Source organism: Brevundimonas sp. FG8, from assembly GCF_057808845.1.
On sequence record NZ_JBMDIU010000003.1, the window covers coordinates 224,334 to 336,022 of the forward strand.

A 111,689-nucleotide genomic window follows, 5' to 3' on the forward strand; every position below is an offset into this window, starting at 1 on the left:
GCTCATTGCTCTGTCTTCCCGCGGGCCTTGCCCCGCGCCTGTTTGGACACCCAGACGGTCTCGCGCAAGAATTGCCGAATGGGTTTCGCGGGATAACCCGACCAGGTTTCACCCGCCGGCACGTCGGCCAGAATACCGGCGCCGCCGGCGATACGCGCGCCGTCGTGGATTTTCAGGTGATCGCCGACGCCGGCCTGTCCGCCGAAGATCACGCCGTCGCCGACCACGACCGAGCCGGAAATCCCGGTGTGCGCCGCGATCAGGCAGTTGCGACCGATGACGCAGTTGTGGGCGATCATGACCAGATTATCGATCTTGGTGTTCTCGCCGATGACCGTGTCGTCATAGGCGCCGCGGTCGATGCAGGTGTTGGCGCCGACCGTGACATTGTCCTGCAGGATGACGCGGCCGAGCTGCGGCACGTCCACCGCGCCCGTAGCCGATCCGGCGGCGCCGAACCCCGGCTCGCCGATCCGCACGCCCGCGTACAGCTTCACCCTGTCGCCGATCAGGGCGAAGCCGACACTGACGTTCGGGCCGATGTGGCAATCCCGGCCGATCTGGACCCCGGGCCCGATGACGGTGTTGGCGCCGATCCGCGTGCCGCGGCCGATACGGGCGCCCTCGCCCAGCACCACTCCGGGCTCCAGCACCACGCTGTCGTCCTCGACGACCGAGGCCCGCTCCGCCGCCACGGTGAGGCTGCGGGGCGCATGGAACAGCAGGGACGCCGCCGCCCAGGCGGCCTGGGGCGTTCCGGATACCAGAACCGCCGCGCCTTCCGGCGCCAGCTCCACCGCCGCGGCGGGCACGATCACGCAACCGGCCCCGGTGGCCCTGAGCTGTTCAGCGAACTTGCTTACGCCCATGAAGGCGACGTCGGTCGATGAGGCGGTCCCCAAAGGCGCAACGGCGGAGACCTTTCGGTCTCCGCCGCGCGACACTTCGGCCCCGATCCTTTCGGCCAGCCCGGCGACGTCGAGCGTCGTCAGGCTTTCGAAAAATCGCGGGTCAGGCATTCCGGGCCTTGGCTTACTGCTGCAGCTCGGCCGGAACCGCGCTGCGCTGGAACGTCGGCAGAGCCGGCAGCGCCTGATTCAGGCGCTGGATGGCGGCCGGGGTGATGTCCATGGCCGGGTTGCCGGCGAGGATCGAGCTGCCGTCCAGCAACAGGCTGCAGCCACGCTCCTGATACAGGGCGGCGACGACCGGACGGGCGGCGCTCACGATGGTCTGGGTCTGCAGACGCTCGGTGTAGCGCAGCTCGTTGGCGCGGGTCTGCTCCAGTTGTTGGGCTTCCTGCAGACGGGTCTGCCAGGCGCGGGCGCGCGAACCGTCCGGATCCGCGGCCTGGCCACCTTGTTGCAGGGCGGTGGCTTCGCTTTCCAGCGAGGCGCCGTAAGGAGCCAGCTCGCCGCGAACTTCCTCGCCCAAACGTTGCAGGCCGGCGGCCAGCGACTGGCCGGCGGTGCTGTTCTGCAGCAGGGCTTGCGGGCTGTAGATGCAGACGCCCGTGATGGCCGGGCCATGCGTCAGCGGGGCCGGGGTCTGGGCCGGGGTCTGGGCCGCGGCGGCGCCGGCGGTCAGGGTAGCGAGGGCGAAGGCGCCGATAGCGATCAGTTTCATGGTCAGGCCTTTGGAGCGGGACTGCGTCCCACGGTTAGAATTGGGTAGACGTCGAGAAGCGGAAGGACTCGGTCTTGTCGTACTCTTCCTTGCCGAGAACCTTACTGATGTCGAAGCGGATCGGACCCATGGGCGAACGCCAGTGAATGCTGACGCCCGCGGAGGCCCGCAGCTCCAGATCATCAACGATGTTGCTGTCCGGCAGGCCCGAGGAGTTGACCGTATAGCGGTCGTCCAGAACGCCCAGGGTGCCGACGTCGGTGAACAGCGATGTGCGGATGCCGTACTCTTCCGGCAGATAGTTCGGGACCGTCAGTTCCAGCGTTCCGACGGCATAGAAGTTGCCGCCGAGGGCGTCGGTCGTGGTCAGGTCCCGCGGACCGATACCCGCGGTTTCGAAACCGCGGAAGCTGTTGCCGCCCTTGAAGAAACGGTCGTTGATCCGCACCGGGTCCCCGCCCCAGCCTGCGACATAGCCGGTCTGGGCCTTGGCCGTGACGACCCACTGGGGGGTGATGCCCCAATAGGCTTCCACCTCGGCTTCGGTCTTGATGTAGTTCACGTCGCCACCGATGCCGGCGAAGTCCTGACGCAGGGTGCCGGTCCAGCCGCGGGTCGGGCGAACCGGATCGTTCCGGCGGTCGACCAGCAGGGTGTAGCCCGCCGACGAGTTCAGGAACGAACCGACCTGATCGCACAGGGCGTTCGAGCCGGCGCCGCTCGCCGAGCAATAGCCCGAAGGCACGATGATCTCATCGCTCTTCAGGAAGTAGCGGGTGCTGAGCAGGGTATAGCCGTTCAGCGGATAGGACAGACGCAAGCCGCCGCCGGTCGACCGGTAGTCGTAGGACGAATATTCGCTGAGGTCATAGCGCGAGTGGAAGGCGTCAAAGCCCGCGCGCAGGTCACGGCCGAGGAATTTCGGCTCGGTGAAGCGGAAGTCGATCTGCTGACGCAGCGAGCCCCACTCCAGTCGGGCCACGACGTTCTGGCCACGACCGCGGAAGTTCCGCTCGGTGATGCCCAGGTTCAGCACGAAGGAGTCGACCGAGCTGAAGCCCGCACCGACCGACAGTTCGCCGGTGGGCTGTTCGGTGACCGTCACATTGACCACCGACCGGTCGGGGGCGGAGCCGCGCGATTCCTCGACGGTGACGTCCTTGAAGAAGCCCAGGGCGCGCAGATTGTTACGCGACCGCTCCAGCAGGGTGCGGTTGAACGCGTCGCCTTCGCTCAGCATCATTTCGCGGCGGATGACGTTGTCCAGCGTGCGGGTGTTGCCGACCACGTTGATCCGGTCGACGTAGACGCGCTGGCCTTCGCGAACATTGAACGTCACGTCGACGACATTCGTCTCCGGGTTCGCGCGGTACTCGGGCTCGATCTCGACGAAGGCGTAACCGGCCGAACCGGCGGCGAACGTCAGGGCGTCCACGGCGGTTTCGATCTTGTCGCTCTCGTAGAGGTCGCCCTCACGGATCGGAAGCAGGCGCTTCAGGAAGTCCGGGTTCAGCCGCTCGCTTTCGGTGACGATATTGACCGTGCCGAAATTGTACCGATCGCCCTCATCCACCGTCAGGGTGATGCCGAAGCTCGAGTCGTCCGGCGCCAGCTCGCTGACCGCCGACAGGACGCGGAAGTCATAGTAGCCGCGGTTCGTATAGAATTTCCGCAGCTGCTCGCGGTCGTAGTCCAGACGGTTCGGGTCGTAGTTGTCGTTGGTCGTGAACAGCCGCCACCACTGCGACTGCTTGGTGACCATCACATCGCGCAGATCGGCGTCCGAAAACGCCTGGTTGCCCAGGAAGGTGATGGCGCGAACGCCCGTCTCGGCGCCCTCGTTGATCTCGAACACCACGTCGACGCGGTTCTGTTCAAGCTGGACGATCTTCGGCGTCACCGTCGCGCCGATACGGCCCGACAGGCGATACAGCTCGACGATCTTGCCCACGTCTTCCTGAATACGGGCGCGGGTGTAGATGCCGCGCGGCTTCAGGGTGACTTCCTCGGTCAGCTTTTCTTCGCCGATCGCGCTGTTACCCTCGAAGACCACCTGGTTGATGATCGGGTTTTCAACGATTTCGACGACCAGATCGCCGTTCGGCTGCACGCCCAGCTGGACGTCGGCGAACAGCTGGGTGCGGGTCAGGGTGCGGACCGCGACGTCCAGCACCGCGGCGTCGACGACGTCACCCGGCTGGATCGGCAGATAGGACAGGACCGTGGTCTGGTCGATGCGCTGGTTGCCGCGCACCAGAATGCGGGCGATCTGCACGCGCTCCGGACGCTCCGGCGGCGCGGCCTGCTCCTGCGGAGCGGTCGTGATCGGCTCGCCGGTCTGTACGGCGGGCGCGGGCGCGCTTTGCGCCAACGCCGGTCCGGCGAGGCCGGCGGCGACGACCAGAGCCAGAAGGCTTGGGCTCGCGGCGCGGGCGAAACGAAGGGCGGACGCGTCTTTTCGGATCATACGGGAAACCATCGGGGGCTGGCGTCGGCTCATCATGCGAGCCCGCCGAGGAATTTGAACAAACTCAGTTTCTGGAGATCGTTCCAGGTTGCGAACAACATCAATCCCGCCAGCAAAGCAAGACCGACCCTGTAACCGACCTCCTGAACACGGGCGGGAACTGGCCTGCGCGCCACAGCCTCATAGCCGTAGAACATCAGGTGGCCCCCATCCAGCACGGGAATCGGCAGCAGATTTACAATACCCATTCCGATCGAAACTATGGCGGCGAACTGCAGATAGGTCAGAACAAGGTTCAGGATCAGGACCGAGGGCGGCGCTTCATAGGCCACGGCCTGCTTGGTCACGCCGCCCGCGGCCTTGGCGATGCCCAGCGGACCGTTCAGCAAATCCCCGGACTCCTTGCCGACGAAAATGCGGCCAAGGTAGGTGAAGGTGGTGGTGACGACCGACACCATGGTGTCCGCGCCCTTGCCCACGGCCTCGAAGGGATTCAGGCGGCGATAGCTGAAGTCCGATTGCTGCATCGCGCCCAGATACAGGCCCACCCGCGCAACCTTGGTGCGTCCGGCGACCTCGTCTTCCTCAAGTTGACGGACCGGGGTGGCCACCAGCGACACCACCTGTCCTCCGCGTTGAACGGTGAAGGTCAGGGGATCATTGGCCGACAGGAGGATGGTCCGGGTGACCTCAACGCCCTCGGTGACCGGACGACCGTTGATGGCGGTGATCAGATCGCGCGGCTGGAAGCCCGCGGCGGCCGCGGGGCTGCCCTCGGCGACCCGGGCCACGCGGGGGGCCTCGATCCGCTCGCCGATCACGCTGAACAGCAGGGTCAGCAGCACCAGAGCGAGCGCGAAGTTCGACAGCGGCCCGGCCGCCACGATCAGCGCGCGCTGCCACACCGGCTTGAAATGGAAATACTCTTTCACCGCCGCCGGGCCGTGCTCGGCGACCACGCGGGACTTCAGCTCATCCAGTCCCGCCTGGTCCGGCACGCTGGAGGCGTCCAGATCGCCCGAAAATTTCACATAGCCGCCCAGCGGAATCCACCCGAGCCGCCATTCGATGCCGTTCCTGTCGGTCCGGCTCAGCAGGGCGCGCCCGAAGCCGATGGAAAACCGGTCGACCTTCACGCCGAAGGCGCGCGCGACAAGGAAGTGGCCCAGTTCGTGGATGGTGACGATGAACGTCAGCAACAGCAGGAACGGCACGATGTAGATCAGCGCTTGGCCGATAAAGCCTGTCATGCCGAAAAGAATCCTCCGCCGTCAGGCCGCTGCTGCGAGACCCCGAACGGTCAACTCCGCCACCCGCCGCGCCTGCGCGTCCACGGCAAGAGCCGCGTCGCAGGCGTTTTGGGAACCGGAATCCACCCCCGAAGCCGTCACGCGCGACAAGGTGTCGGCGACGACTGCGGCAATATTTAGAAAGCCCAGTCGGCGGTCAAGGAAAGCCAGGGCCGCCACCTCGTTCGCGGCGTTGAAGACGATCGGGGCCACGCCCCCCGCCTGCAGCGCCTGACGGGCCAGTTTCAGCATCGGAAACCGGGTCTCATCCGGGGCCTCGAAGGTCAGGCGGCCCAGCGCGGCGAGGTCCAGCCGGGGCGCGGCCCAGCCGATCCGGTCAGGCCAGGCCAGGGCGCAGGCGATCGGCGTCTTCATGTCCGGCGGCCCCATCTGGGCCAGCGTCGAGCCGTCGACGTACTCCACCAGACTGTGAATGATCGATTCAGGGTGCACCACCACATCGATCCGCCCGGCCGGCGTATCGAACAGATAGGCCGCCTCGATCATCTCCAGCCCCTTGTTGGCCATGCTGGCGCTGTCGACCGAAATCTTGGCCCCCATGCTCCAATTGGGATGGGCCACGGCCTGCTCGGGAGTGATTCCCGCCATATCGCCGACCGGCGTGGTCCGGAACGGGCCGCCGGACGCGGTCAGGACCAGCTTCGACACCTGCTCCGGCGCCTCATGCGGGAAGACCTGGAAGATCGCCGAATGCTCCGAGTCCACCGGGATCAGCCGCCCGCCCGACGCCTTGACCCGTTCGATCAGGGCCGGACCACAGCAGACCAGGCTTTCCTTATTGGCCAGCGCCAGCGTCGCCCCCGTCCCCGCCGCCGCCCAGGCGGACCGCAGGCCCGCCGCGCCGACTATGGAGGCCATCACCCAGTCCACAGGCCGCGTCGCCGCCTCGGTGATCGCCGCCTCGCCCGCCGCCGCCTCGACGCCGGTTCCCGAAAGGGCCTCGCGCAGGTCGGTCAATCGGGCCGGATCGGCGGTGATGGCCAGCTTCGGCTTCCAGCGTCGGGCCTGCTCGGCCAGTCGGGCGATGTTGGCGCCCCCGGTCAGAACCTCGACCTCGAACGCCCCTGCCCCGCTCGCCTCGGCCTGCGCCATGAGGTCCAGCGTCGAACAGCCGACCGACCCGGTCGAGCCCAGCACGGTCACGCGACGGCGGATCACGCGCCGCCTCCGTGCAGACCGAGCATGATCAACTTCCCGCAGGCGACGATCACGACGGCGAACATCAGACCGTCCACCCGATCCAGCAGCCCGCCATGACCGGGGATCAGCTTGCCCGCATCCTTGACCCCGTACCGGCGCTTCAACGCGGATTCCCAAAGGTCGCCCGCCATGGTGGCGGTCGCGGCGAGCAGACCCAGAAGCCCGCCCCACAGTCCGATCCCCATATCCAGATAGGCGCCCAGCAAGGCGCCGCACACCGCGCCGCCGATCAGGCCGCCGATGAACCCGGACCAGGTCTTGTTGGGCGAGTAGCGCGGCCACAGCTTGGGCCCGCCGATCGAGGATCCGGCCAGATAGGCGATGCTGTCGGCGCTCCAGGTGACCATGAAGGCGAAGACTGTCCAGTACACGCCCATATAGGGAGCCGTCTCGGTGTCGCCGGCGCGCAGCCAGACCAGCAGGATCGCGGGCCAGCCGAGGTAGAGCACGCCATAGGCCGCATCCAGCGCCTCCTGCCCCCGGCTCCGGGCGAACAGGGCCGCGGCCGCAGCGCAGAACACCAGCATGACCAGCGCCAGTGAAAGCTGGCCCACGTGGGCGGAAATCACGGCGGCGAACAGCCCCAGGCCGACCGCGCCGGCCACCAGAGGCCAGGCCCTGGCCGCGCTCATCCGGGCCCATTCGACGGCCAGCAGGGCGCAGGCGATCAGCATCAGCCCCAGGAACCAGACACCGCCGGCCCAGATGACCAGCCCCGCCCCGGCGGACAGCACGATGCCTGATGCGAACCTCAGCCCGACTTCCCGCGGCTTCATCGCCATCAGACGGCCGCCCTGGCGGCGGGGCGCCCGCCGTAGCGGCGGTCACGGCTCCGGAACTGTTCGACCACCTCGGCCAGCGCGGCCTCACCGTAGTCGGGCCAGAGAATGTCCTGATAGACCAGCTCGGCGTAGGCGGCTTCCCACAGCAGGAAGTTCGAAAGGCGATATTCTCCCGATGTGCGCACGATCACATCCACCGGCGGCCCGCCTGCGGTGGACAGTCCGGCGCCCAGCGAGGCCTCATCCAGCGGCTCGACCGTCTCGCCCGCCTTCACCCGTTCGACATAGCGGCGGGCGGCATCGACGATGTCCGCCCGACCGCCGTAGTTGAAGGCGACCTGCAGGATGAATTTGTCATTGTGCGCGGTCTCGGCCTCGGCCTTGTCCACGATCTTGGCGATGTCGGCCGGCAGCCCCTCGCGGCGGCCGAGAACGCGCAGACGGACCCCCGCCTTCTCCAGCCGCTTCAGATCGCTGCCGACATAGGTGCGCACAAGCCCCATCAGGTCGGACACCTCGTCGGCCGGACGCTGCCAGTTCTCGGTCGAAAAGCCGAACACGGTCAGGCACTGGATGCCCAGCTTGGGCGCGACCTGGATCGTCCGTTTGAGCGCCTGAACGCCCTCCCGGTGCCCGACGGCGCGCGGCAGACCACGCGCCTCGGCCCAGCGGCCGTTGCCGTCCATGATCAACGCGACATGGCGCGGCCCGGGAGAGGTGGGACCTTCGGGCGTCTGACTGGCGGGTTCGGCGCTCATGCGTCGGCGGGTTCCTGGAACAGGTCTGAGACCTCAGACCTGCATGATCTCAACTTCCTTGGCCTTCAAGGTCTCGTCGATGCGCTTGATGGCCGCGTCCGTGTCCTTCTGGACCTCGGCCTCCATCTTCTTCTGCTCGTCCTGGCTGATGTCCGAAGCCTTTTCGGCCTTCTTCAGATCATCGTTGGCGTCGCGACGAACGTTGCGGACGGCGATCTTCTGCTGCTCGGCGTATTTGCCGGCCAGCTTCACATATTCCTTGCGGCGTTCTTCGGTCAGCGGCGGGATCGGAATACGCAGGGTCTGGCCGTCGACGATCGGGTTCAGGCCCAGACCGGCGGCGCGGATGGCCTTCTCGACCGAAACCACCATGCCCTTGTCCCAGACGCTGACCGAGATCAGGCGCGGCTCCGGTACGCTGATGGCGGCCACGGCGTTCAGCGGCGAGGTCGAGCCGTAGGCCTCGACCTGCACGGGGTCCAGCAGGCCCGCGTTGGCCCGGCCGGTGCGCAGGCCGGAGAATTCTTCCTTCAGGGCGGTGACCGCCTTGTCCATGCGGTCGCGGTAGGTCTTGAGATCGGGCTTGGCCATGATCGTTTCTCTCGGCTTCTTATAGGTTTGTCAGGCGGCCTTGCCGTCCGCGCTGATGACGGTGAAGGGACCCTTGCCCGTCAGGGCGTTGCGGAACGAACCGTCCTCACGGATCGAGAAGACCACGATAGGGATGCCCGAGTCACGCATCAGGGCCACGGCCGAGGCGTCCATCACCTTCAGGTCGCGCGCCAGCACGTCGTGATAGGTCAGGGTGTCGTAGCGGGTCGCCGTGGCGTCCTTCTTGGGGTCGGCGGTGTAAACGCCGTCCACGCTGGTGCCCTTCAGCAGGGCGTCGCAGCCCATTTCAGCGGCGCGCAGGGCGGCGCCCGAGTCGGTCGTAAAGAAGGGCGCGCCGACGCCGGCGGCGAAGATAACCACGCGGCCCTTCTCCAGGTGACGCAGGGCGCGACGGCGCACATAGGGCTCGGCCACGGCGTTCATGGTCAGGGCGCTCTGCACCCGGGTCTGGACGCCGTGCTTCTCAAGCGCGGCCTGCATGGCCAGGGCGTTCATCACCGTCGCCAGCATGCCCATGTAATCGGCCGAGGCGCGATCCATGTCGCCAGCCGCCTTCGACAGGCCGCGGAAGATGTTCCCGCCGCCGATCACCAGACAGATCTCGACGCCCTCGCGGGAGACTTCGGCGATGGCCGCCGCCACGTCGGCCACGGTCTTCATGTCGATGCCGTAGCCCTGGTCGCCCATCAGCACCTCGCCCGAGACCTTCAGCAGGACGCGTTTGTAGCGGAACTCGGACGGGACGTCGGGCATGGGGGCAGACCTTGGGCGGGGGAATCGGCTCCTTATAGGAACCTCATCGCCCGCTTCAAAGCCCTGATCCTAAAGACGCAGGATGATCGTCTCGACGATCGGCCTGCGGTCCCAGATTTGTTGACTGGCCTTCTTCAGCGCTCGTGAGATGGCCTGTTCGATGACCATTTCGTCTTCCAGCGCCTCGCCTTTCAGCTTGCCGACCACCTGCTCGACCCGTTCCGCCAGATCATCCAGAGCGTCGCCCAGCGGCGCTTCCTCGTCGCCGGGCAGGCCGATGCCGCGCACGTCGATGTCGCTGACGATCTTGCCGCGCTTGTCCATCGCGAAGCTGACGATCAGCACGCCGTTGGTCGAGGCGTGACGACGCTCGTGCAGCGCCTCACCCTGTTCGGTGACCAGACGCCCGCCGTCAACGTATAGACGGCCGCTCGGAACCTCGTCGATAATCGCCGCCGGACCGGGGGCCAGACGAACCATGTCGCCGTTGCGCGGCGTGATCGATTCCGGAACGCCGACGTCCCGGGCCAGGTTGGCGTGCTCGACCAGATGGCGGCGCATGCCGTGGGTGGGCACGGCGATCTTCGGCCGCGCCCATTCGTACATCTGGCGCAGTTCGTCCCGGCACGGGTGGCCCGAGACGTGGATGCCGCGGTGATCCTTCTCGGTGTAGAGGCGCACGCCCCGGTCGGCGAGCTTGTCCTGCAGCCGCCCAACCGACAGCTCGTTGCCCGGAATGACCCGCGACGAGAAGATGCAGTGATCGCCGTTCGACAGCTTCACATAGGGGTGGGTGCCTTCGGCCACGCGTGACAGCGCCGCGCGCACCTCGCCTTGGCTGCCGGTGCAGAGGTACAGGATCTCGTCAGCCGGCCAGACGCGGGCTTCCTGCTCGCTCAGGAACGGCTTGATGTCATGCAGCATGCCGACGTGCTTGGCGGCGGCCGTGATGCGGTGCATCGACCGACCCGCCAGCGACACGCGACGGCCCGCGGCCTCGGCGGCGCGGATCACGCTGTCCATGCGCGCGACGTTGGAGGCGAAGCAGCCGACCGCGATCCGCCCCTTCAGGCCGCTGATCAGTTCCGACAGGGCCTCCCGCACGCCGCCCTCGGACCCCGCCGAGCCTTCGACGAAGACGTTGGTGGAATCGCACACCATCGCCAGCACGCCCTCGTCGCCCAGACGGGTGATGGCGTCGGCGTCGGTGACGCCGCCGATGACCGGATCATCATCGATTTTCCAGTCGCCGGTGTGCAGGATCGTGCCCAGCGGCGTCTTGATCGCCAGACCGTTCGGCTCGGCGATGGAGTGGGTCATGGTGACCATGGTCACCTGGAACGGCCCCAGATCGATCGTCCCGCCCAGCGGCACCTCGATCAGCTCCACCTGATCCAGAATGCCGGCCTCGCGCAGCTTCTCGCGGATAAGATAGGCGGTGAACGGCGTGGCGTAGAGCGGCGCCTTCATGCGCGTCCACAGCCAGCCGAGAGCGCCGATATGGTCCTCGTGCGCGTGGGTCAGCACGATGCCGCGGATTTTCTCGCCTTCGAGGAAGGCGGGGTCCGGCACGATCACGTCCACGCCGGGCGTCGACAAATCGCCGAAGGTCACGCCCACGTCCACGATCAGCCATTGGCGATCACGCTCGGGGCCGTAGCCATACAGATTCAGGTTCATCCCGATCTCGCCCGATCCGCCCAGCGGCAGGAAGACGAGTTCGTCGTCAGTTCGTTTTTTCATATGTCCTTGAGGTGGGTGTTCCGCCGCCAGATTTCCAGCAGGCCGCGGATGGTCAGGTCCGGATCAAACCGGTCAATGCTGTTGGTCGCGCCTTCGAACAGGGAGACCACGCCCCCCGTGCCGATGACGGTCATGGGCTTGCCCCACTCGGCCTTGATGCGGGCGACCAGCCCCTCGATCAGGGCGATGTATCCCCAGAACACGCCGGATTGCATGTTCGAGACGGTGTCCTTGCCGATCACCTTGTCCGGCTTCTGGATGGCGATGCGGGGCAACATTGCGGCGGCCTCGTGCAGGGCCTGCAGGCTTAGGTTCACGCCCGGGGCGATAATCCCGCCCTCGAAGGCGCCGTCGGCGGCGATGACGTCGAAGGTCGTGGCCGTGCCGCTGTCGATGACAATCAGATCGCCCGGATACAGCAGATGCGCCCCGATGGCGTTGACCAGCCGGTCCGCCCCCGCCTCGCTCGGCTTCAGGATGCGCACCGGAATGCCCAGATCGACATTGTCGCCGATCACCAGCGGCTCACTCGACAGATAGCGGCGCGACAGGTTGCGCAGGTTGAAGATCGACTGCGGCACCACGGACGAGATGATGCAGCCCGTCAGGTCCGCCAGCGTCAGCCCGCGCGTGGTCAGCAGCTGGGCCAGCCAGACCGCATACTCATCCGCCGTGCGTTGCGAGTCCGTGGACGCGCGCCACTGGGCGATCCATTCGCGCCCGTCATGGACGGCGAACAGCGTGTTCGTATTGCCCTGCTCGATCGCCAGCAGCATCAGTGGGCCTCCCCGAAGAACACATCGCCCGCGGAAATCAGCCGCAGCGAACCATCCGCCAGTCTCAGTTTCAACGCCCCGTCCGGCGCGACGCCCTCGGCGCGGCCCTCGACGGTCTCATGCCCCAGCCGGGCCACGGCAGGGCCGTCCAGCCCCCGCGTCCGCGCCGCCCAGGCGTCGAGGATGGGCGAAAAGCCCAGCGTCTCCCAACGCTCCAGCCAGACGCCGAACGTCCCGGCCAGTTCCTCGACCGCGCGCTCCACCTTCGGGGGGGCGATGTGGGCGGCGGACAGATGGTGCGACAGGGCGGTGGCGGGACGCTCCGTCCCCTGCGGCGCCTCGGCCAGATTAACCCCGATCCCGACCGCCAACCACAGCCCGCCGTCCGCATGGGCGCCGGACTCGACCAGGATGCCGCAAGCCTTCACGCCCGCCAGCATCACGTCATTGGGCCATTTGATCGTCACCAGCGACGGCGGCGCATAGCGGTCCAGCAGGTCCGTCACGGCCAGAGCCGCGATGAAGGTCACCTGCGCCGCCTCGGCGGGCGACTTGCGGGTGGTGGCCAACAGGGTGCTGAACAGGTTGCCCGTGCTGGCTTCCCACACCCTGCCCCGCCGACCGCGCCCGGCGGTCTGGCGGCGGGCGGCGATCCACAGTGGTCCCGTCTCTCCCGCCTCGGCCCGGCGACGGGCCTCGGCGTTGGTGGAATCGATCTGATCGAGCAGCAGGACCGGAGCGGTCGCCAAGCCTAGCCGCCTCCGAAGCCCGACGCGGCGCGCGCGGCCAGCGGCACCAGCCACGGCAGGGCGACGAGCACGACCGGGAAGCTGAAGGCGGCGGCGGTCAGGGCGATGGTCCTGGCCTCGACCGGCGCGGCGTCTGTCGCCACGGCGCCTTCCGGAGCCGGATCGAACCACATCACCTTCAGGATGCGCAGGTAGTAGAAGCCGGCCACGACCGACGCGACCAGACCGGCGGCGCCGACCAGCCAGTAGCCGGCCTCTGCGGCGGCGCCGAACACATAGTACTTGGCCCAGAAGCCCGACAGCGGCGGCATGCCCAGCACCGACAGCGACAGGATCGTCAGCGCGATCGTCATCAGGGGTCGCTCCTTACGCAGCCCCGCGAGATCGCTGATCTTGCGGATCGGACGTCCATTGCGGCTCAGCGACAGCAGAATGCCGAAGAAGCCGAACTGGTCGATCACGTACAGGGTCATGAACAGCAGCATGGCCTGAACGCCGAAGGTCGTCCCCGCGGCGATGCCCAGCAGGGCGTAACCGATGTTGGCGATCGACGAATAGGCCAGCAGGCGTTGCAGGTCCTTCTGAACCAGACCGCCGAACGCGCCGACGGCGAAGCTGATCAGCGAGATCAGGATCAGCACCTGCGCCCACTGGGCGTAGGAGTTGGCGAAGGCGCCTTCCAGTGTGCGGGCGATCAGCACCATGGCCGCGACCTTGGGGGCGGTGGCGAACAGGGCCACGACCGGGGTCGGGGCGCCCTCGTACACGTCCGGGGTCCACATGTGGAACGGCGCGGCCGAGACCTTGAACGCCAGACCCGAGATCAGGAACACCAGACCAAAGATCAGGCCGGTCGACTGGTTGGCGGCGGCGTAGGCGGCGATGTCCTCAAAGCGCATCGAGCCGGTGAAGCCGTAGATCAGGCTGGCGCCGTACAGCAGCAGGCCCGACGACAGCGCGCCCAGCACGAAATACTTCAGACCCGCTTCCGACGCCTTCAGGTCGTCGCGGTGGAAGGCGGCCAGCACATAGAGCGCCAGCGAATGCAGCTCGATGCCGACGTAGAGCGAGATCAGGTCGCCCGACGAGGCCATCATGCCCATACCGGCCGAGGCCAGCACGATCAGGATCGGGAACTCGAACTTGGCGATCTTCTTGCGGTGCATCCAGCCGTTGCCCAGCACGATGGCCGCGGCGCTGGACAGGAAGATCACGGCCTTGCCGTAGACGGCCAGCGGATCGGCCACATAGGCGCCGTTGAAGGCCTGGCCGAGCGGACCGGTCACCGTCACGACCGTGGCGGCGATCAGCAGCAGGACCGACAGCCAGGACACCAGCCCTGCGCTGCGCTCGCCCGAGAAGGCGCCGACCATCAGCAGCACAAGGCCGCCGACCGCGAGCGTGATCTCGGGAGCCGAAAGGTGAAGGGCGGAAATCAGATCAGGCATCATGGTCTCAGCCACCGATCGCGAGTTGATAGGCGGACGTCAGGCCGGCGACGGCGGCGTTGGTGTAGTCCAGCACCAGACCGGGCTGCACGCCCAGCCACAGGGTGCCGAGGATCAGCGGGACGAAGATCAGCAGCTCGCGCTTGTCGATGTCCGAGATGGTCTTCAGCGCCGGGTTGGTGATCTCGCCGAACATGACGTTGCGGTACAGCGTCAGGGCATAGACCGCCGAGAAGATCACGCCCGAGGCCGCGACGAACGCCGTCCAGGTCGACACCTGATAGATGCCGGTCATGGTCAGGATTTCGCCGATGAAGCCCGAGGTGCCCGGCAGGCCGACGTTGGCCATGGTGAACATCAGGAAGATGGCGGCGAACCACGGCATGCGGCTGGTCAGACCGCCGTAGAAGGCGATCTCGCGGGTGTGCATCCGGTCATAGACCACGCCGACGCAGAGGAAGAGCGCGCCCGAGATCAGGCCGTGGCTCAGCATCTGGAAGATCGCGCCCTGCACGCCCTGATCGTTGCCGGCGAAGATGCCCATGGTCACGAAGCCCATGTGCGCGACAGACGAATAGGCGATCAGCTTCTTGATGTCGGTCTGACGGAAGGCGACCAGCGAGGTGTAGACGATGGCGATGGCCGACAGGGTCCACACCAGCGGCGCGAACATCTGCGACGCCAGCGGGAACATCGGAAGGTTGAACAGGATGAAGCCGTAGCCGCCGAGCTTCAGCAGGATGCCGGCCAGAATGACCGACCCCGCCGTCGGCGCCTGAACGTGGGCGTCCGGAAGCCAGGTATGCACCGGCCACATCGGCATCTTCACCGCGAACGAGGCGAAGAAGGCGAACCACAGCAAGGGCTGGGCGGCGGGCGAGAAGGCGAACTCCTTCAGCTCCGGGATGCTGGTGGTGCCGGCGGTATGCGCCATCCACAGCATGGCCAGCAGCATCAGGACCGATCCCAGCAAGGTGTACAGGAAGAATTTGTACGCCGCGTAGATGCGGTTCTGGCCGCCCCACACCCCGATGATGATGAACATCGGGACCAGGGTGCCTTCGAAGAAGATGTAGAACAGGAAGATGTCGAGCGAGGTGAAGACGCCGATGACCAGCGTCTCCAGCACCAGGAAGGCGATCATGTAGTCGCCGACGCGGTCCTTGATCGAGTTCCAGCTGGCCAGAATACAGATCGGCAGCAGGAAGGCGGTCAGCAGGACGAACAGGATCGAAATCCCGTCCACGCCCAGATGATAGCTCGCGCCGCTGAACCAGCTGATCTTCTCGACGAACTGATAGGCCGCGCTCGACGCGTCGAAATTGGCCACCAGCACGACCGACACGGCCAGGGTCGCCAGGGTCGTGCCCAGGGCGATCCAGCGCGCGGCGCTGTCCGAGCCCTTGCCGCCCAGACGGGTCAGCAGCAGCAGGGCCGCGCCCACCAGAGGAAGGAAGGTGACGACGCTCAGGATGAAGGGGATCTGGGGCAAGATCAGGCTCCCCACCAATAGATGGCGAAGGCGAGGAAGCCGGACAGGCCGAGCAGCATCACGAACGCATAGAAGTAGACATAACCGGACTGGAAGCGGGCCAGTCCGCCGGCGAATTTACGGGACAACCAGGCGAAGCCGTTCGGCCCTCCCCCGTCGATGATCTTCACGTCGCCGACCTTCCAGAACAGGTCGCCCAGCGCCTTGGCGCCCTTGACGAACACGAACTGGTACAGCTCGTCGAAGTACCACTTGTTGACCAGGAAGGCGTGCACCGGGCTGCCGCGATCGGCCATCCGGCGGGCCATGCCCTCCTTCAGGACGTAGAGCCAGAAGGCGGCGAAGGTGCCGATCAGGGTCATCACCAGCGGCGACCACTTCACCCAGGTCGGGACGTTGTGCGCCTCATGAAGGACGTGGTTGTGCGGGCCCGAGAAGATGGCGGCCTTCCAGAACTCGCCTTCGTGGTGCCCGATGAAGAAGGGCGCGAAGACCAGACCGGCGAAGATGGCGCCGACCGACAGGACCAGCAGCGGGACCAGCATCACCGGCGGGCTCTCGTGCGGCTTCAGCGGACCATGGTGGCCATGATCGTCGTGCGCGTGATCGTCATGCGCGTCCGCCAGCGGCTCGTCATGGGTCTCGATCTGGGCGTGCGACGCATGATCGTCGTGCGCATGCGCATGATCATCGTGATGCTCGTCCTTCCACACAGGCTTGTTGTGGAAGGTCATGAACACCAGACGCCACGAGTAGTAGGCGGTCAGACCGGCGGCGATGATGCCGATGAAGAAGGCGAACAGGCCGATCGGCGAGTGGCCCGAGGCCGCGGCGGCGAAGGCGCTCTCGATGATCGCGTCCTTCGAGTAGAAGCCCGCCAGACCGCCGATGCCGGGGATGCCCAGACCGGTGATGGCGATGGTGCCGATGGTCATGACCGCATAGGTCACGGGCAACAGCTTCCACAGCCCCCCCATCTTCCGCATGTCCTGCTCGTGGTGCATGCCGTGGATCACCGAACCGGCGCCCAGGAACAGCAGGGCCTTGAAGAAGGCGTGCGTGAACAGGTGGAACATGGCCGCCTCATAGGCGCCCACGCCGGCGGCGAAGAACATGTAGCCGAGCTGCGAACAGGTCGAATAGGCGATGACCCGCTTGATGTCGTTCTGGGCCAGCCCGACCGTCGCGGCGAACAGGGCCGTGACCGCGCCGATGGTGGCGACGATCGAGGCGGCGCCCGGCGCGTACTCGAACAGCGGCGACAGCAGGCAGACCATATAGACGCCGGCGGTCACCATGGTGGCCGCGTGGATCAGGGCCGACACCGGGGTCGGGCCTTCCATCGCGTCCGGCAGCCAGGTGTGCAGGAAGAACTGCGCCGACTTGCCCATCGCGCCGATGAACAGGAGGAAGGCGGCCAGATCGAGCGCCGACCAGGTGTGGCCCAGGAACTCCCAGCCCGTGTTCGCCCTGGCGGCGATCATCGGGAACAGCTCAGCGAACTGGATCGTGCCGAACATCCAGAAGACGGTGAAAATGCCCAGGGCGAAGCCGAAGTCGCCGACGCGGTTGACCACGAAGGCCTTGATGGCGGCGGCGCTGGCCGAGGGCTTTTTGTACCAGAAGCCGATCAGCAGATAGGAGGCCAGACCCACGCCTTCCCAGCCGAAGAACAACTGCATGAAGTCGGCGGCGGTCACCAGCGCCAGCATGGCGAAGGTGAACAGCGACAGGTAGGCGAAGAACCGCGGCTTGTCCGGGTCCTCGGCCATATAGCCCCAGGAATAAAGGTGAACCAGCGACGAGACGCTGGTCACGACCACCAGCATGGTGGCCGACAGGGCGTCGATCCGGATCGACCAGTTCGACACGAAGTCGCCGACGTGGATGAACGGCGCCAGCGTGATGGTGAAGGGCTCGAGATGCCCCCACGTCCACTGACCGAAGACCGTCCAGGAGACGGCGCAGGCGAAGAACAGCAGGCCCGTGGTGATGGACTGCGACAGGACATTGCCCAGTCGACGACCCGACAGGCCGACGATGGTCGCGCCCAGAAGCGGCGCGAAAATCCCGAGAGTGACGAGGAGCTGGAGGTTCACGATCAGCCCTTCATGACCGAGGCGTCGTCCACGGCGATGTCGCCGCGGTTACGGAAGAAGGTCACCAGAATAGCCAGACCCACGGCGGCCTCGGCGGCCGCGACGGTGAGCACGAACATGGCCATGATCTGCCCCGACACGTCGTTGAGGTAGGTCGAGAAGGCGACGAAATTGATGTTCACGGCCAGCAGGATCAGCTCGACCGACATCAGGATGATGATGACGTTCTTGCGGTTCACGAAGATGCCGAACACCCCGATGGTGAACAGGATGGCGGCGACCGCCAGATAGTGCTGCAGGGTGACGACCATCAGACCAGGTCCTCCGGGTTGACGCCCGCGCCGGTGGCGACCGACTTCACTTCCAGCGCCTTCTTGGCGTCGCGCGCGACCTGATCGGCGACGTTCTGGCGTTTGACGTGGGGCTTGTGACGCAGGGTCAGGACGATGGCGCCGATCATCGCGATCAGCAGCACGATGCCCGCCGCCTGGAAGAAGTAGACGTAGTCCGTGTAGAGCACCCGACCAATGGTCTCGACGTTCGAGGCGTCTGCGGTCGAGGCCACCGGGACCGTCTTGTCGGCGGCCGCGCCGCCGACGACGGTGGCCAGGGCGATCATGACCATCTCGGCCAGCAGGATGCCCGCCACGATCACCGCCAGCGGCATATACCGCGCGAACCCTTCGCGCAGCCGCAGGAAGTCGACGTCCAGCATCATCACCACGAACAGGAACAGCACCGCGACCGCGCCGACGTAGACGACGATCAGCAGCATGGCGAGGAACTCCGCGCCGAGCAGGACGAACAGACCCGCCGCCGTGAAGAACGTCAGGATCAGGAAAAGAACGCTGTGCACCGGGTTCTTCGCGGTGACGACCAGAAGGGCGCTCACCACGGCAACCGCCGCCAGCACATAGAAGGCTATGCCTTGCAACATCGGAGGCCTCGGCCCCTTTCGGTTATGGGCGGCGACCCCGTTCGGAATCGCCTCCCCGTTTCGCGTCTGCGCCTTAACGGTAAGGCGCGTCGAGTTCCAGATTCTTGGCGATCAGCCGTTCCCAACGATCCCCGTTCGAGAGCAGCCGGTCCTTGTCGTACAGTAGTTCCTCGCGCGTCTCGGTCGTGAACTCCGAGTTCGGACCTTCGACGATCGCGTCCACCGGGCAGGCCTCCTGGCACAGGCCGCAGTAGATGCATTTGACCATGTCGATGTCGTACCGGGTCGTGCGGCGGCTGCCGTCGGCGCGCGGTTCGGCCTCGATGGTGATGGCTTGCGCCGGACAGATGGCCTCGCACAGCTTGCAGGCGATGCAGCGTTCCTCGCCGTTCGCATAGCGGCGCAGCGCGTGCTCACCGCGGAAGCGCGGCGACTGCGGGTTCCGCTCGAACGGATAGTTCACCGTCATCTTCGGACGGGCCATGTATTTCAGCGACAGGCCGAGCGCGCCGACGACGTCGATCAGCAACGCCCCCTTCGCAGCCTGGACGAGACGGTTCAGCATTATTGCGCGCCTCCGGTACGCGGGCACTCGCGGGCGTAACGCTCGCTCTGTTTATCCATCGCCTCGCAACGCTGAAGGCGCTCGGCCTCTTGACGCTCGATGCGTTCCTGCCGCTGCTGCCACTGATAGGGCGACACCGGCATGGGTTCGTAGGGTTCCCCGGCGCAGGCGCCGAGGGTGACAGCCGCGAGGGCGATCAGGGTCACGCGGATCATCGGTCCCTCCTCACCACGCGATCACAGCCGTCCGGCTGATCGTCGCGTTCGCTGCGGTCATCCCGGCAGGCCGGGTGGTTGCGGTCATTGCGGTCGCGCGCGCGCTCGGCCCGGTCCATGTCGCCCATGGGCGAGCCCACTTCCGGCGTGATCGGCCGGAAGGTGCAGCCGCCGACGACCGAAGCCGTCAACACCAGACCGGAAAGGGCGAGCGCGCGGATCATCCGCCCCACCCGTAAACGCGCGAGGCCACCAGCCAGCCCGAGGTCACGATGACCGCCAGCAGCGAGGTCGGCAGGAAGATCTTCCAGCCCAGACGCATCAGCTGGTCATAGCGGTAGCGGGGCACGAAGCCCTTCACGAGCGCGAACATGATGAACCAGAAGACGATCTTCACGAAGAAGGTCAGCAGGTAGATCGAGTACTCGATCCACGCCGGCAGGCTGTCGAGCCACGCCTGCGGCAGGCCGGGGTTCCAGCCGCCGAAGAACAGGATCGAGATCATCGCGCACATGAAGACGATGTTCACGTACTCGCCCATCATGAAGAGCAGGTACGGGGTCGAGCTGTATTCCACCTGATAACCGGCCACGAGTTCCGACTCGGCTTCCGGCAAGTCGAACGGCGGGCGGTTGGTCTCGGCCAGCGCCGAGATGAAGAAGACGATCATCATCGGGAACAGCACGATGACGGTAGGCCAGGTCCCGGCGCCGCCGCCGAACACGAACCAGTTCCAGATGGCGCCCTGCTGGGCGTCGACGATCCCCGACAGGTTCATCGTCCCGGCCAGCAGGATCACATTGATGATCACCAGACCGATGGACACTTCATACGACACCATCTGCGCCGCCGAACGCAGCGCGCCCAGGAACGGGTACTTCGAGTTCGAAGCCCAGCCGCCCATGATGATGCCGTAGACGCCCAGCGAGCTGATCGCGAGCACGTACAGGATGCCGATGTTCAGGTCCGAAATGACCCAGCCCGGCGCGAACGGAATGACCGCCCAGACCATGAAGGCCGTGATCACGGTGATGATCGGCGCCAGCAGGAAGATCGACTTGTCCGCGCCCGCGGGGACGACGATTTCCTTCAGCACGAATTTGATCATGTCCGCGAAGGACTGAAGCAGGCCGAAGGGACCGACGACGTTCGGGCCCTTGCGCATCTGGATGGCGGCCCAGACCTTGCGGTCGGCCAGCAGCAGGAAGGCGACGGCCACCAGCACGCCGACCGTGACGAGCAGGATCGCGCCGATGGTGGCGAGCGTCCAGCCGAGAGGAGTGGTCCAGAAGTCCATAGAGCCTTACTCCGCCGCCATCGCGACCGGGGCGATCCGCTGGGCGGACAGCTCGGCCATGGTCACGCTGGCGCGCGTGATCGGATTGTTCAGATAGGGGTCGCGCACCAGCGAGGCGAAGGCGACGTCGCCCAGATCGCCCTTCCTGCCCAGCGACGCCACGTCGAACGACGCGGGGGTCGGCAGGTAGTCGATGCGGCCGAAGGTCGGGTGATCCGCCATCAGCTTCGAACGCAGGGCGTCCAGGGTATCGTAAGGCAGCGTCTGCCCGACCAGGGCCGACAGGGCGCGCAGGATGGCCCAGTCTTCCTTGGCCTGTCCCTTCGGGAAGACGACGCGTTCCGCCATCTGCACCCGGCCCTCGGTGTTCACATACAGGCCCGACTTCTCGGTATAGGCCGAGCCCGGCAGGATCACGTCCGCGCCGTGCGCGCCGCGGTCGCCGTGCGAGCCCAGGTAGACGCGGAAGGCGTCCGAACCGCCCAGTTCGATCTCATCGGCGCCCAGCAGGAACAGCACGTCCAGCGCGCCCGGCTTGATCATGTCGAAGACGGACTTGCCGCCCTCGCCCGGGACGAAGCCCATGTCCAGACCGGCCACGCGCGACGCGGCCGTGTGCAGGACGTTGAAGCCGTTCCAGCCTTCGGTGACCACGCCGACCTTCCTGGCCAGCGCGCCCAAGGCGTTCAGCACGGCCGGGCCGGTCTCGCCGGTCAGGGCGCCGGAACCGACGATGATCGCCGGACGCTCGGCCTTGGTCAGGAAGTCGACGGCCGCCTTCGGCAGCTTGGCCAGCGTCTTCGATCCGGCGCCCAGCCAGTTGTAGTCGAACGTCAGGGCCGACTGTTCGCCGATCAGACCGATCTCGGTCTTGCCGGCCAGCCAGGCCTTGCGCAGGCGGGCGTTCAGCAGCGGAGCCTCGGTGCGCGGATTGGCGCCGACGATCAGGATCGCGTCAGCGTTTTCAATACCTTGCAGGCCGCTGTTGAACAGCCAGCCTTCACGCGGACCGTAGCCCAGCGCGGCGCCGTCCTGACGGCAGTCGGTGTTGGCCGAACCCAGCGCGCGGAACAGGTCCAGCGCCGCCTTCATCGATTCCGCATCCTGCAGGTCGCCGGCGACCACGCCGATGCGGTCCGCCGACGCCGCGTTCAGCTTGGCGGCCACGACGCCCAGGGCCTCGTCCCACGAGGCGGCGCGCAGACGGCCGTTCTCACGGACATACGGGCGGTCCAGACGCTGGCGTTGCAGACCGTCGACGGCATAGCGGCTGACGTCCGACAGCCACTCCTCGTTGATGCCTTCGTTCACGCGCGGCAGCACGCGCATCACTTCCGAGCCCTTGAAGTCGGCGCGGATGTTCGAGCCCAGCGCGTCCATGACGTCGATGGTCTCGGTCTTCTTCAGCTCCCACGGACGGTAGTGGTACTGCCACGGGCGGTGCGTCAGGGCGCCCACCGGGCACAGGTCGTTGACGTTGCCCGACAGCTCGCTGTCGATGTTCTTTTCCAGATAGGTGGTGATCTCGGCGTCCTCGCCGCGCGAGATCATGCCGATGTCGGGAACACCCGCCACCTCGGTGATGAAGCGGACACAACGGGTGCACTGGATGCACCGCGTCATGAAGGTCTTCACCGTCGGCCCCATGTTCTTTTCTTCGACCGCGCGCTTGTTCTCGGCATAGCGCGAGCCGTCACGGCCATAGCCGACAGCCTGGTCCTGCAGGTCGCACTCGCCGCCCTGATCGCAGATCGGGCAGTCCAGCGGGTGGTTGATGAGCAGGAACTCCATCACCCCTTCGCGGGCCTTCCTCACCATCGGCGTGTCGGTGAAGATTTCCTGGCCCTCGGCGGCCGGGAGCGCGCACGAAGCTTGCGGCTTCGGCGGTCCCGGCTTCACCTCGACAAGGCACATCCGGCAGTTGCCGGCGATGGACAGGCGCTCGTGATAGCAGAAGCGCGGGATCTCATGCCCGGCGCGCTCGGCGACCTGGAGCACGGTCATACCGGGCTCGAACTCGGTCTCTACGCCGTTGACTTTCGCGATGGGCATTACCCGCGACCTCTGCGTTTCTTGTACTTGAGCGGACCGGATCAGAACCAGGACTTGTTGCCGACGACGTAGTCGCGGTGGAAGTCCTCGTCCGACTTGATCAGGTAGATGATGAATTCGACGAAGGCGATGACGGCATTGATCAGGCCCGGCAGGATCAGCAGCCAGCCGACCGTGCCGCACACCAGCATGATGATGCCGGCGGTGGTCTTGCCGAGATAGAATTTGTGAACACCCAGCGTGCCCAGGAAGAAGGCCAGCAGGGCGGCGACGATCTTGTTCTTGTCGCTGCTCGACGCGACGCGTTGGGTCGAGGTCACATAGATGTTGGTGGCCACGCCGTCAGCGACCTCGAAGTCCACGTCCGAACCGGCCAGCGACGCGCCCGGCTCGCCCATCAGGCCGCCGCGCGTGAAGGTGTAACGGCCGCCGTCGTCGCCGCTGATCAGGCCCGAGCCGGTGTATTCGTCAAAGTTCAGAATCTTGCCGCGCATAGTCAAACTCCCCAGTTGAACAACTACGGACCGGCGATGTCGCCAGCCCCCCCGAAAACGTCTTCGCCACGGTCATTACGAACGCTCCGCGGCCAGTTCGACCGTCTGCGAGGCGGAGGTTCCGTCCGGCAGGGTCGTATTGATGGTGATGGCGTCGCCGTCCAGCACGAAGCGGGACACCGGGTCGCCGGACTGGTTCATCCAGCGATTGGACTCCACCGTCGGCGCATCGACCGGCTTCCACACGACGATGTCCCCGTCCACGCGGCATTGGCCCCGACGGCGTCCACCGTCGACCGGAGCGCGCCAGGACAGGTTCACCACCTCGCCCTCAAGCCCGTCGACCTCCATGGCCGAAACGTCCTGACCGTGGATCGCCGCCAGACCGGCGCGGCAGACGCGGCGCAGATCGGCGGCGTTCAGGGCGACAGGCGCGCTGACCTGCGCGTCAGAGACCGGAGCCTCGGCCGAGACCTTGTCCGCCGGGGTCGAGGCAGGCGCGTCCGTCCGCTCGCCGCAGGCGGCGAGGGTCAGAAGGGCCAGCATCGAAACGGCGGTCAGGCGCATCGTTACTCCGCGGCGATCGCATGGCCGGCGAAGTTCGCGCGGCGGCTGCGGTAGGTGGAGATGCGGTCCTCGATCTCATGGCGGAAGTGACGGATCAGGCCCTGAACCGGCCAGGCCGCCGCGTCGCCCAGGGCGCAGATCGTATGACCTTCGATCTGGGTCGAGACTTCCAGCAGCATGTCGATTTCGGACGGATCAGCCTCGCCGACCGCCATCCGCTCCAGCACGCGCCACATCCAGCCGGTGCCTTCGCGGCACGGCGTGCACTGGCCGCAGCTCTCGTGCTTGAAGAAGTAACTGATGCGGGCGATCGCCTTCACGATGTCCGTGGACTCGTCCATCACCGTGACGCCCGCGGTGCCCAGCGACGAGCGCAGCTCGCGCATCGAGTCGAAGTCCATCAGGGCGACTTCGGCCTGCTCACGGGTGATCACCGGGCAGGACGCGCCGCCGGGGATGATGGCTTTCAGATTACCCCAGCCGCCGCGAACGCCGCCACCGTGATCCTCGATCAGCTGACGCAGCGGGATCGACATGGCCTCTTCGACCACGCAGGGCGTGTTGATGTGTCCGGCCAGCGACATCAGCTTGGTGCCGGTGTTGTTCGGACGACCGAAGCTGGCGAACCAGTCCGCGCCGCGACGCAGGATGGTGCCGACCACGGCGATGGACTCGACGTTGTTCACGGTCGTCGGGCAGCCATACAGACCGGCGCCCGCCGGGAACGGCGGCTTCAGGCGCGGCTGGCCCTTCTTGCCTTCCAGCGACTCCAGCAGGGCGGTCTCTTCGCCGCAGATGTACGCGCCGGCGCCGTGGTGGATGTAGACGTCAAAGTCCCAGCCGTGGACGTTGTCCTTGCCGATCAGCTTCGCCTCATAGGCCTGCTTGACCGCGGCCTCCATGCGCTCGCGCTCCAGCACGTACTCGCCGCGCAGGTAGATGTAGCAGGCATGGGCCTGCATCGCGAAGCTGGCGATCAGGCAGCCTTCAATCAGCAGCTGCGGATCGTGGCGCATGATCTCGCGATCCTTGCAGGTCGCGGGTTCGGACTCGTCGGCGTTGACGACCAGGTAGTGAGGACGATCCTTCACTTCCTTGGGCATGAACGACCACTTCAGGCCGGTCGAGAAGCCGGCGCCGCCGCGTCCGCGCAGGCCCGAGTTCTTGACGTTCGTGATGATCCAGTCCCGACCGAGGTCGAGCATGTCCTTCGTCGCGTTCCACGCGCCGCGCTTCTTCGCGCCCTCAAGGCCCCAGTCCTGGAGACCATAGAGGTTGGTGAAGATGCGATCCTTGTCTTCGAGGATACCGACCATGGTTCCTAGAGTCCTTCCGCCAGACGGCGCTTGTGGTAGCGGGTACGCAGGTAGGTCGCGGCCAGGAACAGCACCCAGCCCGCGGCGACGAAGCCGTAGGCGACGAGCATCAGCGGCTGGATCGCCGGCAGGGCCTCATAGCGCGTGGCGATGACATAGCCGGCGCCGAGCAGGATCAGCACCAGACCGCCCAGACGGAGCGGACGACCCACGGCCTTGACCTCGGCGCGATAGGCCGCGCGGCCCTCTTCGGTGTCGAGGTCAGGCAGGCTCATGCCGTCACCGGCTTGCTGTTCGGCAGCGACTTGATCGGCTTGGCGGCCGAGCCGTCATACAGCTTCGGATCGGTCAGCGTACGCGCGCCGCCCTCGGGCTCCGAGGTGTGACGGCCGACGCGCGAGCCCGGCTTCGGCGTCTTGCCGGCGGCGAAGTCGTCGATGATCTGGGCCATGTTTTCCGGCGTCAGGTCTTCGAAATAGTAGTCGTTGATCGCGGCCATCGGGGCATTGGCGCAGGCGCCCATGCACTCGACCTCTTCCCAGGTGAAGCGACCATCGGCGCTCAGCGTCTGCTTCGGCCCGATCTTCTTCTTGCAGACGTCCATCAGATCATTGGCGCCGCGCAGCATGCACGGCGTCGTGCCGCACACCTGGATCAGGGCCGCCGAGCCGACCGGCTGCAGCATGAACATGGTGTAGAAGGTCGCGACCTCCAGCACCCGGATGAAGGGCATGCCCAGCAGTTCGGCGACGGCGCGGATGGCGGGTTCCGAGACCCAGCCTTCCTGCTTCTGGACCAGCCAGAGCACCGGGATCACCGCCGACTGGCGACGGTTCTCGGGATACTTCCTGATCCACCATTCAGCCTTGGCCTTCGTCGCCTTCGAGAAGGCGAACGAGTCAGGCTGTTCCTTGGCGAGACGACGAACGCTCATCGGTCCACTTCTCCGAAAACGATGTCGAGCGAGCCCAGGATGGCCGAGACGTCAGCCAGCTGGTGGTTACGGTTCATCCAGTCCATCGCCTGCAGGTGACGGAAGCCGGGCGCCGAGATCTTCACCCGGTAAGGTTTGTTCGTGCCGTCCGACACCAGATAGATGCCGAACTCGCCCTTCGGCGCCTCGACGGCGGCGTAGGCTTCGCCCTCCGGCGTCCGGAAGCCCTCGGTGTAGAGCTTGAAGTGGTGGATCAGCGCTTCCATCGAGCGCTTCATCTCACCGCGGCGCGGCGGGACAATCTTGTTGTCCTCCAGCATGACCGGCTCGCCGGGGCAGTTGCGCAGCTTGTGGATGCACTGCTCCATGATCCGCACCGACTGCTTCATCTCCTCGACGCGGCAGAGGTAGCGGTCCCAGCAGTCGCCGTTCTTGCCGACGGCGATGTCGAACTCGAGTTCCGCATAGCACTCATACGGCTGGGCCTTGCGCAGGTCCCACGGAATGTCCGAGCCGCGCAGCATCACGCCGGTGAAGCCCCAGTCTAGGGCCTGCTGCTTGGACACCACGCCGATGTCGACGTTGCGCTGTTTGAAGATGCGGTTCTCGGTGACGAGGCTCTCGATGTCCTTCAGGGCCGCCGGGAACTCGGCGCACCAGCGCCCGATGTCGTCGATCAGGGCGTTGGGCAGGTCCTGATGGACCCCGCCCGGACGGAAGTAGTTGGCGTGCAGACGGGCGCCGCAGGCGCGCTCGTAGAACACCATCAGCTTCTCGCGCTCTTCATGGCCCCACAGCGGAGGCGTCAGGGCGCCGACGTCCATGGCCTGCATGGTCGCGTTCAGCAGGTGGTTCCCGATCCGGCCGATCTCCGAATACAGCACGCGGATCAGCTGTGCCCGGTAAGGCACCTCGATGCCCAGCAGCTTCTCGATGGCCATGCAGAACGCATGTTCCTGGTTCATCGGCGCGACGTAGTCGAGGCGATCCAGATACGGCACGTTCTGAAGATAGGTCCGCGCCTCCATCAGCTTCTCGGTGCCGCGATGCAGCAGGCCGATGTGCGGATCGACACGAGTGACGATCTCGCCGTCCAGCTCCAGCACCAGACGCAGCACGCCGTGCGCGGCCGGGTGTTGCGGGCCGAAATTGATCGTGAACTTGCGGTCGTCCATCTCGCGGGCGTGCGCGGTCCGGCCGTCTTCCATGTCGTCGAAGACGTCGGTGGCGCCGATCGGAGCCGGAATGCTCGAACCTTCGGCCATCACTTCACCTTCTCGTCGCCCGGCAGGACCGGGGCGGGATACTCAGCGCCTTCCCAGGGCGACAGGAAGTCGAACTGGCGGAACTCCTGGGTCAGCTTGACGGGTTCGTAGATGACCCGCTTCTGCTCCTCGTCGTACCGCACCTCGACATAACCCGTCATCGGGAAGTCCTTGCGCAGCGGATGCCCCTGGAAACCGTAGTCGGTCAGGATGCGACGCAGGTCCGGGTGGCCCGAGAACAGCATGCCGTACATGTCGAACGCCTCGCGCTCGAACCAGTCGGCGTTCGGATAGACCGACACGGCGCTCGGCACCGGCTGGACCTCGTCCGTGGTCACCTTGACCCGCACGCGCGCGTTCCGCGTCAGCGACAGCAGGTGATAGACCACCTCGAACCGCTCCACGCGATCCGGGAAGTCCACGCCGCACAGGTCGATCAGCTGCTGGAAGCCGAAACGCTCCTTCAGCACCGACAGCACCTCGGCGATCTTCTCGCGCTCGGCCACCAGCGTCAGTTCGCCGAACGCCAGCTGCGCCTGCACGCCCAGCTCGGCCACCATCTCGGCGCCCAGCGGCGTCAGGGCGGCTTCCAGCGCCTGTTGCTTCACCAGAGAGGTCATCGTTCGATGGTCCCCGTGCGACGGATCTTCTTCTGCAGTTGCAGCAGACCGTACAGCAGCGCCTCCGCCGTCGGCGGGCACCCGGGCACATAGACGTCCACCGGAACCACCCGGTCACATCCGCGAACCACGCTGTAGCTATAGTGATAATAGCCGCCGCCGTTCGCGCAGCTGCCCATCGACACCACGTACCGCGGGTCGGGCATCTGGTCGTAAACCTTGCGCAGGGCCGGAGCCATCTTGTTGGTCAGTGTGCCGGCGACGATCATCAGATCCGACTGACGCGGGCTGGCGCGTGGGGCCATGCCGAAGCGCTCGACGTCGAAGCGCGGCATCGACATCTGGATCATCTCGACGGCGCAGCAGGCCAGACCGAACGTCATCCACATCAGCGAGCCGGTCCGGGCCCACTGGATCACGTCGTCCAGCGAGGTCGTCAGGAAGCCGCGCTCACCCAGTTCGGTGTTCACCGCCTCGAAGAATTTGTCGTGGATCGCGGGATCATAGCCCTCGACCATCGAACGGGCGCCCAGACCGTAGGCGACGGGCGACGACGCGCCCGGGCCCACCGGCGACGCGCCGGAGTTGCCCATGCCGATCAACGGCACGTTGTTGGTGGTCACTCCCATTCGAGCGCGCCCTTCTTCCATTCGTAGATGAAGCCGACGGTCAGAACGCCGAGGAAGACCATCATCGACCAGAAGGCGAACACCATGCCCGCTTGCGACAGGTCGAACATCGACACCGCCCACGGGAACAGGAAGGCCACTTCAAGATCGAAGATGATGAAGAGGATCGACACCAGATAGAACCGCACGTCGAACTTCATGCGCGCGTCGTCGAACGCGTTGAACCCGCACTCGTAAGCCGAAAGCTTCTCCGAGTCGGGGTTCGTGGGCGCCATGATCCAGGCGGCCAGCATGAAGACGAGACCGATCACCGCCGCGATCCCGAGAAAGATCACGATCGGCAGATATTCGAGAAGGAATGCATTCATCCGTAGGGACCTCGTCCGCCACAGAGGGAGGGGCGGATTCGGCGCTTTCTAGACCCGGATCGCCCGAGGTTCAAACCCATGCTGTGAAAGGATTTTCTTGAGAATGGTTCGCAGCTTTGCGGACAGTTGGTCGCACGTCGTTCCCCTTGCGCCGACAGCCCCCGTCGCGTCCCCTCGCGCCACGTAAACTTCAACGTCGAGGGGAGACGCGAATGGCCATTGGCGCGCGGGTTCTGAACACCGTGGAAAAGATCGGGAATCGCCTTCCCGACCCTGTCTTTCTGTTCCTCTGGCTGATCCTCGGCCTGATCGTTCTCAGCCTGATCGGCTCCGGTCTGGGCTGGTCGGCGGTCAATCCGGTCACCGGCGACACCCTCGCGGCCCAGAGCCTGCTGTCCGCCGAGAACCTCGAACGGCTCATTATAGGGATGCCCAAGACGCTGGCGGAGTTCCCGCCGCTGGGCATCGTGATCACCATCATCTACGGCGCCTCGGTCGCCGAGCGGTCCGGACTGTTCGCCACCGCCATTCGCGGCGCGCTGCTGAATGCGCCGAAGATGATCCTGACCCCCGTGGTCGTGATCGTCGGCATGATGTCCCACCACGCCTCGGACGCCTCCTATGTGGTCGTCATTCCCCTCGCCGCCGTCATCTTCGCCGCCGCGGGCCGCCACCCCCTCGCCGGTCTGGCCGCGGGCTTCGCCGCCGTCTCGGGTGGTTATGCGGGCAATCTCTTCCCCGGCGCCTCGGACGCCCTGATTCTGGGCATCACCGAGCCCGCCGCGCGCCTGATCGACCCGTCCTATTCGGTGAACATCGCCGGCAACTGGTTCTTCATCGTCGGCGTCGTGGTCGTCTTCACCCCCATCGTCTGGTTCCTGACAGACCGGATCATCGAGCCGCGTCTCGGCCAGTGGACACCCGCCTCGGCCAGGGACGCCCCGGCCGCCGACGAGAAGACGCCCCTCACCGCCCCCGAGAAGCGCGGACTGGCCTGGGCCGGTCTCGCCGTCCTGGGCATGATCGCCCTGTGGACCCTCGTCACCTTCCTTCCGGGCTCCCCCTTCGTCGATCTCGAGGCCGAGCCGGGGCAGGAGTACAATCCCCTCTATCGCTCCCTCGTCGCCTTCTTCGCCATCACGTTCTTCGTCGCGGGCGGCGCCTTCGGGGCAGGCGCGGGCTCGGTGAAGTCGCACCGCGACATGGTGCGCATGATGGTCGAGGGCCTGTCTCAGCTGGCGCCCTATATCGTGCTGGCCTTCTTCGCCGCCCACTTCGTCGCGATGTTCAACTGGTCGGGTCTGGGACCGATTCTGGCGGTCAACGCGGCGGCGGGCCTGCAGGACATCGCCCTGCCCACCCCTCTGCTGCTGATCACCGTCGTTCTGGTCTCCTGCTTCTTCGACCTGTTCATCGGCTCGGCCTCGGCCAAGTGGTCGGCGCTGGCGCCCATCGTGGTGCCGATGTTCATGCTGCTGGGAATCAGCCCGGAGATGACGACCGCCGCCTACCGGATGGGCGATTCCGTCACCAACATCGCCACGCCGCTGATGAGCTACTTCCCGCTCATCCTGACCTTCGCCCAGCGCTGGGACCCCAGATTCGGGCTCGGCTCCCTGATGTCGACCATGCTGCCCTACGCGGGGGCCTTCCTCGTCGCGGGCCTGCTGATGGTGGCCGCCTGGGTGGCGCTGGACCTGCCGCTGGGACCGGGCGTCGGCGTGCATTACGAGCCGCCCCCGCCCGCCGTGGCGATCCAGACCCCGGCGGAGGGCGGTCTGACGGGTCCGTCGGCCCCGCCGGAGGCCGCCGCCGTCGCCGGTCCGGGAGTGGAAAAACGCTGATCCGAATTTTTCCGCGAACGACCTGTTGACGCGCCCGGCGAGCCCGCCTAAACGACGCCCCTCGCCGCGGCGCACCAGCGCTTCGGCCGGGAAACGCGGGTGTAGCTCAGTTGGTTAGAGTGCCGGCCTGTCACGCCGGAGGTCGCGGGTTCGAGCCCCGTCACTCGCGCCACTTTCTTTGGAAGTGGCGCACCTCGTTTCTCTCCATTGTCTCTGACGATGACCACACGGCCGCTCCTCAGGGAGCGGCCGTTTGTGTTTCCGGGCCTGCCTCCCGAAGTCCGCGAGCCCGCACTGAACTCCGGACAAAGAAAAACGCGGACACCGTCCGGCGTCCGCGTTCTGATGTTCAGAATGATCCGGCCTTACCGGCGGCCCGTTGACCACCTTGTCCAGAGCCGCGTGATCACACCGACAAAGGCTTCCGGACGTTTGCCATCAAGCTGACCAGCATCACCGGGCCGCCTCGATTTCCGGGGCACAGGCGCCGTCACCAGCCCAGAAGATGGGGCGTCGGGCAGACGCTGTGCCGAACCGGGTTTCAATCGCCTCTCTCTGACGATCATTTGGAGCATCGTAACGGTCCAAACCCCGGACGCCGGCCTGTTCAAGCACGCTGCGGGGGAACCAGACGGCGTGGTAATCGACCGTCGTGATGACACGCCGCAGTGTCGGCTCGTCCGGCACTACGGTGTGGCGGGGGTTCTGTAGTCGGTTGGCGCATTGAAACAGCCAAGGCTGGATGCCGGCTGCGACGAGCGCGCTTGACAAGGCCTCAGCTTCACCTTGGCCATAAGCCATTTCTTCTTCGGTGAATTCACTTCGGTGGGCGTCCATCCACGCCCAGGCGCTGATCGGGTTGCTATGGAAGGTTACCGCGGCAAAACCGTCGACGAGCCGGTCAGGAGCCATGACCCACACCAAAGCGCACCCGGACGCACACTCCCCCGTGACCCGCACCCGTGCGCCGCTGGACCTTACGACCTCAGCGAACCGCAAGGATGCGCGAAAGTCGCCACCCAAGCTCTGCATATCCAGAATAGTGCCCGGCCGCTGAAGCAGCCGGGCAACGCGATCGACGTTCTCGTCATCGATCTCTTGGTGAAACATAACATAGTCAACCGGCCGGATCGTGGCGTCCCTGATGAATACATCCTGGGATTCTGGTGTTGGGACGCCCCAGTTGAGAGAAGTGATCGCGGCGAGTTCAAGCAGCATGATGGGCTCCAGGCTCCGCAACTTCCGTCACCTGACCTTCTTCGAGCATACGCAAACTCCCAAGGTTCAGACGAGATCGGCCCCGCCCCTCGCCACCGGAAAGACACTTAACCCCAAAGCTGTCTGGTGAACACGACTCGCCGTCCACGCGAATTTGTGTGTCTGGTAGCCTACGGGCCGCGCCCCGCGGCCTTGTTCAGGGGAAAGCGCCCTGCTCGCGCCGCGCCGACGACTTCCAGAACAGCCCACACGGCTCCAGCGTGCCGATCAGCGTCCGCGATCTGGGTCGGGACCAATGGGAGATGACCCGTACTGAGACCGCGAACAACAAAAAACGCGGACGCCCTTCAACGTCCGCGTTTCAATGTTTCAGCCCTGACTGTCGGCCGAGCCTACTGGCGGCCCGCGACCAGCACGTTCTGGACACGGCGGCCCAGCGGGTCGCGCGAGTGCCAGGTGTCACCCACATCCGCGTCGATCATCTCCTGGCAGAAGCTGTCGATCCACAGGAAGCGCGGACGGATGTTGTTCAGGCAGACGCGGCTGCCCTGCACGCGCCAACGGCCCGTCAGGTTCGTACCGTCCGACCAGCGCGAGCGGTAGGAACCGTCGGCGTCGAAGTAATGTTTGACCCAACCACCGTCCGCATAGCGGGACAGCACAGTGTTGCCGAATGCGGCGTTCATGTCGGCCTGGCCCGGCGTAGCCGCCAGACACACGACAGCAATCGTCGCTGCAGCAAGCGTGCGAAGCATGCTGGATACCCTCTCAAAGACCCTTCCCGGGCGGACTATTAACAGCCTGTAACGCAATGCCAACCCCCGATCCGCGCGACACGAATAGTTGACTATGGCGCAGGGGCTTCTATATGCGGCCAACGTTACGGGACAGGACTGGCGAATTCGCGCCGCCCGCTCGCCCACGGCACAGGGCGGTTCCGAGACATCGCACGACGACCCGATGCGCGGGACGTCCTTCCATAGTCCCAAGGACCCATGACTGAATTTTCGCAACTGGGCCTCTCGCCCACGACCCTGCAAGCGGTCGCCGATACCGGCTATACGACCGCCACCCCCATTCAGGCCGCCGCCATTCCGGTGGCCCTCGCCGGGCGCGACGTGCTCGGCATCGCCCAGACCGGCACCGGCAAGACCGCCGCCTTCACCCTGCCCCTGATCGACCGGCTGCAGTCGGGCCGCGCCCGCGCCCGCATGCCCCGCGCCCTGGTGCTGGCCCCGACCCGCGAACTGGCGGACCAGGTCGCCGAAAGCTTCGCCAAATACGCCAAGGGCACCAAGCTGAACTGGGTGCTGCTGATCGGCGGCGTCTCCATGGGCGACCAGGTCGCCGCCCTGAACAAGGGCGTGGACGTGCTGATCGCCACCCCGGGCCGCCTGATCGACCTGTTCGAGCGCGGCAAGATGCTGCTGACCGGCGTGGAGCTGATGGTCATCGACGAAGCCGACCGCATGCTGGACATGGGCTTCATCCCGGACATCGAGAAAATCTTCAAACTGACGCCGCCCAAGCGCCAGACCCTGTTCTTCTCGGCCACCATGCCGCCGGAAATCACCCGCCTGACCACGCAGTTCCTCAAGGATCCGACCCGGATCGAGGCCTCGCGTCCGGCCATGACCGCCGACACCATCACCCAGTATATCGTCCGCATCCCGACCTCGGACCCCAAGGCCAAACGCACCGCCCTGCGCGCCCTGGTGGGCCGCGAGGACGTGAAGAACGGCATCGTCTTCTGTAACCGCAAGTCGGAAGTCGACATCGTCGCCAAGTCGCTGAAGACCCACGGCTTCGACGCCGCTCCGATCCACGGCGATCTGGACCAGTCGCTGCGCATGAAGACCCTGGCGGACTTCCGTTCGGGCGCGCTGAAGATTCTGGTCGCCTCCGACGTCGCCGCGCGCGGCCTCGACATCCCGGACGTCAGCCACGTCTTCAACTACGACGTCTCGCACCACGCCGACGACTATGTGCACCGCATCGGCCGCACCGGTCGGGCCGGCAAGCTGGGGCAGGCTTTCATGATCGTCACCCCGGCCGACGACAAGGCGTTGGACAAGGTGCTGAAGCTGATCAAGAAGGACCCGGAAGAACTGGTCCTGGACGGCATCGACTTCGCCGCCATCAAGGACGGTCCGCGTCGCGATAGCGGACGCGACGGCGGTCGCGGCGAAAAGCGCGCCCGCAGCCGTGGCGACCGCCCGGCCCGCGCGCCCCGTCACGAGGATGCCGCGCCCGAGGCCCTCGGCGAACAGCCCGCGACCGAAGTCGCTCCGGCGCCCGTCGCCGACGAGGCCGCCGCACCCGCCCGCCGGACGCGCAGCCGTCGCGGCGCCAAGCCCGCCGTGGACACTCCGGTCGAAGCCGCTCCGGTGGCCGAAACCGTCGTCGTCGATCCGGTCGAGGTCGAGGCCTCCGTTGAGTCGCCCGCCCCGCGCGAGCCGCGCCGTGAACGCGGCCGGGGTCGTGACCGGGAGCGCAACGCCGAATCGCGCGAAGCCGCCGCTCCGGAGGCGCCCCGCTCAGGCAATGGCCGCCCGTTCGGTGATGCCGAAATCCCCGCCTTCCTGCGCCGTCCGGTGACGATCAGGGGCTGAGCTTTTCCGCCGAACGGCGGTTACGCTTAACCCCTCGTTACCTGTCTTCGGTCTAGCGTTTCGCCCGCGTCGCTCGTCAGGAGCGATACGCATCGGGGAAGAATTCCGCATGACCTTGCCGGTCGAAACCACGCTTCGGAGTCCCGAAGCCTACGGGCTGTCGCGTCGGGTGATCGACGAGATGGAGACCGCGGGCGTCTGGCCGACCCCGCTCAATTTCGAGCTCTGGCTTCACTATCTCGGCGACCCGGATAGCGCTCTGGGTCGCGAGATGCAGCGCATGCTGGGCGCCCGGGAGCCCTTCACCGAGGCCGTGGCCGACATGTTGGCCGCCGAGTACCTGCCGCGCGGCCGCCTGACCGAGGAAATCCGTGACGCCGGTCGCGTGCTCGACCGCGAGCTGTCCAGCGTCGCCGACGCCATTTCGCGCGCCCACAAGTCCCAGTCCGCCTACGGCCAGACGCTGGACAAGGCCGCCACCAGCATCGAGACCGCCGGTGACGGCGCGGCCCTGAAGACCATCGTCGGCGGCCTGACCACCGCCACCCGCCGCATCCAGCGCGAGAACGAGACGCTGGAGAAGAAGCTGGACGCCTCCACCCGCGAGGTCGCCCGTCTGCGCGAACATCTGGAACAGGTCCGTCGCGATGCGATGACCGACGCCCTGACCAATCTGGCCAACCGCAAGGCCTTCGACGAGCACCTGATCGCCGCCTGCGAACAGGCCGAGGCCACCGGCGAACCGCTGGTGCTGGCCGTGCTCGATGTCGATCACTTCAAGCGCTTCAACGACACCTGGGGCCACCAGACCGGCGATCAGGTCCTGCGCTATGTCGCCAGCGTCATCGGTCGTTTCGGTCAGGCGCCCCGCGTCGCCGCCCGCTACGGCGGCGAGGAGTTCGCCCTGATCTTCCCGCGCGAGGATGCCCGCCAGGTCACCATCGCGCTGGAGGCTATCCGCAAGGAGATCGCCTCGCGCTCGCTGCGTCGTCGCTCGACCAATGACGAACTGGGCGCCGTGACCATCTCCGCCGGCTTCGCCGTGCGCCAGCCGGGCGACACTCACACCAGCCTGCTGGAACGCGCCGACAGCGCCCTGTACGCCTCCAAGCGGGCGGGCCGGAACCGCGTCACCTCGGCCGAAGCTCTTGAGCAGGCAGCCTGATCGCTTGGCCCGTCGCCAGATCGCGGCATAGTAAATCCATGCGCAGCTTCGCCTTCGCGATCGCCTACTGGTCGCTGTCCATCCTCTACACCCTCGCCGCCTGCGTCGCGGCGCTGGCTCCGGGGCGCAAGGCGACCGGCTGGATCATCCGCCGCTACGTCCGGCGCATGGTCTGGGCCATGCGTGTGCTTGCCGGCATCCGTATCCGTTACCGGGGCGAGGACCGCCTGCCGCAGGGCGCCTTCATCATCGCCTCCAAGCATCAGAGCTGGGGCGACGGCTTCGCCACCTACGACCGCTTCCACGACCTCGCCTTCGTCACCGGCGACCATCTGGAGAAGTTTCCGCTGCTGGGCACGGTCCTGCGCAAGCTGGGCGCCATCGTGGTCAACAGCTGCGGCGGCCGTGAAGCCCGCGACGCCCTGAAACACCGCGCCGCCGACGCCCATGCCGAGGGCCGCAAGATCCTCATCTACCCGGAGGGCCATCTGGCAAGGATCGGCGAGAAATACCGCTATCGCTCGGGCGTCTGGCACATGTACCGCGACTTCAACATGCCGGTCGTGCCGCTGGCCACCAACCTGGGCCTGTTCTGGTCACAGGAGGCGTTCAAAAAGACGGCGGGCACAGCCACGCTGGAGTTCCTCGACCCCATCCCCGTCGGCCTGCCCAAGGACGAGTTCCTCGCCCGGCTGGAGGCCGCCGTCGAAGGCCGCACCGCAGAACTGATCGCGGAGGCGACGGGCGCACCGGTCACAGCGGCGGTGCAGGTTGAAGCGCCGGACAAAACCCGGAAAGTCAGGGATTAGGGACTGGGGATTAGGGATTAGGTTGTCTGGGCGCACGTCAGCCGTCGGTGCGACCGTCGAACCGCCTAATCCCTAATCCCTAATCCCCAGTCCCTAATCCCTCCTAAGCCGCCGGAATCACCGCCCCATCATACTTCCGCGCGATGAAGTCCTTCACCGCCTGACTGCGCAGGGCGCGGGCCAGCGCCTGCACGCGCGGGTCGTTCTGGTTGTCAGGGCGGGCCACCAGATAGTTGATGTAGGGACTGTCCGCGCCTTCCAGCGACAGGGCGTCGGTGCGCGGCTTCAGGCCCGCGTCGAGGGCGTAGTTGGTGTTGATCACCGCCGCATCAACCTGCGGCAGGATGCGCGGGATGGTCGCCGCCTCAACCTCGCGGAACACGAAGCCCTTGGGGTTGCCGGTGATGTCGCGCACCGTCTGCAACGGGTTCTGGCCGTCCCGCAGGGTGATCAGCCCCGCCGCCTGAAGCAGCAGCAGCGAACGCCCCGTGTTCGACGCATCGTTCGGCAGCACGATCTGCGCGCCGTTGGGCAGGGCCGCCAGCGCGTTATGCTTCTTCGAATACAGCCCCAGCGGCTCGACGTGCACGCCCGCCACCGTGATCAGATTGGTCCCGCGCGCGGCGTTGAATTCGTCCAGATACGGCTTGGTCTGGAAGTAGTTCACGTCCAGCCGGCTTTCGGCCAGCTGCACGTTCGGCTGAACGTAGTCGTTGAACACCTTGATCTCGATCGGCACGCCCTCGGCGGCGAGGATCGGCTTCACGACCTCCAGGATTTCGGCGTGCGGCACGGCGGTCGCGCCGACGATCAGGGCGCCGCCCTCCCCGCGTTTCTCACCCCCCGCGCCACAGGCAGCGAGCGTCAGCAGGGCGGCGGCGGAGAGCAGGAGCGAACGACGGATCATGGCTTGAGCCTTCCGGGGGAGCGATCAGCGGTGGGAGACGGCGGTGACCAGACGGTCGCCGATCATCTGAAGGATTTGAACCAGCACCAGCAGCAGGACGACGGTCACGACCATGACGTCCGTCTGGAAGCGCTGATAGCCGAAACGCACGGCCAGGTCGCCCAGACCACCGGCCCCGACGACCCCCGCCATGGCGGTGTAGCTGACCAGGGCGATGGCGGTGACGGTAGCACCGGCGATGACGCCCGGCAGCGCCTCGGGCAGCAGGGCGCGCGTCACGATCTGGAAGGTGGAGCCGCCCATGGCCTGCGTGGCCTCGACAACGCCCTTGTCCACCTCGCGCAGGGCCGTCTCGACCAGTCGCGCATAGAAGGGCGCCGCGCCGACGACCAGCGGCGGGATGGCCCCGGCCACGCCCAGCGACGTCCCGACCAGCAGCACCGTCACCGGCAGCATTACGATCAGCAGGATGATGAAGGGCACCGAGCGCAGCACGTTCACGACGAACGACAGCACGGCGTTCAGCACCGGATTGGCCGCCAGCCGCCCCTTGCCCGACAGATACAGCAGCACGCCCAACGGCACGCCCAGCACCACCGTCAGCACAAGCGATCCGCCCAGCATCAGCAGGGTGTCCAGACCGGCGCGGGCGATCTCGCCCCAATCGACATTGTCGAACATCAGGCGGCCTCCACCCTGACGCCACGGTCGGTCAGTTGCGCCATCGCGGCACCGGCGTCGCCGCCGGTGAAGGCCACGACCAGCTGGCCGTAGGGCTCGCCCCGGATACGGCTGATCCGGCCCGACAGGATCGAATAGTCCACGCCCACCGAGCGCGCGACGCGGCTCAGCTCGGGCTCATAGGTCGAGGCGCCGCGGAAGGTCAGCCTGGCCAGCTTCGCGCCCGCCGGCACGACAGAGGCGTCGAACGCCTCCTCGCCCTCGGCCAGCATGGCCTGCGTCACCGGGTGCTGGGGATGCAGGAAGACGTCCGCCGTCGCGCCCTGCTCCACGATACGGCCGTCCTTCAGCACGGCCACGCGGTCACAGACCCGACGCACCACCTCCATCTGGTGGGTGATCAGAACGATGGTCAGCCCCAGTTCCCGGTTCAGCTGATCCAGCAGGGTCAGAATGTCCTCGGTCGTCTCCGGGTCCAGCGCGCTGGTCGCCTCGTCGCACAGCAGGACCGAAGGCCCACAGGCCAGCGCCCGGGCGATGCCCACCCGCTGCTTCTGCCCGCCCGACAGTTGGGCCGGATGCTTGCTGGCGTGTTCCGAAAGGCCCAACCGCTCCAGCAGCTCGACCACGCGGGCCTTCACCTCGGCCTCGGGTCGTCCTTCCAGACGCAGCGGGAAGGCCACGTTGTCGAAGATGGTCTTGGCGTTCAGCAGGTTGAAATGCTGGAAGATCATGCCGATCCGGCGGCGCGCGGCGCGCAGCTCGCCCGGGTTCAGGGCGGTGATCTCCTGCCCGTCCACGAACACCTTGCCGGCGTCCGGCGTCTCCAGACGGTTGATGGTGCGGATCAGGGTCGACTTGCCGGCGCCCGAGCGGCCGACCACGCCGAAGACCTCGCCCTTGGCGATCTCCAGATCCGCGCTGTCCAGCGCCACGCGCTCGCCCGCCGCGCTGCGATAGCGACGGGTCACCCCTTCAAGGCGGATCATGTCAGTCGGCCTTCAGCGGGGTGATGGTGACGCTCTCGCCACAACCACAGGCGTCCGTCTGGTTCGGATTCCGGAACACGAATTTCGACGCCAGCTTGGTCGTCTCGAAATCGATCTCCGACCCGATCAGGTACAGCACCGCCTTGCCTTCGATCACGACGGTCGCGCCCTTGTCGGTCACCACCTCATCCAGAGGGCCGACCTCCTCGGCGAAGCCGAAGGTGTATTCCTGCCCGGCGCAGCCGCCGTTCTTGATCCCGACCCGCAGGCCCTTCACCGGCTTGTCGGCGGTCAGTTCAATCACGCGCGCGGCGGCGGCGTCCGTCAGGGTGACGATCGCGGGGCGCGGGCGGCGCGGACGGGGCGTGGCTTGCAGTTCGCTCATCCCGGTCCTCAGAACATATTGAGCGCGAGCTTGGCTTCGTCGCTCATCTTGGAGGGGTCCCACGGCGGGTCGAACACGATCTCGGCACGGGCCGAACGGATGCCCTCAACCTTCATCACCGCCTGTTCGACCCAGATCGGCATTTCCCCGGCCACCGGACAGCCCGGCGCGGTCAGGGTCATCTCGACCGCCACATCGCGCTCGTCCGACAGGTCGACCTTGTAGATCAGGCCCAGCTCATAGATGTCGACCGGGATTTCCGGGTCGTACACCGACTTCAGCGCCTCGATGATGCCGTCGGTCAGATGGTCGAGTTCCTGCTGGCTGATCTTGCCGGACTCGACAGCAGCCGCGCGACCGCCGTCATCGTCCTGTTCGACGGCAGGGGCTTCAGCAGGGGTCGTCTGGTCGGTCATGCAAAGAACTCACGCGCCTTGATCAGGGCGTCGGCGAAGGCGTCGGCGTCCTCAAGGGTGTTATATAGGGCGAAGCTGGCCCGCGCGCTCGACGTCAGGCCAAATCGTTTGGCCAGCGGCTCCGCGCAGTGCAGTCCGGCCCGCACGGCCACGCCGTAACGGTCCATCACTTGGGCGATGTCATGGGCGTGGGCGCCCTCGACGGTGAAGGTCAGGATCGCGCCCTTCCCCTCCGCCTCGCCGATGACCTTCAGCCAGTTCACGCCGTCCAGCCGCGCGCGGGCGTGGGCGTACAGCGCGCGCTCATGGGCGTCGATGGCGGCCTTGTCGTACTGGTTCAGCCACTCGATGGCCGCGCCCAGACCGATGGCCTCCAGGATCGGCGGCGTGCCCGCCTCGAACCGGTGCGGCGGCTTCGCGTAGGTCACGCGCTCCATCTCGACCGTCTCGATCATTTCGCCGCCACCCTGATAGGGCGGCAGGGCGTCCAGCGCGGCTGTCGTGCCGTACAGGACGCCGATGCCGGTCGGGCCATACAGCTTGTGGCCGGTAAAGGCGTAGAAGTCGCAGCCGATGGCCTGAACGTCCGGCAGGCCGTGCACCGCCCCCTGACAACCGTCGATCAGCACCTTGGCGCCGACCGCGTGGGCCATGCGGGTGATCTCGACCACCGGGTTGATGGTGCCCAGCACGTTCGACATGTGGGTCACCGCGACGATCTTCGTCTTCGGCCCCAGCAGGTCTGCATAGGCCGCCATGTCCAGCGACCCGTCGTCCAGCAGCGGGATCCACTTCAGCACCGCCCCGCGCCGCTCGCGCAGCAGGTGCCAGGGGACGATGTTGGAGTGGTGCTCCATCTGGGTGACGATGATCTCGTCGCCCGGCTGGATAGACAGGCCGAGGCCGTTAGCGACCAGATTGATCGCCTCGGTCCCGCCCTTGGTCCAGACGATGTTGTCCGGGCTCTCGGCGTTCAGGAACCGCGCCACGCTTTCGCGCGCCGCCTCAAAGGCTTCGGTCGTCTCATTCGCCAGCGTGTGCAGGCCGCGATGGACGTTGGCGTAGCTGCCCTCCATCGCCGCCGTCAGGGCGTCGATCACCGCCTGCGGCTTCTGCGCCGAGGCGGCCGAGTCCAGATAGACCAGCGGCTTGCCGTTCACCGTCCGCGACAGGATCGGGAACTGCGCGCGCGCGGCGTAGGGATCAAAGGTTCTCACAGTCGATCCGTCAGCCATGCCTTCGCCACCTCTCTCGCGCCCTCGTGCGCGATGCGGTCCACGACCTCGATCAGGAAGGCCTCGACCAGCAGGGCGCGGGCCTCATCGGCCGGAATGCCCCGTTGCTGCATGTAGAACAGGGCCGCCTCGTCCAGATTGCCGACGGTGTTCCCGTGCGCGCACTGGACGTCGTCGGCGTAGATGATCAGCTCCGGCTTGGCGTCGATCTCCCCGCGCTCGCCGAGGATCAGCGCATGATGCTGCATCCGGGCGTCCGTGCCGTCGGCCCCGCGCTCGACGATGATCTTGCCCTGGAAGACGCCGCGCGCCGTGTCGCGCACCACGCCCTTGGTCATCTGGCTGGTCAGGCCGTCGGCGGCGACGTGATCCACCACAGTGGTCAGGTCCGCATGCCGCTCGCCCGACAGAGCATAGGCGCCGTCCAGACGCACGTCGGCGCCCTGCGCGAAATGCAGCAGCTGGGTCTCGATCCGTTGCAGCTTCGATCCGGTCGTCAGCACGGTCTGGCGATAGACGCCGCCCGCCTCGACCCGCACCTCGGCCTGGGTCACCGAAATGGCGTCCGCCGGCTCCTCGATCAGCACCACCCGGATCACCTCGGCCCCGCGCGCCACGTCCAGCTCCAGCCGGTTGTGCGCCACATAGGCCGAGCCGGTCCCCTCATGGGTCTCCAGCAGCAGCAGCTTCGCCCCGGCCCGCGCCGAGATACGCGCCGTCGCCGCATGGCCGGTGCTGTCAGCCTTGGACACATAGCGCAGGCGCAGGGTCTGCTGGCCCGCCGCCATCAGCGTATCCACGCCCACGGCCCGACCGTTGACGAACACCACGGCGTCGCCGCCCAGCGCCTCGAACGGTCCGCCGCCCGCGACGGGCAGCGCCGCCGACGGCGACGGCGCGGGCGCCTCGCGCAGGTATTTCCGAAGGTCCGAGTATTTCCACGCCTCGACCCGCCGCGACGGGAAGCTGGACGCGTCCTTCAGATCAATGAGCGGAAGCGCGTTCACGCCGCTTCCGCCACGTATTTGTCATAGCCTTCGGCCTCGAGCTGAAGCGCCAGCTCCGGGCCGCCCGAGGCGACGATGCGGCCGGCGGCCAGCACGTGCACCCGGTCGGGTTTGATGTAGTCCAGCAGGCGCTGGTAGTGGGTGATCACCAGCATCGACCGCTCCGGCGAACGCAGGGCGTTCACCCCCTCCGACACGATGCGCAGGGCGTCGATGTCCAGACCCGAGTCCGTCTCGTCGAGGATCAGCAGCGACGGCTCCAGCAGGGCCATCTGCAGGATCTCCATCCGCTTCTTCTCACCGCCCGAGAAGCCGACGTTCAAGGGCCTCTTGAGCATCTCGAAGTCCATCTTCAGCGCCTGCGACGCCGCCTTGACCAGCTTCAGGAAGGCGGGGGCCGAGACCTCCTCCTCGCCGCGCGCGCGCTTCTGGGCGTTCAGGGCCGTGCGGATGAAGGTCATCGCCGGCACGCCGGGGATCTCCAGCGGATACTGGAACGACAGGAAGACGCCCTTGGCCGCGCGTTCGGCGGGGTCGAGTCCCAGCAGATCGTCGCCGTTCCACTGGACCGCGCCCTCGGTCGCCTCATAACCCGGCCGGCCCGACAGGGCGTAGCCCAGCGTCGACTTGCCCGCCCCGTTCGGCCCCATGACGGCGTGCACCTCGCCCGCCGGCACTTCGAGCGTCAGCCCCTTGAGGATCGGCTTCTCGCCGACGGTGACGTGGAGGTTGGAGATGGAGAGCATTACTTCTTTTCTTTCAGGTCCTTATGGTACTCTTCCTGAAGAACTGTACCCATGGTGCCGAACTCGTCGTGGATGGTGTCTCGATCCTGCGGGAACGCGTCATAGAGCTCCCATCCAATGGCCGTGATGGCGCTCTTTAGCGCCGCCTCGCGAAAATAAATGTCATCCGTCATGCCGGAGACAGTTTGGGCAAATTGAGCCGCAAGTTCCCTGATCTGGGTCGATGCGTTCTCAATGCTGGTCGGCGTGTCAACCATCGTCATTCTCCGTTGGAAGGTGTTCGCTGGGCATCATATCTGATGAGGTAACGGCGTTTCGGGATCTTCGCCCGCAATCCACAACTACTAGCCCACGCTCCCTTCCAGACTGATCGCCACCAGCTTCTGAGCCTCCACCGCGAACTCCATCGGCAGTTGCTGCAGCACGTCGCGCACGAAGCCGTTGACCAGCAGGGCCACCGCCTCTTCCTGCGACAGCCCGCGCTGCTGGGCATAGAATATCTGGTCGTCGCTCAGCCGCGTCGTCGTCGCCTCATGCTCCAGCTGGGCCGAGCCGTTGCGGGCCTCGATGTAGGGGATGGTGTGCGAGCCGCACTCCTTGCCGATCAGCAGGCTGTCGCACTGGGTGAAGTTGCGCACGCCCGTCGCCTTGGCGTGCACCGACACCTGTCCGCGATAGGTCGAGTCCGACTTCCCGGCCGACACCGCCTTGGCGATGATCCGCGACTTCGAGTTCTTGCCCAGATGGATCATCTTGGTGCCGGTGTCGGCCTGCTGATGTCCGTTGGTGATGGCGATCGAGTAGAACTCGCCCGAGCTTTCCTCGCCCTTCAGGATGCAGGACGGGTATTTCCAGGTGACGGCCGAACCGGTCTCCACCTGCGTCCACGACACCTTCGACCGGTCGCCGCGGCAGTCCGCGCGCTTGGTCACGAAGTTGTAGATGCCGCCCTTGCCCTCGGCGTCGCCCGGGTACCAGTTCTGGACTGTCGAGTATTTCACCTCGGCGTCGTCCAGCGCCACGATCTCGACCACCGCCGCATGCAGCTGGTTCTCGTCGCGCATCGGCGCCGTGCAGCCTTCCAGATAGGAAACGTAGCTGCCCTTGTCGGCGATGATCAGGGTCCGCTCGAACTGGCCGGTCTGGCTGGCGTTGATGCGGAAATAGGTCGACAGCTCCATCGGGCATTTCACGCCCGGCGGGATGTAAACGAACGACCCGTCGCTGAAGACCGCGCTGTTCAGCGCGGCGAAATAGTTGTCCGACACCGGCACGACCGAGCCCAGGTACTGACGCACCAGCTCAGGATGTTCGCGCAAGGCCTCGGAAATCGGCATGAAGATGACGCCGACCTTGGCCAGCTCGGCCTTGAAGGTCGTGACCACCGAGACGCTGTCGAACACGGCGTCCACCGCCACCCTGGGCGCGCCCTGCACGCCTGCCAGCACTTCCTGCTCCTTCAGCGGGATGCCCAGCTTGGCGTAGACTTCCAGCAGTTCCGGATCGACCTCGTCGAGGGACTTCGGCCCCTCCTTCTTCACCGGCGCCGCGTAATAATACAGGTCCTGATAGTCGACCGGCTCATACTTCACAGCGGCCCAGGTCGGCTCCTCCATGGCCTGCCAGCGCTCGAAGGCGGCCAGCCGCCATTCCAGCATCCACTCCGGCTCGCCCTTCTTCTCGGAGATGAAGCGCACGATGTCGGCGTTCAGCCCCTTGGGCGCGAACTCCTGTTCGATGTCCGAGGTGAAGCCGTGCTCGTATTTCTCGAGAGCGGCGACGGCGTCGATTGTTTCCTGAACGGCGGCCATGACTTACGCGACTTCCTTCACGCGCTGATTTGCGCGCGCGACATGCTTTTCGTAGGCCGACACCCAGGCGTCGGCGAAACGGGTCCAGTCCTGTTCGGTGGTGCCCCAGCCGCCCGAGACCCGCACCCCGCCCGTGGCGAGATCGTGCAGGCCCATGGCGCTGATGGTCTTGGACGGCTTGGTCTTGCCCGACGAACAGGCGCTGCCCGCCGAGATCATGACCCCGGCCAGATCCAGCGTGATCAGCTGCTGCGGGCTGTCCCAGCCCTCGACCGCCATGAACAGGGTGTTGGGCAGACGCTCGACGGCCCCGCCGATGATCGTCGCGCCCGCCGCCTTCGCCCGCGCCTCGGCGGCGTCGCGCCAGACGACATGGGCCATCGCGTCCTCAAGGTCGCGCGCCGCGCACACCGCCGACACGCCGAAGCCGGTCAGACCCGGCACATTCTCGGTGCCCGCGCGCATCCCGCGTTCCTGTCCGGCGCCGTGCAGGATACGCACCGCCTCGCGGCCCGGCTTCAGCACCAGCGCGCCGACGCCCTGTGGTCCGCCCAGCTTGTGCGCCGACAGGGTCAGGCTGTCCGCGTCCAGCGTGCGCATGTCGACCGGGATCTTGCCCGCCGACTGGATCGCATCGACGTGCAGCCAGCCGCCCGCGGCCCGCACCAGCTTCGCCGCCTCGACGATCGGCTGGATCACGCCGCTTTCATTGTTCGCATGATGGATGGCGACCACGGCCACACCCGGACGCGCCAACGCCTCGGCCAGCCAGTCCAGATCGACCACGCCGTTCGCATCGACCGGCAGCACCTCGACCGGCGCGCCCGACGCCAGCGCGGCCTCGGCCACGCACGGATGCTCCGTCGCGCTGACGATCAGCCGCTCGCAGCCGCCCTTCAGCGCGCTGACGATGGCCTGCGCATTGGACTCGGTCCCGCCCGAAGAGAATGTGATGGCGGTCGGATCGGCGCCGATCAGCTCGGCCACCTGCGCCCGCGCCGTCTCTATACGCGCCCGCGCCCGACGACCGGCGGCGTGCACCGCCGACGGATTGCCGTTGTCGGCCAAGGCCTTCGCCATGGCCTCCTGCACTTCCGGACGCACCAGACCCGAGGCGTTGTAATCCAGATAGACGCCGCTCATGCCGCCGCCTCCATGCCTGGAGCCAGCGTCCGGCGCCTCGCCCCCGTCCGGCGCAGCACCACGTCCTCCAGCGACACCGCCGCCAGATAGGCGTGGATTTCCGCGCCCAGGTCTTCCCACAGATCGTGGGTGATGCAGCGCTCGCCGCCCATCATGCAGCCGCGCGGCGTCCCGTGCGCGGCGCAGCGGGTGGCGCGTATCGGCTCGTCCACGGCCAGTACGATATCCGCCACCATGGTCACGTCCGCGCCCTGCGACAGGCGATAGCCGCCGCCCGGACCACGCACGCTCGACACCAGTCCGCTTTTGCGCAGACGGGCGAACAACTGCTCCAGATAGCTCAGTGAAATCTCTTGCCGGGTGGCGATTTCAGCCAGCGAAACAGCCCGCGCCTGCCCGGCGGCGTCGCGTCCGTTTCGGGCCAGATCGGCCATCGCCATCACGGCGTATCGTCCCTTGGTCGACAGACGCATCGCACACCTTCAAAATTCGCGCGCTTTTCGGGGCTCCTGTGCTAGAACCCGCGCCTTCGCAAAGGCGTCTGCACGCGCTGTGGACTTAGAAAGTCCTACTGGCGCGGTCAAGTATTACGCGACTGCGAAATGATGTTTGAACACGGGAATTTGCTCCGCCCATGCCTGAAGTCATCCTGCCCGGCGCCTCTGGTCGTATCGAAGGCCGCTATTCCCCGGGCAAGCGTCCGAACGCGCCGATCGCGCTGATCCTGCACCCGCACCCCAAGGCGGGCGGGCATATGAACAACCCGGTCGCGGTCACCCTGTACCAGCTGTTCGTGAAGCGCGGCTTCGCCACCCTGCGCTACAACAGCCGCGGCGTGGGCAAGTCGCAGGGCGAGTTTGACTCCGGTATCGGTGAACTGGCCGACGCCGCCACCGCCCTCGACTGGCTGCAGGCCAACAACCCCGCCGCCACCCAGACCTGGGTCGCCGGCTACCAGTTCGGCGCCTACATCGGCATGCAGCTTCTGATGCGCCGCCCCGAGACGGACGGCTTCATCTCGGTCTCGCCGCCGTCGAACATGTACGACTTCTCCTTCCTGGCGCCCTGCCCGGCCTCGGGCCTGTTCCTGCACGGCACGGCTGACACCATCGTCCCGCCTGTCGAGGTCGAGCGCGTCGTCAACAAGCTGCGCACCCAGAAGGGCATCGTCATCGACTACGAACTGGAAGAGGGCGCCAGCCACTTCTGGCAGGACCACATGGCCGCCGTCGAAACCCGCGTCGGCGCGTATCTGGACAAGCGTCTGGAAGAAAACCCGGCGTAAGGGGCTTCTGGCTGGATGAGCAAGAATGAAGGCGAACCGCTGGTCGCGGACCTGGGGTTCATTGTGGGCCGCCTGATACGCAATCTCCTCGCACCCTACGCACGCAAGAACTGCGTCCATTGCCAATCCAGCATCAAGGCTGCAGCCCGTGTGTGCAGGTATTGCAGCCGTGACGTAGCATAGGGCTATCCGCCGCTCCGCTCAGAAGCCCTCCCCCTCGATGGGGGAGGGTTGGGGTGGGGGTGGATGCAGGCGCTTGAAGACTGACCTCGCGAGGCGCAGTCGATCTCCCGCAAGATGCTCTTCACGTCGACAGCCAGCCCTCACCCCGATCCCCGGCCCTTCCCCGATCAAGGGGAAGGCAGCGGCGCAAAGCGCCAGGTGGATTTGCGTTCGTCCCGCGACCGGCCCGACCCTACGTCCAAATTTGACGCATCCGCATGGCAGACTGTGATCCGGTCTTTGACATTGCGGTGCGTGACGCCCCCCCGGGGTTGAGCACAGGCCTATGCCCCGCCGCACCGGAACTCGCCGCCCCCCGGCGTCGTGCCCAAGCCCCCTTAGGGTTGAATATGACCTCTCGCATCCGCTTCACGCGAAAAAGTGCACGATGTGCACTCCATTTTTTCTTGAGTGCACTTTTTCCCGTGTGCCGGGTCAGTGGTCGCCGTCCACTACCGCAACGGCGGAGGTCCGGTGCGCCCGCACGCACCAAAGGACGCTGACCACCATCATCACCATGGCGACGATCTCGATCACGGTCGGCCCCCGCCCCTCCCACAGATAGCCGTAGGCGAAGGCGAACAGGGTCTCGAACACGATCATCTGCCCCAGCATAGACAGCGGCAGCAGGCGGCTGGCCTGATTCCAGAAGGCGTTGCCGACGATGGAGGCCAGGATCGCCACCCCCATGCTGGCCGCCGCCAGCCGGGCCCACTGGTCACCGCTCTGGCCGCTGGCCTCGACCACCGCCGGGACGGCCAGCAACACGGCGAAACCGCCCGTCACCACGCCTGTAAGCAGTCATGGGCGCTGACCTGCGGCAGGCGCGCCATCCAGCGGCTGTTCCCGATCGCGTAGGCGGACCAGCTGACCAACGCCGCCAGCGCGCAGCCCAGACCGATCAGCACCTGCCCGACATCGCGGTTCAAGGCTTCGCGTGACAGGCTCTCCCAGCCGATCAGCCCGACCGCCAGCGCGGCCAGCAGGATCGGCGGCCCGACCTTGCGCAGCGGCGGCGCATCCCTGTCCTTCAGGCCCCAGACCGCCACCAGCACCGGCACCATGCCGACGATCAGGGCCGAGGCGGCCACGCCCGCGAAATGCACCCCGACCACCAGGAAGAGGTAGTAGACGATGTTCCCCGCCAGACTCAGCCAGGCCAGCGCGCGCCAAGCCTTCGCATCCAGCAGCGGCGCCACCTTGATCCAGCGCGGCGCCAGCAAGGCGGCGGCCAACAGGCCATAGGCCAGATAGCGCCCGGCGCTCATCAGCATGGGCGAGGCGTCCGGCGCGAACTTGGGCGCCAGGAAGACCAGCCCCCACATGGCCCCGGCCCCCAGGCCGCAGCCGACCCCGACCCCGACCAGACGTGTGTTCAAGCCCTGCATGACCCTGCCCTACCCCGCTCCGGCCTCGCGGCCAACCGGACAGAACAAAGCCCCGGCGCGCGAACGCCGGGGCTTCAGCGGCTCGATCCGGACGGGGTCAGGCGACCTCGACCGCCGCCTCCGCAGGTTCGGTCCGGATCATGTAGTCAAAGGCAGACAGCGCCGCCTTGGAGCCCTCGCCCATGGCGATGACGATCTGCTTGTACGGCACCGTCGTCGCATCACCGGCCGCGAAGATGCCCGGCTGGCTCGTCTCGGCCCGGTGGTCGATCTCGATCTCGCCGCGCGGCGTCAGGGCCACCGCCCCGTGCAGCCACTCGGTGTTCGGCACCAGACCGATCTGGACGAAGATGCCTTCCAGCTCGACGTCGTGGTGGCCGTCCGAGTTGCGGTCCTTGTACGACAGACCCGTCACCTTCTCGCCATCCCCATGGACCTCGGTGGTCAGGGCCGAGGTGATGATCTTCACGTTCGGCAGGCTGGCCAGCTTGCGCTGCAGCACCGCATCGGCCCGCAGCTCGCTGTCGTATTCGATCAGGGTCACATGGGCCACGATGCCCGCCAGATCGATCGCCGCCTCGACGCCCGAGTTGCCGCCGCCGATCACCGCCACGCGCTTGCCCTTGAACAGCGGTCCGTCACAATGCGGGCAATAGGCCACGCCCTTGTTCCTGTACTGCTCCTCGCCCGGCACGTTCATCTGGCGCCAGCGTGCGCCGGTCGACAGGACCACAGTTCGCGACTTCAGGCTGGCGCCGTTCTCCAGCACCACCTCATGCAGCCCGCCCGCGACCTTGGCCGGGATCAGTTTGGTCGCCTTCTGCAGGTTCATGATGTCCACCTCATACTCGCGGACATGCTGCTCCAGATGGGCGGCCAGCTTCGGCCCTTCGGTGTGCGGCACCGAGATGAAGTTCTCGATGGCCATGGTGTCCAGCACCTGACCGCCGAACCGCTCTGCGGCGATGCCGGTTCGGATGCCCTTGCGGGCCGCATAGATGGCGGCCGCCGCGCCGGCCGGACCGCCGCCGATGACCAGAACGTCGAACGGGTCCTTGGCCTTGATCTTCTCGGCCGCCTTGCTCTCGGCGCCCTTGTCGATCCTGGCGACGATCTGCTCCAGCTCCATCCGGCCCTGACCGAACAGCTCGCCGTTCAGGAAGACGGTCGGCACGGCCATGACCTTGCGCTCATCGACCTCGTCCTTGAACAGGCCGCCCTCGATGGCGACGTGCTTGATGCGCGGGTTCAGCACGCTCATCAGGTTCAGCGCCTGCACCACGTCCGGGCAATTCTGGCAGGACAGGGAGAAGTAGGTCTCGAAGAGGTAGTCGCCCTCCAGGTCCTTGACCTGCTGAATCACATCCTGCGCCGCCTTCGACGGGTGGCCGCCGACGTGCAGCAGGGCCAGCACCAGCGAGGTGAACTCATGCCCCAGCGGGATACCGGCGAAGCGCACGCCGATGTCGGTGCCCTTGCGGCGGATCAGGAAGCTGGGCTGACGCTCATCGTCATAGTCCCGGCCCATCTCGACCTTACCGTGCGAGACCGAGACGATCTCTTCCAGCAGCGCCTTCAGCTCCTGCGACTTGGGTCCGGCGCCCAGCGACGCGACCAGCTCCACGGTGTGGACGATGTTCTTGAGGTAGCCCTCGAGCTGGGTTTTCAGATTGGCGTCGAGCATCGGGGTCCTCACAAGGCTACGGGTTGGGCGCCGCCCTCAAGCCGCTACGGGCGAGAGCCGGACGCAAAAAGGCCGCGGGGACGGAAACGCTACTCACCCCGCGGCCTCTGCGGACGCCCGACGGATCGGGCGCCTGTGACCGGCGACGCTACTCACGCCGCCGCCGGTCGATGGGTGCGGTCTTCAGATCTTGCCGACGAGGTCGAGCGACGGCGCCAGGGTGGCTTCGCCTTCTTCCCACTTGGCAGGGCAGACTTCGCCCGGGTGAGCGGCGACGTACTGGGCGGCCTTGACCTTGCGCAGCAGCTCGGTCGCGTTGCGGCCGACGCCTTCGGAAGTGATTTCCATGAACTGGATCACCCCTTCGGGATCGACCAGGAAGGTCGCGCGGTCCGCCAGGCCGACGCCCGGACGCATGACGTCGAAGTTGTTGGTGATGGTGCCCGACTGATCGCCGACCATGAAGTAGTTGATCTTGCCGATGGCCGGCGACGAGTCATGCCAGGCCTTGTGGCTGAAGTGGGTGTCGGTCGAGACCGAGTACACCTCGACGTTCAGCTTCTGCAGGGTCGGATAGATGCCGGCCAGGTCTTCCAGCTCGGTCGGGCAGACGAAGGTGAAGTCAGCCGGGTAGAAGAAGAAGATGCCCCACTTGCCCTTCACATCGGCGTCCGAGATCTCGACGAATTTGCCTTCCTTGTAGGCGGTGGCCGTGAACGGCTTGAGGGCGGTGTTGATGAGGGCCATGCGGTGCATCCATGAGGCAGGAGTGGTTGGAGGCCCCTCTCCTATCCGAATCGAACACATCAGCCCAATCGTTTATTTGCAGGTGCACAATAAACTGCGTTTATACAAAAATCCGCAATAACACCAATCGCCAAGACGCCGGGACGTAGCACACCTGGCGCCCGCGCGCATGCCTGCGGGGAACCTCGCCTTCGGCGCTGCAGCACAGCGTGTCAGTACAGAAGGAAGGGTGCGCGGCTGGTCAGCCAGGCCTGCTCATCCGGCGTGGCGACGGCGTCCAGATCGTCCGGCGTCGAGGCCAGGTTATCGACCCACTCCCGCAGCGACGGGCCTCCGTTGATCACGTCGATCGGCAGCTTGCCGAAGGCGTATTCGTACGGGAAGTCGCGCCACAAATCGTAGTCGGGATACAGCCGCCGGATAGCCTTGAAGCCCAGCGCCTGCACCCGCCACGGCTGGAAGGCCTCGTGGTCATAGGCCGGGTCGTCGACGTGGATCTGGACGCCCGAGCACAGCTTGCCGACGTGCTTGTGGAACGTCGGCTCGAACCACATGTCGCGCAGCACACAGCCCTTCAGCCACTGGGGCGCGAAGGCCTTCATCTCGGCGATCACGGCCCGGGCGTCGATGTCCGGAGCCCCGAACAGCTCCAGCGGCCGGGTCGTGCCCCGCCCTTCCGACAGGGTCGCCCCCTCCAGCATGACGGTGCCCGCATAGGCGCGGGTCATGGAGACGTTCGGCGCATTGGGGCTGGGGTTGATCCAGCTGCGCTCATTCAGCGGCCAGCCGTAGCCGGGCGCCGCCTCGGGCTGCCAGCCCTCCATCTCGATGACGCGATAGGCCACATCCAGCCTGAAGTGGTCGATGAACCACAGGCCCATCTCGCCCAGCGTCATGCCGTGCCGCATCGGCATCGGCCCGGCGCCGACGAAGCTTTCCCAGCCCTCGACCAGCGTAGTTCCCTCGACCGGTCGCCCGGCGGGGTTCGGGCGATCCAGCACCCAGACCTCCTTGCCGTGCTCCGCAGCGGCTTCCAGCATGTAGAGCAGCGTCGTCACGAAGGTGTAGATGCGACACCCAACGTCCTGCAGGTCGATCAGGACCACGTCGAACGTGTCCATCCAGTCCGCCTGCGGCCGCCGGACCTCGCCGTACAGGCTGAAGACGGGGATGCCGTGCACCGGATCAGTATAGTCCGGGCTCTCCATCATATTGTCCTGCAGGTCCCCCTTCATCCCGTGCTGAGGGCCGAAGGCGGCGGTCAGCTCGATGTCCGGATGCGCCGCCAAGGCGTCCACGGCGTGGGTCAGGTCCTGCGTCGTCGACGCCGGATGCGCCACCAGCGCGACCCTGCGCCCCTTCAACGGCGCGCTCAGGGCGGGATCGGACAGCAGGCGGTCGAGACCGAACTTCATGGGAGTTCCAGAACGAAGGAGGCGGGGTGATGGAAGTCCGGCTTATCCGAAGGATGGGCCAGCGCCCAATAGGAGATGTGCCCTCGCCGGTCCTTGATTACGGCCGACAAGCCTACCTGGCCGGTAAAGCCGACCGGCAATTCCACCCGGGCCTCCAGGCCAACGAGGTCCTTCGCGCCATCCAGCCCCAGGACGGTCGCGACCTCGTCCGCATCACGCATCCCGCTTCGCGGCGCACTGAACGCATAGGAAGCCCACCGCCCCGAAGGCGACAGGTTGTACTCCCGATAGCCATCGTCGGTCCGGACGAAGACCTCCATGCAGGTGTGCCGCCAGAGTTCGTCAGCCCGCGCCTGCGGTTCCGGCGCGGGCCAAGCGACCTCGTCCACCTCGCCCTCGACTACGTAACGCAGCCACAGCACAGCACCGTCTCGCTCAAGCTGGACCTCGACCGCGTTGATCGGTCCGTCCGCCGTGGAAGGATGAGGCAAAAGGGTCGCGCGCATCCTTCACCGATACCCCGCCCTTGACGTCGGTCAACCGCTACGGCTACCCAGACCCCCATGTTCGCCCGCGCCACCAATGTCGGCCTGTATTACCGCCCCTCGATCTGATCGAGCGGCCCGCGAACCCCTGTGCCGCATACAGCCGGCGCAATCCCCACAAGACGCTCGCCGGCTTCCCTGCTAACGGAGCCCTCATGAGCGAACCGACCTTCAAGTCCGACTTCCTGCGCACCCTTCAGGCGCGCGGCTACATCCATCAGATCACCCACCCCGTCGAACTGGACGAGGCGGCCTCGAACGGCGTGGTGTCGGCCTACATCGGCTTCGACGCCACCGCGCCGAGCCTGCACGTCGGCAGCCTGATCCAGATCATGATGCTGCGCCGCCTCCAGCAGGCTGGGCACAAGCCTGTGGTCCTGATGGGCGGCGGCACCACCAAGGTCGGCGACCCCACCGGCAAGGACGCTTCGCGCCCGCAACTGACCGACGAAGCCATCCGGGCGAACATCGACGGCATCCAGCGGGTCTTCGCCAAATTCCTCACCTTCGGCGACGGCCCGACCGACGCCGTGATGGTCAACAATGACGAATGGCTCTCGCAGTTCGGCTACATCCAGTTCCTGCGCGACTTCGGCGCCCACTTCACCATCAACCGGATGCTGGCGTTCGACTCGGTCAAGCTGCGCCTTGAGCGCGAGCAGCCGATGACCTTCCTCGAGTTCAACTACATGCTGATGCAGTCGGTGGACTTCCTGGAGCTGAACCGCGCCCGCAACGTGACGCTGCAGATGGGCGGCTCGGACCAGTGGGGGAACATCACGTCGGGCGTCGATCTGGTCCGCCGCGTAGATCAGAAGGCCGCCTTCGGCCTGACCACCCCGCTGCTGACTACGGCTTCGGGCGGCAAGATGGGCAAGACGGCGCAGGGCGCCATCTGGCTGAACGCCGAGCAACTGAGCCCCTACGACTACTGGCAGTTCTGGCGGAACGTCGATGACGCCGACGTGGGCAAGTTCCTGCGCCTGTTCACTGACCTGTCGCTGGACGAGATCGCCGCGCTGGAAGCCCTCGAAGGCGCGCAGATCAATGATGCCAAGAAGGCGCTGGCAGACGCCGCCACAACGATGCTGCACGGCGCCGAAGCCGCCGCGACCGCTCGAGCCGCGTCCGAGAGCGCCTTCGAGAAGGGCCAGCTGTCCGCCGACCTGCCGACGGTCGAGATCGCTCGTGACGAAGTCATCGGCGCCATGCTGGCCGCCGTCGCGACCAAGGCCGGCCTGACCGCCTCCAACGGCGAGGCCCGTCGCCTGGCCCAAGGCGGGGGCCTGCGTCTGAACGATGAGGCCATCGCCGACGGCGCCCGTCTGATCGAGGACGCCGACGTCAACGCCGACGGCGTGTTCAAGCTGGCAGCCGGCAAGAAGAAGATCGTTCTGGTGAGGCCCGTCTGATGACCGAGATCGTGGAAGGCATGAAGGCCCCGGCCTTCGACATGGCCACCGCCGGTGGCGGGCGGGTTTCTCTGGACGCCCTGAAGGGCAAGACGGCGGTGCTGTACTTCTATCCGAAGGCCGATACGCCCGGCTGCACCAGCGAGGGGCAGGACTTCTCGGCCCTGTCGGCTGAGTTCGACGCGGCGAACGCCGTGGTCATCGGCGTCTCGCGCGATCCCGTGAAGAAGCTGGACCGCTTCGGCGCCAAGTATGATCTCAAGGTCGTTCTGGCCTCGGACGAGCCCGGCGACGTCACCGAAGCCTGGGGCGTCTGGGTGATGAAAAAGCTGTACGGCCGCGAGTATATGGGCGTGGAGCGGGCCACCTTCCTGATCGACGGCGACGGCGTGGTCCGCGGTATCTGGCGCAAGGTCTCGGTCAAGGGGCACGCCGCCGAAGTGCTCGACGCCGCACGATCCCTATGAGCCCGGATCAGCTGCCGCGCCGACAGATGTAACTGGCGTTACAGGACCACGACACTCGCCTGAAAAGCGAAAAACCGGAACGAATACCGACGTTCTTCGCGTGAAGACCATCCAGCGTGGTTAACAAGTCGTGAAGAGACTTGTCGTCTTCCCGCAGTCGTGGCTCATAACGGGCCGGGCGTGGGGGCGTTTGTGTATGATTGAGCACGAAACCGAGGGCAGACGGTCGCTGATCGGGCGCTGGTTCCCGACGCGCTATCTCTACCTTCGCAACGGTGATGACGTGAAGGCCTGGGCGCTGACACCCGGCCGGCAGATGCTGGGCGCTGTCGGCGCGATCGTTTTCAGCGGCTGGTTTCTGATCGCGTCGGGCGGCTTCGCCCTCGATATGGTCCGCCAGAGCGAAGCCGACCGGAACGTCGCGCGCAGCCGGGCCTCCGCAGAACGCCTGAACGCTGACCTGCAGGCCCGTCTGGACAGCGCCGTGATCCGGATGAGCACCAGCTCGGGCTCCATCGACGAAATGGCTCATATGGTCGAGCGCCGCCACGCCGCCCTGACCCGGGTCATGACCCTGTTCCACGGCGTCGACGGTGCTCAGGCGGCCCTGACCCCGGCCCCGGCGCTGAATCCCGACCGCAGCACGCCACTGCAACGGGTCGTGGCCGTGCGGATGGATCAGGAGCGTCTGATCGCCCGTGCCGAGACCGTAGCCAGCAGCCGGGCCGAACGCCTGCGTCTGGCCTTCCGTCTGGCTGGATTGAACCCCGCCGCCTACGCGCCTCGCGACGCCGCGTTGGGCGGACCGCTGATCGAAGCCCGCGATCCGCGCGCACTCGGGGCCGTTCTGGACGTGGACGAGGCCTTCGCTGTTCGCATCCAGCATGCGGCGGACAATCTGACCGACATGCGTCTGCTGGCCGACGCCGCCGAGGGCTTGCCGTTCCGGCGGCCGACGTCGGCGCGCACCACCTCCGGCTACGGCGTGCGCTTCGATCCCTTCAACGGCCGCCCCGCCGTACATCAGGGACAGGATTTCGCCGCGCCCCTGAACACGCCCATTTACGCCACGGCTCCCGGAATCGTGTCTTTTGTCGGCGTCCGTTCAGGGTATGGCAACGTCGTTGAGATAGACCACGGACGCGGTTTCAAGACCCGTTTCGCCCATCTGAACTCCATGGCCGTGCGAGCGGGCCAGCGTGTCACGCTTGGCCAACGCGTCGGCGCCATGGGTACGACCGGACGCTCCACCGGCGTTCACCTGCACTATGAGGTGTGGATGAACGGCCGCCCGCAAAACCCCGCCCGCTTTATCAGAGCCGGAGACCAACTTGTTCAACAAGACTAAATCCCCCGCCCCGCAGCCCCAGTCGCGTTCTGACTCCGGCTCCTCGATCCCGCCGCTGCCGGATCTGCCCGCCCCGGGCGGCGTCCCCGCACCGGCCGCCGCGCCGCGCGCCGCCGCTGCGCCTGCCGTCGCCCCGCGCGGTCTTTCGACCCTGTCGTCGGACCTACAGTTCGAAGGCAACGTCTCCGGCGCCGGCGATCTGCAGATCGACGGTCAGGTGAAGGGTGACGTCCGCGTCGGCCGTCTGATCGTCGGCGAGACCGGCGCGGTTGAGGGCAATGTCTCGGCGGATTACGTCGAAATCCGCGGCCGCGTCGTCGGCGGCGTGTCCGGCAAACAGGTCAAGCTGATCGCCACCGCCTATGTCGACGGCGACATCACCGCCGAACAGCTGTCGATCGACATCGGCGCCTACTTCCAGGGCCGCGTCCTGCAAGGTCGCCGCGAAGCTCCGGCGCCGACCACCCCGGCTCCGGCGCCGCGCCCGGTCGAACCGGCTCCGCAAGTCATCGACATGAAGCCCCCCGCCGCCTGAGGCGACTGAAGGCTCAAATGAAAAGGCCCCGGATCACTCCGGGGCCTTTTGCTTTGTATGTTGGCGGCTGAACGGACCTAGTCGACCGTCGAGCCGCGCGTCTCGCCGACCCGGGCGGCCAGCGCGGCGCCCATGAAGGCGTCCAGATCGCCGTCGAGGACGCCCTGGGTGTCCGAGGTTTCCACGTTGGTCCGCAGGTCTTTGACCATCTGGTACGGCTGCAGGACGTAGGAACGGATCTGGTGGCCCCAGCCGATGTCGGTCTTGGCGTCAGCCAGCGCCTGCGCGGCGGCCTCACGCTTCTGCAGCTCCAGCTCGTACAGACGGGCGCGCAGCATCTTCCACGCCTGTTCGCGGTTCTGGTGCTGCGAACGACCCGCCTGACAGGCGACGACCGTATTGGTCGGCACGTGGGTAAGACGCACGGCGGAGTCTGTCTTGTTGATGTGCTGACCGCCCGCGCCCGATGCCCGGTAGGTGTCGGTGCGCACGTCGGACGGGTTGATATCGATCTCGATGGCGTCATCGACCACCGGCGACACCCCGATGGAGGCGAAGCTGGTGTGACGCTTGGCGGCGGCATCATAGGGACTGATGCGGACCAGACGGTGCACACCCGATTCCGACTTCAGCCAGCCATAGGCGTTGGGGCCGGTGATCAGGATGGTGGCGGACTTGATGCCCGCCTGTTCGCCCGCTTCCTCGGCCTCGATCTCGACCTCATAGCCGTGAGCGCGGGCCCAGCGGCTGTACATGCGCAGCAGCATGCCGGCCCAGTCGTTGGACTCCGTGCCGCCGGCGCCGGAATTCACTTCCAGATAAGCGTCATTGCCGTCGGCCTCGCCAGACAGCAGGGCCTCCAGTTCGGCGCGGGCCGCGCGGTCCTTGATAGCCTTCAGGTCGGCGCGCGCACCGTCCAGAGCGGCCTCGTCACCTTCCTCATCGGCCATGTCGGCCAGCATGACCCCGTCCTCGAGGCCCTGCTCCATTTCCTTGACGGCGTTGACCTGGGCCTCGAGCCGCGAGCGATCACGGCTGACGGCCTGGGCCTGTTCGGGATTGTCCCAAAGCGTCGGGTCCTCGACCCGCGCGTTCAGCTCATCGAGCTTTCGAAGTGCGACATCCCAGTCAAAGACGCCTCCTGAGCAGAGCGATGCTCTGCTCGATGTCGGCCTTCATGGCCTCGACATCCGGTCTCATCGCGAACTCCTGCGATCCAAAGTGAGCGGCGGACATAAAGCGCGCCGCGGCAAAGGGGAAGGGCCGGTCGCCCTGCCCTAGTACAGACCGTCCAGATCGGCTGCCGGTTCCTTGCGGGGGGGCGGTGGGGTCGTGGGCGGCGGGGTGTTCGGAGTCGGTTGGCCGCTGGCCTCCTCCTCCTCGCGACGGATGATGTCCGTATAGTTCTGCGGTCCGGTCGGGACTTCCGGCCGCGGGGCCTCTTCCTGCTGGCGACGCTCGGTGCCGGGACGGAAAGCTTCCTCGATGCCGTTCACGGTGCGGAAGACCGCGTTTTTCGGTCGGACAAAGGGACGCGCCGGACGCTCACGCAGGGCGACCTGCATGAACTCGTTGAACACCGGCACCGGGCCGGTGGCGCCGGTCTCGCCCGAGCCCAGCGGCCGGTTGTCGTCAAAGCCGATAAAGACCCCCACGACAATGTCCGACGAGAAGCCGACGAACCATGCCGAGCGATACTCGTTGGTCGTGCCGGTCTTGCCGCCGACCCAGCGGCCGAGGCCACGAGCGCTGGCGGCGGTGCCGCGCTGGACCACGCCTTCCAGCATCGACGCGACCTGATAGGCGGTGATCGGGTCGATCACCTGCTCGCCGCGCGCATCGAGACGGGGCGATTCCTGACCGCTGAACGCCCTGCCGCAATCGCGGCAACGGCGCTGGTCAGCGCGGAAGATGGTCTCCCCATCCCGGTCCTGCACCATTTCGATCAGATAGGGATTCACCCGGCGGCCGCCGTTGACGAAGGCGGCATAGGCTGCGGTCAGCTGATAGGGCGTGGTTTCACCGGCCCCCAGCGACACCGACAGGTTCGGCTCCATCTTGCCGACACCCATCTTGTCCGCCAGCGAGACGACATTCTTCATGCCGACATCCTGCGCCAGACGAACGGTCATGACGTTGCGCGACAGCTCCAGGCCGCGACGCAGGGTCTGCGGACCGTAGTATTCGCGGCTGTAGTTCTCAGGGCTCCAGCGCGTGCCGTTAGCTCCGCCCGCGAAGCTGATCGGCGCGTCCAGAACGATCGACGCCGGGGTGTAATCCCCCTCCAGCGCGGCCGCATACACAAACGGTTTGAACGCCGAACCCGGCTGGCGACGAGCCTGCGTCGCACGGTTGAAGCTGCTGAGCGCATAGGAATAGCCGCCGACCATAGCGAGCACCCGCCCCGATTGGGGCTCGATGGCCACCAGCGCGCCGTTCACGCGCGGCACCTGCTTCAAGGCGTATTGACCGCCGGTGCGTTCAACAAAGATCAGATCGCCGCGCTTCAGCGGACGGTTGGCGTTGGCCCATGCGGCGTCCCCGGTGATCAGATAGCCGACGCGGTCATCCTTGGCGCTTCGGACACGGACGCTGTTGCCCGCGACGTTCTCCACACCCGCGGCTTCCCAGCTCCGGCGCTCTGGCGGACGGGTGCCGCGCAGGGCTTCCTCCTGCCAGCCTTCAGCGAACTCGGTCGTGCCCCATGCCCCGCGCCAACCGTGGCGGCGGTCGTAGTTCTCCAGCCCTTTCATCAGGGCGTCGCGCGCGGCGGACTGCAGCTTCGGATCCAGCGTCGTGCGCATGTAATAACCGCCGCGGTTCACCTCTTCGGCGCCGAACTGGCGGATGGCCTGACGGCGCGCCTCCTCGACGAAGAAGTCTGCATCCGCGTACTCGGCCCGACGGGGCGCATCCTGCGCGACGAGAGGGCGCGCGCGCGCGGTCGCGACCTGTTCCGGCGTCAGGAAGCCGTTCTCGCCCATCTCGCCCAGCACCCAGTCCCGACGGCCCTTGGCCGCGCCCGGGTGGCGCTTTGGATGATAATTGTTTGGTCCCTTGGGCAGGGAGGCGAGGAAGGCTGCCTCGTCCGGCGTCAGCTGATCCAGCGACTTGCCGAAATAGTTGAACGCCGCCGCGGCCACCCCGTAGGAGCGATAGCCGAGGAAAATCTCGTTCAGATAGAGTTCCAGAATCTGCTGCTTGGACAGCGTCGCCTCAAGCCGGTTGGCGAGGATCGCCTCCTTCACCTTGCGGTTCAGGCTGGATTCGTTGGTCAGCAGGACGTTCTTGGCGACCTGCTGGGTGATGGTCGAGCCGCCTTCCAGACGCCGACCGGTGGCCGCATTGAAGACGTTCTTGAACATGGCACGGCCCAGACCGGACACGTCGATGCCGCCGTGCTCGAAGAAGCGACTGTCCTCGGCGGACAGGAAGGCCTGAATCACAGGCAGGGGAATTTGCTCATAGGGCACATAGATTCGGCGCTCATCCGAGAACTCGCCGATCAGGGTGCCGTCACCCGCGTAAACCCGCGTCGCCGTGGCCGGGCGGTAGTCCGCCAACTCGGACGCATCCGGCAAATCGTGGAACAGCCAGGCAGCGTAAACTGTGACGACCAGGCCCGCCAGGGTGATCGCGCCCAGCAGGCCGAGGCCCGCGAGCACGAACCAACGCTCGGCGATCTTGAGACCCTTGATGTTCGGAAGGCGCGGCTGCGGCATGACGCCGGTTTAGCCCGCGTCGGTGACGCCCGCCAGAGGCGCCGTTGCGGTGGCGGTGCGACGTTCGATCTCCTGTCGCGCCGCGGCCACGACATCGGCGTCCATGTCCGACTGCCCGGCCATCCATCGCAGATAGTCCCCCGGAGCGTCCGCCCAGCGGCTTCCCCGGTGTTTGCCGAACGGAATTGTGACCAGTCGACGGGGCTCCCGGGTCCACTGGATCATCTGCTCGACGGTGGCTTCCTTCAGCAGATCCATCAGCAGGTGAGCCGTCACCCAGGCGTCCGGCCCCGCCCGATGAGCCGGATTGGCCAGCGCGGGGTCCAGCCTCAGCTGTCGCCAGTAGCGCAGCACCTGATTGGAATGCCCCGGCGCTTGCGGCCAGACCGCCTTGGCCGAGCGAACCGTACAAATCCACGGCAAACCGCCGTGGGCGGTGTCCGCGATGAAGCCGCGTTCAAAGTTGGCGGCATGCGCCACCATGACATCCGCGGGCTCGGCGAACATCTCGCGCAGCGCATATTCATCACAGTGCGCGTCGTCAGGGCCGAAATCATCGGGCGTGATGTGGTGCACCGCCATAGCATGCACCGAAATCTCACCCCGAGGCCGGAACAGCTTCGTCACGGGCGGCAGAGCGCGCCAGCCCTCTCCTTCCGGCACGACATCCACGATGCCGACCTCGATAATCTCGGCGGTCCGGTCTCCACCGGTGGTTTCCAGGTCCACGACACGCAGGCGCATGGGCGGAAAGATAGGCGCTCAACGTCCAGGACGCGACAGCATCCTTCAGGGGCGGCCGGCGCCGTCTCCGGTCGAGGCCATCTGAAGCGCGCCGGTCGGGGCGGCGAAATAGCCGTCGATGCCCGCAGCCACGGCCCGCATGAGCCGACGGCGCGCGCGCGGATCGGTGAGCAGACGCTCATCCTCGGGGTTGGTGATGTAGCCCATCTCCAGGAGCACGGCGGGCACATCCGGCGACAGCAGCACCGCCAGACCGGCATCCCGATGACTGCGGCGCAGCAGCGGATGGTCCGCCTGCTCGATCTCGCCCAACAGGCTGCGCGCCAGCACCGCCGAACGGTTCTGGGTCGCACGCTGGGTCATATCCAGAAGAATACGGTCCACCGAGGCGTCCCGGCCCGGCAGATTGAGGCTTCGGTGCCAGTTTTCATCACGTGTGATCTCACGCACAGCGCGGCCGGCGCCCTGTTCCGACAAGGTGTAGACACTGGCGCCGCGCGTGGCCGGATCGGCGATGGCGTCGGCGTGCAGCGAGATAAACAGGTCCGCCCCTGCCTGACGGGCGATGGCCGGACGGCGATTCAGACCGACATAGACGTCGCTATCCCGCGTCAGACGGACCCGATAACGCCCCGAACGCTCCAGTTCCTGCTTCAGGACGAGCGCGGCCGCCAGGGTGACTTCGCTTTCCCTCGCATGCGCGCCCTGGGCGCCCGGGTCACGGCCGCCGTGTCCGGCGTCGATATAGATCAGAGGGCGTTGGGCCGGACGCGGCGCGGCGCGGGGCGCGTTCCGCGAGGCGGTCGGCGCCCGACCGGTCGCCTTCAGGTCGATGACATAGCGGTAGTGGTTCACGCCGTCGCCCGGCGGCAGCAGGAAGCGGCGCTCGATCTCGGCGCTGACGGCCAGATCCAGCTCGACACGCGACGCGCCGCCGGAACCCGCCACCCGATAGCCGCGCACCAGTCCCAGACCGTTGCCGGACATGCCGCGCGGCGCGGCGACGCCGGACAGGGCGACGACCACACGCCCGTCGGCGCCCGGCTGGATCACCTGCCCGCGAGAATTACGATCCAGATCAACCACGACACGGGTTCGCTCGGCATCGCCGCCGAAACGCACGCGAATGACTTCGCCCATGGCGCCGGACGCCAGTCCACGGCCGGCGATCAGCACGGCGACGCAGAAAACGATGAAGGCGAGCGCCGTCATCGTCCACTCACGGACGCCCCAATGCGAAAGCCTGACACGCAACGAGGCGCTCATGGACGCGGACAACCCACCATTCTGATCGCTCCCATCCTGCACGAACGTCGTCGCCAACGGGTTAAGGCCGATGCGACTTTTAATTCACGTTTCCAGTGACTATGCTTTGTCCGCTCGCGAATGATCGCGTCCACCCGCTCTGCCGGGTCCGGGACGCGCCCTCCTCTCGGCGCTACTTTCACTGATCCGAAGATCGACCGGCCGTCAAAGACGCCGACGATCCGACGAACCGGGCCCGCAACGCCGCCTTACCGAGGCGCGGAAGGGTCCAGGACCGAACCGACCCATGGGCGCATACGCCAGCCTCAACCTCCGGTCAGATGTGACCGACTTCGCCCGCGGCGCTCGCCGTGGCGACGAGGCATCGACGGCCCGCGCCAACCCCACACCCATTCGGCGAGCCGCCGCGTCCCTCAGCCACGCGCTGACAGGACCGGCCCGAGCGCGCCAGAGAGAGACTACCGATGTCAAAGACCATGTTGATCGATGCGGCGCACGCGGAAGAAACCCGCGTCGCGATCGTCGAGGGCCGTCAGGTCGAGGAATTCGACTTTGAATCCCGCGCGAAGCGCCAGCTTCGCGGCAACATCTATCTCGCCAAGGTCACCCGCGTAGAGCCCAGCCTGCAGGCTGCGTTCGTCGAATACGGCGGCAATCGCCACGGCTTCCTGGCCTTCAACGAAATCCATCCGGACTATTATCAAATCCCGGTCGCCGACCGTGAAGCGATCATGGCCGAGGCCCACTCGGACGACGACGACCACGACGACCTGGGCCGCGACAGCGACGACGGCGATCACGAAGGCGGTCTGGCCGATGAGGAGCGCCTGAAGCGCCGCCTGATGCGTCGCTACAAGATCCAGGACGTCATCAAGCGCCGTCAGATTCTGCTTGTGCAGGTCGTCAAGGACGAGCGCGGCGGCAAGGGCGCGGCCCTGACCACCTGGCTTTCGCTCGCCGGTCGCTACTGCGTCCTGATGCCGAACACCGGCAAGGGCGGCGGCATCTCACGCAAGATCACCAACACTTCGGACCGCAAGCGCCTGAAAGCCGCAGCGGCCGCCCTGCATGTGCCGCAGGGCATGGGCCTGATCATTCGCACCGCCGGGGCCAAGCGCACCAAGGCCGAGATCAAGCGCGACTACGAATACCTGCTGCGCCTGTGGGAGACGATCCGCGAGACGACCCTGTCGTCCAACGCGCCGGCGTTGATCTACGAGGAAGAAAACCTGGTCCGCCGCGCCGTGCGCGATATGTTCGACAAGGATTTCGACGGCATCCAGGTCGAGGGCGTGCAGGGCTTCAAGGAGGCGCGCGATTTCATGCGGGTGCTGATGCCCTCGCAGGCGAAGAAGGTGCACCTCTATCAGGGTTCGCGCCCGCTGTTCGCCTCGAACGGCATTGAAGAGACCCTGACCCAGATCCACCAGCCGATCGTCAACCTGAAGTCCGGCGGCTATCTGGTGATCAACCAGACCGAGGCGCTGGTCGCCATCGACGTCAACTCGGGCCGCGCCACCAAGGAACGCAACGTCGAGGCCACGGCCTTCAAGACCAATATGGAGGCGGCCGCCGAGGCCGCCCGCCAGTTGCGTCTGCGCGACCTCGCCGGCCTGATCGTCATCGACTTCATCGACATGGATGAAGGCAAGAACAACCGCGCCGTCGAGAAGGTGCTGAAGGACGCGCTGGCCAAGGACCGCGCCCGCATCCAGATGGGCCGCATCTCGGGCTTCGGCCTGATGGAAATCAGCCGCCAGCGCCGTCGTCTGGGCGTGATCGAGGGCGCCACCGAGATCTGTCCTCACTGTCAGGGCGCCGGTCGTATCCGCTCCGCGGAAAGCGCCGCCCTCGTCACCCTGCGCGCGGTCGATATCGAGGCCGGCAAGAACGGTGCGGGTTCGGTGAACCTGCGCGTCTGCACGGCTGTGGCCCTCTACATTCTGAACCACAAGCGCGACTATCTGCAGAGCCTGCTGGTCCAGCGCGGCCTGAACGTGGTCATTCTTATCGATGACACCCTCGGCCAGGGCGAAAGCACGATCGAGCGGACGGAGACGAACGAGGACTTCACCCCTCCGGAAAGCGCCGAGCCATTCGTCGATCTGGATGATGACTTCGACGACAGCGCCTGGGCCGAGGACGAAGACGAGGACGAAGACGAAGTCATCGAGGACGATGAGGACGAAACCGACCTTGAGCGTGAGGACGAGGACGACGACCAACCCCGCGAACGCGCCGAGCGTCACGACGGTGAACGTGGTCGCGGTCGCGGCCGGCGCCGCCGCGGCGGACGTCGCGAGGAGACCGAAGGCACGGAAGAGTCCGCTCCGGCCCTGTCGGCTGACGATGAGGACGACGGCGAAGGTGGTCGCCGCCGTCGCCGTGGCCGCCGTGGAGGTCGCCGGATGCGGGAGGAAGGCGCATCGACCGAGCGCGACTCCTTCTTCTGGGTCCGTGGCCGCACTCCGTCGCTGGACGATCCCTATGTCTGGTTCGACCCGATCAATCCGGAACGCGCCCCTCGCGCCGAGAAGGCTTCTGAAACCACCGCATCTGATGTCGAAGAAGTCGTCGGCGAACGCCCCGAGGGGGAAGTCGGCGGCGAACGTAGCGGACGGTCCCGTCGCCGGCGCGGTCGTGGTCGCGGCCGGGATCGCGGCGCCGAGGGCGGCCTGACCCACGAGGTCAAGGTCGAGACCCGCGCCACCAGCGAAGGCATGCCCGCCGACGGTTCGCCCGACACCCCGTCGGCCGTGATCATCCCGGACGCCGAGGTTCAGGCTGTCGAAGCCGAGACCGCTCCGGTCGTCGCGGAAGAGCCCAAACGTCGTCGGGTGCGCCGCAAGGTGTCCGCCTCGGCGACTCCGGCCTCTGACGAAGCCCCGCTTTCGACGGTCGAGCCGAACGAAATCGAGCCCGTCGGCGAGCCCGTCCTGCTGGACGTCGCCCTGAACGAGGTCGTGACGCCGGAGCCTGAAGCCGTGGCGGAAACCGTCGCCGAGCCGATCCCGGCCGCGGTCGTGGAGGCCGTCGAACCGCCGAAGCCCGAGGTCGACGTCGCCGCCCTGATCGCGGAAGACCCGAACCAGATCGCCGCTCCGCCCGAAAAGCCGAAACGTGGGTGGTGGCGCCGCTGAAAGGCCGCGATTAGGTTGTGACCATCACAACGGACGGGGGCGTCCGGGTCCACAGGAGTTCAACATGAGCTGGCTGTCTCGAAACGCCGCCCGTCTGATCGGTGCAACCGCCGTCGCCAGTGTGATTCTGGCGACGGCGTCGCCCGCCTCGGCCCAGAGCGCCATTCGCGACACCGAGATCGAAGCGATCATCCACGAATGGTCCGATCCGGTGTTCACGGCCATGGGGCTGGAACCGTCCGAGATCGAAATCCTGCTGATCAACGAGAACGATCTGAACGCCTTCGCCACGCGGGGGCGGATCATGGGGCTGAACACCGGTCTGATCCTGCGGACCCGAAATCCCAACGAACTGCTCGGCGTCATCGCGCACGAGGCGGGACACATAAAGAATCGCCACACCCTGCGTGACGGGGCGCAGCAAGCAGGCATGCAGCCCCTGCTGATGACCATGGCGCTGGGCGCGCTGGCCATCGCCGCCGGAGCGCCGGACGCCGGCGCCATCCTGATCGGCAACAGCCAGTATTTCGGCACGCTCAGCGCGTTGCGCTATATGACCCACCAAGAAGGCGAGGCCGACAACACCGGCGCCCGCGCGCTGGAGCGAGCCGGCGAGTCCGGGCGCGGCCTGCTGACCTTCTTCGAAAACTTCCGTTCGCAGGAAGTCTTCTCGGACGCCCGCCGCTACCCCTACTTCCGTAGCCACCCGCTGTCCTCGGACCGGATCGAGAACCTGCGCCGTCTGGTGGCGGAACAGTCGAACTACAGCCATCAGGACAGCCCAGAGCGACTGGCCCAGCACGCGCTGATCCTGGCCAAGATCCACGCCTTCATGGACGCGCCGAACGCCACCCTGCGCGACTATCCGGAAACAGACGTCTCGCTTCCGGCCCGTTACGCTCGCGCCATCGCCTGGTATCGGGATGGCCAGACGGAGCGGGCCCTCACCGCTGTCGATGTGCTGCTGGCCGAGCAGCCGGTGAACCCCTATTTCTGGGAGCTGAAAGGTCAGATCCTGTTCGAGGAAGGTCGCCCGGCCGAGGCCATCGGCGCCCACCAGCGCTCGGTCGATCTGAAGCCCGACGCCCCCCTGCTCCGTATCAATCTGGCGCACGCCATGATCGAAACCCACGAGGCCGAACAAATCACCCTCGCGGTGGACCAGCTCAAGCGCGCGACCGCGCTGGAGCCGGACAACACCATGGGCTGGCGTCTGCTGTCCCAGGCCTATGCGACCCAAGGCAAGGAAGGCGAAGCCCGTCTGGCTTCGGCTGAAATGTATTTCGCCATGGGCGCCGAGACCCAGGCCACCCAGTTCGCCCTGCGCGCCCGCGACATGCTGACGCCGGGATCGGCCGACTGGACCCGCGCGATGGACATCGTGTTCGCTTCAGGCGCCACCCAGGATGACGTGGACGCCGTCGACCGCCGCAACAGCCGCAATCGCCCGGTTGTTGTGCCCGCCTCCAGCTGACCTTCCGGAAAACCGCATGACCGACGAGACGCCCGCCCCGCCCCCCGCCACCTCCGCCCTGTCTCGCCTGACCAAGGGGCCGGGCATCGGTCTGGCGGCGTTGGCGGTGTCCGTGGCGGCGCTGGCTCTGGCGGTCGCGCCCTATTTCGGCGCCGGCGGATCGGATGCCCAAATCCGCAACTACCTGCTGAACCATCCCGAAATGCTGCAGGAGATGAGCCAGGCCCTGCAGATCAAGCAGAACACCGAACTGTCGGATTCGATTACCCGTCGCGCTGCGCTGAGTCCCGCGCTTCTGGCCGCCGACGCCCGCGACGCCGCCTTCGGGCCGGTAGACGCCAAGGTCACGGTTGTGGAGTTCTTCGATTTCCGATGCCCCGGCTGCAAGGCGACCGCGCCGGAAATCCTGCGCATCATGCAGGCCAATCCGGATGTGCGTTTCGTCTTCAAGGACTGGCCGATCCTCGACCGCGGCGACCCGTCCGGCCCGTCGCACTACGCCGCCCGCGCGGCGCAGGCGGCCCATGATCAAGGCAAATACCTGCCGGTTTTCCGGGCCCTGATGGCCGAGGGTGATCTTAACGAGGAGTCGATCAACGCCATTCTGGCCGCGAATGGCGTGACGCTGGACGCGGCTCGCGCGGCGATGGCCAGCCCGGAAATGACCCGTCATCTGGTCGATACGGACACGGCGGCGATGGCCCTGGGCCTGCAGGCGACCCCGACCTTCATCATCAACGGCCGCGCCATCGCCAGCATCCAGCCGGACGCGCTCGAGGCGGCGATACGGGAGGCCAGGGCCCGCGCCCGCTAGGACGCCCACCCCGGTCAGGCCAGCTTCAGGTCCATCGCTCCGCCGATCCATTCGATCCGCGACCTACGGCGCGCCTCCGCCGCGGCGGCTGGATCGCCCAGCGCGGCTTCGGCCTCGGCCAGCACGAAGTAGCTGTAGGGGTCATTGGGCCAGTCCTCGAGCAGTTCCAGCACCTTGGCCTTCGCCCCCGCCGCATCGCCCTTCAATAGCAGGGCGGCGGCCAGACTGCGGCGCGTCGGGAACCAGATGATCGGCGGATCGCCACCCTCCTCGCCCTGGCCCTGAATGGCGGCGGCGGCGCCGTAGGCCTCGGCGGCCGCGTTCCAGTCGCCCTCGATCATGGCCGCGCGACCTTCAAGAACGCGCTGGAAGACCTCGGTGAACCGGCTTCCCATCGCCGCCGGCCCCTCGGTGGGCATGCCTTCCCGCAGGGCCGCGATGGCAGCGGCTTCGGCTCGAACGGCGGCGGCGTCGTTGGCCCGGGCGGCAGCCTCTCCGCGCGCGTATCGCCACCCCGCCCGCTGGACCGGGCGCCCCTCGGGCGGTTCCGTCAGCGTCGCGAGTTGATCCGGCGTTCCATAACGACCGAACATGGCATAGGCGTTATTCGCCATCGCTTGCGGCCAGGGTGAATTCATCCGCGGATCGTCGCCCAGCACCGTCAGGAAGCGGTTGGCCAGCATCAGCCCCTGCTCCGCTCCGCCGGACATCAGGGCGCCGCCCATGCCGAAATGGATGTTGTGGCCATGCAGCGGCATGCCCTTCACCCCGCCGGGCGGCCGCGCCAGCTCATCGTAACGCTGGTCCAGAGCCACGGCGTTGACGTTCGATATCATCGCATCGCGGTAGCGACCCACACGGAAGAAGGTGTGGGACGGCATGTGCACCAGATGGCTGGCGCCCGGCGCCAGCAGGGCCAGTCGCTCGCCGTAGGGGATCGCCTTGTGCGGATCGTCCGACCATTCGGTCAGGTGGATATAGAGATGGATGGCGCCCGGATCATTCGGGGCATGCGCCAGCGTCTGTTCCAGAATCTCCATGGCCCGCGTAATGCCCGGATCAGCGGCCTTGCCGTCGTCATCCCACCACTTGTCCGCCTTCAGCATCCATGCGTCGGCGGCGACGGCGGCCACGGTCACGTCCTGCGGGTTGCGCCTGGCGATGCGATCCATGGTTTCGGCGAAGCGACGGGCGCGGCTGTCTTCCCGACCGGAATAGCGCTGGATGAGGGCGTCGATCATCTGGCGCTGCATCGGGGTCGCTCGGCGCGCTATCCGGCGAGCATCCCGGGCCGCCTTCAGCGCCGTGACACGGCTCTCCTCGTCGTTGCCGCCCCCATTCAGGTTCGGGCCCAGCGCCCAGGCCTCGCCCCAGGCGCACATGGCGCAGGCCGAATCCAGCAGGCGCGCCTTGCGGAAGGCCCTCACCGATTCCTTGTGCTCGAACGCCCAGCGCAGACGGACGCCGTGATCGAACCACGCCTGCGCCTCCGGGTTGGCGGTGTCGATCTGGAACCCGCCGGTCCCGAAACCGTCCACCATGACCATGTCGGCCACCGAGGTGTCGGACATCGCCGACTCGACCCGGCCACAGACCTGTGGTCGTTCGATCAGATCACGCGCCGCCCTGTCCGTCGTCGCGTCAGCAACGGCCATCGGCCCGATCAGGATCGCGCCCAGCGTGACCCCGGCCATCAAAACGCGCTTCATCGTCGCCTCCCCTCACCCGGAGCCACTGTGGCGGGTCGGATCGGCTTCGCCAAGCCTGAAGCCTCAGCCGCAGTCCACCCTCTCAATGATGCCCGTCGACTGGTTGAAGCGTATATTCAGACGGTCCGGACGATAGTCGCGCGTAGTCGGGCAGGTGGTGCAGACGATGCGGACGTTGGCGCCTGCGGCGAAATCCACGGCCCCGACGTGGCTGCCCACCAGTCGTTGCGCGCCCGAGGCGTCGCAAGCCATGGGCGCGCTCGGCTCAACCGGGGGCTGGACCGGAGCGCAGGCCCCGGCCAGCAGTGCGACCGCGGTCCCGACGATCAGCCGCATTTGACCTCGCGGATCACGCTCGTGGCCTGATCATAGACAATGTTCAGACGTTGCGGGTTGTAATCCATCGTCACAGGACAAGTGGTGCAGGTCACCCGCCAGGTCTCCCCCGCCGGGGCCGCGGGCAGTTCCGAACGATTGCGACCGACGTAGCGCTGATACTGGTCCGCCTTGCAGGCCGCAGGACCATCGGACGGCAGTTCAGCGACCGGGTCAGACGCCATCGGCGCGCAGCCCGCCACCAATCCGGCGGCGGCCAGGCTCAGGATCAGGGCTCTCATCGGTGCTCTCCCTTGTTGGTTTGTCTCAGCCACAGCGCACCTGTTCGACAAGGTTCGTCTGCGAATTGAAGAAAATATTCAGTCGGTACGGCGAAAAATCTTCGGTGACGGCGCAGCTGGTGCAGGTCACGCGCCGGTTAACGACATCCACCGGCACGGGGATTTCAGTCTTCGGACGACCGACAAGATACTGCAGATCACCGGCGCGACACAGGTCGGCGTCCGGGTTGCGCGGCGTGCGCGTGCCGATCGGCTGGTTCTGGCGGGCTTCCTCTATCGCACGTGGAGCCGGCGCTTCGGCGACCGACGCCGCCGAGGAACAGGCGCCCAAAACGATAAGACCGATCAGGCCGCCTTTTCCCAGCGCCCCTCGGGCGATTGCTTCCAGTACGCCAGATTCGCCCCGGCCTCCTTCAGCGTCTTCCAGCGGGCCCGCGCGCCTTGCAGTGACGCCTCGTCGCGTCCGTCGAAGATGATGAAGCATCGTTCCAGTCTCTCCGTATCGCCCAGCTCCGCCCCGTCCACGATGAACAGCGCCTGAGCGGCGTTCGGGTTCTCAGGACCTTCGGTCAAAAGCACCGGCTGGCGTCCGGCATTGGGCTCCGACACCCGGCCATGCGCCAGGAAGCTGTCGTCCCGGTAAGTCCAGAGATGATCGTCGATGTCGTCGAGGGTTCGGCTTTCGGTCGCCCGGATGATCGCCTTCCACCCCCGCTCGCGGGTCTTCTCAAGCAGCCCGGGCAGGACCTGGCCGAGAGTGGAGCGCTCAAGGTGGTAAAACCAGATTTCGGGGCCGTTCGCCATGACCCCAGAATGACGAAACCCCGCCCGCTTATCCAGAGACAGCGAACGGGGTCGTAAAGTTTGCGGAGAATAAGTCCGCCGGGATCAGGACTCGTAGGAGTCCTTCACCATCCGGTCCAGCGTGCGGACGCCCCAGCCCACGGCGCCGTCGGGCACGGTCGGGTTGCGGCTGTCCTTGACCCATGCGGTCGGGGCGATGTCGATGTGCGCCCATGGCGTGCCGTTGGTGAAACGCTGCAGGAACAGGGCGGCGGTGATCGAACCACCGGCGCGACCGTTGCCGGTGTTCTTCACATCGGCGATCGGGGTGTCGATGTGGCGCTCGTAGAAGGCCGGGATCGGCATGCGCCAGGCGTTCTCGCCGACCTTCGGACCGGCGGCCAGGAAGTTGTTCGCCAGTTCGTCCGAGTTCGAGAAGACACCCGCGTACTCGAGACCCAGCGCCACGATCATGGCGCCGGTCAGGGTGGCGAGATCGAGCATGAATTTCGGCTTGAAGCGGTCCTGGGTGTACCAGAGGCAGTCCGCCAGAACGAGGCGGCCTTCCGCGTCGGTGTTCAGCACCTCAACGGTCTGGCCCGACAGAGAGACGACGACATCGCCTGGACGTTGGGCGTTGCCGTCCGGCATGTTCTCGACCAGACCGATCACCCCGACGGCGTTGACCTTGGCCTTGCGGCCCGCCAGCGCGTGCATCAGGCCGACCACCGCGGCCGAACCGCCCATGTCCCACTTCATCTCTTCCATGCCGTCAGCCGGCTTGAGTGAGATGCCGCCGGTGTCGAAGCACACGCCCTTGCCGACGAAGGCGATCGGCTGCTCACCCTTGGCGCCGCCGTTCCACTTCATGATGACGACCTGGCTGTCGCGCACGCTGCCCTGACCCACGGCCAGAAGGGTGCGGAAGCCCAGCTTTTCGAGTTCCTTCTCGCCCAAAATTTCGACCTCAAGGCCCAGCTTTTCCAGAGCCTTGACGCGCTTGGCGTACTCTTCCGGGTAAAGGATATTGGCGGGCTCGGCGACCAGATCGCGCGAGAACTCGACGGCCTCGGCGACGGCCGAATAGCTGACGTATGCGGCCTCGGCGGCCTGCACGTCGGCGGCGACGACCTTGATCGTCTCGATGGACGGCGTCTTCTCGGGCTTCAGCGTGGTGCGGTATTTCAGGAAGCGATAGCTGGCCAGACGGGCCGCGAAGGCCGCCCGCGCGGCCTGATCGGCCGACAGGTGGCTGACATCGATGGTGATCGACGTCGCGCCCGAAAGCTTGACAGCGTGGTAGGCGGCGCCGGCGGCGGTCTCCAGCGCGAGGTCGTCGAACTTGTCGGGAGCGCCCGCGCCGGTCAGCACGACGGTTCCGGCGTCCACGCCCGCCGGTGCGGCGACGATCAGGGTGCTGTTCGAGCCGCCGGTGAAGCGGCTGTTCGTCATGGCCTTGGTCAGGGCGCCCGAGGCGGCGTTGTCCACAGCCGAGCCCGCACCGGCGAAGGCGCGGCCGTCGTGTACGAGAACGGCCAGAACCTCGGCAGCGGCGGCCGAGGCGACGAATTCGATCTTCATTTACTGCTCCCGCCGGGATGTAACGCCCCGGTCTTGTGCGAGTGGGATTGTTCGCGCGGTTTCACCGGCGCAAACGGGTGTGTATTAGATGCTCTCCCTCGCCGCTGGCTGCAACGGGCGATTTCCGTTCCTTTATGACTTTGATTCAAGGCTACCTTTTCCGGCAGATCGGCCGCCCTGTGTTGGCAGCGTGCGCCGCGCTGGCCGGAATCGGGATTCTGAGCCAGAGCCTGGACCAGCTGGAGTTCATCGTTGAACGCGGCCAGAGCGTCTGGGTGATGGTCAAGCTGACCCTGCTGGCCCTGCCCCAGCTGCTGGCGGTGATCATTCCCATCGGCCTGTTCGTCGGCGCGCTCACCGCGCTGACCCGTCTGCAACGGGAGCAGGAACTGACTGCGGTCTTCGCGTCCGGCGTGACCCGCTGGCAGGCTATACGTCCGGCGGTGAAGCTGGCGCTTATCGCGACACTGCTGACCCTGTTCATCACCACGGTCGCGCAGCCCTGGGCCCAGCGGGCGGCCCGCGACGAGACCTTCGCCGTCCGCACCGACCTCGCGGCCCTGCTGGTCGAGGAAGGCAATTTCGTTCAGGGGCCGAAGGGTCTGACCGTCTACGTCCAGCAGATCGAGCAGAACGGCCTGCTCAAGAACCTGTTCGTCTATGTGCAGGAAGGCGACAAGACCACGACCTGGGACGCGGCCGAGGCCCGTTTCAGCCGGATCGACGGGCAGCCATATCTGACCCTTCTGAACGGCTCATGGCAGCGCTACTCCTCGCGCGGGGTGCTGGAGTATCTGTCTTTCGGCCGTCAGGATCTGCCGCTTTCGCAGTACGTCGATGTGAATGACACCGTCCGCTACAAGCCGTCGGATCTTTACCTTCCGCAGTTGTTCAATCCTTCGCCACGCGATCTGGAGAAGGTCGGCTCGGCCGGTGAACTGATGGCGGAGGGCCATTCGCGCCTGTCCGCTCCGCTGTATGCCCTGGTGGCGATGTCGATGGCGCTGGCCGCGCTGATGGGTGGATCGTTCAGTCGGACAGGCTATGGCCTGCGTATCGCCAAGGCCGCCGGAGCCTTCCTCGTCGTCCGTATCCTCGGCTACGGCGTTGTGGCCGCCAGCGCCTGGAATAGCTGGCTGAACATCCTCCAGTACGTCCTGCCCCTCGTCGCGACAGCCATCGCCCTGCGTGTGCTGTTCCGCTCGCTCAAGCCGCGCCGGAGCCGGCTCGCGCCGATGCTTGCACGTCTGAAAGCGAGGTTCGCATGAGCAGCCGCACCTCCCTGAAGGCGCCCTGGCTACGTCTGGGCCGGATCGAACGCTACATTCTGGTGCAGCAGGCCCGCTCTCTGATGATCGCACTGGGCGTCATCTCGGCGCTGATCATGCTGATCGACTTTGTCGAGATTTCGCGTGGCGTGGGCTCGGATGTGGACCTTTCGGCCCTGCGCATCCTCGGCCTGATGCTGCTGAAATCACCGCAGGTGATTATCCAGCTGCTGCCATTCGTCTTCCTGTTTGGCACTCTTGCGGCCTTCGTCGGCCTGAACCGGCGCAGCGAACTGATCGCCATGCGGGCCGCGGGTGTCTCGGCCTGGAGATTCGTCCTGCCCGCCGCGGGCTTCGCCTTCCTGTTCGGCATTCTCACCGTCACAGCGCTGGGCCCCGCCGCCTCCGCCGCCGACGGCCTGTTCCAGCGCGAGCGATCGCGACTGTCCGGATCCGTCGCCGGAAGCGACAGCACTCAGGCGGTCTGGGTCCGTGAGGGCGATGACACCCGTCAGATGGTCATCCGCGCCGACCGTCAGGATCGGTCCGGCGGCCGCCTGCTGGGCGTGACCTTCTTCATCTATGTCAACGACGGTGAAGGACTGCGCACCTTCTCCGAACGGATCGACGCCGCCTCGGCCTCGCTCAGCGCCGGCCGCTGGCGTCTGGTAGACGCGGTCGGCGCCCAGATCGGGCAACGGGCCGTGCGCTACGCCACCCTCGACCTGCCCTCCAGCCTTGCGGACGAAGAGGCTTTCGAGCGGTTCGCCCGACCGCAGGCGACGTCTTTCTGGTCCCTGCCTGCCCAGATCGCCCGAATCGAGAACGCCGGCTTCTCCTCCACCGCCTATGCCCTGCGTCTGCAGCAACTGCTGGCGACTCCACTGATGTTCGCGGCGATGTCGATCCTCGCGGCAGCATTCTCCCTGCGTCTGATGCGTCTGGGAGACCTGGCACGGATGAGCGCGGCGGCCGTTGTGCTGGGCTTCGCGTTCTTCTTCGTGAATCAGGCGGCTTCGGCCTTCGGGTCCGCGGAAGTGATTCCGGCCTGGCTGGCGGCATGGCTGCCGCCTTTGCTCACGGCGCTCGCCGCCTTCACATTGCTGTTCTATACCGAGGACGGCTAAGCGATCCGTCGCCTCGCCTTCGCCAACCCTTCTGAGTGAGCTTGCATGCTGCCTGACCGCCGCCGGCTTCGTACCGCAGCCCTGCGCCGCCGGCTTCTCGCCGGTGTCGGAGCAGTGGCGCTGGTCGCCTCGGGCGGCGCGGCCTACGCCCAGCAAGCGTCTTCCGCGCCCGCCCAGCCCGGTCCTGACGGACTGGCTCCCGACGCGGTCTATCTGGAGGCCGATTCGACCATCCGGACAGGCGACACCCTGACCGCGACCAGCAACGGCGAGGAACGCGTGCTGGCCCGTTTCCGCAACACGACCCTGCGGGCCGGTGAATTCAGGTACGACCTGAACCTCGGCGTGGCCAGCGCGCGTGACCGGGTCGAGTTCACCGACGATGCGGGCAATCAGGTCTTCGCCAGCCAACTCCAGCTGGATTCCGAGCTGCGGGCGGGTGTCGCGGTCGATTTCGCGACCCGATTCCGGAACGGCGCCAGCCTGATGGCCGCCACGGCGGTGCGTCGCGGCGAGAACCTGAACGAGCTCAACTACGCGATCTTCACGCCGTGCCCGATCTGCGACACGGACGGGTCGCCGAAGCAGCCCAGCATCTCCATCCAGGCGGAAAAAGTCGTACAGGACGAGAGCCTGCGCGCCATCCTGTACCGGAACGCGGTGTTCCGCATCGGCGGCGTGCCGGTCTTCTATATGCCGGTCTTCTCGCACCCGGACCCGACCGTCGACCGCGCCTCAGGCTTCCTGGTTCCTGTGCCCAGCTACGATGAAGGTCGCGGCTACAGCCTCGAGGTGCCCTATCTTCAGGTGATCTCGCCGTCCGAGGACTGGCTGATCAGCCCGCAGTTCAACACTGACGTAGCCCCCTTCCTGAATCTGCAATGGCGTCGCCGGTTCAGTGACGGGACGATCGTCCTGCGCGGCGGCTACACCTATGAGCGCAACTTCGGCGATGAGCCCTTCGGCGACCGGACGAACCGCAGTTACTTCCTCGGGCACGGTGACTTCGATCCCGAGGGTCCCTGGCGCTGGGGCTTCACAGCCGAGCGCACCTCCGACAAGACGCTGTTCGACCGTTACGATGTGCGTGATCCGTATCAGGACAATGGTCTGTATTACGGCGACCAGCGCCGGCTGATCTCGCAGCTTTACGCCGAGCGCCAGACCGAACGATCCTACCTGTCGGTCGCGGCGTTCAGCATCCAGAGCCTTCGGGTGAAGGAATTCGACTTCGCCAATCCGGCCCTGAACATCTTTGAGAGCGACGGAGAGCTTCCGCTCGTCGCCCCGCTGATCGACGCGCGCTGGGAACCGGATGGCCCGGTCTTCGGCGGTCGTCTGCGTTTGCGGGGTTCGGCCGTGGCATTGTCGCGTGACGACTATATCGGCAGCCCCGTTTTGCGGCCCGAGATCATCCCCGCTGTCCCGACGATCGGCTATCCCGGCGTGGATACACGCCGCGTGACCGGTCAGGCCGAATGGCGTCGGACGATGATCACCTCGGCGGGACTCCGGTTCGAGCCGTTTATCGACCTGCGCGCCGACCTCTATTCGATCAGCGACCTGCCGCCGATGATGGGGGTTGAAGGCGGCACGATCACCCGCAGCCGGGCAACCGCGGGCGTGGACGTCTCCTTCCCTCTGATCCGCCGCATCGGCGCCGGGGCCGACCTGATTCTCGAACCGATGGCCCAGCTGTCGATCTCGACCGATCCGGACTATGACTCCCGCATCCCGAACGAGGACAGCCCCGCGCTGGAGCTCGACGAGAGCTCGCTGTTCCGCGTCGATCGCTTCCCCGGCTATGACCAGCTGGAAGGCGGAATGCGCTTCACCACCGGCGGTCGGGCGACCCTCCGCTGGGGCGACGGTCGTCAGGCCAGCCTGTTCGTGGGCCGCAGCTTCCGTGAAGAAGCCGACACCGCCTTCCTCACCCCCGTTCCCGGCGGAGCGCCCGGACAGCTGTATGATCCCAGCGGCCTGTCAGCCGATACCTCCGACTGGGTGGTTCAGGGCAGCTTCTCCCCGTCAGACCGTATCCGCGGCTGGGCGCACGCGACGATCGACTCATCCGGCGACGTCCGCCGTGCTGAAGTCGCCGTCGATGGCCGCTGGGGCCGTCGCAATCTGGCGACCCTCAGCTATGTGGTGGACCGCTCCAATCCGCTCGCGAGCGCCGACAGCCGTAACTACGAATTCGTTCAGCTCGCCGGTCAGCAGTTCATCTACGGCAACTGGGGCATCGCCGCTTCAGGCATCGCCGACATGGAACGGAACCTGATCACCCGCTCGGAAGTCGGCCTCCTGTTCGACGACGATTGCTTCCGCTTCGAGCTGGGGTGGCGCAGAGACAACACACAGGTCCGCCCCAGTGGTCCTTCGGAGGGTATCTATATCCGCCTAAACCTCGCCACTTTCGGCGGTACAGGGTAAGGACAGGGCGACGGGCGCTGACCGACGCGCGACTCGGGCTGCGCGATGCGTGCAATCCCCGCGGTCGAACCGGCGGCGCCGCATGAGGAACCAGGACTGAAATGCGTTTGCAGCGTTATTTGACGGGCGTGGCCATGGCCGCCCTGCTGGCCGGGTCGGCCGTAGCCCAGACCGCTCCGGGACAAGCTCCCGCCGCCGCGGGCACGCTGAACCCCGCCGCCGGACAAGCCCCGCCGGCCGCTCCGGCGGCAGCGCCGCAGTTCCAGATGGCCGATGGCATTCTGGCCACTGTCAATGACAGCGTCATCACGGGCTATGACCTGCGCCAGCGCATGCTGCTGCTCATCGCCATGACGCAGGTCCAGCCGACGCCCGAAAACATCCCGGCGATCCAGCAGCAGGCGATGAACGCGTTGATTGACGAACGCCTGCAGAGTCAGGAGCTCGCCAAGTACGAAGAACTCGTCGTCAGCGATGAAGAAGTTGATCGCGAAATCGCGTCCATGGCGCAGGAGGTCGGCACCAGCGGCGAGAACTACCTCCAGTACCTCGCGCAGGGCGGCATCCGTCCCCAGACCTTCCGCGAACAACTGCGCACCCAGATCGGCTGGTCGCAACTGGTCGGCGGGCGCTTCCAGAGCCGCGCCCGCGTCAGCCGGGCGGCGGTCGACGCCGCTCTTCGCCAGATCAACGAAGCCGCGACCAAGAAGCAGTATCTGATCGGCGAGATCTACATCGAAGCCAGCCGCGTCGGCGGGCAGCAGGCGGCGCTCAACGGCGCCAACCAGCTGGTGTCCCAGATGGTGCAGGGCGCGCCCTTCCAGGCGGTCGCCCAGCAGTTCTCCGCCGCGCCGTCGGCTACCCGCGGGGGTGACGCCGGCTGGGTCGTCGAAGGCACCGTCCAGCCCAACCTCCAGACCGCGCTGGATCAACTGGCGCCCGGACAGCTGTCGCGTCCGATCCCGGTCGAAGGCGGTGTCTATATCGTTTACATGCGCGACAAGCGTGACGGCGCTTCGGCCAGCCTGGTGTCGATGAGACAGGTGATGGTCGAACTGCCGGAGACCGCCACCGAAGCCGAGGTGACGGCCGCCACGCAACGTCTGGAGGCCATTCGTGGCCAGCTGACCTGCGACAACATCCTGACCCGCGCCCGCTCCGAGCAGGGCCTGCTTGGCGCTGATCTGGGCGAAACCGACGTCCAGAACCTGGCCCCGCAGTTCCAACAAGTCGCCCGCTCGGCCGAGATCGGCTCGATCAGTTCGCCGGTTCGCACGCCGCTGGGCATTCACCTGCTGGCCGTGTGCGGTCGTCGGGTCGGCGGAACCGAAGTTCCGGACGCCCGCACCGTCGAAAACCAGCTGTTCCGTCAGAACATCGCCACCCTGGGCCGCCGTTATATGCGCGACCTGCGTGACGACGCCCTGATCGAGTACAAGAACTGATGACGCCTCCGTCCGCCCCGCTGGCGCTCTCGATGGGGGAGCCGGCGGGCGTCGGGCCGGAGATCATCGCCAAGGCGTGGGCCGCCCTGAAAGCCGACGGCCCGGTCTTCGCCGTGATCGGCGACGCCGCCCTGCTGCGTGCGCAAGGCCAACCGGTCCAGTCCATTCCCGACATCAGCGAAGCGCCCGGCGTGTTCGCCCGCGCCATTCCGGTGCTGGACCAGCCTCTGCCCGGTCCGGTGACGCCCGGCGCTCCGAGCCCGATCAACGCCGGGCCGGTCGCCGACTGGATCGAACAGGCTGTCAATCTGGTCCTGTCCGGCGGAGCCTCGGGCGTCGTCACCGCCCCGATCGCCAAGGCGCCGCTCTATGCCGCCGGCTTCCGCTTTCCGGGCCATACCGAGTTCATCGCAGAACTGACCGCCGACGTCCCGTTCGGCGGCACACGGGGGCCGGTCATGATGCTGACGGCGCGCGACCTGCGCGCCTGTCTGGTAACCATCCATTCGCCGCTGGCCGAGGTTCCCGAACTGGTCACCGCCGAGCGCATCCAGCGCGCCGCCCGCGTGGTCCACGAGTCGATGAAACGCGACTTCGGCATCGCCCGCCCCCGGTTGGCCGTCGCGGGCCTGAACCCACACGCGGGCGAAGGCGGGGCCTTGGGGCTGGAGGAGATCGAGATCATCGCCCCCGCGCTGGAGGCCCTGCGCGAGGAAGGCCTGATCATCGCCGGCCCCCTGCCCGCCGACACCATGTTCCACGAAGAGGCGCGCGCCACCTATGACGCCGCCATCTGCCTGTATCACGACCAAGCCCTGATCCCGGTGAAGACGCTGGACTTCTGGGGCGGGGTCAATGCGACGCTGGGCCTACCGGTGGTGCGCACATCGCCGGACCACGGCACGGGTTTCGAGATCGCCGGCAAGAACCTCGCCCGCCCGGACAGCCTGATCGCGGCGATCCGGCTGGCCGGGGTGATGGCGGCGGCGCGCGCGGTGCGCTAGTCAGCGTCTGTGACCACTGACCTCACCCTCCGCGAACATCTCGACGCCCACGGGCTCGCCGCCAAGAAGAGCTTCGGTCAGCACTTCCTGCTGGACCTGAACGTCACCCGGAAGATCGTGCGCTTCGCCGGACCGTTCGAGGGGCGTCCGGTGATCGAGGTCGGTCCCGGTCCCGGCGGCCTGACGCGGGCGCTGCTGGAGAGCGACGCGGGCAAGGTGGTGCTGGTCGAGAAGGACCCGCGTTTCATTCCCCTGCTCAATGAACTCGACGACGGCGCCGGACGGCTGACCGTGGTTGAGGCCGATGCGCTGAACGTGCGTGAGGACCAGTTGGTCGAGGGACCGGCGCATCTGGTGTCCAACCTGCCCTACAACGTCGGCACGCCGCTGCTGATCAAGTGGCTGACCGGACCGTGGACGCCCGCCTCCCTGACGCTGATGTTCCAGAAGGAGGTGGCCGAGCGGATCGTGGCCAAGCCGGGCGAGGACGCCTATGGCCGTCTGGCCGTGATCTCGCAGGCGGTGGCCGAGGCCAGGCTGGTGATGCATCTGCCCGCCGCTGCCTTCACCCCGCCGCCGAAGGTGGCCAGCGCCGTGGTGCATCTGGTCCCGCGCGAGGATCGGCCGGGCAAGGCCCTGCTGAAGGCGCTGGAGCGGGTCACCGCCGCCGCCTTCGGCCAGCGCCGCAAGATGCTGCGCTCCAGCCTGAAGCAGCTGGGCGGCGCGGAGCTGTGCGAGGCCGCCGGGATTTCGCCGGAAGACCGGGCCGAGGTGATCAGCCTTGAAGGCTTCCTGCGACTGGCCCGCGCCTTCGCCGGACAGGCGCAGCCGACAGCTCCGACGGACGGCGGCGCGCCCCTGATGCGACGCAAGCGGACCTGACGTGACCGCCGACATTGACCCGTTCCGCGCCATCGGCATCAGCCGTCTGGCCCACACCCTGAAGGCCGAGGGACGGTCGATCATCCATATGGAGTTCGGCCAGCCGTCCACCGGCGCGCCGCCCGCCGCCATCGCCGAGGCGCATCGGGTGCTGGACACGGACGCCATGGGGTACTGGGAGAGCACGCCCCTGCGCGAGCGGATCGCCCGGCTGTACGACGAGCGTTACGGGGCGACGGTCAAGCCGGATAACGTCCTGATCACCAACGGGGCCTCGCCCGCCCTCGTGCTGGCCCTCAACGCGGCGTTCGCGCCCGGCGACCGGATCGCCCTGGCCCGGCCCGGCTATGTCGCCTACCGGAACACCCTGAAGGCCCTGCACATGGTCCCGGTCGAGATCGACTGCGGCCCCGAGGTGCGGTTCCAGCTGACCGCCGGGGCCGTGGCGGCGCTCGATCCGGCGCCCGCGGGCCTGATCGTCGCCAGCCCGGCCAATCCGACCGGCACCATCATCGCCAAGGATGAACTGGCCGCCATCGCCGCCGTCTGCGCTGAGCGGGGCATCCGGATCATCTCGGACGAGATCTATCACGGGCTCAGCTACGTCGGGCCGACGCCGTCGATGCTGTCGTTCGCCCCGGACGCCTTTGTGATCAACAGCTTCTCCAAATACTGGAGCATGGCGGGGTGGCGGCTGGGCTGGCTGGTGGCGCCGGAGGACAGTGTCGCCGCCTGTCGCGCCCGCATCGGCAACCTGTTCCTGACCGCGCCCTCGCTGGCCCAGCACGCGGGGCTGGCGGCGATGGATGAGACCGAAGTGCTGGAAGGCTACGTCGCCACCTATGCCCGCAATCGCGAGCGGATGTTGGCGGCCCTGCCCGCCCTGGGCCTGCGCTCCATCGCCCCTCCCGACGGCGCCTTCTACATCTGGGCCGACATCGGCCACCTGACCGACGACAGCCTGTCCTTCTGCGAGCAGTTGCTGCGCGACACCGGGGTGGCGACCGCCCCTGGGGTGGACTTCGACCCGGTCCACGGGAACCGCTTCATGCGCGTCAGCTTCGCCGTATCGACCGCGGAGGTCGAGGAGGCGCTGAGGCGGATGGAGGCGTGGTTCGTCTCACGATAGCCGATGGGAGGCGGCGTTCGCCCCCTCCCCTTCCCGGCGACCTATTCCCGCGTCACCGTCAGCCCTCGGGCCGTCAGCATCTGCTGCAGGTTGTCGTCGCCCGCCAGGTGTGCGGCGCCCACGGCCATGAAGCTGACGCCCGAACCCTGCATCAGGGTCTGGATCTGGCTCGCCCAGTCGGCGTTGCGGCGGACGAGGAAGATCTGGTGGGCCTCCTCGGAGATGGCCCGGCCATTCTCGCGGGCGAAGTCGGCCATCACGGACACATCCCCGGACGCCCAGCCGGCGACGGCGCGGTCCAGATCGGCGGGGGAGCGGTCCCATGTCGCCAGATAGTGGCGCAGATAGACCCGCTGGCCCTCATCGCTCATCCGGGCCAACCCGCCGATCTGCTGACCTATGGTTTCCAGCCCGCGCACCGGCTTTCCCGCGGCCTCGGCGCGACCGCGCAGGTTCAGCTCGACCGCCAGACCCGGGTCGAAACCCGCCGCCCTCAGCGGGGCGCTGGAGATCATCACGGCGGCGAGCCACGGACGCACCGGGTCGATCTGGGCCGGAGACACGCCAGCTGCGGTCGCCGCCGAATCAAGCCGGGCCTTCTCCTCCGGGGTCAGCCAGCTGGACAGGGGGCGATCCGGCGACAGGCCGTACTGCTGGACCAGCGGACCGATCTCGCTTTGGTCCTCCGGGTTGGTGACTTCGAGCCATAGCTCCGAGGCGCTGTCGAAGGCGGCGTCGACCTTGTCCGAGCCCCAGGCCGTGCCGGGCTTCAGCATATGGACGGTTCCGAACAGATAGACGGTGGAGTCGGCGTCGCGGACCGCCCAAAGGGCGGGGCCATCGCCGGGCGCGCGGGCGACGGGGGCCGGGGCAGCCTGACTAGGAGCCTCGGCGGCATGGGCCGGGACGGCGAGCAGGACGGTCCCGGCGGCCAAACCGATCAGGAGACCGGCGGCGGCGGTTTCGAGGCGTGAGGCGGCGCGCCCCAGAGCGATCTGGAGGTTCATTATCGTCTTCCTTTTCAAGATGTTCGGGTGAGGTCGCGAGGACCCTGTCAGCCGGTTCCGTGATCAGTCATGACAAGCTCCCGCGTCGTTTTGACAAGCAAGCTTTACTAACACAGCCAGAAGGACGTCAAGCATCTTTTACATCAAGACAAAGAAACTTTCCAACGTCAGAATCTCGGCTCGCGCACCGCCGGACCGGGCCTGCGAGGGAACAGCTTGATCAGGTCTTGGGCGGCCGCGGCCCATGGGCCGCAAGCAAAAGGGGCCGATGCGTCAGAAAAGGTCGTATGGGCTGACGGCCTTGAGGTGGCTTTCCATTCACGCCTCCGGGCGGACGGTCAGAGCGACGGTGTCCCGGCAATGGAGGCCAGAGGCTCAGCCCCCGCCACGGGAACGTCGCGCGCCTTCCTCTCGCTGTAGCGGTCAACGAGGTGATCGGCACGGCCTCGGGTCAGCAGGGTGAATTTGTAGAGCTCTTCCATCACATCGACGAGCCGGTCGTAGTAGGACGAGGGCAGCATCCGACCGTTGTCGTCGAACTCGTTATAGGCCTTGGCGACCGACGACTGGTTGGGGATCGTGATCATCCGCATCCACCGGCCCAGCACGCGAAGCTGGTTGACGGTGTTGAACGACTGCGACCCCGCGTTCACCTGCATAACGGCGAGCGTGCGGCCCTGCGTCGGCCGGACGCCTCCGCTTTCGAGGGGGAGCCAGTCGATCTGCGACTTGAAGATGCCCGTCATGGCGCCGTGGCGTTCGGGGCTGCACCAGACGTGGCCCTCTGACCAGATCGACGCCTCGCGCAGTTCCTGAACCTTGGGGTGGTCAGGGTCGGCGTCGTCGGGTTGCGGCAGGCCGCGCGGATCGAAGATGCGGGTCTCGGCTCCGAAGCGCCGCAAGAGGCGGTCCGCCTCCTCGACCAGCAACCGGCTGTAGGAGCGTTCGCGCAGCGACCCGTAGAGTAGCAGGAAGCGTGGCGGATGGTCGAAGGCGATGGGCTCCAACCGGTCCAGCGTCGGATGGTCCAGAAACTCGGGCGCAAGGGCGGGGAAATCGGTCATGGCTTTCCCATGCCACATATTTCGTCTATTCGTGAAGTATGGAATCGAAGTCAGCCATTGATGCCTTGGCCGCCCTTGCCCACGAGGGGCGACTGGCGATCTTCCGCACCCTTGTTCGCGCCGGGCCTGACGGCCTGGCGGCCGGCAGGCTGGGTCAGGCTGTCAGCATGGCGGGCAGCACGCTGTCCAACAATCTGACCGTCCTGACGCGGGCCGGGCTGGCGACCTCCACCCGCGACGGTCGCTCGATCATCTACACCGCCGACTATGGCCGGATGACCGATCTGCTCGCCTTCCTGCTGGAGGATTGCTGCGAAGGGTCGCCGAATATCTGCACCCCGCTGGGTGACGTGATCGCTAGGGCCATGTGCTGTCCGCCACAGGTGCGCGTGTGACGCTAAACCGCCTGAACCCCGCCGACCCGGCATGGTCAAAGTTTCTATCTGCCCTGACAGACGCGGGTCTGCCTGTCGATGATCTGAGCGATGAGGGTCAGTTCTTCTTTGTCAGCGATGCGGGCGTCTTCGGCGGTTTCACCCTTCGCGGACCCCACGCCATGCTGCGCTCCCTCGTGGCGCCAACGTCCCTGCGGGGCCGGGGCGAAGGCCGCCGCATGGTTGAGGCCCTGTGCAACCAAGCCGCCGAAAACGACGCCTCGCAGGTCTGGCTGCTGACGACCGACGCCGCCGATTTCTTCGCCTCCTGCGGCTTCGAGCGCGCCTCGCGCGATGACGCTCCGCAAGCCCTGCGGACGACGCGCCAATTCGCGAACCTCTGCCCCGCAAGCGCGACGCTCATGCATCTCACAGTGGTCGGCTGATGTCGGTGTTTGAACGCTACCTCTCGCTGTGGGTGCTGTTGTGCATCATCGTCGGCGTCGCGCTCGGCGCGCTGGCGCCTGACGCCTTCGCCGCGCTCGGCGCAATGGAAGTGGCGTCGATCAACCTGCCGGTCGCCGGGCTGGTCTGGCTGATGATCATTCCGATACTGCTGAAGGTCGACTTCTCCGCCTTGGCGCAAGTCGGGCGGCACTGGCGCGGGATCGGCGTCACCCTTTTCGTGAACTGGGCGGTGAAGCCGTTTTCGATGGCCTTGCTGGCCTGGCTGTTCCTGTCGGTCTGGTTCCGGCCCTGGCTGCCGGCGGCCGAGATCGACAGCTACATCGCCGGGCTGATCCTGCTGGCGGCGGCGCCCTGCACGGCCATGGTGTTCGTGTGGAGCCACCTGACCCGGGGCGACGCGAACTTCACCCTGTCACAGGTGGCCCTGAACGACGCGATCATGATCGTGGCGTTCGCGCCGGTCGTCGGCCTGCTGCTCGGGCTGTCGGCCATCACCGTGCCCTGGGTCACGCTGGCCCTGTCGGTGCTGCTCTACATCGTGGCGCCGGTCATGATCGCCCAGATCATGCGGTGCCTGACCCTGACGCGGGAGAGAGATGCGCTCGAGCGTGTTCTGGCGTTTCTTCAACCCGCCTCCATCGTGGCCCTTCTGGCGACCCTGGTGCTGCTCTTCGGCTTCCAGGGGGAGAAGCTGCTGGCCCAGCCGCTGGTCATCGGTCTTTTGGCCATACCGATCCTGATCCAGGTCTATTTCAACTCCGGGCTGGCCTATCTGCTGAACCGGTTGTCGGGCGAGCAGCACAGCGTGGCCGGGCCGTCCGCCCTGATCGGCGCCAGCAACTTCTTTGAACTGGCGGTGGCGGCGGCGATCAGCCTGTTCGGCATCCAGTCCGGGGCCGCGCTGGCGACGGTCGTGGGGGTGTTGATCGAGGTGCCGGTGATGCTCTCTGTCGTGGCCATCGTGAACCGGACAAGGCCCTGGTATGAAACCGGCGCGGCTGTGCGGCGCGTCCAGCAGAAAAACGTTCGATGACCGTCACCATCTACCACAACCCGAGTTGCGGCACGTCCCGCAACACGCTGGCCATGATCCGGGCCTCCGGCGAGGAACCGGTCGTCGTCGAGTATCTGGAGACCGGCTGGTCGCCCGATCTGCTGCGGTCGCTGGCCGCACAGATCGGCCAGCCGCTGCGGGCTCTTGTTCGGGAAAAAGGCACTCCGGCCGGTGAACTGGGCCTGCTCGACGCGGACGTCACCGAGGACCGAATCCTCGCCGCCATGATCCAGCATCCGATCATCGTGAACCGCCCCATCGTGGTGACGCCGAGGGGCGCAAGGCTCTGTCGCCCGTCGGAAGCGGTGCTTGATCTGCTGGAACGCCCCGTGACGACATTCACCAAGGAAGACGGCGAGGTCATCGCCCCGATCCGGAGGCGTGACTGAAGGGCCCCTGCCCCTCGCGCCTTCCCTTCCCTTCCCTTCCCTTCCCTTCCCTTCCCTTCCCTTCCCTTCCCTTCCGTTCGGTCAGCCCGCTAACACTGCTCCCAAAGTCGAGGGAGAAAGCCATGACCGAGCGCCTGAGCATCGATTTCAAGGACGGCGTCGCCGACGTTCGCCTGAGCCGTCCTGACAAGCTGAACGCGCTGGACATGCCGATGCTGGAGGCGCTGGCCGGGGCGCCCGCGCGGCTGGCGGCGCTGGTTGGGCTGCGGGCCGTGGTGCTGTCGGGCGAAGGGCGCGGGTTCTGCGCCGGGCTGGACATGGAGACGATGACCGGGCTGGCCGGGGCGGGTCTGGACATCATCACCCGCACCCATGGTCTGGCCAATCTGTTCCAGCAGACCGGCTGGGGCTGGCGCACCCTGCCCGTGCCGGTGATCGCGGCGGGCCACGGGATCGTCTTCGGCGGCGGGCTGCAGATTTTCTCCGGCGCAGACATCCGCATCGCCCGGCCCGACACGCGGTTGTCGGTCATGGAGATGAAATGGGGTCTGGTGCCCGATATGGCCGGCTATGCCCTGTGGCGCGGTCTGGTGAGGGACGACGTGCTCCGTGAGCTGATCTACACCGCGCGCGAATTCAGCGGGGAACAGGCCGTGGATCTTGGCTTCGTCACCCGGCTGGCCGACGATCCCCATGCCGAAGCCCTGACGCTGGCGCGGGAGATCGCGGCTCGCAATCCGGACGCCGTTCGCGGCGCCAAGCGTCTGGCCAATCTGGCGCGTGATGCTGACGCGGACGCGATCCTGCAGGCCGAGGCTCGCGAACAGGCCGCCCTGATCGCCACCCCCAATCAGGTGGAGGCGGTGATGGCGAATCTGCAGAAGCGCCCGCCGAACTTCGCGGCCTAGGCTCCGGCGACCAGCGGGATCACCAGCGCAGGTCGGAGCGGCCGGCGAGCGCCCCGACGGCGCCCGCCGCCACAATCCCCAGCGTGTACCAGGTCGCGACGAAGGCGGCAGTAGCTTCCGGGCAGTGCAGAACCCCATAGGCCGTAGCAGCGATCCCGCCCGCGGCCAGCCCGAGGGCGAGGCCAGCCAGCGCCGGGCGTGTCGGCGCCAGACGTCGCGCAGACAGGAAGGTGGGCGCCCCGGCCGCGGCCGACAGCATCAGGATGTTGCGGCCGCAGATGGTCCATGTGCGGCCCAGCCAGTCCGCCATCCGTTCGCCAGCCGGGGTCATAGCGAGCTCCACCCCGCCCCAGATCAGTGCGGTTCCCAGGACGACGCCCAGGAATGCGACCGGCGCGGTCGTCGGGGCGCCGGGCTGTCCCAGACGCAGGGCCAGCCACAGGGCGCCGCCGGCGATCAGGACGGTATAGGCGCCCTTCAGCCAGATGGACGGCGTGGTCAGGATGTCGCCCGGCTCTGGACGCAGGCCAAGCATGACCATTAGGGCCAGCGTCGCCGCCAACGCCGCCAGCCCCAGCATCCGCAGGTCGAGGCTCGCCGGACGCGTCGGCTCAAGGCCGACCGCCAAGGCGTCGATCAGGTCATCAGTCTTCATGGGGCACCACACTGGCGGACAGGGCCTTCATCGAGCGGTGCACGCTCACCTTGGCCGCGCCTTCCGAACAGCCGTTGCGGGCGGCGGCCTCGGCGAGGCTGTAGCCGCCGATGCGGACATCCTCGATCAGCCGGCGCTGGCGCAGCGGCAGGATCGACAGAACCCGCGACAGGTCCCGCCGGACTACACCGTCCTCAACCGAATGTTCGGCCAGCACCACGCCTGAGTCCTCCAAGGGCACAACGACCCGCCGACCCTGCCGGCGGAAATGATCAATCAGCTTGTAACGGGCGATGGCGTAGACCCAGGCCGTGAAGGCCAGACCGGGATCATAGGTCGCCCGCTTGGCGTGGATGGCGATCAGCGCGTCCTGCACCAGATCCTCGGCATCCGCCTCCAGTCCGCCGAGCCGACGACGGAAGAAGGGCGTCAGGGCGCCGCGCAAGGCCGTCAAAAGCATGCGCCAGGCCACGGGATCTCCCTCGAGACCCCGCAACATCAGACGCTTCAGCTCGGCTTCCCTGTCCACCACGCCCCCCATTCGCGCGGACCCCTTCAAAGGTTACATTGCACACCGCCACGACCCGAAAAAATATTTGGAAGAGTTGGACGTAACCTTCCGTCCCGGCGGCGCGAACCCTCAAGCGTCAGGTCGATCCAGTCCGGAGCGACCGTCTGAGGAGACTCTCACATGAAGACCCAAGCCGCCCTAATCGCCGGCGCCGGCGCCCTGCTGGTCCTCGGCGTCAGCGCCGCCGCCGCCCAGACCCGCCCCACCCAGGCGCAGGAAAACGAGAAGGAGAAATGCTACGGCATCGCCCGCGCCGGCCAGAACGACTGCGCCGCCGGCCCGGGTACGACATGTGCCGGCACCTCGACGCGCGACTATCAGGGCAATGCCTGGAAGCTGGTGGCCAAGGGCACCTGCGCCGGCATCCGAACCCCGCGCGGCAACGGCTCCCTGACCCCGATCCCGAACCGCTGATGCGCGCGCATCCGACCGCCGGGCTCGGTCTGAAGCCCCAGCACTACGCCGAGGCCGCAGCCTGCCCGGCGGTCGGGTCGCAGTCGGGCCTCTGGTTCGAGGTCCATCCCGAGAACTACATGGTCGCGGGCGGGCCCCGGTTGACCTGGCTGGAGCGGGCCCGCGCCGCCCACCCCCTGTCCCTGCATGGCGTCGGCCTGTCCCTCGCTGGCGACGAGCGCCCTGACGCCGGACATCTCAAGCGTTTTCGCACCCTGATCGACCGGTTCGAGCCCTTCGTGGTGTCCGAGCACCTCGCCTGGTCGCGACGGAGCGGCATCTATCACCCCGACCTGCTGCCCGTGCCGCGCAATCGCGAGATGCTGGCCTTGGTCTGCGAGCATATCGACGAAGCCCAGACGATGCTCGGCCGCCCGATCCTGCTGGAGAACCCGACGGCCTACCTGCCGCTGGCGGGGCATGAGTGGGACGAGGTCGACTTCCTGGCCGAGATCAGCCGCCGCACGGGTTGCGGCCTGCTGGTCGACGTCAATAACGTCTATCTGAGCGCCCGCAACATGGGCTTGTCGGCCGAGGACTGGCTGGACCGCATTCCGGCGGACCGGGTGGGGGAAATCCATCTGGCGGGACATCGTCCGGATCCGGTGTGGGGCGAGGCCCTGCTGATCGACAGCCATGACGCCCCGGTGAGTGAGGCCGTCTGGGCTCTCCACGCCCGCCTGATCGACCGCATCGGGCCGCGGCCAACATTGATCGAGCGGGATGCCGATGTCCCCGCCTTCGCGACTCTCCTAGCCGAGCAGGCCCGGGCGGCGGGCGCACTCGACACCCGGGCCCTCGCCGCATGACCCGGTTCCATCAGGCCTTCTCCCTGGCGCTCGAGGGACGGTTCGACGCCCTGTGGCCGGACCTCGAGCCCGACGAGCGCACCCTCGGCGCCCTCGCCGTCTACCGCAACACCGCGACCCGCGGACGGATCGACGCCCTGGAGGCCAACTATCCAACGGTGGCGCAGTTGGTCGGCCGGGACTGGTTCAGGGCCGCCGCCCGCGAGTTTGTCGAGGCGCACCCCGGCAGCGACCCTGTGCTGGCGGGTTTTGGCGCCACCTTCCCGGATTGGCTGGCGGCGTTCGAGCCGGCGCGCGAAATGCCGTTTCTCGCCCCGAGCGCCCGGCTGGACCGCGCTTGGACGGAGGCGCACCTCGCCACGGACGACGCCGTTCTGGAGGTCGAGGACGCCGCCGCCTCCGGCCTGGCGCTTACTGTCCGCGCGGCCCGTCTGCATCCGTCGGTCCGATTGTTCTGGTTCGACTGGAGCGCGCCCTCGCTCTGGCTGGCGCACCGCTATCCGGAGCTGGACACCCGCCTGGACTGGCGACCGGAACCCCAAGGCCTGCTGATCCATCGTCCCCGAGGCGATGTGCAGGCCCGCCATGTGTCACGAGCCGAGTGGGTGTTTCTCGATGCTTGCCGGAAGGGCCGCGCCTTCGGCGTGGCGGCCCTCGCCGCCAGCGCCACGCGCCCGAGCCCGCACATCCCGACACTGTTCAGCCGTTTGCTGAGGGACGGCGTCTTCTGCACCCCATCCCGACAGGACCAGACCCGATGACCGCCATCGCCGCACTGCGCACCCGTATCACCGCCGCGATCGCGGAGTGGCCCCTGGCCCTTCTGTTGAGGCTCGGCATAGCGACGCCGTTCTTTCTGTCGGGCCGGACCAAGGTCGAGGGGCTTGTCACCCTATCCGACAACACGCGCTACCTGTTCGCGGAGGAGTATCGCGTGCCCCTGTTGCCGCCGGACGTCGCCGCGATTCTGGCAACCGGCGCGGAACACCTGCTGCCGGTACTGCTGGTCGCGGGACTGATGACCCGTCCCGCGGCGCTCGGGTTGCTCGCCATGACGCTGGTGATCCAGCTGTTCGTCGTGCCCACTGGCTGGCCGACGCATCTGCTCTGGGCGGGGCCGCTGATCTATCTCATCGCCCGCGGTCCGGGCGCGGCCAGCCTGGACCGGCTGCTGAAGCTCGACTGAGCTTAAACCGCCTCGTTCAGCAGGGCGTTGCGGTAGCCGTCGACCCAGAGGTTCCGGCGACGGCGGCTGCGTTCGGCATGGTAGATGTGGGCCAGTTCGGCGTAGCTGCGGTCGAAGTCGTCGTTGACGAAGACGTAGTCAAACACGTCGCAGTGCTCGATCTCGCCCTTGGCGTTCTTGATGCGGCGCTCGATCACCTCCTCGGCGTCCTGCGAGCGGGTCACCAGACGGCGGCGCAGTTCCTCAAGGCTGGGCGGCAGGATGAAGACGCGAACCGCGTCTTCCGGGCATTTCTCGGCGATGTCGCGGGCGCCCTGCCAGTCGATGTCGAACAGCACGTCGCGGCCCTCGGCCAGGGCGCGGTCGATGGGGGCCCGCGGGCTGCCGTAGCGGTTGCCGTGCACGTCGGCCCATTCGAGGAAGGCGTCCTCGTCGATCAGACGCTGGAATTCCTCGTGGCTGACGAAGTGGTAGTCACGACCCGCGACCTCGCCCGGACGGATGTCGCGGGTAGTCATGGACACCGACAGCTCCAGCCTGCCGTGGTCCGCCATCAGGCGGCGGCAGAGCGACGTCTTGCCGGCGCCCGAGGGGCTGGCGACGATCAGGAGGACGCCCCGACGGGGCGTGCGTTCATTCGACATTCTGGACCTGTTCGCGGAGCTGTTCGATGACGGCCTTGAGCTCAAGGCCGATTCCGGTGAGCGCCGTCGTAGCCGATTTCGAGCAGAGGGTGTTCGCCTCGCGCATAAATTCCTGCATCAGGAAGTCGAGTTTTCGCCCGGCGGGGGGTTGCTGCAACAGGGCGCGGGCCGAGGCGACGTGGGCGGTCAGGCGATCAAGCTCCTCGCGCACGTCCGCCTTGGTCGCCAGCGCGGCGGCTTCGAGGAAGATGCGATCCTCAAGGCCGGGCGCATCGGGCGCCAGCTCGGTGATGCGGCGGGTGAAACGGTCGCGAATGGCCTCGACCTGGGCGACAGCTTCCTGTTCGGCGTCGGCGACCAGCTGTTCGATGCGGTCGATGAAGCCGGTGATGACGGGCAGGAGTTGCGTCCCCTCCCGCTCACGCGAGATCTTCAGGGCGTCGAGAGCCTCGTCGATGGAGGCGGCGATCTTCGCCTCTACGGCGGTGCGAGCCTCGGCGTCGTCCTCATCCTCGGGGGCTTCCAGAACGCCGCGCAGGGCCAGCAGACCGTCGGCCGAGGGCGGGACCGCGCCCTCTTCGGCGAGTTGGTTGGCCAGCTGGAGATAGCGGGCCAGCACAGCTTCATTCACCTTCAGCGCGGCGGCGCCGGGGTCGGCGCGCTTGGCCTGAACGCCCAGCGTCACCTGACCCCGGTTCAGTTTCGCCTGACCGGAGACCTTGGCGAGACGTTCGAGGCTATCGAACCCCGGAGGGCCGCGGAAGCGGACCTCCAGATTCCGGCCGTTGACGGAGCGGGCTTCGACCGACCAGCTCCAGTCGCCTTCCGACCCGTCCGAGCGGCCGAAGCCGGTCATGCCGGAGATGCGCTTGCTCATCGGGCTGCGGCCGGTTGTTGCGGCACGCGGATGACCTGTGCGCCGGGCGGGACCTCGACGCCGGGCGGCACGCCTTCCGGCACGGCTTGCGGCACGACCGGCGCGGCGGGCTCGGGCGGCAGGCCCTGACGGCGACGCTCGATGGCGCGCCAGCGCGCGACGTTGGCCAGATGCTCGTCGTAGGTCCGGGCGAAGGCGTGGCCGCCCGTGCCGTCGGCGACGAAGAAGACGTCCTCGCTGACGGGTGGGTTCAGGACAGCGGCGATGGCGTCCCGGCCCGGATTGGCGATGGGCGTCGGGGGCAGGCCGTCGATCTGGTAGGTGTTCCAGTCGGTGTGGCGGTCGATCTCGGACCGGCGCAGGCCGCGCCCCAGCGGACGGCCCTTGGTGATGCCGTAGACGATGGTCGGATCGCTTTCGAGCCGCATCCCCATGCGCAGGCGATTGGAGAAGACCGCCGCCACGCGCGGACGCTCGGCGGCGACGCCGGTTTCCTTTTCGACGATGGAGGCGAGGATCACCGCCTCGTCCAGCGAACGGACGACGCTGTTGGGACCGCGCGTGGCCCACAGGCGGGTCAGGTTCTCGTCGCGGGCGCGCTGCATCCGGGCGATCACGGATGCGCGGGTCTCGCCGCGCGAAACCTCATAGGTATCGGGCCACAGGGTCCCTTCCTCGGGGACCTCATTGACGGCGCCGGTCAGGATCGGCTGGCGCATCAGGATGTCGACGGCCTGGGCCGAACTCCAGCCCTCGGGCAGGGTGACGTAGTGGCGCACCACCTTGCCCGAAACCAGCAGCACCAGAACCTGACGCAGGGAGGCGCCGGACGGCACCTCATATTCCCCCGCGCGCAGCTTGCGGTCCGCGCCGGTGATGCTGGCCGCGGCCTTGAACATGTCGGTCGAGCGGATGACCCCGGCCGCCTTCAGATTGGCGGCTATGGCGCTGACCCCGGCCCCGCTGGGCAGGGAGACGATGGTCGTCTCCCCCTGCCGCGCCGACGGCCCCGGGGCGTAGAAGACGCTCCACGCCGCCACCAGGGCCGCGATCAGGAACAGGCTGAAGGTCGCCGTCGCGGCCAGAAAGGCCGTCTTGCGTCCCGATGCACCCTTCTCCACCGACCGACGGAACACTCAGTCGACCTTCTTGAAGATGACGGAGGCGTTGGTGCCGCCGAAGCCGAAGCTGTTGGACATCGCAACGTCAATCTTGCGCGGCTTCCCCTTGTGCGGGACCAGATCGATGGCGGTCTCTTCCTCGGGATTGTCGAGGTTGATGGTCGGCGGGGCGATCTGGTCGCGGATGGCCAGCACCGAGAACACCGACTCGATCGCGCCGGCGGCGCCCAGCAGGTGGCCGGTCATCGACTTGGTCGAAGACACCGCCAGATGCTTGGCGTGATCGCCGACCAGCTTCTCGATGGCGTGAAGCTCGATCCAGTCCGCCATGGTCGAGGTGCCGTGGGCGTTGATGTAGTCGAGGTCCGAAGGTTGCAGGTTCGCACGCTTCAGCGCCGCCTTCATGGCCCGCAGGCCGCCGTCGCCGTCCTCCGACGGGGCGGTGATGTGATAGGCGTCGCCGCTCATGCCGTAGCCCACGACCTCGGCGTAGATCTTCGCACCGCGCGCCTTGGCGTGCTCATACTCCTCCAGCACCATGATGCCGGCGCCCTCGCCCATGATGAAGCCCGCGTGGTCCTTGTCATAGGGACGGCTGGCCTTTTCGGGCGTGTCGTTGAAGGCGGTGCACAGGGCCTTGCAGGCCAGGAAGCCGGCGATGCCGATGGGCACGACCGAGCTTTCCGCGCCGCCGCAGACCATGACGTCAGCGTCGTCCAGCGCGATCATCCGGGCCGCATCGCCGATGGCGTGGGCGCCGGTAGCGCAGGCGGTGACGACCGCGTGGTTCGGCCCCTTCAGGCCGTGACGAATGGAAATCTGGCCCGACGCCAGGTTGATCAGGGCCGAGGGGATGAAGAAGGGGCTGACACGACGCGGTCCCTGCTCCTTCAGGATGATGGCCGTGTCGGCGATGGGACCGAGGCCGCCGATGCCGGCGCCGACCATGACGCCGGTGCGTTCCCGGTCTTCCTCGCTCTCGGGCTTCCAGCCGGCGTCCGCCAGAGCCTCGTCGGCGGCGGCGATGGCGTAAACGATGAAGTCGTCGACCCGCTTGCGCTCCTTGGGCGACATGATCTTTTCGTGGTCGAAGACGCCGGGCTCTCCCGCCACGCCACCGCCCCGGCCGTCCACCGACGGAATCTCGCCCGCGATGGTGCAGCCATAGCCCTCGGTATCGAATGCGGTGATCGGCCCGATGCCGGACCGGCCTTCCACGATACCCTTCCAGCTATGCTCGACACCCCAGCCGAGCGGGGTCAGAAGGCCAAGGCCGGTAACAACGACGCGACGCATTCCTGCATCCTTCACAGTGAATCTCGCGCGAGAGAATAGTGAGTGAAGCGGCGCGGGGCTAGGCGGAGCGAACGTCGCAATCCCGCAGCGGCGCAAAAGGGCGCGCAAACAGCGACGCTTTCGCCTGAAATGGTGTCAGGCGCCGGCCTCGTTCGGCGACCTCGCGCCGATCACCCCGCACGGCTGACGGCGGAAGCCTGATTTCACAGCCGACGCAGGCGCACGCCGGACACGAAAACCGCCGCGCCGCCTTTCGGCTGCGCGGCGGCTTCTGAACCGTTCGAAAGAACCGGTGGGGCTTAGCCCGCCAGCTTCTCGTCGATGAACTTCACGGCGTCGCCAACGGTCTGGATGTGCTCGGCGGCGTCATCCGGGATCTCGATGTCGAACTCTTCCTCGAAGGCCATGACCAGTTCGACGTTGTCGAGCGAGTCAGCGCCCAGGTCGTCGATGAAGCTGGCCTTTTCGGTGACCTTGTCCGGATCGGCGTCCAGGTGGTCGATAACGATCTTGCGGACGCGTTCCAGGGTATCGGACATGATGTCTCTGCCTTCTGATGCCGCCGATGCGGCTGTTGTCTCAATCCTTGCCGTATGACGACGGCGACGGCTGCGCAAGTCTTGAACGAGACTCAGCGCCACCGGTTGCAGGCCTCTAGCACAGCCTCACGGGGGGAAAATAGCCAAAACCCCGTCATCCGTAGGGTTTCAGGCCGCCCGACTGACCGCGAAATCGGCCAGAAGCTCCAGCGCGGTCTTCCAATCGCTGTCCGGCAGGACCGAAAGTGAGGCCTTGGCCAGATCGGCGTAGTCCCACGCCACGTCGATCGTCGCGCCGACCGCGCCGGCGCCCAGCACCAGTTCGCGGGCGCGGGCGAAGTCGTCCTCGCGGCGGTCACCCTTGTTGATCGTGCGTTCCCAGAAGCCGTCGTCGTGGCCCCTGGTGCGGGCGGCGGCCAGCAGCAGCGGCAGGGTCACCTTGCCTTCGCGGAAGTCGTCGCCGGTGTTCTTGCCCAGCACCTCGGCCTGACCGCCGTAGTCCAGCGCATCGTCGGCCAGTTGGAACGCGAGACCGAGATTCAGGCCGTAGGCGCGCAGGGCCTGCACCTGTTCCTCTGACGCGCCTGCCCCGACCGCGCCGGACTCGGCGGCGGCGGCGAACAGTTCGGCTGTCTTGGCCGAGATGATCTTCAGATAGGTCTCCTGGTCCAGCCCCAGATCGTGGGCGCGGGTCAGTTGCAGGACCTCGCCCTCCGAGATCACCGCCGAGGCGGTGGCGAGGATGCCCAGCGCGCGCATGGCGCCGGTCTCGACCATCAGCTCGAAGGCGCGGGCGAAGAGGAAGTCGCCGACCAGAACGCTGGACGGGGCGCCCCAGATCAAGTGGGCCGCCACCTTGCCCCGGCGCAGGTCCGAGGCGTCGACGATGTCATCGTGCAGCAGGGTGGCGGTGTGAATGAACTCGACCGAAGCGGCCAGACGCACGGCGGCTTCCATGCCATTCGGAGCGCCGGCGGCGCGGGCCGCGGCCACGGTCAGCAGCGGACGCAGGCGCTTGCCGCCCGCCGCGACGATGTGATCGGCCAGCAGCGGAATCACCGGCACGTCGGACTGCATCCGCTCGACGATCAGGGCGTCGACCACGGCCATGTCATCGCGCGACAGCCGGATCAACGGCTCCACATCCCCCTTGCGGCGGGTTTCGGCGACGGTGACAGCGTCCAACAGAATACTCATCAGGCGACGGCGCGGCAGGAGGATCGCGCCGGAAAATCCGGTCGCCGCCTTGCCCGGCGACGATGCGGCGCACAATGGTGATCGGGCCAACAGGGGTCAAGCCGCGTGACCGTCGCATCCGCAACTGAATCTGCATCAGAAATCGTCGAGAACGGGCTTCTCGGGGGGCGGATCCGCTTCCTGCAGCCGGCCAAGGGCTATCGCGCCGGAATGGACGCCGCCCTGCTGGGCGCCGCCTGCGACGCCGCGCCCGGCGAACGGGTGATCGAGGCGGGCTGCGGCGCGGGCGCGGTGCTGATGCAGATCGCCGCGAGACGGCCCGGGATCGCCCTGACAGGGCTGGAGCGCGACCCGGCCATGGCGGCGCTGGCCCGGCGAAACGCCGAACTGAACGCCGCGCCTGTCACCATTGTTGAAGGCGACGTGGCCAAGGGCTTCCGCGCTCTGGACCTGCCGGTGTTCGACCGGGCCGTGTCCAACCCTCCGTTTTTCGACGACCCGGGCGCCCTGCGCGCGCCCGCCCCGGGCAAGACCGGCGCCTGGATGGCCGATGACGGGTTGGGGGCCTGGACCAGGTTCCTGCTGAAGTCGGTCCGTGAGGGCGGGAAGATCGTGGTCATCCACCGCGCCGACCGGCTGGCCGACCTGCTGGCGGGGCTGGGCGAGACGGCGGGGTCATTCTCGATTCGACCGATCCATGCCTTCGCCGACGAACCGGCGAAGCGGGTGCTGGTGCAGGCGATCAAGACCGGAAAGGCGCCGCTGAGACTGCTGCCGCCGCTGGCGCTGCATGAGCGCGGCGGGGCGAAGCATACGGCGGAGGCGGAGGCGATCCTGCGCGGCGAGTCGGTGCTGGAGTGGTGATGAAAGCCCGGATCGACACCCGTAACGGCGAAGCGCTGTTCTCGTCCTTCGTCCCCGACGCCGCGCTGCCGTCGGAAAGACTGATCGACCTCATCACGGATCGCCCGCTGGGCCGCTCGGGCCCGTCGGCGTCCGGCCTTGAGCAAAGGCTTGATGTCGCGTCGAGGACGCCGCTCAACGCGCTGGCCTGCGGGCAGGTCCGCATGCTCGTCGGTCAGAAGATCGGCCTGAAGTGGCTGGCGCGTCCCGTCGCCCTGTTTGTCGCGGCTCATCCGATGGCGGAATGCGACCTCTGCCCCGGTGATCTGACCGTCAACGCCCTGCGCGCGCTGGACGACCTGATGATCCACGCGTTCGAGGAGACCAGGCTGATGATCGCCGCTGACTTCAGCGTGCTTGAGGGCGAACGCGCTGAGGCAGGGGATGACGCCTTGCTGCTGGACGCCCTCGGCGCGCTCGGCTCGGCCCGCGAGGCGCTCGGCGTCGTCGCCTGAGGCGCCCTTCACCCACCGCTCCCGACAAGCTATGCCACCGCCCATGTCCCTGCGCCCGCTCTTCGTCACCCAGGTCTATGAAGCCTCCCTCGCCGGTTCGGCGGGGTTCGAGGCGTTCAATGCGGAGCTGGTCGACGCCTGCCGGATGCTGGCGGCGGAGGACATGGCGGGGCGTCAGTGGTGCAAGGCGCACGGCTATCGCGGCTACACCTCCTACGGCTCGCTGACCGACCTGCCTGTCCGGCTGCCCGAGTTCGCCGAGCTGAAGCGCCATCTCGACAAGCACGCACAAGCCTATGCCAAGGCTCTGAATTTCGATCTGGCCCGCAAGCCGAGGCTGGACAATATCTGGGTCAACATCCTGAAGCCCGGCGGCGGCCACACCGGCCACATCCACCCCCACGCCTTCCTGTCGGGGACCATCTATGTGGAAGTGCCGGACGGCGCCTCGGCGCTGAAGCTGGAAGACCCCCGGCTGGCGATGATGATGGCCCGGCCCGGCGTCAGCACCGATGCGCCCGAGGCTGAACAGCCCTTCGTCTATCTGGCCCCGAAGGCGGGCACGATCCTGATGTGGGAAAGCTGGCTGCGCCACGAGGTGCCGGTCAACGCGGCCAAGACCGAGCGCATCTCGATCAGCTTCAACTACGCCTGAGGCCCGCCAGCCCGTCCCAGGCCAGCATGGCCGCCCGGGCGGTTGCGGTCAGTTCGTCCGACCCCGCCCCCTCGCGGGCGCGGAAGGTCATGCCCTGCTGGACCGTCAGATAGAAGGCTGCGATGGCGGCGGGGTCGGCCGATGCGGACAGTTCGCCCGCTGTCTTCGCCGTTTCCAGCCGCTCGCGCATCGCCGCCATGGAATCCGTGCGAACCTGCCTGACGTCACGACACGCCTTGTCCGGCAGGGCGTCAGGGTTCACGCCGGACAGGGCCACCAGACAGCCCTGCGGCCGTCCGCATTGCCCGCCGGCGTTCGCGGTGGCCAGCAGCAGCCCTTCAATGGCTTCGCGCGCCGTGGGCGCGTCACGCATCGAGGCCCACAGGCTTGCGCCCTCCGTGTCGCTGTAGAGCCGGACCGCCTCGCGGAAGAGGTCCTCCTTGCTGCCGAAGGCCGCATAGAGACTGGGCGCATTGATCCCCATGGCGGAGGTCAGGTCGGTCACGGACGCGTCGGCATAGCCCTTGGCCCAGAACACCTTGAGGGCGCTGGACAGGGCATCATCACGATCAAAACTACGGGGGCGTCCCGCCATCGCGGCTTCCGGACCTTATTTTTGAATGATCGATACATAATCCCTTGACGGCGGGAGGCAAGCTTTCCATCTGGCGTTCCGTAACGCTCGCTACAGAATGGAAAACCAGATCATGACCGCTTCTCTCCCCCTTTCCGGCAAGCGCGCCCTCGTCACCGGCGGCAGCCGCGGTATCGGCGCCGCCATCGCCCGCCAACTGGCCGCCGACGGCGCCGACGTCGCCATCACCTATGAAAAATCCGCCGAAAAAGCCGAGGCGGTCGCCGCCGAAATCCGCGCGCTTGGCCGCAAGGCGGTTGTGGTGCAGGCCGACGCCGGTTCGACCGAAGGCCCGCAGAAGGCCGTGGACGGCGCCGTCGCCGTTCTGGGCGGCCTCGATATCCTGGTGAACAACGCGGGCATCGCGGGTGAAGCGATGTTCGCCGACCAGACGGTGGAGCAGATCGACGCCCTGCTGAACGTCAATGTTCGCGGGGTCCTGCTGACCTCCAAGGCCGCCCTGACCCACCTCGGCGACGGCGGACGGATCATCTCGATCAGCAGTGTTCTGGCCGACCGCGTGCCCTTCCCGGGCGTGACCGTCTATTCGGCGACCAAGTCGGCGCTGGAAGCCTTCACCCTGGGCCTGTCGCGTGAGGTCGGCCCGCGCGGGATCACCGTCAATCTGGTCAAGCCCGGCGCAACGGACACCGACATGAACCCGGCGGACGGCCCGAACGCCCCCATGATGCTGAACGGCATCTCGCTGGGTCGGTACGGCCAGCCGCAGGACATCGCCTCGGCCGTCGCCTTCCTGGCGGGACCGGGCGCGAGCTACATCACCGGCGCCAGCATTCTGGTCGACGGCGGCATCGGGGCCTGACCCGGACGCCGGGCGCGAGGGGGCGGCTGCACGCCCCCTCGTCGCCACATTTTTCCCGAGGCTCCCCGACGCTGAAGCTTTGGGGGGAATCGGGCATGCGGCGGCGGGCTCGTCCTGCACCGGACAGGCCGGCGCCCAAACCTCGGCGCAAGCCGCCGCCACCCGTGAAGGCGGGCCCCAGCAACTACCGCGGCCTGACCTTGACCAGCGAAGTGTTGAACCACGAGGATCACCTGACGGTCGCCCCGATCAACGCCTGACGAAGGCCTCGCCGTCGTAGGTCAGTGAAATCGGGCGACCGTCGTCTCCGATCGTGAAGACCACCACCTCGCCCGCCAGCGGCGTCAGCTCGACCCGCAGGCTTTCGGGGTCGGTGTAGTTTTCGGCGACGGCGGACTGCACGCCGATGGACAGAACCAGCCGCCCGTCCACCGCCCGCACCGTCATCGTTCCGTAGGCCGGGCTGACGTAGTCGCCGACATAGGCGGCGTCGGTCAGGCTGAGCGTGCGGGGCCGCTGCGCCCGCGCCTCGCGGCCCGCCGCCAGTCCGGCCCGGCGGCGGTCACCTCGGACGGCCAGTTCCTCCAGTTTCGCATCATAGACCGCCTCGATATCGGGCAGGCGGGCGAACCAGTCGTAGGCGTAGTTGGCCACCAGATCGGCCAGTTCGCCCGCCACGGCGTCCTCATTGACCATCACGGCCACGCCCAGCCCGCGCTCCGGCATGAAGGAGACATGCGCGCGCGAGCCGGAGAAATTGCCGAAATGGTGGATCAGGACATCGTCCCGATAACGCCCCACCTGCCAACCCAGCCCGTAGCCGGTGCGGACGTAGTCGCCGAAGGTGGTGTCCTGCGCCACGCGCGGCGCATGTGTCGAAGCGATCAGGCCGGCGGGCAAGGCCTGCCGCCCGGCCACCCGTCCATCATTGATCTGGGCCTCCAGCCAGATCGCCATGTCATCCGCGGTCGAGATCAGCCCGCCCGCCGACTGCATGGTGGCGTCCACCTTCTGCAGGGGCGAGCGCTCGGGATGCCCGGCGATCAACCCGAGATGGCCGGCGGCCACGACGCCCCCATCGGCCCGCGCTTCGTTGATGAAGGCGGTCGTCCGGGCCATGCCCAGCGGCTCCAGCACTTCGTCCCGCACCAGCGCCCGCCAGTCCCGCCCCTGCTCATGTTCGAGCAGGACCGTCGCCAGATTGTAGCCCGCGTTCGAATAGGCGAAGGCGCCGTAGGCTCCGCCCTCGCGCGGACGGGTCTGGTCAGTCAGCCGCCACATCGTCTCCGGCGTCCAGTCGCCGGAAAAGGCCGCGCGAAAGGCGATGGCGCCGTTGTCCACGCCGGAACGGTGGCTGAGCAGATCGGTCAGGGTGATGCGGTTCGCGATCTCTGACGACACGCCGGAGGTCGGCGACCACCGTGACAGGGGGGCGTCCGGATCGACCTGGCCCCTTTCCGCCATCGCCGTGATCGCCAGCGCGGTGAAAGACTTGGTCGCCGAGGCGATGTAGAACCGCGTCCCGGTCGTTACGGGCGCGCCGGTTTCAACGTCGGCGACGCCATACCCCGCTTTCACGACGGCGCCGTCCCGATCCACCACCGCGACCGCCATGCCCGGCACGGCCTCTGTGCGCTGGAGCGCGCGCCGGGCGAAGGCGTCCATGGCGGCGGGGAAGTCGGCCCGGTCCTGCGCCATCCCCGCTGACGGAGAAGCGAGCAGGATCGCGACCGCCAGGGCCGTGGACAGGCGACGTGAAGGCATGAAAGGCTCTCCCTGCCCCGAAAGCGGAGCGTACCGGACAGAGGCCGCGAGGCGGGCGAATGGATGCATGCGCCGCCATCAAACCGCCGCCTGCGTCCCCTAGTGATTTGCCCTGACGCCGCGCGGTCGCTACATCCCGCGCCAACCTCCCCATTCGATTTAACGACAGGGCGCACCGCACCTCATGGCGCAGCAATACATTTTCCAGATGCAAGGCCTCACCAAGGCCTTTCCCGGCGGCAAGAAGATCTTCGAGAACATCTGGCTGAGCTTCTACAACGACGCCAAGATCGGCGTCGTCGGCGTCAACGGCTCGGGCAAGTCCACCCTGCTGAAGATCATGGCCGGGCTCGACAAGGAATTCTCCGGCGAGGCCAAGGCCGCCGACGGCATCAAACGCGGCTATCTGGAGCAGGAGCCCCAGCTCGACCCCGCCCTGAACGTTCGCCAGAACGTCGAGGCCTGGTGCGAGGAGAAGCAGTGGGTGAACCGCTTCAATGAAGTGGCCGCCGAACTGGGCGAGAACTACACCGACGAGCTGATGGAGGAGATGACCGCCCTCCAGGAGAAGATCGACGCCGGCGATGTCTGGGACATCGACAGCCGCATCGAAATGGCCATGGACGCCCTGCGCTGCCCGCCGGACGACTGGTCGGTCGAAAACCTGTCGGGCGGTGAAAAGCGTCGCGTGGCTCTGGCCCGCCTGCTGCTGTCGAAGCCCGACATGCTGCTGATGGACGAACCGACCAACCACCTGGACGCCGAATCCGTCGCCTGGCTGCAGCACCATCTCGAGAACTTCCCGGGCTGCGTGATCCTGGTCACCCACGATCGCTACTTCCTGGATCAGGTCACCAAATGGACCCTGGAGCTGGACCGCGGCCGAGGGCACCCGCATGAGGGCAACTACTCTTCGTGGCTGGAAGCCAAGCAGAAGCGCGTCGTGCAGGAGCAGTCGGAATCCGAAGCCCGCCAGCGCGCCCTCACCCGCGAACTGGAATGGGTCCGCTCGGGCGCAAAGGCCCGTCAGGCCAAGTCCAAGGCTCGTCTGGCCGCCTACGAGAAGATGGTCGCCGAGCAGGAAAACCAGCGTGGCGCCCAGTCGTTCGCCGTCATCCAGATCCCGCCCGGCCCGCGCCTCGGCAACGTCGTTCTGGAGGTCGAGGGCCTGCAGAAGTCGTATGGGGACAAGGTTCTGTTCGACAACCTGACCTTCAAGCTGCCGCCCAACGGCATCGTCGGCGTCATCGGCCCTAACGGCGCCGGCAAGTCGACCATGTTCAAGCTGATCACCGGGCAGGAACAGCCCGACGGCGGCACGATCAAGGTCGGCGAGACCGTCAAGCTGGCCTATGTCGACCAGTCGCGCGACGACCTGAAGCCGGACGAGACCATCTGGCAGGCGATCTCGGGCGGCACCGACATCATGATGGTCGGCAAGCGCGAGATTAACAGCCGCGCCTATGTCGGTTCGTTCAACTTCAAGGGCGGCGACCAGCAGAAGAAGGTCGGGCAACTGTCGGGCGGTGAGCGCAACCGCGTCCACCTGGCCAAGACGCTCGCCTCGGGCGGCAATCTGATCCTGCTCGACGAACCGACGAACGATCTGGACATCGAGACCCTGCAGAACCTTGAAGAGGCTCTGGAAGAGTTCGCCGGCTGCGCCGTGGTGATCTCCCACGACCGCTGGTTCCTGGACCGTCTGGCCACCCACATCCTCGCCTTCGAGGGCGACAGCCACGTCGAATGGTTCGAAGGCAATTTCGAAGCCTACGAAGAGGACAAGAAGCGCCGTCTGGGCGCCGACAGCCTGATCCCCAGCCGGATCAAGTTCCAGAAGTTCGGGCGGTAAGGCGAGGAAAGATCGTTAACGGTCGGCTTGGCAAACCCCACCGCTCGCGCTTAGATAGCAACGATCGGTGAACATCGGGGGATGCCATGCCGCTTTTCGACTATCGAGGCGTTTCTACCGCGCGAGTTCTGGATGCCGCGCAATTGGCTGCAGCGGCCTATGTCGGGGGAGTGTTGCCTACGGGCTGGAGCCCCCTGACAGCGGCGCAAATCGGCTTCTCGGGAGGCCCCTTTGCGGGCTCCCTGAGCAACGACGGTCGCTTCACCGCCGGGGTCTTTTCCAGCTCATGGGGCGCCGCGGCGCTCCAGGTCTCCCGGAATGGAAATCAACTCTCGATTTCATTCCGGGGCACTGACTCGCCGCTGGACGCCACAGATTATGATGCGATTTATACGTATGAGTACCTGAATTCATTCAGGTCCATACTGACCTCGATAAACGACTACGCAGCCACATCGGGGATATCCTCGATCCTGGTCACGGGACACAGCCTGGGCGCGGCTGCAGCCAATCTCCTCAGGGATTCCGCTTTCGGAAATTACGCCCAGTTCTCGACTGCGGACTTTATTACATTTGCGACGCCGAGAACGTCACTGACCGGCGATGTGTTGAACGTCGGCTTCGAAAATGACCTTGTATTCAAGGCATTTCCGCCGGGAGATTTCTCATCAACCACAGACAATATCGTATTCTATAACAATAGCTATTCACAGAGCTCAATATCTGGAGTCGGAACAGACGCGCACGCGGCCACCAACTACGTAGAAGCCGTTCAGCGGATCACAGCATCATCATTCTACAATCAGATGACGAGAGATTCCGTCGTCGTGGTCGTGGCTACGAATGACATCGTGCAAGACCGCCCGGTTCTGTCGAATAACCACCGGAACGCCGACACATTCTACATAGGTCGGGACATCGTTACGGACCAGGTCAACGCGGGTTCCGGAAATGACCGTCTCGAAGGCTTTGGCGGTGACGATATCCTCCGCGGCGGAGGGGGTAACGACATCATCTACGGCGGCGCCGGCACGGGCGACATCGCCGCGTTCTCCGGCCCCTGCATCGACTACGACATCAGCTACAACGCCACGACCGGCGCATGGACGGTCGCTCACCTGCGCGGCGCGCAAACTGACGGGACCGACACACTCACCGGGATCGAGTTCGTCCAGTTCGGCGACAAGGTTAGCCGTCTGGAAGTCGGACGATCGGTCTGCGTCAGCGGCGGTCAGGACCTGGCCTTCGTCATCGACACCACCGGCAGCATGGATGACGACATCGCGCAGGTGAAGGCCGCCGCGAACCGGCTGATATCCGACATCTTCAGCGATCCGGTTGCCGGTGCGAAATCACGGATCGGCATCGTCGGCTTCAAGGACCCCGGCGAAACACAAACGATCCTGTCCTTCACCAATCACACCACGCTCGAAGCACGGCGCGCAGCCGCCCTGAATGCGATCAACAGCATCTCGGTCAGCGGAGGCGGCGACACGCCAGAAGGCGTGTACTCGGGGCTGCGGCACGCCCTCGCCGGCGCTATCGGTTCCTGGCGCGAGGACGCCAATATCCGCCGCATCGTTCTGTTCGGGGACGCCCCTCCCAAGGACACCTATCTGAGAGCCGAGGTCGAAGCGCTGGCGCGCGACGTGCTGGGCGGCAGCGGTGCGATCGCGGACATCAGCGCGGTCACGGACGGCGCCCTGACCACGGTCACCGTGCTCGGCGCCCTGGCCGACGGCACGGTGGTGAACCGCAGCGTTGAAATCTACAGCGTGGTGGTGGGCTCGGACACGAATGCCGGCTCGGCCTTCCAGACCATCGCCGACAGCAACGGCGGCCTTAACCTGCGCGCGGACACGGCCAATCAGGTCGTGCAAACCCTCTCCGAGGCGATCACCACCCCCTATCTGGTCAGCTTCAACGGCACGACCGGCAACGACTCCCTTCTGGGCACCCTCGCTGACGACCGGATGCTGGGCCTTGCCGGCGCCGACGTTCTGTCCGGCGGAGGCGGACACGACAGTCTGATCGGAGGCGACGGCGCCGACACCCTGTTGGGTGGGGCCGGCAATGATCGGCTCGAGGGCGGGACCGGCGCGGACGCCATGGACGGCGGCGACGGCGATGATCTGTATTTCGTCGACAATGCCGGCGACACGGTGATCGAGACCGGCGGTGGCTACGACACGGTTCGCAGCACGGTCAGCTTCACCCTGAGCGCCAATATTGAACGACTGGAACTGTCGGGAACGGCGACCTCCGGCATCGGCAACGCACTGAGCAACACCATCATCGGCGGAACCCGAAGCGAACAGCTCATCGGCCACGATGGCGACGACATCCTTCATGGCGGCGCCGGCAATGACACGCTGAATGGCGGCGCGGGCATCGACACCGCGGACTATTCAAACGCCGCCGGCGGTATATCGGTGCAGCTTTACAACGCCGTCGCCTCCTCGGACGGTGATCGGGGCTCCGACACCCTGGCCGGGATCGAAAACATCCGCGGCTCGGCATTCGCAGACACCATCCTGGGCGACAACGCGGCCAACCATCTCACGGGCGGCGCCGGTGATGACCGTCTGCAAGGACGCGGCGGCGTCGACATCCTCGACGGCGGCGACGGCGACGACACCGTCGACTACAGCAACGCGGCCTCGGCCATCACCGTCGATCTGCGGACAGGTCGCGCCTCCAGTGACGGGGACGGAGCCTCGGACACCCTGATCAGCGTCGAACACCTGATCGGGACCGCAGCCAACGACACACTGATCGGCAGCGCGGCCAACAACACGCTGAGCGGCGGGCTGGGGCGCGACGTTCTGATGGGGCTCGATGGAGCCGACATTCTTCGTGGCGGCGGCGGGGTGGCCAACGAACTCTACGGCGGTCGTGGTGATGATCTCTATGTGATCGAGGCCGTCGGCGACAGCGTCGTCGAACTCGCCGGCGAGGGGATCGATCGCATCGAGACCGCCCTGGCCTCAATGCGGCTGGCCACGAACGTCGAGAACCTGACCTACACCGGAACAGCGGCCTTCACCGGAACCGGCAACGCCAGTGACAATGTGATCATGGGCGGGACCCAACGCGATGTCCTGTTGGGCCTTGCCGGAAACGACACCCTGATGGGCGGAACCGGAGCCGCGAACGAGTTGTACGGCGGCGCCGGCAACGACACCTATGTTCTGGACGTCAGCGACTCCATCATCGAGGGCGCCGGCGAAGGAACCGATCTGGTCCAGCTGCGGGGGCTGCGTGCCTACAATCTGGGCGCCAATGTCGAGAACGCGACGGCCGTCGCGACCGGCGACTATGCCATCAACGGCAATGTGCTGGACAACGTCCTGACCGGCGGCGCGGGCGCCGACATCCTTCAGGGCGGCGCGGGCAATGACACGCTGCACGGCGGGGCGGGGGTCGATACCGTCACCTACATCCTGTCGACCGCCGGGGTCACCGCGCGCCTGGATACGAACCGCAGCACCAATGACGGCCTTGGCGGACAGGACACCTTCGCCTCGATCGAGAACCTGACCGGTTCCAACCTGCGCGACACCCTGATGGGCGATACCGGGAACAACGTCATCAACGGCGCCATCGGCGATGATGTCCTTCTTGGCTTCGACGGCAACGACACCCTGATCGGCGGCTCCGGCGGCGGCAACAACGAGATGTACGGCGGCCGAGGGAATGACCTCTACATCGTCGATGCGCTGGACACCCTGATCGAGCTTGAGGGCGAAGGCGTCGACACGGTCCAGACGACCATGGGCAACTTCACCCTGCGGGCCAACATCGAGAACATGATCTATGTCGGCCCGGGCGATTTCGCCGGCACCGGCAACGCCCAGAACAACGTCATCACCGGATCGGGCGGCAACGACACCCTGGCCGGGCGCGGCGGCAACGATACCCTGAACGGCGGGGCCGGCGCGGATCTGGCCCTCCTGCAAGGCGTGCGCGCCGACTACACCATCTCCAGCATCAGCGGCGGCTGGCGCGTGGTCGACAATGTCGCCGGGCGGGATGGAACAGACCTTCTGTACGGGGTCGAGAGTGTTCGCTTCGCGGACGGGACGGTGCTGGTTCTGGGCCAGCAGGCCGCCGAGCCGACCTTCGAGGTCATGCCCCTGTCTCCCACGGACAAGGAACTGATCGAAGATCCCTTCGTCCTGCCTCCCCTGTCAGACGACAAGGCGGATGACGGCGCTCTGGTTCTGCCACCGCTGACCGGCAAGGGCGAGATGGTGAACGAACCGCTGGTCCTGCCGGGCATCGACACGGCTCCCCTGCCCCACTCCATCTTCGGCGCGACCGACGACATGCTGATCGTTGACGCCCCCCATTGCCCGCATCTTCCTTACAGCGACCTTATGCACATCGGGACGCCGCACGACCCCTGGTTCCAGTGATCACGGTCCGCCAGCCTCCGGGCTGGCGGGACACGCCGATCTGCGGTCAGATGGCGGGGCTATTCCCGCCGCGACGAGGACAGGTTTGAGCCAGATCGAAACCGACATTCCCGGCCTGCGTCTGGAGTGTTTCCCGACCAAGCCCAATCCGCCGCAGTTTGTGCCCGGACGGCCCGAGCGGGACTGGATGGACGCCTTCGCCGCGCGCCATCCCTATCGCTGCCTGCCGCTGACCATGGCCAACACGACGGGGTGGGACCTGCTGTGCCCGTTCGGGTTCGAGGCGGAATGGGATGGCGGCAAGGACGCCGATGCGATCCGGTTCCGGGCGCTGGACGACGACGCGCCCCTGGATGAGCTGGTGACGTCACACTTCACCCATGGGGTGATCACCTTCCACGTCGGCTGGCTGTTCCGCACCCCGTCCGGCTGGGCCATGCGCGCGTCGGGCAGTCCCAACCGGTTCAAGCACGGCATCGCGCCGCTGGAGGGTCTGGTGGAGACCGACTGGCTGCCCTACCCCTTCACGATGAACTGGGTCTTCACCGCCCCCGGCAAGGTGCGGTTCGAGAAGGACGAGCCCTTCTGTTTCATCCAGCCTGTCCAGCATCGGCATGTCGAGGCCTTCGAACCGGTGGGCGCGCCGCTGTCGGTCGACGGCGATCTGGCCCGCCAGTATGCGCTCTGGAAAGAGGTGCGCGGCGACTTCAACGCCCGCCTCGCCGACGGCGACCCCGCCGCGATGAGGCAGGCGTGGCAGCGCTATTACTTCCGGGGCGAGTACCCGGACCAGAGCGAGCCCCGGCCGGAAGGTCACGTCAACAAGCGCCGTCTGTCAGTCCTGCCCGACCCCCCGCCCGCTTCGGATGCGGAGTGATCAACCGCCCGAGCCGTCGGGCATCGGCATGGGGTTGGGCGCGGTCGGCATGGGGATGGCGACCGGACCGGCGGGCATCGCCGGACGAGGCATCTCGTCGTCAGACAGCTGGCCGTCGCCGTTGGTGTCCATGCGATTGAAGGCGCGAACTGCCCCCGCCTCGAACTCCTCGCGGCTGACTCGGGCGTCGCGATTGGCGTCGGACTGGGAAATCATCGCGCGCAGACGGCCGCCGCCCAGAGAGGCTATGGGCTCCTGGGTCAGGGGCGTTAGCTCATTGCCGGTGATCGCGCCGTCGGCGTTGGCGTCCAGACGGCCGAAGATGCGCTCGGCCCAGGCCGGAACGCCGTCGAGCGAGCGCGGCAGCATCCCCATCCCGCCACCGCCGGGAGCGCCCATGCCGCCCTGACGCATGACCATCGGAGGCGCGCCCTGGGGCGTTCCGGGAGGCGGTCCCTGCGGCGGCCCGGCGGGCGGCGGCGGGGTCTGGGCGAAGGCCGCGGAGGCGGACAGAAGAAGGACGGCGGGGGCCGCGAGCAGGATCGGACGAAGACGCATCGAAGAACTTCCGCATACGGGTGATCGACAGCGCCAGAGTGTGCCCGTCCGCCCCGTCTGGCCAGCGCATTTTTGTTTCCGGATTGAAACACAGAACGGGTCGCGCCGGAGGGTCGGGCGAAAGCGGAATCCCCTACGGGCTCCAGGTTCGCCCGTCGCTGTCGCCCCGCGCTTTTTCCTTGCCAAATCATATAAGGATATCTTTATATAAAGCCATGTCGTTGAGCGCTGATCAAACTGTCGAGGCCCTGCGCGCCGCGGGCGAGCCGACCCGGCTGCGGGTCCTTTCCCTGCTGGCCGGCGAGGAGCTGTCAGTGATGGAGATGTCGCGCATTCTGGAACAGAGCCAGCCGCGCGTGTCCCGCCATCTGAAGCTGATGGCCGACGCCGGTCTGATCGAGCGTTTCCCGGACGGCGCGCGCGTCTTCTACCGCCTGTCGTCGGATCCGCTGGCGCGTCGGCTCATCGACACAGTGCTGGATCTGCTGGACGACAGCGCCAACGCCGCCGACGACCGGCGGCTGGAAGAGGTCCGCCGCGACCGCGAGGCCGCCGCCAACGCCTATTTCGAACGCGTCGCGCCCCAGTGGGACCGAATGCGTTCCCTCTATGTGTGCGAGAGCGACGTCGAGGCGGCCATCCTCAAGGCCGCGGGCGACGGCCCGTTCGAGCGCGTTGTCGATCTGGGCACCGGCTCGGGCCGTATGCTGACCCTGCTGGGCAAGCAGGCGAAGATGTCCGTCGGCCTCGATCTCAGCCACAACATGCTGAACATCGCCCGGGCCAATGTCGCGAAGGCCGGGCTGGACAAGGTCGAGCTGCGCCACGGCGACATCTTCGCCACCCGCCTGCCGGAGCACAGCGCCGATCTGGTGCTGGTGCATCAGGTCCTGCACTACCTCGCCGACCCCGCCGCCGCCGTGGCCGAGGCCGCACGCCTGGTGGCCCCGGGCGGTCGCCTGCTGATCGTCGACTTCGCCCCGCACCAGCTGGAGCATCTGCGCGAGGAGCATCAGCACCGCCGCCTCGGCTTCGCCGATGACGAGATGCGCCGCTGGCTGAAGAACGCCGGCCTGACCGCCGAGGCCGCGACCACCCTGCCCCCCGACACCGACGGCCTGACCGTCTCCATCTGGACCGCCGAACGACCGGTTCAGACGAAAGCGAAAGCGGCATGAGCACGCCCATCAGCCTCGCCGAAGCCCGCGCCCTGCTGCTGTCGCCGCTGGGACCGGTCGCCCGCGCCGGTCAGGACGCCTCACGCCCGCGCGTCTCGTTCGAGTTCTTCCCGCCCAAGTCGGACGAGGCCGAAGCCAACCTGTGGAAGGCGATCCAGCGCCTCGCGCCGCTGAACCCGGCTTTCGTCTCTGTCACCTACGGCGCCGGCGGTTCGACCCGTGAGCGGACCCACCGCACGGTGGAGCGCATCCTGTCTGAAACCACCCTGCAGCCCGCCGCCCACCTGACCTGCGTCGAGGCCGGCCGTGACGAGGTGGACGCCGTGATCGAGGCCTACAAGGCGTCGGGCGTGAAGCACATCGTGGCCCTGCGCGGCGATCCCCCGGGTGGGAACGGGATCGGCGGCGTCTATCAGCCGCGCGCCGACGGCTATGCCAACGCCACCGAACTGACCGCCGCAATCAGCCGTGTCGGCGGCTTCGACATCACCGTCGGCGCCTATCCGGAAAAGCACCCGGAAAGCCCCTCCATCGACCACGACATCGATGTGCTGAAGGCCAAGGTCGACGCCGGCGCCACCCGCGCCATCAGCCAGTTCTTCTTCGACATGGACGCCTTCCTGCGCTTCCGTGACCGGGTGCGCGCGGCGGGCGTAACCATCCCCCTGATCCCCGGCATCATGCCGGTGTCCAACTTCGCCGGACTGACGCGCATGTGCGGCGCCTGCGGCA

Annotated in this window: 112 protein-coding genes, 1 tRNA gene and 1 pseudogene (2 of these 114 cut by a window edge); 39 read left to right on the plus strand and 75 right to left on the minus strand. The window is 66.8% G+C overall.

The features are described 5' to 3' along the window. The 32 genes from fabZ to ACODRV_RS07495 form a co-directional block, all read right to left on the minus strand. A protein-coding gene (fabZ, locus tag ACODRV_RS07340; protein ID WP_141626521.1) for a 3-hydroxyacyl-ACP dehydratase FabZ crosses the window boundary here: on the minus strand, positions 1-6 show its 5' end (the start). 459 nt of this gene lie to the left of the window's left edge; the window shows 6 of its 465 coding nt (coding positions 1-6); the start codon lies at positions 4-6; the stop codon falls past the left edge of the window. Next, the gene (lpxD, locus tag ACODRV_RS07345) at positions 3-1,019 is read right to left on the minus strand and encodes a UDP-3-O-(3-hydroxymyristoyl)glucosamine N-acyltransferase (RefSeq protein WP_488907886.1); all 1,017 of its coding nucleotides are present in this window, start codon (positions 1,017-1,019) and stop codon (positions 3-5) included. Before lpxD ends, fabZ begins: the two co-directional genes overlap by 4 nt. Before the next feature lie 13 nt (positions 1,020-1,032). After that, on the minus strand, positions 1,033-1,626 hold the full coding sequence (locus ACODRV_RS07350; RefSeq protein WP_141626519.1) for an OmpH/Skp family outer membrane protein: 594 nt from the start codon (positions 1,624-1,626) through the stop codon (positions 1,033-1,035). A 34-nt stretch (positions 1,627-1,660) separates the two neighbouring features. Continuing rightward, positions 1,661-4,093, minus strand: a complete 2,433-nt coding sequence (gene bamA / locus ACODRV_RS07355; protein WP_488907887.1) for an outer membrane protein assembly factor BamA — start codon at positions 4,091-4,093, stop codon at positions 1,661-1,663. Positions 4,094-4,125: 32 nt separating this feature from the next. After that, positions 4,126-5,343: a M50 family metallopeptidase gene (locus ACODRV_RS07360; RefSeq protein WP_488907888.1), complete on the minus strand. Its 1,218-nt coding sequence runs from the start codon at positions 5,341-5,343 to the stop codon at positions 4,126-4,128. 21 nt (positions 5,344-5,364) lie between these two features. Next, positions 5,365-6,561: a 1-deoxy-D-xylulose-5-phosphate reductoisomerase gene (gene dxr, locus ACODRV_RS07365; RefSeq protein ID WP_488907889.1), complete on the minus strand. Its 1,197-nt coding sequence runs from the start codon at positions 6,559-6,561 to the stop codon at positions 5,365-5,367. Then, entirely contained in the window at positions 6,558-7,385 is an 828-nt protein-coding gene (locus ACODRV_RS07370) for a phosphatidate cytidylyltransferase (RefSeq protein ID WP_141626515.1), read from the minus strand. The genes dxr and ACODRV_RS07370 overlap by 4 nt, the downstream gene beginning before the upstream one ends. After that, a complete protein-coding gene (gene uppS / locus ACODRV_RS07375; protein WP_488907890.1) occupies positions 7,385-8,143 on the minus strand; it encodes a polyprenyl diphosphate synthase in 759 nt (252 codons plus the stop codon). The genes ACODRV_RS07370 and uppS overlap by 1 nt, the downstream gene beginning before the upstream one ends. A gap of 33 nt (positions 8,144-8,176) precedes the next feature. Further along, complete coding sequence (gene frr, locus ACODRV_RS07380; protein ID WP_141626513.1) at positions 8,177-8,734, minus strand: ribosome recycling factor; 558 nt, start codon at positions 8,732-8,734, stop codon at positions 8,177-8,179. A gap of 30 nt (positions 8,735-8,764) precedes the next feature. Beyond that, positions 8,765-9,508, minus strand: a complete 744-nt coding sequence (gene pyrH, locus ACODRV_RS07385; protein WP_141626512.1) for a UMP kinase — start codon at positions 9,506-9,508, stop codon at positions 8,765-8,767. Positions 9,509-9,577: 69 nt separating this feature from the next. Next, positions 9,578-11,251 (minus strand): ribonuclease J, encoded by a 1,674-nt coding sequence (locus ACODRV_RS07390; RefSeq protein WP_488907891.1) that lies wholly within the window; start codon positions 11,249-11,251, stop codon positions 9,578-9,580. After that, positions 11,248-12,030, minus strand: coding sequence for a type III pantothenate kinase (locus ACODRV_RS07395; RefSeq protein ID WP_141626510.1), 783 nt, complete (start codon positions 12,028-12,030; stop codon positions 11,248-11,250). The genes ACODRV_RS07390 and ACODRV_RS07395 overlap by 4 nt, the downstream gene beginning before the upstream one ends. Continuing rightward, the gene (locus tag ACODRV_RS07400) at positions 12,027-12,776 is read right to left on the minus strand and encodes a biotin--[acetyl-CoA-carboxylase] ligase (protein WP_141626509.1); all 750 of its coding nucleotides are present in this window, start codon (positions 12,774-12,776) and stop codon (positions 12,027-12,029) included. The genes ACODRV_RS07395 and ACODRV_RS07400 overlap by 4 nt, the downstream gene beginning before the upstream one ends. Positions 12,777-12,778: 2 nt before the next feature. After that, entirely contained in the window at positions 12,779-14,224 is a 1,446-nt protein-coding gene (gene nuoN, locus ACODRV_RS07405) for an NADH-quinone oxidoreductase subunit NuoN (RefSeq protein WP_488907892.1), read from the minus strand. A gap of 7 nt (positions 14,225-14,231) precedes the next feature. Continuing rightward, entirely contained in the window at positions 14,232-15,707 is a 1,476-nt protein-coding gene (locus tag ACODRV_RS07410; RefSeq protein WP_488908069.1) for an NADH-quinone oxidoreductase subunit M, read from the minus strand. Between the two features lie 11 nt (positions 15,708-15,718). Continuing rightward, positions 15,719-17,815: an NADH-quinone oxidoreductase subunit L gene (nuoL, locus tag ACODRV_RS07415; protein WP_488907893.1), complete on the minus strand. Its 2,097-nt coding sequence runs from the start codon at positions 17,813-17,815 to the stop codon at positions 15,719-15,721. 2 nt (positions 17,816-17,817) lie between these two features. Continuing rightward, positions 17,818-18,126 (minus strand): NADH-quinone oxidoreductase subunit NuoK, encoded by a 309-nt coding sequence (gene nuoK / locus ACODRV_RS07420; protein WP_141626506.1) that lies wholly within the window; start codon positions 18,124-18,126, stop codon positions 17,818-17,820. Further along, the gene (locus ACODRV_RS07425; RefSeq protein WP_141626505.1) at positions 18,126-18,752 is read right to left on the minus strand and encodes an NADH-quinone oxidoreductase subunit J; all 627 of its coding nucleotides are present in this window, start codon (positions 18,750-18,752) and stop codon (positions 18,126-18,128) included. The genes nuoK and ACODRV_RS07425 overlap by 1 nt, the downstream gene beginning before the upstream one ends. 73 nt (positions 18,753-18,825) lie before the next feature. Then, entirely contained in the window at positions 18,826-19,317 is a 492-nt protein-coding gene (nuoI, locus tag ACODRV_RS07430) for an NADH-quinone oxidoreductase subunit NuoI (protein WP_141626504.1), read from the minus strand. After that, positions 19,317-19,532 carry a hypothetical protein gene (locus tag ACODRV_RS07435; RefSeq protein WP_141626503.1) on the minus strand — a complete coding sequence of 72 codons (216 nt, stop codon included), beginning with the start codon at positions 19,530-19,532 and terminating at the stop codon, positions 19,317-19,319. Before ACODRV_RS07435 ends, nuoI begins: the two co-directional genes overlap by 1 nt. Then, complete coding sequence (locus ACODRV_RS07440; protein WP_488907894.1) at positions 19,529-19,756, minus strand: hypothetical protein; 228 nt, start codon at positions 19,754-19,756, stop codon at positions 19,529-19,531. Before ACODRV_RS07440 ends, ACODRV_RS07435 begins: the two co-directional genes overlap by 4 nt. Next, positions 19,753-20,829, minus strand: coding sequence for an NADH-quinone oxidoreductase subunit NuoH (gene nuoH, locus ACODRV_RS07445; RefSeq protein WP_141626501.1), 1,077 nt, complete (start codon positions 20,827-20,829; stop codon positions 19,753-19,755). Before nuoH ends, ACODRV_RS07440 begins: the two co-directional genes overlap by 4 nt. Positions 20,830-20,835: 6 nt before the next feature. Continuing rightward, positions 20,836-22,881 (minus strand): NADH-quinone oxidoreductase subunit NuoG, encoded by a 2,046-nt coding sequence (nuoG, locus tag ACODRV_RS07450; protein WP_488907895.1) that lies wholly within the window; start codon positions 22,879-22,881, stop codon positions 20,836-20,838. Between the two features lie 41 nt (positions 22,882-22,922). Further along, the gene (locus ACODRV_RS07455; protein ID WP_141626499.1) at positions 22,923-23,375 is read right to left on the minus strand and encodes a TM2 domain-containing protein; all 453 of its coding nucleotides are present in this window, start codon (positions 23,373-23,375) and stop codon (positions 22,923-22,925) included. Positions 23,376-23,450: 75 nt separating this feature from the next. Beyond that, positions 23,451-23,942, minus strand: coding sequence for a hypothetical protein (locus ACODRV_RS07460; RefSeq protein WP_488907896.1), 492 nt, complete (start codon positions 23,940-23,942; stop codon positions 23,451-23,453). 2 nt (positions 23,943-23,944) lie between these two features. Next, on the minus strand, positions 23,945-25,258 hold the full coding sequence (nuoF, locus tag ACODRV_RS07465; RefSeq protein WP_141626497.1) for an NADH-quinone oxidoreductase subunit NuoF: 1,314 nt from the start codon (positions 25,256-25,258) through the stop codon (positions 23,945-23,947). Between the two features lie 5 nt (positions 25,259-25,263). Then, positions 25,264-25,533 (minus strand): hypothetical protein, encoded by a 270-nt coding sequence (locus ACODRV_RS07470; protein WP_141626496.1) that lies wholly within the window; start codon positions 25,531-25,533, stop codon positions 25,264-25,266. After that, positions 25,530-26,192, minus strand: a complete 663-nt coding sequence (gene nuoE, locus ACODRV_RS07475) for an NADH-quinone oxidoreductase subunit NuoE (protein WP_488907897.1) — start codon at positions 26,190-26,192, stop codon at positions 25,530-25,532. The genes ACODRV_RS07470 and nuoE overlap by 4 nt, the downstream gene beginning before the upstream one ends. Beyond that, positions 26,189-27,457: an NADH-quinone oxidoreductase subunit D gene (locus tag ACODRV_RS07480; RefSeq protein WP_141626494.1), complete on the minus strand. Its 1,269-nt coding sequence runs from the start codon at positions 27,455-27,457 to the stop codon at positions 26,189-26,191. The genes nuoE and ACODRV_RS07480 overlap by 4 nt, the downstream gene beginning before the upstream one ends. Further along, positions 27,457-28,050: an NADH-quinone oxidoreductase subunit C gene (locus ACODRV_RS07485; RefSeq protein WP_240811798.1), complete on the minus strand. Its 594-nt coding sequence runs from the start codon at positions 28,048-28,050 to the stop codon at positions 27,457-27,459. The genes ACODRV_RS07480 and ACODRV_RS07485 overlap by 1 nt, the downstream gene beginning before the upstream one ends. A 23-nt stretch (positions 28,051-28,073) precedes the next feature. Then, a complete protein-coding gene (locus ACODRV_RS07490; RefSeq protein ID WP_370451048.1) occupies positions 28,074-28,727 on the minus strand; it encodes a NuoB/complex I 20 kDa subunit family protein in 654 nt (217 codons plus the stop codon). Next, a complete protein-coding gene (locus ACODRV_RS07495; protein ID WP_141626492.1) occupies positions 28,697-29,074 on the minus strand; it encodes an NADH-quinone oxidoreductase subunit A in 378 nt (125 codons plus the stop codon). The genes ACODRV_RS07490 and ACODRV_RS07495 overlap by 31 nt, the downstream gene beginning before the upstream one ends. A gap of 212 nt (positions 29,075-29,286) precedes the next feature. On the opposite strand from ACODRV_RS07495, the gene ACODRV_RS07500 reads away from it, so the two are divergent. Then, complete coding sequence (locus ACODRV_RS07500) at positions 29,287-30,918, plus strand: AbgT family transporter (protein WP_141626491.1); 1,632 nt, start codon at positions 29,287-29,289, stop codon at positions 30,916-30,918. 95 nt (positions 30,919-31,013) lie between these two features. Next, a tRNA-Asp gene (locus tag ACODRV_RS07505) sits at positions 31,014-31,090 on the plus strand. Between the two features lie 281 nt (positions 31,091-31,371). Here the strand turns inward: ACODRV_RS07505 and ACODRV_RS07510 are convergent. After that, complete coding sequence (locus ACODRV_RS07510) at positions 31,372-32,136, minus strand: hypothetical protein (protein ID WP_488907898.1); 765 nt, start codon at positions 32,134-32,136, stop codon at positions 31,372-31,374. Positions 32,137-32,528: 392 nt separating this feature from the next. Continuing rightward, the gene (locus ACODRV_RS07515) at positions 32,529-32,891 is read right to left on the minus strand and encodes a hypothetical protein (RefSeq protein WP_141626488.1); all 363 of its coding nucleotides are present in this window, start codon (positions 32,889-32,891) and stop codon (positions 32,529-32,531) included. 240 nt (positions 32,892-33,131) lie between these two features. Here ACODRV_RS07515 and ACODRV_RS07520 point away from each other — a divergent pair, with 240 nt between their 5' ends. The 3 genes from ACODRV_RS07520 (at position 33,132) to ACODRV_RS07530 (ending at position 36,722) form a co-directional block, all read left to right on the plus strand. Next, positions 33,132-34,748, plus strand: coding sequence for a DEAD/DEAH box helicase (locus ACODRV_RS07520; protein ID WP_488907899.1), 1,617 nt, complete (start codon positions 33,132-33,134; stop codon positions 34,746-34,748). Between the two features lie 109 nt (positions 34,749-34,857). Further along, on the plus strand, positions 34,858-35,913 hold the full coding sequence (locus ACODRV_RS07525; protein WP_488907900.1) for a GGDEF domain-containing protein: 1,056 nt from the start codon (positions 34,858-34,860) through the stop codon (positions 35,911-35,913). 38 nt (positions 35,914-35,951) lie between these two features. Beyond that, positions 35,952-36,722: a lysophospholipid acyltransferase family protein gene (locus tag ACODRV_RS07530; RefSeq protein WP_488907901.1), complete on the plus strand. Its 771-nt coding sequence runs from the start codon at positions 35,952-35,954 to the stop codon at positions 36,720-36,722. Positions 36,723-36,825: 103 nt separating this feature from the next. Here ACODRV_RS07530 and ACODRV_RS07535 read toward each other — a convergent pair whose 3' ends face one another. The 12 genes from ACODRV_RS07535 to ACODRV_RS07590 all read right to left on the minus strand — a co-directional run bounded on the left by ACODRV_RS07535 (position 36,826) and on the right by ACODRV_RS07590 (position 46,515). After that, complete coding sequence (locus tag ACODRV_RS07535; protein WP_141626484.1) at positions 36,826-37,629, minus strand: MetQ/NlpA family ABC transporter substrate-binding protein; 804 nt, start codon at positions 37,627-37,629, stop codon at positions 36,826-36,828. A 24-nt stretch (positions 37,630-37,653) separates the two neighbouring features. Next, positions 37,654-38,310, minus strand: a complete 657-nt coding sequence (locus tag ACODRV_RS07540) for a methionine ABC transporter permease (RefSeq protein ID WP_141626483.1) — start codon at positions 38,308-38,310, stop codon at positions 37,654-37,656. After that, positions 38,310-39,299 carry a methionine ABC transporter ATP-binding protein gene (locus tag ACODRV_RS07545; RefSeq protein WP_488907902.1) on the minus strand — a complete coding sequence of 330 codons (990 nt, stop codon included), beginning with the start codon at positions 39,297-39,299 and terminating at the stop codon, positions 38,310-38,312. Before ACODRV_RS07545 ends, ACODRV_RS07540 begins: the two co-directional genes overlap by 1 nt. A 1-nt stretch (position 39,300) precedes the next feature. Beyond that, a complete protein-coding gene (locus tag ACODRV_RS07550) occupies positions 39,301-39,684 on the minus strand; it encodes a HesB/IscA family protein (RefSeq protein ID WP_488907903.1) in 384 nt (127 codons plus the stop codon). Positions 39,685-39,692: 8 nt separating this feature from the next. After that, positions 39,693-40,100 carry an SUF system Fe-S cluster assembly protein gene (locus ACODRV_RS07555; protein ID WP_141626480.1) on the minus strand — a complete coding sequence of 136 codons (408 nt, stop codon included), beginning with the start codon at positions 40,098-40,100 and terminating at the stop codon, positions 39,693-39,695. After that, a complete protein-coding gene (locus ACODRV_RS07560; protein ID WP_488907904.1) occupies positions 40,097-41,335 on the minus strand; it encodes an aminotransferase class V-fold PLP-dependent enzyme in 1,239 nt (412 codons plus the stop codon). Before ACODRV_RS07560 ends, ACODRV_RS07555 begins: the two co-directional genes overlap by 4 nt. After that, positions 41,314-42,342 (minus strand): Fe-S cluster assembly protein SufD, encoded by a 1,029-nt coding sequence (sufD, locus tag ACODRV_RS07565; protein WP_488907905.1) that lies wholly within the window; start codon positions 42,340-42,342, stop codon positions 41,314-41,316. Before sufD ends, ACODRV_RS07560 begins: the two co-directional genes overlap by 22 nt. Then, positions 42,339-43,088 carry a Fe-S cluster assembly ATPase SufC gene (sufC, locus tag ACODRV_RS07570; protein ID WP_488907906.1) on the minus strand — a complete coding sequence of 250 codons (750 nt, stop codon included), beginning with the start codon at positions 43,086-43,088 and terminating at the stop codon, positions 42,339-42,341. Before sufC ends, sufD begins: the two co-directional genes overlap by 4 nt. Continuing rightward, positions 43,088-43,345, minus strand: coding sequence for a hypothetical protein (locus ACODRV_RS07575; RefSeq protein ID WP_488907907.1), 258 nt, complete (start codon positions 43,343-43,345; stop codon positions 43,088-43,090). Before ACODRV_RS07575 ends, sufC begins: the two co-directional genes overlap by 1 nt. Before the next feature lie 87 nt (positions 43,346-43,432). Further along, on the minus strand, positions 43,433-44,899 hold the full coding sequence (sufB, locus tag ACODRV_RS07580; RefSeq protein ID WP_488907908.1) for a Fe-S cluster assembly protein SufB: 1,467 nt from the start codon (positions 44,897-44,899) through the stop codon (positions 43,433-43,435). Positions 44,900-44,902: 3 nt separating this feature from the next. Then, positions 44,903-46,042 carry a cysteine desulfurase family protein gene (locus ACODRV_RS07585; RefSeq protein WP_488907909.1) on the minus strand — a complete coding sequence of 380 codons (1,140 nt, stop codon included), beginning with the start codon at positions 46,040-46,042 and terminating at the stop codon, positions 44,903-44,905. Then, positions 46,039-46,515 (minus strand): Rrf2 family transcriptional regulator, encoded by a 477-nt coding sequence (locus tag ACODRV_RS07590; protein ID WP_488907910.1) that lies wholly within the window; start codon positions 46,513-46,515, stop codon positions 46,039-46,041. Before ACODRV_RS07590 ends, ACODRV_RS07585 begins: the two co-directional genes overlap by 4 nt. Positions 46,516-46,676: 161 nt before the next feature. Here ACODRV_RS07590 and ACODRV_RS07595 point away from each other — a divergent pair, with 161 nt between their 5' ends. After that, positions 46,677-47,327: an alpha/beta hydrolase gene (locus tag ACODRV_RS07595; RefSeq protein ID WP_141626473.1), complete on the plus strand. Its 651-nt coding sequence runs from the start codon at positions 46,677-46,679 to the stop codon at positions 47,325-47,327. Between the two features lie 657 nt (positions 47,328-47,984). On the opposite strand, the gene ACODRV_RS07600 is transcribed toward ACODRV_RS07595, so the two are convergent. From ACODRV_RS07600 to ACODRV_RS07625, 6 genes are all read right to left on the minus strand, one after another. Next, positions 47,985-48,335 (minus strand): hypothetical protein, encoded by a 351-nt coding sequence (locus tag ACODRV_RS07600; RefSeq protein ID WP_488907911.1) that lies wholly within the window; start codon positions 48,333-48,335, stop codon positions 47,985-47,987. Continuing rightward, a complete protein-coding gene (locus ACODRV_RS07605) occupies positions 48,332-48,937 on the minus strand; it encodes an EamA family transporter (protein ID WP_488907912.1) in 606 nt (201 codons plus the stop codon). Before ACODRV_RS07605 ends, ACODRV_RS07600 begins: the two co-directional genes overlap by 4 nt. Before the next feature lie 97 nt (positions 48,938-49,034). Further along, positions 49,035-50,621, minus strand: coding sequence for an alkyl hydroperoxide reductase subunit F (gene ahpF, locus ACODRV_RS07610; RefSeq protein WP_488907913.1), 1,587 nt, complete (start codon positions 50,619-50,621; stop codon positions 49,035-49,037). Positions 50,622-50,804: 183 nt separating this feature from the next. Continuing rightward, positions 50,805-51,368, minus strand: a complete 564-nt coding sequence (ahpC, locus tag ACODRV_RS07615; RefSeq protein ID WP_141626470.1) for an alkyl hydroperoxide reductase subunit C — start codon at positions 51,366-51,368, stop codon at positions 50,805-50,807. 212 nt (positions 51,369-51,580) lie between these two features. Further along, the gene (locus ACODRV_RS07620; RefSeq protein WP_488907914.1) at positions 51,581-52,783 is read right to left on the minus strand and encodes an exo-beta-N-acetylmuramidase NamZ family protein; all 1,203 of its coding nucleotides are present in this window, start codon (positions 52,781-52,783) and stop codon (positions 51,581-51,583) included. Then, positions 52,780-53,289 carry a DOMON-like domain-containing protein gene (locus ACODRV_RS07625; RefSeq protein ID WP_488907915.1) on the minus strand — a complete coding sequence of 170 codons (510 nt, stop codon included), beginning with the start codon at positions 53,287-53,289 and terminating at the stop codon, positions 52,780-52,782. Before ACODRV_RS07625 ends, ACODRV_RS07620 begins: the two co-directional genes overlap by 4 nt. 194 nt (positions 53,290-53,483) lie before the next feature. Between ACODRV_RS07625 and tyrS the strand changes: the two genes are divergently transcribed. The 4 genes from tyrS to ACODRV_RS07645 all read left to right on the plus strand — a co-directional run bounded on the left by tyrS (position 53,484) and on the right by ACODRV_RS07645 (position 57,090). Continuing rightward, entirely contained in the window at positions 53,484-54,740 is a 1,257-nt protein-coding gene (tyrS, locus tag ACODRV_RS07630) for a tyrosine--tRNA ligase (protein ID WP_488907916.1), read from the plus strand. After that, entirely contained in the window at positions 54,740-55,207 is a 468-nt protein-coding gene (locus ACODRV_RS07635; protein ID WP_141626466.1) for a peroxiredoxin, read from the plus strand. Before tyrS ends, ACODRV_RS07635 begins: the two co-directional genes overlap by 1 nt. Before the next feature lie 196 nt (positions 55,208-55,403). Further along, a complete protein-coding gene (locus ACODRV_RS07640) occupies positions 55,404-56,555 on the plus strand; it encodes a M23 family metallopeptidase (protein WP_141626465.1) in 1,152 nt (383 codons plus the stop codon). Continuing rightward, the gene (locus tag ACODRV_RS07645) at positions 56,539-57,090 is read left to right on the plus strand and encodes a bactofilin family protein (protein ID WP_141626464.1); all 552 of its coding nucleotides are present in this window, start codon (positions 56,539-56,541) and stop codon (positions 57,088-57,090) included. The genes ACODRV_RS07640 and ACODRV_RS07645 overlap by 17 nt, the downstream gene beginning before the upstream one ends. 77 nt (positions 57,091-57,167) lie before the next feature. On the opposite strand, the gene prfB is transcribed toward ACODRV_RS07645, so the two are convergent. From prfB to ACODRV_RS07665, 4 genes are all read right to left on the minus strand, one after another. Beyond that, positions 57,168-58,290, minus strand: a protein-coding gene (gene prfB / locus ACODRV_RS07650) for a peptide chain release factor 2 (protein WP_141626463.1) whose coding sequence is annotated in 2 segments (ribosomal slippage) — positions 57,168-58,220 and positions 58,222-58,290 — 1,122 coding nt in all. Because the reading frame shifts where the segments join, the coding sequence is not laid out codon by codon here. A 77-nt stretch (positions 58,291-58,367) separates the two neighbouring features. Beyond that, positions 58,368-60,812 (minus strand): penicillin-binding protein 1A, encoded by a 2,445-nt coding sequence (locus ACODRV_RS07655; protein WP_488907917.1) that lies wholly within the window; start codon positions 60,810-60,812, stop codon positions 58,368-58,370. Between the two features lie 9 nt (positions 60,813-60,821). Next, on the minus strand, positions 60,822-61,556 hold the full coding sequence (locus ACODRV_RS07660) for an exonuclease domain-containing protein (protein ID WP_488907918.1): 735 nt from the start codon (positions 61,554-61,556) through the stop codon (positions 60,822-60,824). A 45-nt stretch (positions 61,557-61,601) separates the two neighbouring features. Beyond that, on the minus strand, positions 61,602-62,768 hold the full coding sequence (locus ACODRV_RS07665) for an N-acetylmuramoyl-L-alanine amidase family protein (protein WP_488907919.1): 1,167 nt from the start codon (positions 62,766-62,768) through the stop codon (positions 61,602-61,604). Between the two features lie 518 nt (positions 62,769-63,286). Between ACODRV_RS07665 and ACODRV_RS07670 the strand changes: the two genes are divergently transcribed. The 3 genes from ACODRV_RS07670 (at position 63,287) to ACODRV_RS07680 (ending at position 68,250) form a co-directional block, all read left to right on the plus strand. Further along, the gene (locus ACODRV_RS07670) at positions 63,287-65,962 is read left to right on the plus strand and encodes an Rne/Rng family ribonuclease (protein ID WP_488907920.1); all 2,676 of its coding nucleotides are present in this window, start codon (positions 63,287-63,289) and stop codon (positions 65,960-65,962) included. Positions 65,963-66,026: 64 nt separating this feature from the next. Next, on the plus strand, positions 66,027-67,436 hold the full coding sequence (locus ACODRV_RS07675) for a M48 family metalloprotease (RefSeq protein ID WP_488907921.1): 1,410 nt from the start codon (positions 66,027-66,029) through the stop codon (positions 67,434-67,436). Between the two features lie 16 nt (positions 67,437-67,452). After that, a complete protein-coding gene (locus ACODRV_RS07680; RefSeq protein WP_488907922.1) occupies positions 67,453-68,250 on the plus strand; it encodes a DsbA family protein in 798 nt (265 codons plus the stop codon). Positions 68,251-68,264: 14 nt separating this feature from the next. Here the strand turns inward: ACODRV_RS07680 and ACODRV_RS07685 are convergent, their stop codons facing one another. The 6 genes from ACODRV_RS07685 to ACODRV_RS07710 all read right to left on the minus strand — a co-directional run bounded on the left by ACODRV_RS07685 (position 68,265) and on the right by ACODRV_RS07710 (position 72,940). Beyond that, positions 68,265-69,959: a hypothetical protein gene (locus ACODRV_RS07685; protein WP_488907923.1), complete on the minus strand. Its 1,695-nt coding sequence runs from the start codon at positions 69,957-69,959 to the stop codon at positions 68,265-68,267. Between the two features lie 63 nt (positions 69,960-70,022). Then, entirely contained in the window at positions 70,023-70,295 is a 273-nt protein-coding gene (locus ACODRV_RS07690) for a peptidase inhibitor I78 (RefSeq protein WP_488907924.1), read from the minus strand. Further along, entirely contained in the window at positions 70,286-70,576 is a 291-nt protein-coding gene (locus ACODRV_RS07695) for an I78 family peptidase inhibitor (RefSeq protein ID WP_488907925.1), read from the minus strand. Before ACODRV_RS07695 ends, ACODRV_RS07690 begins: the two co-directional genes overlap by 10 nt. 25 nt (positions 70,577-70,601) lie before the next feature. Beyond that, positions 70,602-70,907: a hypothetical protein gene (locus ACODRV_RS07700; protein ID WP_488907926.1), complete on the minus strand. Its 306-nt coding sequence runs from the start codon at positions 70,905-70,907 to the stop codon at positions 70,602-70,604. Positions 70,908-70,921: 14 nt separating this feature from the next. Beyond that, complete coding sequence (locus ACODRV_RS07705) at positions 70,922-71,380, minus strand: DNA polymerase III subunit chi (protein WP_488907927.1); 459 nt, start codon at positions 71,378-71,380, stop codon at positions 70,922-70,924. A gap of 84 nt (positions 71,381-71,464) precedes the next feature. Then, the gene (locus ACODRV_RS07710; RefSeq protein WP_488907928.1) at positions 71,465-72,940 is read right to left on the minus strand and encodes a leucyl aminopeptidase; all 1,476 of its coding nucleotides are present in this window, start codon (positions 72,938-72,940) and stop codon (positions 71,465-71,467) included. Between the two features lie 134 nt (positions 72,941-73,074). Between ACODRV_RS07710 and ACODRV_RS07715 the strand changes: the two genes are divergently transcribed. The 7 genes from ACODRV_RS07715 (at position 73,075) to ACODRV_RS07745 (ending at position 82,228) form a co-directional block, all read left to right on the plus strand. Beyond that, entirely contained in the window at positions 73,075-74,208 is a 1,134-nt protein-coding gene (locus tag ACODRV_RS07715) for an LptF/LptG family permease (protein ID WP_488907929.1), read from the plus strand. Continuing rightward, positions 74,205-75,335 (plus strand): LPS export ABC transporter permease LptG, encoded by a 1,131-nt coding sequence (lptG, locus tag ACODRV_RS07720; RefSeq protein ID WP_141626451.1) that lies wholly within the window; start codon positions 74,205-74,207, stop codon positions 75,333-75,335. The genes ACODRV_RS07715 and lptG overlap by 4 nt, the downstream gene beginning before the upstream one ends. 45 nt (positions 75,336-75,380) lie before the next feature. Beyond that, positions 75,381-77,768 carry an LPS-assembly protein LptD gene (locus tag ACODRV_RS07725; protein WP_488907930.1) on the plus strand — a complete coding sequence of 796 codons (2,388 nt, stop codon included), beginning with the start codon at positions 75,381-75,383 and terminating at the stop codon, positions 77,766-77,768. Between the two features lie 101 nt (positions 77,769-77,869). Continuing rightward, complete coding sequence (locus ACODRV_RS07730; RefSeq protein ID WP_488907931.1) at positions 77,870-79,213, plus strand: peptidylprolyl isomerase; 1,344 nt, start codon at positions 77,870-77,872, stop codon at positions 79,211-79,213. Further along, positions 79,213-80,217 (plus strand): 4-hydroxythreonine-4-phosphate dehydrogenase PdxA, encoded by a 1,005-nt coding sequence (pdxA, locus tag ACODRV_RS07735; RefSeq protein ID WP_488907932.1) that lies wholly within the window; start codon positions 79,213-79,215, stop codon positions 80,215-80,217. Before ACODRV_RS07730 ends, pdxA begins: the two co-directional genes overlap by 1 nt. A 9-nt stretch (positions 80,218-80,226) precedes the next feature. Beyond that, entirely contained in the window at positions 80,227-81,099 is an 873-nt protein-coding gene (gene rsmA / locus ACODRV_RS07740) for a 16S rRNA (adenine(1518)-N(6)/adenine(1519)-N(6))-dimethyltransferase RsmA (protein WP_488907933.1), read from the plus strand. A 1-nt stretch (position 81,100) separates the two neighbouring features. After that, positions 81,101-82,228: a pyridoxal phosphate-dependent aminotransferase gene (locus tag ACODRV_RS07745; protein WP_488907934.1), complete on the plus strand. Its 1,128-nt coding sequence runs from the start codon at positions 81,101-81,103 to the stop codon at positions 82,226-82,228. A 41-nt stretch (positions 82,229-82,269) separates the two neighbouring features. On the opposite strand, the gene ACODRV_RS07750 is transcribed toward ACODRV_RS07745, so the two are convergent. Then, entirely contained in the window at positions 82,270-83,235 is a 966-nt protein-coding gene (locus ACODRV_RS07750) for a TraB/GumN family protein (RefSeq protein WP_488907935.1), read from the minus strand. A 338-nt stretch (positions 83,236-83,573) separates the two neighbouring features. Then, positions 83,574-84,299 carry an arsenical resistance protein ArsH gene (arsH, locus tag ACODRV_RS07755; RefSeq protein ID WP_488907936.1) on the minus strand — a complete coding sequence of 242 codons (726 nt, stop codon included), beginning with the start codon at positions 84,297-84,299 and terminating at the stop codon, positions 83,574-83,576. Positions 84,300-84,337: 38 nt separating this feature from the next. Between arsH and ACODRV_RS07760 the strand changes: the two genes are divergently transcribed. The 5 genes from ACODRV_RS07760 to ACODRV_RS07780 all read left to right on the plus strand — a co-directional run bounded on the left by ACODRV_RS07760 (position 84,338) and on the right by ACODRV_RS07780 (position 87,492). Then, positions 84,338-84,694, plus strand: a complete 357-nt coding sequence (locus ACODRV_RS07760) for an ArsR/SmtB family transcription factor (protein ID WP_141626444.1) — start codon at positions 84,338-84,340, stop codon at positions 84,692-84,694. Further along, a complete protein-coding gene (gene arsN2, locus ACODRV_RS07765; protein ID WP_488907937.1) occupies positions 84,667-85,119 on the plus strand; it encodes an arsenic resistance N-acetyltransferase ArsN2 in 453 nt (150 codons plus the stop codon). The genes ACODRV_RS07760 and arsN2 overlap by 28 nt, the downstream gene beginning before the upstream one ends. Further along, a complete protein-coding gene (gene arsB / locus ACODRV_RS07770) occupies positions 85,119-86,174 on the plus strand; it encodes an ACR3 family arsenite efflux transporter (protein WP_488907938.1) in 1,056 nt (351 codons plus the stop codon). The genes arsN2 and arsB overlap by 1 nt, the downstream gene beginning before the upstream one ends. Further along, positions 86,171-86,584 carry an arsenate reductase (glutaredoxin) gene (gene arsC / locus ACODRV_RS07775; RefSeq protein WP_488907939.1) on the plus strand — a complete coding sequence of 138 codons (414 nt, stop codon included), beginning with the start codon at positions 86,171-86,173 and terminating at the stop codon, positions 86,582-86,584. Before arsB ends, arsC begins: the two co-directional genes overlap by 4 nt. A gap of 122 nt (positions 86,585-86,706) precedes the next feature. After that, a complete protein-coding gene (locus ACODRV_RS07780) occupies positions 86,707-87,492 on the plus strand; it encodes a crotonase/enoyl-CoA hydratase family protein (protein ID WP_488907940.1) in 786 nt (261 codons plus the stop codon). Between the two features lie 19 nt (positions 87,493-87,511). On the opposite strand, the gene ACODRV_RS07785 is transcribed toward ACODRV_RS07780, so the two are convergent. Both ACODRV_RS07785 and ACODRV_RS07790 read right to left on the minus strand, forming a co-directional pair. Then, a complete protein-coding gene (locus ACODRV_RS07785) occupies positions 87,512-88,147 on the minus strand; it encodes an NrsF family protein (RefSeq protein WP_488907941.1) in 636 nt (211 codons plus the stop codon). Next, on the minus strand, positions 88,137-88,676 hold the full coding sequence (locus ACODRV_RS07790; protein WP_488907942.1) for a sigma-70 family RNA polymerase sigma factor: 540 nt from the start codon (positions 88,674-88,676) through the stop codon (positions 88,137-88,139). The genes ACODRV_RS07785 and ACODRV_RS07790 overlap by 11 nt, the downstream gene beginning before the upstream one ends. A 162-nt stretch (positions 88,677-88,838) precedes the next feature. On the opposite strand from ACODRV_RS07790, the gene ACODRV_RS07795 reads away from it, so the two are divergent. Genes ACODRV_RS07795 through ACODRV_RS07810 form a run of 4 tightly spaced genes read left to right on the plus strand, consistent with a single transcriptional unit; the run spans position 88,839 to position 91,166 of the window. Beyond that, entirely contained in the window at positions 88,839-89,132 is a 294-nt protein-coding gene (locus ACODRV_RS07795; RefSeq protein WP_488907943.1) for a BufA1 family periplasmic bufferin-type metallophore, read from the plus strand. Continuing rightward, positions 89,132-89,980, plus strand: a complete 849-nt coding sequence (bufB, locus tag ACODRV_RS07800) for an MNIO family bufferin maturase (RefSeq protein WP_488907944.1) — start codon at positions 89,132-89,134, stop codon at positions 89,978-89,980. Before ACODRV_RS07795 ends, bufB begins: the two co-directional genes overlap by 1 nt. After that, positions 89,977-90,741, plus strand: coding sequence for an HvfC/BufC family peptide modification chaperone (locus tag ACODRV_RS07805; protein ID WP_488907945.1), 765 nt, complete (start codon positions 89,977-89,979; stop codon positions 90,739-90,741). Before bufB ends, ACODRV_RS07805 begins: the two co-directional genes overlap by 4 nt. Next, positions 90,738-91,166: a DoxX family protein gene (locus ACODRV_RS07810; protein ID WP_488907946.1), complete on the plus strand. Its 429-nt coding sequence runs from the start codon at positions 90,738-90,740 to the stop codon at positions 91,164-91,166. Before ACODRV_RS07805 ends, ACODRV_RS07810 begins: the two co-directional genes overlap by 4 nt. 2 nt (positions 91,167-91,168) lie before the next feature. On the opposite strand, the gene gmk is transcribed toward ACODRV_RS07810, so the two are convergent. The 6 genes from gmk to ACODRV_RS07840 all read right to left on the minus strand — a co-directional run bounded on the left by gmk (position 91,169) and on the right by ACODRV_RS07840 (position 96,840). Continuing rightward, positions 91,169-91,810 carry a guanylate kinase gene (gene gmk / locus ACODRV_RS07815; RefSeq protein ID WP_141626438.1) on the minus strand — a complete coding sequence of 214 codons (642 nt, stop codon included), beginning with the start codon at positions 91,808-91,810 and terminating at the stop codon, positions 91,169-91,171. After that, positions 91,800-92,687, minus strand: a complete 888-nt coding sequence (locus tag ACODRV_RS07820) for a YicC/YloC family endoribonuclease (protein ID WP_488907947.1) — start codon at positions 92,685-92,687, stop codon at positions 91,800-91,802. The genes gmk and ACODRV_RS07820 overlap by 11 nt, the downstream gene beginning before the upstream one ends. Beyond that, on the minus strand, positions 92,684-93,823 hold the full coding sequence (mltG, locus tag ACODRV_RS07825) for an endolytic transglycosylase MltG (RefSeq protein ID WP_141626436.1): 1,140 nt from the start codon (positions 93,821-93,823) through the stop codon (positions 92,684-92,686). The genes ACODRV_RS07820 and mltG overlap by 4 nt, the downstream gene beginning before the upstream one ends. Next, positions 93,824-95,104, minus strand: coding sequence for a beta-ketoacyl-ACP synthase II (fabF, locus tag ACODRV_RS07830; protein ID WP_488907948.1), 1,281 nt, complete (start codon positions 95,102-95,104; stop codon positions 93,824-93,826). It abuts the gene before it with no gap. Positions 95,105-95,403: 299 nt separating this feature from the next. Then, positions 95,404-95,643, minus strand: a complete 240-nt coding sequence (locus tag ACODRV_RS07835; RefSeq protein ID WP_092312098.1) for an acyl carrier protein — start codon at positions 95,641-95,643, stop codon at positions 95,404-95,406. A 168-nt stretch (positions 95,644-95,811) separates the two neighbouring features. Continuing rightward, a complete protein-coding gene (locus tag ACODRV_RS07840) occupies positions 95,812-96,840 on the minus strand; it encodes a polyprenyl synthetase family protein (protein ID WP_488907949.1) in 1,029 nt (342 codons plus the stop codon). 105 nt (positions 96,841-96,945) lie between these two features. On the opposite strand from ACODRV_RS07840, the gene ACODRV_RS07845 reads away from it, so the two are divergent. Genes ACODRV_RS07845 through ACODRV_RS07855 form a run of 3 tightly spaced genes read left to right on the plus strand, consistent with a single transcriptional unit; the run spans position 96,946 to position 98,853 of the window. Further along, entirely contained in the window at positions 96,946-97,704 is a 759-nt protein-coding gene (locus ACODRV_RS07845; RefSeq protein ID WP_488907950.1) for a tRNA1(Val) (adenine(37)-N6)-methyltransferase, read from the plus strand. Beyond that, the gene (locus ACODRV_RS07850; protein ID WP_141626433.1) at positions 97,704-98,198 is read left to right on the plus strand and encodes a hypothetical protein; all 495 of its coding nucleotides are present in this window, start codon (positions 97,704-97,706) and stop codon (positions 98,196-98,198) included. Before ACODRV_RS07845 ends, ACODRV_RS07850 begins: the two co-directional genes overlap by 1 nt. Positions 98,199-98,241: 43 nt before the next feature. After that, the gene (locus ACODRV_RS07855; protein ID WP_141626432.1) at positions 98,242-98,853 is read left to right on the plus strand and encodes a TIGR02466 family protein; all 612 of its coding nucleotides are present in this window, start codon (positions 98,242-98,244) and stop codon (positions 98,851-98,853) included. Here the strand turns inward: ACODRV_RS07855 and ACODRV_RS07860 are convergent. Then, the gene (locus ACODRV_RS07860; RefSeq protein ID WP_488907951.1) at positions 98,840-99,448 is read right to left on the minus strand and encodes a TetR/AcrR family transcriptional regulator; all 609 of its coding nucleotides are present in this window, start codon (positions 99,446-99,448) and stop codon (positions 98,840-98,842) included. The two genes, ACODRV_RS07855 and ACODRV_RS07860, sit on opposite strands and share 14 nt — an antisense overlap. Before the next feature lie 112 nt (positions 99,449-99,560). Here ACODRV_RS07860 and ACODRV_RS07865 point away from each other — a divergent pair, with 112 nt between their 5' ends. Then, a complete protein-coding gene (locus tag ACODRV_RS07865) occupies positions 99,561-100,310 on the plus strand; it encodes a 3-oxoacyl-ACP reductase family protein (protein WP_488907952.1) in 750 nt (249 codons plus the stop codon). A gap of 249 nt (positions 100,311-100,559) precedes the next feature. On the opposite strand, the gene ACODRV_RS07870 is transcribed toward ACODRV_RS07865, so the two are convergent. After that, a complete protein-coding gene (locus ACODRV_RS07870; RefSeq protein WP_488907953.1) occupies positions 100,560-102,074 on the minus strand; it encodes a serine hydrolase in 1,515 nt (504 codons plus the stop codon). A 184-nt stretch (positions 102,075-102,258) separates the two neighbouring features. On the opposite strand from ACODRV_RS07870, the gene ettA reads away from it, so the two are divergent. The 4 genes and pseudogenes from ettA (at position 102,259) to ACODRV_RS07890 (ending at position 109,221) form a co-directional block, all read left to right on the plus strand. After that, positions 102,259-103,926 (plus strand): energy-dependent translational throttle protein EttA, encoded by a 1,668-nt coding sequence (gene ettA / locus ACODRV_RS07875; protein ID WP_141626428.1) that lies wholly within the window; start codon positions 102,259-102,261, stop codon positions 103,924-103,926. An 86-nt stretch (positions 103,927-104,012) separates the two neighbouring features. Beyond that, positions 104,013-104,504: pseudogene (locus ACODRV_RS07880) on the plus strand (hypothetical protein); the annotation flags it as partial. Positions 104,505-104,732: 228 nt separating this feature from the next. Then, complete coding sequence (locus tag ACODRV_RS07885) at positions 104,733-108,344, plus strand: VWA domain-containing protein (protein WP_488908070.1); 3,612 nt, start codon at positions 104,733-104,735, stop codon at positions 108,342-108,344. Between the two features lie 115 nt (positions 108,345-108,459). Next, positions 108,460-109,221 carry a DUF6065 family protein gene (locus ACODRV_RS07890; protein WP_488908071.1) on the plus strand — a complete coding sequence of 254 codons (762 nt, stop codon included), beginning with the start codon at positions 108,460-108,462 and terminating at the stop codon, positions 109,219-109,221. Here ACODRV_RS07890 and ACODRV_RS07895 read toward each other — a convergent pair whose 3' ends face one another. Next, positions 109,222-109,779 carry an EF-hand domain-containing protein gene (locus tag ACODRV_RS07895; RefSeq protein WP_488907954.1) on the minus strand — a complete coding sequence of 186 codons (558 nt, stop codon included), beginning with the start codon at positions 109,777-109,779 and terminating at the stop codon, positions 109,222-109,224. A 215-nt stretch (positions 109,780-109,994) separates the two neighbouring features. Between ACODRV_RS07895 and ACODRV_RS07900 the strand changes: the two genes are divergently transcribed. Beyond that, complete coding sequence (locus tag ACODRV_RS07900; protein ID WP_141626425.1) at positions 109,995-110,957, plus strand: ArsR/SmtB family transcription factor; 963 nt, start codon at positions 109,995-109,997, stop codon at positions 110,955-110,957. Further along, positions 110,954-111,689, plus strand: partial view of a methylenetetrahydrofolate reductase [NAD(P)H] gene (gene metF, locus ACODRV_RS07905; protein ID WP_488907955.1) — the 5' portion only. 212 nt of this gene lie beyond the right edge of the window; the window shows 736 of its 948 coding nt (coding positions 1-736); it begins with the start codon at positions 110,954-110,956; its stop codon lies off the right edge, out of view. The genes ACODRV_RS07900 and metF overlap by 4 nt, the downstream gene beginning before the upstream one ends.

What these genes read in the sequence shown, in the direction of transcription:
- ACODRV_RS07510 (WP_488907898.1), bottom strand. Translation starts at nt 32,136, where the DNA reads ATGCTGCTTGAACTCGCCGCGATCACTTCTCTCAACTGGGGCGTCCCA.
- sufB (WP_488907908.1), bottom strand. Translation starts at nt 44,899, where the DNA reads ATGGCCGCCGTTCAGGAAACAATCGACGCCGTCGCCGCTCTCGAGAAA.
- ACODRV_RS07680 (WP_488907922.1), top strand. Translation starts at nt 67,453, where the DNA reads ATGACCGACGAGACGCCCGCCCCGCCCCCCGCCACCTCCGCCCTGTCT.
- lpxD (WP_488907886.1), bottom strand. Translation starts at nt 1,019, where the DNA reads ATGCCTGACCCGCGATTTTTCGAAAGCCTGACGACGCTCGACGTCGCC.
- lptG (WP_141626451.1), top strand. Translation starts at nt 74,205, where the DNA reads ATGAGCAGCCGCACCTCCCTGAAGGCGCCCTGGCTACGTCTGGGCCGG.
- ACODRV_RS07685 (WP_488907923.1), bottom strand. Translation starts at nt 69,959, where the DNA reads ATGAAGCGCGTTTTGATGGCCGGGGTCACGCTGGGCGCGATCCTGATC.
- ACODRV_RS07530 (WP_488907901.1), top strand. Translation starts at nt 35,952, where the DNA reads ATGCGCAGCTTCGCCTTCGCGATCGCCTACTGGTCGCTGTCCATCCTC.
- ACODRV_RS07460 (WP_488907896.1), bottom strand. Translation starts at nt 23,942, where the DNA reads ATGCGCCTGACCGCCGTTTCGATGCTGGCCCTTCTGACCCTCGCCGCC.
- ACODRV_RS07885 (WP_488908070.1), top strand. Translation starts at nt 104,733, where the DNA reads ATGACGAGAGATTCCGTCGTCGTGGTCGTGGCTACGAATGACATCGTG.
- ACODRV_RS07595 (WP_141626473.1), top strand. Translation starts at nt 46,677, where the DNA reads ATGCCTGAAGTCATCCTGCCCGGCGCCTCTGGTCGTATCGAAGGCCGC.
- ACODRV_RS07715 (WP_488907929.1), top strand. Translation starts at nt 73,075, where the DNA reads ATGACTTTGATTCAAGGCTACCTTTTCCGGCAGATCGGCCGCCCTGTG.
- nuoE (WP_488907897.1), bottom strand. Translation starts at nt 26,192, where the DNA reads ATGAGCGTTCGTCGTCTCGCCAAGGAACAGCCTGACTCGTTCGCCTTC.
- ACODRV_RS07850 (WP_141626433.1), top strand. Translation starts at nt 97,704, where the DNA reads ATGAAAGCCCGGATCGACACCCGTAACGGCGAAGCGCTGTTCTCGTCC.
- nuoH (WP_141626501.1), bottom strand. Translation starts at nt 20,829, where the DNA reads ATGGACTTCTGGACCACTCCTCTCGGCTGGACGCTCGCCACCATCGGC.
- nuoK (WP_141626506.1), bottom strand. Translation starts at nt 18,126, where the DNA reads ATGGTCGTCACCCTGCAGCACTATCTGGCGGTCGCCGCCATCCTGTTC.
- ACODRV_RS07535 (WP_141626484.1), bottom strand. Translation starts at nt 37,629, where the DNA reads ATGATCCGTCGTTCGCTCCTGCTCTCCGCCGCCGCCCTGCTGACGCTC.
- ACODRV_RS07820 (WP_488907947.1), bottom strand. Translation starts at nt 92,687, where the DNA reads ATGAGCAAGCGCATCTCCGGCATGACCGGCTTCGGCCGCTCGGACGGG.
- ACODRV_RS07585 (WP_488907909.1), bottom strand. Translation starts at nt 46,042, where the DNA reads ATGAGCGGCGTCTATCTGGATTACAACGCCTCGGGTCTGGTGCGTCCG.
- bamA (WP_488907887.1), bottom strand. Translation starts at nt 4,093, where the DNA reads ATGATCCGAAAAGACGCGTCCGCCCTTCGTTTCGCCCGCGCCGCGAGC.
- ahpF (WP_488907913.1), bottom strand. Translation starts at nt 50,621, where the DNA reads ATGCTCGACGCCAATCTGAAAACCCAGCTCGAGGGCTACCTCAAGAAC.
- ACODRV_RS07865 (WP_488907952.1), top strand. Translation starts at nt 99,561, where the DNA reads ATGACCGCTTCTCTCCCCCTTTCCGGCAAGCGCGCCCTCGTCACCGGC.
- sufC (WP_488907906.1), bottom strand. Translation starts at nt 43,088, where the DNA reads ATGCTCTCCATCTCCAACCTCCACGTCACCGTCGGCGAGAAGCCGATC.
- ACODRV_RS07690 (WP_488907924.1), bottom strand. Translation starts at nt 70,295, where the DNA reads ATGCGGCTGATCGTCGGGACCGCGGTCGCACTGCTGGCCGGGGCCTGC.
- ACODRV_RS07515 (WP_141626488.1), bottom strand. Translation starts at nt 32,891, where the DNA reads ATGCTTCGCACGCTTGCTGCAGCGACGATTGCTGTCGTGTGTCTGGCG.
- ACODRV_RS07900 (WP_141626425.1), top strand. Translation starts at nt 109,995, where the DNA reads ATGTCGTTGAGCGCTGATCAAACTGTCGAGGCCCTGCGCGCCGCGGGC.
- ACODRV_RS07805 (WP_488907945.1), top strand. Translation starts at nt 89,977, where the DNA reads ATGACCCGGTTCCATCAGGCCTTCTCCCTGGCGCTCGAGGGACGGTTC.
- ACODRV_RS07640 (WP_141626465.1), top strand. Translation starts at nt 55,404, where the DNA reads ATGATTGAGCACGAAACCGAGGGCAGACGGTCGCTGATCGGGCGCTGG.
- ACODRV_RS07540 (WP_141626483.1), bottom strand. Translation starts at nt 38,310, where the DNA reads ATGTTCGACAATGTCGATTGGGGCGAGATCGCCCGCGCCGGTCTGGAC.
- ACODRV_RS07710 (WP_488907928.1), bottom strand. Translation starts at nt 72,940, where the DNA reads ATGAAGATCGAATTCGTCGCCTCGGCCGCCGCTGCCGAGGTTCTGGCC.
- nuoI (WP_141626504.1), bottom strand. Translation starts at nt 19,317, where the DNA reads ATGCTGAACCGTCTCGTCCAGGCTGCGAAGGGGGCGTTGCTGATCGAC.
- ACODRV_RS07575 (WP_488907907.1), bottom strand. Translation starts at nt 43,345, where the DNA reads ATGGTTGACACGCCGACCAGCATTGAGAACGCATCGACCCAGATCAGG.
- gmk (WP_141626438.1), bottom strand. Translation starts at nt 91,810, where the DNA reads ATGTCGAATGAACGCACGCCCCGTCGGGGCGTCCTCCTGATCGTCGCC.
- ACODRV_RS07860 (WP_488907951.1), bottom strand. Translation starts at nt 99,448, where the DNA reads ATGGCGGGACGCCCCCGTAGTTTTGATCGTGATGATGCCCTGTCCAGC.
- ACODRV_RS07665 (WP_488907919.1), bottom strand. Translation starts at nt 62,768, where the DNA reads ATGACGGCGCTCGCCTTCATCGTTTTCTGCGTCGCCGTGCTGATCGCC.
- ACODRV_RS07490 (WP_370451048.1), bottom strand. Translation starts at nt 28,727, where the DNA reads ATGGAAGAAGGGCGCGCTCGAATGGGAGTGACCACCAACAACGTGCCG.
- ACODRV_RS07495 (WP_141626492.1), bottom strand. Translation starts at nt 29,074, where the DNA reads ATGAATGCATTCCTTCTCGAATATCTGCCGATCGTGATCTTTCTCGGG.
- ACODRV_RS07840 (WP_488907949.1), bottom strand. Translation starts at nt 96,840, where the DNA reads ATGAGTATTCTGTTGGACGCTGTCACCGTCGCCGAAACCCGCCGCAAG.
- arsB (WP_488907938.1), top strand. Translation starts at nt 85,119, where the DNA reads ATGTCGGTGTTTGAACGCTACCTCTCGCTGTGGGTGCTGTTGTGCATC.
- ACODRV_RS07660 (WP_488907918.1), bottom strand. Translation starts at nt 61,556, where the DNA reads ATGCGCCTGCGTGTCGTGGACCTGGAAACCACCGGTGGAGACCGGACC.
- bufB (WP_488907944.1), top strand. Translation starts at nt 89,132, where the DNA reads ATGCGCGCGCATCCGACCGCCGGGCTCGGTCTGAAGCCCCAGCACTAC.
- ettA (WP_141626428.1), top strand. Translation starts at nt 102,259, where the DNA reads ATGGCGCAGCAATACATTTTCCAGATGCAAGGCCTCACCAAGGCCTTT.
- ACODRV_RS07480 (WP_141626494.1), bottom strand. Translation starts at nt 27,457, where the DNA reads ATGGCCGAAGGTTCGAGCATTCCGGCTCCGATCGGCGCCACCGACGTC.
- uppS (WP_488907890.1), bottom strand. Translation starts at nt 8,143, where the DNA reads ATGAGCGCCGAACCCGCCAGTCAGACGCCCGAAGGTCCCACCTCTCCC.
- ACODRV_RS07350 (WP_141626519.1), bottom strand. Translation starts at nt 1,626, where the DNA reads ATGAAACTGATCGCTATCGGCGCCTTCGCCCTCGCTACCCTGACCGCC.
- ACODRV_RS07435 (WP_141626503.1), bottom strand. Translation starts at nt 19,532, where the DNA reads ATGATCCGCGTGACCCTGATCGCCCTCGCGGCTGTCACCCTCGGCGCC.
- nuoN (WP_488907892.1), bottom strand. Translation starts at nt 14,224, where the DNA reads ATGCCTGATCTGATTTCCGCCCTTCACCTTTCGGCTCCCGAGATCACG.
- ACODRV_RS07855 (WP_141626432.1), top strand. Translation starts at nt 98,242, where the DNA reads ATGTCCCTGCGCCCGCTCTTCGTCACCCAGGTCTATGAAGCCTCCCTC.
- ACODRV_RS07705 (WP_488907927.1), bottom strand. Translation starts at nt 71,380, where the DNA reads ATGGCGAACGGCCCCGAAATCTGGTTTTACCACCTTGAGCGCTCCACT.
- ACODRV_RS07895 (WP_488907954.1), bottom strand. Translation starts at nt 109,779, where the DNA reads ATGCGTCTTCGTCCGATCCTGCTCGCGGCCCCCGCCGTCCTTCTTCTG.
- ACODRV_RS07760 (WP_141626444.1), top strand. Translation starts at nt 84,338, where the DNA reads ATGGAATCGAAGTCAGCCATTGATGCCTTGGCCGCCCTTGCCCACGAG.
- nuoG (WP_488907895.1), bottom strand. Translation starts at nt 22,881, where the DNA reads ATGCCCATCGCGAAAGTCAACGGCGTAGAGACCGAGTTCGAGCCCGGT.
- arsC (WP_488907939.1), top strand. Translation starts at nt 86,171, where the DNA reads ATGACCGTCACCATCTACCACAACCCGAGTTGCGGCACGTCCCGCAAC.
- ACODRV_RS07725 (WP_488907930.1), top strand. Translation starts at nt 75,381, where the DNA reads ATGCTGCCTGACCGCCGCCGGCTTCGTACCGCAGCCCTGCGCCGCCGG.
- ACODRV_RS07525 (WP_488907900.1), top strand. Translation starts at nt 34,858, where the DNA reads ATGACCTTGCCGGTCGAAACCACGCTTCGGAGTCCCGAAGCCTACGGG.
- ACODRV_RS07425 (WP_141626505.1), bottom strand. Translation starts at nt 18,752, where the DNA reads ATGTTGCAAGGCATAGCCTTCTATGTGCTGGCGGCGGTTGCCGTGGTG.
- ACODRV_RS07520 (WP_488907899.1), top strand. Translation starts at nt 33,132, where the DNA reads ATGACTGAATTTTCGCAACTGGGCCTCTCGCCCACGACCCTGCAAGCG.
- ACODRV_RS07555 (WP_141626480.1), bottom strand. Translation starts at nt 40,100, where the DNA reads ATGACCGACCAGACGACCCCTGCTGAAGCCCCTGCCGTCGAACAGGAC.
- ACODRV_RS07560 (WP_488907904.1), bottom strand. Translation starts at nt 41,335, where the DNA reads ATGGCTGACGGATCGACTGTGAGAACCTTTGATCCCTACGCCGCGCGC.
- ACODRV_RS07470 (WP_141626496.1), bottom strand. Translation starts at nt 25,533, where the DNA reads ATGAGCCTGCCTGACCTCGACACCGAAGAGGGCCGCGCGGCCTATCGC.
- ACODRV_RS07655 (WP_488907917.1), bottom strand. Translation starts at nt 60,812, where the DNA reads ATGCCGCAGCCGCGCCTTCCGAACATCAAGGGTCTCAAGATCGCCGAG.
- nuoF (WP_141626497.1), bottom strand. Translation starts at nt 25,258, where the DNA reads ATGGTCGGTATCCTCGAAGACAAGGATCGCATCTTCACCAACCTCTAT.
- ACODRV_RS07370 (WP_141626515.1), bottom strand. Translation starts at nt 7,385, where the DNA reads ATGGCGATGAAGCCGCGGGAAGTCGGGCTGAGGTTCGCATCAGGCATC.
- ACODRV_RS07360 (WP_488907888.1), bottom strand. Translation starts at nt 5,343, where the DNA reads ATGACAGGCTTTATCGGCCAAGCGCTGATCTACATCGTGCCGTTCCTG.
- ACODRV_RS07780 (WP_488907940.1), top strand. Translation starts at nt 86,707, where the DNA reads ATGACCGAGCGCCTGAGCATCGATTTCAAGGACGGCGTCGCCGACGTT.
- pyrH (WP_141626512.1), bottom strand. Translation starts at nt 9,508, where the DNA reads ATGCCCGACGTCCCGTCCGAGTTCCGCTACAAACGCGTCCTGCTGAAG.
- ACODRV_RS07620 (WP_488907914.1), bottom strand. Translation starts at nt 52,783, where the DNA reads ATGAAGTTCGGTCTCGACCGCCTGCTGTCCGATCCCGCCCTGAGCGCG.
- ACODRV_RS07625 (WP_488907915.1), bottom strand. Translation starts at nt 53,289, where the DNA reads ATGCGCGCGACCCTTTTGCCTCATCCTTCCACGGCGGACGGACCGATC.
- ACODRV_RS07670 (WP_488907920.1), top strand. Translation starts at nt 63,287, where the DNA reads ATGTCAAAGACCATGTTGATCGATGCGGCGCACGCGGAAGAAACCCGC.
- ACODRV_RS07675 (WP_488907921.1), top strand. Translation starts at nt 66,027, where the DNA reads ATGAGCTGGCTGTCTCGAAACGCCGCCCGTCTGATCGGTGCAACCGCC.
- ACODRV_RS07390 (WP_488907891.1), bottom strand. Translation starts at nt 11,251, where the DNA reads ATGAAAAAACGAACTGACGACGAACTCGTCTTCCTGCCGCTGGGCGGA.
- ACODRV_RS07750 (WP_488907935.1), bottom strand. Translation starts at nt 83,235, where the DNA reads ATGAACCTCCAGATCGCTCTGGGGCGCGCCGCCTCACGCCTCGAAACC.
- ACODRV_RS07635 (WP_141626466.1), top strand. Translation starts at nt 54,740, where the DNA reads ATGACCGAGATCGTGGAAGGCATGAAGGCCCCGGCCTTCGACATGGCC.
- ACODRV_RS07500 (WP_141626491.1), top strand. Translation starts at nt 29,287, where the DNA reads ATGGCCATTGGCGCGCGGGTTCTGAACACCGTGGAAAAGATCGGGAAT.
- ACODRV_RS07870 (WP_488907953.1), bottom strand. Translation starts at nt 102,074, where the DNA reads ATGCCTTCACGTCGCCTGTCCACGGCCCTGGCGGTCGCGATCCTGCTC.
- ACODRV_RS07550 (WP_488907903.1), bottom strand. Translation starts at nt 39,684, where the DNA reads ATGAGCGAACTGCAAGCCACGCCCCGTCCGCGCCGCCCGCGCCCCGCG.
- frr (WP_141626513.1), bottom strand. Translation starts at nt 8,734, where the DNA reads ATGGCCAAGCCCGATCTCAAGACCTACCGCGACCGCATGGACAAGGCG.
- ACODRV_RS07835 (WP_092312098.1), bottom strand. Translation starts at nt 95,643, where the DNA reads ATGTCCGATACCCTGGAACGCGTCCGCAAGATCGTTATCGACCACCTG.
- ACODRV_RS07695 (WP_488907925.1), bottom strand. Translation starts at nt 70,576, where the DNA reads ATGAGAGCCCTGATCCTGAGCCTGGCCGCCGCCGGATTGGTGGCGGGC.
- ACODRV_RS07810 (WP_488907946.1), top strand. Translation starts at nt 90,738, where the DNA reads ATGACCGCCATCGCCGCACTGCGCACCCGTATCACCGCCGCGATCGCG.
- fabF (WP_488907948.1), bottom strand. Translation starts at nt 95,104, where the DNA reads ATGCGTCGCGTCGTTGTTACCGGCCTTGGCCTTCTGACCCCGCTCGGC.
- ACODRV_RS07455 (WP_141626499.1), bottom strand. Translation starts at nt 23,375, where the DNA reads ATGCGCGGCAAGATTCTGAACTTTGACGAATACACCGGCTCGGGCCTG.
- pdxA (WP_488907932.1), top strand. Translation starts at nt 79,213, where the DNA reads ATGACGCCTCCGTCCGCCCCGCTGGCGCTCTCGATGGGGGAGCCGGCG.
- ACODRV_RS07730 (WP_488907931.1), top strand. Translation starts at nt 77,870, where the DNA reads ATGCGTTTGCAGCGTTATTTGACGGGCGTGGCCATGGCCGCCCTGCTG.
- ACODRV_RS07590 (WP_488907910.1), bottom strand. Translation starts at nt 46,515, where the DNA reads ATGCGTCTGTCGACCAAGGGACGATACGCCGTGATGGCGATGGCCGAT.
- tyrS (WP_488907916.1), top strand. Translation starts at nt 53,484, where the DNA reads ATGAGCGAACCGACCTTCAAGTCCGACTTCCTGCGCACCCTTCAGGCG.
- ACODRV_RS07605 (WP_488907912.1), bottom strand. Translation starts at nt 48,937, where the DNA reads ATGCAGGGCTTGAACACACGTCTGGTCGGGGTCGGGGTCGGCTGCGGC.
- ahpC (WP_141626470.1), bottom strand. Translation starts at nt 51,368, where the DNA reads ATGGCCCTCATCAACACCGCCCTCAAGCCGTTCACGGCCACCGCCTAC.
- ACODRV_RS07785 (WP_488907941.1), bottom strand. Translation starts at nt 88,147, where the DNA reads ATGAAGACTGATGACCTGATCGACGCCTTGGCGGTCGGCCTTGAGCCG.
- ACODRV_RS07545 (WP_488907902.1), bottom strand. Translation starts at nt 39,299, where the DNA reads ATGATCCGCCTTGAAGGGGTGACCCGTCGCTATCGCAGCGCGGCGGGC.
- ACODRV_RS07795 (WP_488907943.1), top strand. Translation starts at nt 88,839, where the DNA reads ATGAAGACCCAAGCCGCCCTAATCGCCGGCGCCGGCGCCCTGCTGGTC.
- arsH (WP_488907936.1), bottom strand. Translation starts at nt 84,299, where the DNA reads ATGACCGATTTCCCCGCCCTTGCGCCCGAGTTTCTGGACCATCCGACG.
- ACODRV_RS07440 (WP_488907894.1), bottom strand. Translation starts at nt 19,756, where the DNA reads ATGATCCGCGCGCTCGCCCTTTCCGGTCTGGTGTTGACGGCTTCGGTC.